The organism is Staphylococcus sp. HMSC069E10, assembly GCF_001809205.1.
Classification (GTDB): domain Bacteria; phylum Bacillota; class Bacilli; order Staphylococcales; family Staphylococcaceae; genus Staphylococcus; species Staphylococcus hominis.
In genome coordinates this window covers 57,672-160,030 of the sequence record NZ_KV796466.1, presented here as the reverse complement: position 1 = coordinate 160,030, position 102,359 = coordinate 57,672, and the positions used below count along the sequence as shown (strand labels likewise).

At 32.2% G+C, this 102,359-nt stretch carries 92 protein-coding genes, 3 pseudogenes and 2 riboswitches (1 of these 97 only partly in view); of the genes and pseudogenes, 59 read left to right on the top strand and 36 right to left on the bottom strand.

All coding sequences use genetic code 11. From position 1 onward, the window contains the following. Positions 1–53: 53 nt before the first annotated feature. Positions 54–608, bottom strand: a complete 555-nt coding sequence (locus tag HMPREF2561_RS00735) for a choline uptake/conversion transcriptional regulator CudC (protein WP_017175444.1) — start codon at positions 606–608, stop codon at positions 54–56. Positions 609–847: 239 nt separating this feature from the next. Between HMPREF2561_RS00735 and betB the strand changes: the two genes are divergently transcribed. The 9 genes from betB (at position 848) to lqo (ending at position 13,595) form a co-directional block, all read left to right on the top strand. Next, on the top strand, positions 848–2,338 hold the full coding sequence (betB, locus tag HMPREF2561_RS00730; RefSeq protein WP_070468238.1) for a betaine-aldehyde dehydrogenase: 1,491 nt from the start codon (positions 848–850) through the stop codon (positions 2,336–2,338). A gap of 136 nt (positions 2,339–2,474) precedes the next feature. Beyond that, entirely contained in the window at positions 2,475–4,181 is a 1,707-nt protein-coding gene (betA, locus tag HMPREF2561_RS00725) for a choline dehydrogenase (protein ID WP_002449442.1), read from the top strand. Positions 4,182–4,310: 129 nt separating this feature from the next. Continuing rightward, positions 4,311–5,492: an amidohydrolase gene (locus tag HMPREF2561_RS00720; protein ID WP_070468236.1), complete on the top strand. Its 1,182-nt coding sequence runs from the start codon at positions 4,311–4,313 to the stop codon at positions 5,490–5,492. Positions 5,493–5,615: 123 nt separating this feature from the next. Then, entirely contained in the window at positions 5,616–5,822 is a 207-nt protein-coding gene (locus HMPREF2561_RS00715; RefSeq protein ID WP_017175440.1) for a YozE family protein, read from the top strand. Positions 5,823–5,884: 62 nt separating this feature from the next. Continuing rightward, complete coding sequence (locus HMPREF2561_RS00710; protein WP_048680459.1) at positions 5,885–6,379, top strand: antibiotic biosynthesis monooxygenase family protein; 495 nt, start codon at positions 5,885–5,887, stop codon at positions 6,377–6,379. 131 nt (positions 6,380–6,510) lie between these two features. Beyond that, the gene (gene mbcS / locus HMPREF2561_RS00705) at positions 6,511–8,103 is read left to right on the top strand and encodes an acyl-CoA synthetase MbcS (protein ID WP_070468235.1); all 1,593 of its coding nucleotides are present in this window, start codon (positions 6,511–6,513) and stop codon (positions 8,101–8,103) included. A gap of 213 nt (positions 8,104–8,316) precedes the next feature. Beyond that, on the top strand, positions 8,317–10,941 hold the full coding sequence (gene ppdK / locus HMPREF2561_RS00700) for a pyruvate, phosphate dikinase (RefSeq protein ID WP_017175437.1): 2,625 nt from the start codon (positions 8,317–8,319) through the stop codon (positions 10,939–10,941). A gap of 6 nt (positions 10,942–10,947) precedes the next feature. Continuing rightward, positions 10,948–11,778, top strand: a complete 831-nt coding sequence (locus HMPREF2561_RS00695) for a pyruvate, water dikinase regulatory protein (RefSeq protein ID WP_017175436.1) — start codon at positions 10,948–10,950, stop codon at positions 11,776–11,778. A gap of 314 nt (positions 11,779–12,092) precedes the next feature. Beyond that, entirely contained in the window at positions 12,093–13,595 is a 1,503-nt protein-coding gene (lqo, locus tag HMPREF2561_RS00690) for an L-lactate dehydrogenase (quinone) (protein ID WP_002449218.1), read from the top strand. 141 nt (positions 13,596–13,736) lie between these two features. Here lqo and HMPREF2561_RS00685 read toward each other — a convergent pair whose 3' ends face one another. Continuing rightward, positions 13,737–14,627, bottom strand: coding sequence for a fructose bisphosphate aldolase (locus HMPREF2561_RS00685; RefSeq protein WP_002449395.1), 891 nt, complete (start codon positions 14,625–14,627; stop codon positions 13,737–13,739). A gap of 175 nt (positions 14,628–14,802) precedes the next feature. Here HMPREF2561_RS00685 and HMPREF2561_RS00680 point away from each other — a divergent pair, with 175 nt between their 5' ends. Next, positions 14,803–15,294: a P-loop NTPase family protein gene (locus tag HMPREF2561_RS00680; protein ID WP_017175435.1), complete on the top strand. Its 492-nt coding sequence runs from the start codon at positions 14,803–14,805 to the stop codon at positions 15,292–15,294. Positions 15,295–15,486: 192 nt separating this feature from the next. Further along, a complete protein-coding gene (locus tag HMPREF2561_RS00675) occupies positions 15,487–16,821 on the top strand; it encodes a putative glycoside hydrolase (protein WP_048680059.1) in 1,335 nt (444 codons plus the stop codon). 140 nt (positions 16,822–16,961) lie between these two features. On the opposite strand, the gene HMPREF2561_RS00670 is transcribed toward HMPREF2561_RS00675, so the two are convergent. Both HMPREF2561_RS00670 and HMPREF2561_RS00665 read right to left on the bottom strand, forming a co-directional pair. After that, the gene (locus HMPREF2561_RS00670) at positions 16,962–17,585 is read right to left on the bottom strand and encodes an LPXTG cell wall anchor domain-containing protein (protein WP_017175108.1); all 624 of its coding nucleotides are present in this window, start codon (positions 17,583–17,585) and stop codon (positions 16,962–16,964) included. A gap of 166 nt (positions 17,586–17,751) precedes the next feature. Further along, positions 17,752–18,177, bottom strand: a complete 426-nt coding sequence (locus tag HMPREF2561_RS00665) for a hypothetical protein (protein ID WP_048680054.1) — start codon at positions 18,175–18,177, stop codon at positions 17,752–17,754. A 147-nt stretch (positions 18,178–18,324) separates the two neighbouring features. After that, positions 18,325–18,431, top strand: a riboswitch (SAM riboswitch). 108 nt (positions 18,432–18,539) lie between these two features. Between HMPREF2561_RS00665 and HMPREF2561_RS00660 the strand changes: the two genes are divergently transcribed. Then, positions 18,540–19,355 carry a MetQ/NlpA family ABC transporter substrate-binding protein gene (locus HMPREF2561_RS00660; protein WP_048680051.1) on the top strand — a complete coding sequence of 272 codons (816 nt, stop codon included), beginning with the start codon at positions 18,540–18,542 and terminating at the stop codon, positions 19,353–19,355. A gap of 202 nt (positions 19,356–19,557) precedes the next feature. After that, a pseudogene (locus HMPREF2561_RS00655) lies at positions 19,558–20,895 on the top strand (aspartate aminotransferase family protein). A 127-nt stretch (positions 20,896–21,022) separates the two neighbouring features. Here the strand turns inward: HMPREF2561_RS00655 and HMPREF2561_RS00650 are convergent. Next, positions 21,023–22,474 carry an APC family permease gene (locus HMPREF2561_RS00650; protein ID WP_048682751.1) on the bottom strand — a complete coding sequence of 484 codons (1,452 nt, stop codon included), beginning with the start codon at positions 22,472–22,474 and terminating at the stop codon, positions 21,023–21,025. Positions 22,475–23,213: 739 nt separating this feature from the next. Between HMPREF2561_RS00650 and alsS the strand changes: the two genes are divergently transcribed. The 4 genes from alsS to HMPREF2561_RS00630 all read left to right on the top strand — a co-directional run bounded on the left by alsS (position 23,214) and on the right by HMPREF2561_RS00630 (position 27,644). Further along, the gene (gene alsS, locus HMPREF2561_RS00645) at positions 23,214–24,878 is read left to right on the top strand and encodes an acetolactate synthase AlsS (RefSeq protein WP_070468232.1); all 1,665 of its coding nucleotides are present in this window, start codon (positions 23,214–23,216) and stop codon (positions 24,876–24,878) included. Between the two features lie 28 nt (positions 24,879–24,906). Then, positions 24,907–25,611, top strand: a complete 705-nt coding sequence (gene budA, locus HMPREF2561_RS00640) for an acetolactate decarboxylase (RefSeq protein WP_002449310.1) — start codon at positions 24,907–24,909, stop codon at positions 25,609–25,611. 125 nt (positions 25,612–25,736) lie between these two features. Then, a complete protein-coding gene (locus HMPREF2561_RS00635; protein WP_017175102.1) occupies positions 25,737–26,669 on the top strand; it encodes a zinc ribbon domain-containing protein in 933 nt (310 codons plus the stop codon). Positions 26,670–26,927: 258 nt separating this feature from the next. Further along, positions 26,928–27,644: an epoxyqueuosine reductase QueH gene (locus tag HMPREF2561_RS00630; RefSeq protein ID WP_048680691.1), complete on the top strand. Its 717-nt coding sequence runs from the start codon at positions 26,928–26,930 to the stop codon at positions 27,642–27,644. Between the two features lie 52 nt (positions 27,645–27,696). Here HMPREF2561_RS00630 and HMPREF2561_RS00625 read toward each other — a convergent pair whose 3' ends face one another. Continuing rightward, a complete protein-coding gene (locus HMPREF2561_RS00625) occupies positions 27,697–27,972 on the bottom strand; it encodes a hypothetical protein (protein WP_048680693.1) in 276 nt (91 codons plus the stop codon). A 71-nt stretch (positions 27,973–28,043) separates the two neighbouring features. Beyond that, positions 28,044–29,114: a quinone-dependent dihydroorotate dehydrogenase gene (locus HMPREF2561_RS00620; protein WP_070468230.1), complete on the bottom strand. Its 1,071-nt coding sequence runs from the start codon at positions 29,112–29,114 to the stop codon at positions 28,044–28,046. A gap of 225 nt (positions 29,115–29,339) precedes the next feature. On the opposite strand from HMPREF2561_RS00620, the gene HMPREF2561_RS00615 reads away from it, so the two are divergent. Both HMPREF2561_RS00615 and HMPREF2561_RS00610 read left to right on the top strand, forming a co-directional pair. Then, a complete protein-coding gene (locus tag HMPREF2561_RS00615; RefSeq protein WP_019835160.1) occupies positions 29,340–30,194 on the top strand; it encodes a fructosamine kinase family protein in 855 nt (284 codons plus the stop codon). A 52-nt stretch (positions 30,195–30,246) separates the two neighbouring features. Then, a pseudogene (locus HMPREF2561_RS00610) lies at positions 30,247–30,420 on the top strand (VOC family protein); the annotation flags it as partial. 91 nt (positions 30,421–30,511) lie between these two features. Here the strand turns inward: HMPREF2561_RS00610 and HMPREF2561_RS00605 are convergent. From HMPREF2561_RS00605 to HMPREF2561_RS00580, 6 genes are all read right to left on the bottom strand, one after another. Continuing rightward, positions 30,512–31,255 carry a DMT family transporter gene (locus HMPREF2561_RS00605; protein WP_235428535.1) on the bottom strand — a complete coding sequence of 248 codons (744 nt, stop codon included), beginning with the start codon at positions 31,253–31,255 and terminating at the stop codon, positions 30,512–30,514. Positions 31,256–31,372: 117 nt separating this feature from the next. Beyond that, positions 31,373–31,798 carry an NUDIX hydrolase gene (locus HMPREF2561_RS00600; RefSeq protein ID WP_048679635.1) on the bottom strand — a complete coding sequence of 142 codons (426 nt, stop codon included), beginning with the start codon at positions 31,796–31,798 and terminating at the stop codon, positions 31,373–31,375. After that, positions 31,767–32,468 carry a class I SAM-dependent methyltransferase gene (locus tag HMPREF2561_RS00595; protein WP_017175096.1) on the bottom strand — a complete coding sequence of 234 codons (702 nt, stop codon included), beginning with the start codon at positions 32,466–32,468 and terminating at the stop codon, positions 31,767–31,769. The genes HMPREF2561_RS00600 and HMPREF2561_RS00595 overlap by 32 nt, the downstream gene beginning before the upstream one ends. A gap of 391 nt (positions 32,469–32,859) precedes the next feature. Continuing rightward, positions 32,860–33,096, bottom strand: a complete 237-nt coding sequence (locus HMPREF2561_RS00590) for a DUF896 domain-containing protein (protein ID WP_002488270.1) — start codon at positions 33,094–33,096, stop codon at positions 32,860–32,862. A gap of 12 nt (positions 33,097–33,108) precedes the next feature. Then, complete coding sequence (locus tag HMPREF2561_RS00585; protein ID WP_017175095.1) at positions 33,109–34,053, bottom strand: LLM class oxidoreductase; 945 nt, start codon at positions 34,051–34,053, stop codon at positions 33,109–33,111. Between the two features lie 157 nt (positions 34,054–34,210). Next, entirely contained in the window at positions 34,211–34,762 is a 552-nt protein-coding gene (locus HMPREF2561_RS00580; RefSeq protein ID WP_202596561.1) for a TetR/AcrR family transcriptional regulator, read from the bottom strand. 304 nt (positions 34,763–35,066) lie between these two features. Between HMPREF2561_RS00580 and HMPREF2561_RS00575 the strand changes: the two genes are divergently transcribed. The 6 genes and pseudogenes from HMPREF2561_RS00575 (at position 35,067) to HMPREF2561_RS00555 (ending at position 41,812) form a co-directional block, all read left to right on the top strand. Beyond that, a complete protein-coding gene (locus HMPREF2561_RS00575; protein WP_049434794.1) occupies positions 35,067–36,125 on the top strand; it encodes a PTS sugar transporter subunit IIC in 1,059 nt (352 codons plus the stop codon). 110 nt (positions 36,126–36,235) lie between these two features. After that, positions 36,236–37,660, top strand: coding sequence for a phosphate--AMP phosphotransferase (locus HMPREF2561_RS00570; RefSeq protein WP_049419634.1), 1,425 nt, complete (start codon positions 36,236–36,238; stop codon positions 37,658–37,660). Between the two features lie 425 nt (positions 37,661–38,085). Beyond that, complete coding sequence (locus tag HMPREF2561_RS00565) at positions 38,086–38,811, top strand: aggregation-promoting factor C-terminal-like domain-containing protein (RefSeq protein WP_017175091.1); 726 nt, start codon at positions 38,086–38,088, stop codon at positions 38,809–38,811. 398 nt (positions 38,812–39,209) lie between these two features. Further along, a pseudogene (locus HMPREF2561_RS11035) lies at positions 39,210–39,370 on the top strand (dehydrosqualene desaturase); the annotation flags it as partial. Positions 39,371–39,433: 63 nt separating this feature from the next. Further along, positions 39,434–39,548: riboswitch (SAM riboswitch) on the top strand. Between the two features lie 68 nt (positions 39,549–39,616). Beyond that, complete coding sequence (locus HMPREF2561_RS00560; RefSeq protein ID WP_049416431.1) at positions 39,617–40,786, top strand: aminotransferase class I/II-fold pyridoxal phosphate-dependent enzyme; 1,170 nt, start codon at positions 39,617–39,619, stop codon at positions 40,784–40,786. Positions 40,787–40,813: 27 nt separating this feature from the next. After that, positions 40,814–41,812: a D-lactate dehydrogenase gene (locus tag HMPREF2561_RS00555; protein WP_017175089.1), complete on the top strand. Its 999-nt coding sequence runs from the start codon at positions 40,814–40,816 to the stop codon at positions 41,810–41,812. A gap of 37 nt (positions 41,813–41,849) precedes the next feature. On the opposite strand, the gene copZ is transcribed toward HMPREF2561_RS00555, so the two are convergent. The 3 genes from copZ to HMPREF2561_RS00540 all read right to left on the bottom strand — a co-directional run bounded on the left by copZ (position 41,850) and on the right by HMPREF2561_RS00540 (position 44,876). Further along, entirely contained in the window at positions 41,850–42,059 is a 210-nt protein-coding gene (gene copZ / locus HMPREF2561_RS00550; RefSeq protein ID WP_049419633.1) for a copper chaperone CopZ, read from the bottom strand. Positions 42,060–42,147: 88 nt separating this feature from the next. Next, positions 42,148–44,535, bottom strand: coding sequence for a heavy metal translocating P-type ATPase (locus HMPREF2561_RS00545; RefSeq protein ID WP_049416435.1), 2,388 nt, complete (start codon positions 44,533–44,535; stop codon positions 42,148–42,150). 134 nt (positions 44,536–44,669) lie between these two features. Next, on the bottom strand, positions 44,670–44,876 hold the full coding sequence (locus HMPREF2561_RS00540; RefSeq protein ID WP_017175086.1) for a hypothetical protein: 207 nt from the start codon (positions 44,874–44,876) through the stop codon (positions 44,670–44,672). A gap of 190 nt (positions 44,877–45,066) precedes the next feature. On the opposite strand from HMPREF2561_RS00540, the gene HMPREF2561_RS00535 reads away from it, so the two are divergent. The 3 genes from HMPREF2561_RS00535 to HMPREF2561_RS00525 all read left to right on the top strand — a co-directional run bounded on the left by HMPREF2561_RS00535 (position 45,067) and on the right by HMPREF2561_RS00525 (position 49,358). Next, positions 45,067–45,936, top strand: coding sequence for an SDR family oxidoreductase (locus HMPREF2561_RS00535; protein WP_019835151.1), 870 nt, complete (start codon positions 45,067–45,069; stop codon positions 45,934–45,936). A 94-nt stretch (positions 45,937–46,030) separates the two neighbouring features. Next, the gene (locus HMPREF2561_RS00530; protein ID WP_049419632.1) at positions 46,031–46,624 is read left to right on the top strand and encodes a sugar O-acetyltransferase; all 594 of its coding nucleotides are present in this window, start codon (positions 46,031–46,033) and stop codon (positions 46,622–46,624) included. Positions 46,625–46,850: 226 nt separating this feature from the next. Then, positions 46,851–49,358, top strand: a complete 2,508-nt coding sequence (locus HMPREF2561_RS00525; protein WP_069723740.1) for a glycosyltransferase — start codon at positions 46,851–46,853, stop codon at positions 49,356–49,358. Between the two features lie 43 nt (positions 49,359–49,401). Here the strand turns inward: HMPREF2561_RS00525 and HMPREF2561_RS00520 are convergent, their stop codons facing one another. Continuing rightward, positions 49,402–50,352: an NAD-dependent epimerase/dehydratase family protein gene (locus HMPREF2561_RS00520; RefSeq protein WP_048681963.1), complete on the bottom strand. Its 951-nt coding sequence runs from the start codon at positions 50,350–50,352 to the stop codon at positions 49,402–49,404. Positions 50,353–50,622: 270 nt separating this feature from the next. Between HMPREF2561_RS00520 and pruA the strand changes: the two genes are divergently transcribed. From pruA to HMPREF2561_RS00500, 4 genes are all read left to right on the top strand, one after another. Then, a complete protein-coding gene (gene pruA, locus HMPREF2561_RS00515) occupies positions 50,623–52,167 on the top strand; it encodes an L-glutamate gamma-semialdehyde dehydrogenase (RefSeq protein ID WP_017175081.1) in 1,545 nt (514 codons plus the stop codon). 218 nt (positions 52,168–52,385) lie between these two features. After that, positions 52,386–52,613, top strand: a complete 228-nt coding sequence (locus HMPREF2561_RS00510; protein ID WP_002449375.1) for a FeoA family protein — start codon at positions 52,386–52,388, stop codon at positions 52,611–52,613. A gap of 4 nt (positions 52,614–52,617) precedes the next feature. After that, positions 52,618–54,612 carry a ferrous iron transport protein B gene (gene feoB / locus HMPREF2561_RS00505; RefSeq protein WP_049419630.1) on the top strand — a complete coding sequence of 665 codons (1,995 nt, stop codon included), beginning with the start codon at positions 52,618–52,620 and terminating at the stop codon, positions 54,610–54,612. A gap of 11 nt (positions 54,613–54,623) precedes the next feature. Beyond that, complete coding sequence (locus HMPREF2561_RS00500) at positions 54,624–54,812, top strand: FeoB-associated Cys-rich membrane protein (protein ID WP_017175079.1); 189 nt, start codon at positions 54,624–54,626, stop codon at positions 54,810–54,812. A 71-nt stretch (positions 54,813–54,883) separates the two neighbouring features. Here the strand turns inward: HMPREF2561_RS00500 and HMPREF2561_RS00495 are convergent, their stop codons facing one another. Then, positions 54,884–55,432, bottom strand: coding sequence for a TetR/AcrR family transcriptional regulator (locus HMPREF2561_RS00495; RefSeq protein WP_017175078.1), 549 nt, complete (start codon positions 55,430–55,432; stop codon positions 54,884–54,886). Positions 55,433–55,758: 326 nt separating this feature from the next. Here HMPREF2561_RS00495 and HMPREF2561_RS00490 point away from each other — a divergent pair, with 326 nt between their 5' ends. Both HMPREF2561_RS00490 and HMPREF2561_RS00485 read left to right on the top strand, forming a co-directional pair. Continuing rightward, positions 55,759–56,223: a hypothetical protein gene (locus HMPREF2561_RS00490; protein WP_017175077.1), complete on the top strand. Its 465-nt coding sequence runs from the start codon at positions 55,759–55,761 to the stop codon at positions 56,221–56,223. A gap of 151 nt (positions 56,224–56,374) precedes the next feature. Beyond that, positions 56,375–56,896 (top strand): methylated-DNA--[protein]-cysteine S-methyltransferase, encoded by a 522-nt coding sequence (locus tag HMPREF2561_RS00485; protein ID WP_017175076.1) that lies wholly within the window; start codon positions 56,375–56,377, stop codon positions 56,894–56,896. Between the two features lie 120 nt (positions 56,897–57,016). Here the strand turns inward: HMPREF2561_RS00485 and HMPREF2561_RS00480 are convergent, their stop codons facing one another. Next, on the bottom strand, positions 57,017–58,183 hold the full coding sequence (locus tag HMPREF2561_RS00480) for a hydroxymethylglutaryl-CoA synthase (RefSeq protein WP_049382425.1): 1,167 nt from the start codon (positions 58,181–58,183) through the stop codon (positions 57,017–57,019). Positions 58,184–58,295: 112 nt separating this feature from the next. On the opposite strand from HMPREF2561_RS00480, the gene HMPREF2561_RS00475 reads away from it, so the two are divergent. Both HMPREF2561_RS00475 and HMPREF2561_RS00470 read left to right on the top strand, forming a co-directional pair. Continuing rightward, the gene (locus HMPREF2561_RS00475; protein ID WP_049419629.1) at positions 58,296–59,450 is read left to right on the top strand and encodes a thiolase family protein; all 1,155 of its coding nucleotides are present in this window, start codon (positions 58,296–58,298) and stop codon (positions 59,448–59,450) included. Between the two features lies 1 nt (position 59,451). Next, positions 59,452–60,729 (top strand): hydroxymethylglutaryl-CoA reductase, degradative, encoded by a 1,278-nt coding sequence (locus HMPREF2561_RS00470; protein WP_019835141.1) that lies wholly within the window; start codon positions 59,452–59,454, stop codon positions 60,727–60,729. Between the two features lie 73 nt (positions 60,730–60,802). On the opposite strand, the gene HMPREF2561_RS00465 is transcribed toward HMPREF2561_RS00470, so the two are convergent. After that, on the bottom strand, positions 60,803–61,237 hold the full coding sequence (locus HMPREF2561_RS00465; RefSeq protein ID WP_048762252.1) for a CHAP domain-containing protein: 435 nt from the start codon (positions 61,235–61,237) through the stop codon (positions 60,803–60,805). Between the two features lie 216 nt (positions 61,238–61,453). Then, positions 61,454–61,669 (bottom strand): sterile alpha motif-like domain-containing protein, encoded by a 216-nt coding sequence (locus HMPREF2561_RS00460; RefSeq protein ID WP_002454831.1) that lies wholly within the window; start codon positions 61,667–61,669, stop codon positions 61,454–61,456. A 224-nt stretch (positions 61,670–61,893) separates the two neighbouring features. Between HMPREF2561_RS00460 and HMPREF2561_RS00455 the strand changes: the two genes are divergently transcribed. The 5 genes from HMPREF2561_RS00455 (at position 61,894) to ptsG (ending at position 68,148) form a co-directional block, all read left to right on the top strand. After that, the gene (locus HMPREF2561_RS00455) at positions 61,894–62,778 is read left to right on the top strand and encodes a cidABC operon transcriptional activator CidR (protein ID WP_069723741.1); all 885 of its coding nucleotides are present in this window, start codon (positions 61,894–61,896) and stop codon (positions 62,776–62,778) included. Between the two features lie 203 nt (positions 62,779–62,981). Continuing rightward, positions 62,982–63,371 (top strand): CidA/LrgA family protein, encoded by a 390-nt coding sequence (locus HMPREF2561_RS00450; protein WP_002449529.1) that lies wholly within the window; start codon positions 62,982–62,984, stop codon positions 63,369–63,371. A gap of 2 nt (positions 63,372–63,373) precedes the next feature. Beyond that, positions 63,374–64,060: an LrgB family protein gene (locus HMPREF2561_RS00445; RefSeq protein WP_002449420.1), complete on the top strand. Its 687-nt coding sequence runs from the start codon at positions 63,374–63,376 to the stop codon at positions 64,058–64,060. 49 nt (positions 64,061–64,109) lie between these two features. Then, on the top strand, positions 64,110–65,849 hold the full coding sequence (locus tag HMPREF2561_RS00440; protein ID WP_017175069.1) for a pyruvate oxidase: 1,740 nt from the start codon (positions 64,110–64,112) through the stop codon (positions 65,847–65,849). Positions 65,850–66,120: 271 nt separating this feature from the next. Beyond that, on the top strand, positions 66,121–68,148 hold the full coding sequence (gene ptsG / locus HMPREF2561_RS00435) for a glucose-specific PTS transporter subunit IIBC (RefSeq protein ID WP_017175068.1): 2,028 nt from the start codon (positions 66,121–66,123) through the stop codon (positions 68,146–68,148). A 174-nt stretch (positions 68,149–68,322) separates the two neighbouring features. Here ptsG and HMPREF2561_RS00430 read toward each other — a convergent pair whose 3' ends face one another. Next, on the bottom strand, positions 68,323–69,375 hold the full coding sequence (locus tag HMPREF2561_RS00430; protein ID WP_049419628.1) for a zinc-dependent alcohol dehydrogenase family protein: 1,053 nt from the start codon (positions 69,373–69,375) through the stop codon (positions 68,323–68,325). Positions 69,376–69,581: 206 nt separating this feature from the next. Between HMPREF2561_RS00430 and HMPREF2561_RS00425 the strand changes: the two genes are divergently transcribed. Beyond that, a complete protein-coding gene (locus tag HMPREF2561_RS00425; protein ID WP_017175066.1) occupies positions 69,582–69,908 on the top strand; it encodes a thioredoxin family protein in 327 nt (108 codons plus the stop codon). A 54-nt stretch (positions 69,909–69,962) separates the two neighbouring features. Here HMPREF2561_RS00425 and HMPREF2561_RS00420 read toward each other — a convergent pair whose 3' ends face one another. After that, the gene (locus tag HMPREF2561_RS00420; RefSeq protein ID WP_017175065.1) at positions 69,963–70,925 is read right to left on the bottom strand and encodes an L-lactate dehydrogenase; all 963 of its coding nucleotides are present in this window, start codon (positions 70,923–70,925) and stop codon (positions 69,963–69,965) included. A 161-nt stretch (positions 70,926–71,086) separates the two neighbouring features. On the opposite strand from HMPREF2561_RS00420, the gene HMPREF2561_RS00415 reads away from it, so the two are divergent. Beyond that, positions 71,087–72,064: an alpha/beta hydrolase fold domain-containing protein gene (locus HMPREF2561_RS00415; RefSeq protein WP_048682925.1), complete on the top strand. Its 978-nt coding sequence runs from the start codon at positions 71,087–71,089 to the stop codon at positions 72,062–72,064. Positions 72,065–72,345: 281 nt separating this feature from the next. On the opposite strand, the gene HMPREF2561_RS00410 is transcribed toward HMPREF2561_RS00415, so the two are convergent. Continuing rightward, the gene (locus HMPREF2561_RS00410; RefSeq protein ID WP_048762467.1) at positions 72,346–72,651 is read right to left on the bottom strand and encodes a hypothetical protein; all 306 of its coding nucleotides are present in this window, start codon (positions 72,649–72,651) and stop codon (positions 72,346–72,348) included. Between the two features lie 350 nt (positions 72,652–73,001). On the opposite strand from HMPREF2561_RS00410, the gene pgsB reads away from it, so the two are divergent. The 9 genes from pgsB (at position 73,002) to sdaAA (ending at position 82,703) form a co-directional block, all read left to right on the top strand. Continuing rightward, positions 73,002–74,159, top strand: coding sequence for a poly-gamma-glutamate synthase PgsB (gene pgsB, locus HMPREF2561_RS00405; RefSeq protein WP_017175062.1), 1,158 nt, complete (start codon positions 73,002–73,004; stop codon positions 74,157–74,159). Between the two features lies 1 nt (position 74,160). Then, on the top strand, positions 74,161–74,613 hold the full coding sequence (gene pgsC, locus HMPREF2561_RS00400; RefSeq protein ID WP_017175061.1) for a poly-gamma-glutamate biosynthesis protein PgsC: 453 nt from the start codon (positions 74,161–74,163) through the stop codon (positions 74,611–74,613). Positions 74,614–74,636: 23 nt separating this feature from the next. Continuing rightward, positions 74,637–75,707: a CapA family protein gene (locus HMPREF2561_RS00395; RefSeq protein ID WP_017175060.1), complete on the top strand. Its 1,071-nt coding sequence runs from the start codon at positions 74,637–74,639 to the stop codon at positions 75,705–75,707. Beyond that, on the top strand, positions 75,697–75,858 hold the full coding sequence (locus tag HMPREF2561_RS10830) for a hypothetical protein (protein ID WP_002488200.1): 162 nt from the start codon (positions 75,697–75,699) through the stop codon (positions 75,856–75,858). Before HMPREF2561_RS00395 ends, HMPREF2561_RS10830 begins: the two co-directional genes overlap by 11 nt. A gap of 1 nt (position 75,859) precedes the next feature. Then, positions 75,860–77,458, top strand: coding sequence for a gamma-glutamyltransferase (locus HMPREF2561_RS00390; protein WP_070468228.1), 1,599 nt, complete (start codon positions 75,860–75,862; stop codon positions 77,456–77,458). A 190-nt stretch (positions 77,459–77,648) separates the two neighbouring features. Then, the gene (xylB, locus tag HMPREF2561_RS00385) at positions 77,649–79,130 is read left to right on the top strand and encodes a xylulokinase (protein WP_049419626.1); all 1,482 of its coding nucleotides are present in this window, start codon (positions 77,649–77,651) and stop codon (positions 79,128–79,130) included. A 924-nt stretch (positions 79,131–80,054) separates the two neighbouring features. After that, positions 80,055–81,098, top strand: a complete 1,044-nt coding sequence (locus HMPREF2561_RS00375; protein WP_017175056.1) for a PTS sugar transporter subunit IIC — start codon at positions 80,055–80,057, stop codon at positions 81,096–81,098. A 2-nt stretch (positions 81,099–81,100) separates the two neighbouring features. Continuing rightward, positions 81,101–81,787: a serine dehydratase beta chain gene (locus HMPREF2561_RS00370; protein ID WP_017175055.1), complete on the top strand. Its 687-nt coding sequence runs from the start codon at positions 81,101–81,103 to the stop codon at positions 81,785–81,787. 13 nt (positions 81,788–81,800) lie between these two features. Continuing rightward, positions 81,801–82,703 (top strand): L-serine ammonia-lyase, iron-sulfur-dependent, subunit alpha, encoded by a 903-nt coding sequence (sdaAA, locus tag HMPREF2561_RS00365; protein WP_019835129.1) that lies wholly within the window; start codon positions 81,801–81,803, stop codon positions 82,701–82,703. A 397-nt stretch (positions 82,704–83,100) separates the two neighbouring features. Here sdaAA and HMPREF2561_RS00355 read toward each other — a convergent pair whose 3' ends face one another. Beyond that, a complete protein-coding gene (locus tag HMPREF2561_RS00355) occupies positions 83,101–83,598 on the bottom strand; it encodes a GNAT family N-acetyltransferase (RefSeq protein ID WP_017175052.1) in 498 nt (165 codons plus the stop codon). Positions 83,599–83,746: 148 nt separating this feature from the next. Between HMPREF2561_RS00355 and srtA the strand changes: the two genes are divergently transcribed. Continuing rightward, the gene (gene srtA, locus HMPREF2561_RS00350; protein WP_017175051.1) at positions 83,747–84,352 is read left to right on the top strand and encodes a class A sortase SrtA; all 606 of its coding nucleotides are present in this window, start codon (positions 83,747–83,749) and stop codon (positions 84,350–84,352) included. A 177-nt stretch (positions 84,353–84,529) separates the two neighbouring features. After that, positions 84,530–85,339 (top strand): Cof-type HAD-IIB family hydrolase, encoded by an 810-nt coding sequence (locus HMPREF2561_RS00345; protein WP_049419625.1) that lies wholly within the window; start codon positions 84,530–84,532, stop codon positions 85,337–85,339. 89 nt (positions 85,340–85,428) lie between these two features. Here the strand turns inward: HMPREF2561_RS00345 and HMPREF2561_RS00340 are convergent, their stop codons facing one another. Then, positions 85,429–86,421: a D-lactate dehydrogenase gene (locus HMPREF2561_RS00340; protein WP_017175049.1), complete on the bottom strand. Its 993-nt coding sequence runs from the start codon at positions 86,419–86,421 to the stop codon at positions 85,429–85,431. Between the two features lie 317 nt (positions 86,422–86,738). Here HMPREF2561_RS00340 and HMPREF2561_RS00335 point away from each other — a divergent pair, with 317 nt between their 5' ends. The 3 genes from HMPREF2561_RS00335 to HMPREF2561_RS00325 all read left to right on the top strand — a co-directional run bounded on the left by HMPREF2561_RS00335 (position 86,739) and on the right by HMPREF2561_RS00325 (position 90,271). Continuing rightward, on the top strand, positions 86,739–87,407 hold the full coding sequence (locus HMPREF2561_RS00335; RefSeq protein ID WP_079335305.1) for an NAD(P)H-dependent oxidoreductase: 669 nt from the start codon (positions 86,739–86,741) through the stop codon (positions 87,405–87,407). Between the two features lie 130 nt (positions 87,408–87,537). Next, positions 87,538–89,031 (top strand): aldehyde dehydrogenase family protein, encoded by a 1,494-nt coding sequence (locus HMPREF2561_RS00330; RefSeq protein ID WP_017175047.1) that lies wholly within the window; start codon positions 87,538–87,540, stop codon positions 89,029–89,031. 331 nt (positions 89,032–89,362) lie between these two features. After that, complete coding sequence (locus tag HMPREF2561_RS00325; RefSeq protein WP_070468225.1) at positions 89,363–90,271, top strand: phosphate/phosphite/phosphonate ABC transporter substrate-binding protein; 909 nt, start codon at positions 89,363–89,365, stop codon at positions 90,269–90,271. 31 nt (positions 90,272–90,302) lie between these two features. On the opposite strand, the gene HMPREF2561_RS00320 is transcribed toward HMPREF2561_RS00325, so the two are convergent. After that, complete coding sequence (locus HMPREF2561_RS00320) at positions 90,303–91,109, bottom strand: VOC family protein (protein ID WP_019834962.1); 807 nt, start codon at positions 91,107–91,109, stop codon at positions 90,303–90,305. 128 nt (positions 91,110–91,237) lie between these two features. Then, a complete protein-coding gene (locus HMPREF2561_RS00315) occupies positions 91,238–91,519 on the bottom strand; it encodes a GNAT family N-acetyltransferase (RefSeq protein WP_002448625.1) in 282 nt (93 codons plus the stop codon). Between the two features lie 181 nt (positions 91,520–91,700). Between HMPREF2561_RS00315 and HMPREF2561_RS00310 the strand changes: the two genes are divergently transcribed. Further along, complete coding sequence (locus HMPREF2561_RS00310; protein WP_048679925.1) at positions 91,701–92,657, top strand: metal ABC transporter solute-binding protein, Zn/Mn family; 957 nt, start codon at positions 91,701–91,703, stop codon at positions 92,655–92,657. A gap of 59 nt (positions 92,658–92,716) precedes the next feature. On the opposite strand, the gene aldA is transcribed toward HMPREF2561_RS00310, so the two are convergent. Next, entirely contained in the window at positions 92,717–94,141 is a 1,425-nt protein-coding gene (gene aldA / locus HMPREF2561_RS00305; protein ID WP_019834966.1) for an aldehyde dehydrogenase, read from the bottom strand. Positions 94,142–94,216: 75 nt separating this feature from the next. After that, positions 94,217–95,302, bottom strand: coding sequence for a YkvI family membrane protein (locus HMPREF2561_RS00300; RefSeq protein ID WP_070468223.1), 1,086 nt, complete (start codon positions 95,300–95,302; stop codon positions 94,217–94,219). A gap of 281 nt (positions 95,303–95,583) precedes the next feature. Between HMPREF2561_RS00300 and HMPREF2561_RS00295 the strand changes: the two genes are divergently transcribed. Continuing rightward, positions 95,584–97,368 carry a cation:proton antiporter gene (locus tag HMPREF2561_RS00295; RefSeq protein ID WP_017175040.1) on the top strand — a complete coding sequence of 595 codons (1,785 nt, stop codon included), beginning with the start codon at positions 95,584–95,586 and terminating at the stop codon, positions 97,366–97,368. Positions 97,369–97,421: 53 nt separating this feature from the next. Here the strand turns inward: HMPREF2561_RS00295 and HMPREF2561_RS00290 are convergent, their stop codons facing one another. The 6 genes from HMPREF2561_RS00290 to thiO all read right to left on the bottom strand — a co-directional run. Next, positions 97,422–99,386 carry a fructose-bisphosphatase class III gene (locus HMPREF2561_RS00290; RefSeq protein ID WP_017175039.1) on the bottom strand — a complete coding sequence of 655 codons (1,965 nt, stop codon included), beginning with the start codon at positions 99,384–99,386 and terminating at the stop codon, positions 97,422–97,424. A 145-nt stretch (positions 99,387–99,531) separates the two neighbouring features. Continuing rightward, on the bottom strand, positions 99,532–100,143 hold the full coding sequence (locus HMPREF2561_RS00285; RefSeq protein ID WP_002448460.1) for an undecaprenyl phosphate transporter UptA: 612 nt from the start codon (positions 100,141–100,143) through the stop codon (positions 99,532–99,534). Between the two features lie 117 nt (positions 100,144–100,260). Further along, a complete protein-coding gene (locus HMPREF2561_RS00280) occupies positions 100,261–101,259 on the bottom strand; it encodes a ThiF family adenylyltransferase (protein WP_048681941.1) in 999 nt (332 codons plus the stop codon). Next, on the bottom strand, positions 101,259–102,026 hold the full coding sequence (locus tag HMPREF2561_RS00275; RefSeq protein WP_019834971.1) for a thiazole synthase: 768 nt from the start codon (positions 102,024–102,026) through the stop codon (positions 101,259–101,261). Before HMPREF2561_RS00275 ends, HMPREF2561_RS00280 begins: the two co-directional genes overlap by 1 nt. A gap of 1 nt (position 102,027) precedes the next feature. After that, positions 102,028–102,228, bottom strand: a complete 201-nt coding sequence (gene thiS / locus HMPREF2561_RS00270) for a sulfur carrier protein ThiS (RefSeq protein WP_017175036.1) — start codon at positions 102,226–102,228, stop codon at positions 102,028–102,030. Then, positions 102,212–102,359: the 3' portion of a glycine oxidase ThiO gene (thiO, locus tag HMPREF2561_RS00265; protein ID WP_048762224.1), read on the bottom strand. It continues 968 nt past the right edge of the window; the window shows 148 of its 1,116 coding nt (coding positions 969–1,116); the start codon falls outside the window, past its right edge; the stop codon is at positions 102,212–102,214. Before thiO ends, thiS begins: the two co-directional genes overlap by 17 nt.

Sequence of the window (102,359 nt, the reverse complement as noted above, 5' to 3'; positions counted from 1 at the left end):
TTGTTAGGAATTATGTCCCAGCCTCTTTTGAATAATATTGATAATGAATTAAGTTATAACTCTTCTTCTTTTGGTATAGGATAATGTTCGAAAATGTCTCCAGATTCAATCGCAGAGCTTAAATTTTCTAACCATTTACAATATAATTTTGTGTGGTTCAGTTGGGATTGTATACGATCTATTTTTTCTTTTTCTTCTCCACTTAAATTATTAGTTTGTATTATGTTTTGAAGAATGTTTTCTGCTTTTTTCGTTGCTTCTAAATTTGTATCGACTTCACGTTCCCATTTTTGTGTGAAAAAGTTTCGAAAAAAATTAAAGAAATCTTTCTCGGCTATAAAATGTTGTTTGCGACTGCCACGGGTAAATTGTTGCTTAACGATATCGTATTCTTGCAATTTTTTTACACCAGCACTCATACTAGGTTTGCTCATTTGTAAATGTTCACGCATTTCATCAAGCGTCATACTGCCTTCAAAAACCATCGTACCGTAAAGATTACCAACACTACGGTTTGTACCATATAAATCCATTGTTTCACCAATTGAGTTGATAACTAAATCTTTCGCTTCCTCTATTTTTTGATTGATATTATTAGAATTGCTCATATTGCACCTCACTTATTTTGATCTTCATAAGATGTGAAATATTAACACAAATTTTACATTCTCACTCATTATATGATTTTTTCTTATGAGTTTCAAAAGTCAATTTTAATTTCCATAATATTTAAAATAATATAAAAAAATATATAAAGATGCTTTTTGCAATGACGTAAAAAATATGATAAGCTACTTTTGTAAAATTCGTTAAATAAAAATTTAACAAACTTAACGGAGGTAGTATGATGGAACTTGTAAAAGCATTGTCTAATCGCCAATATATCGATGGTGAATGGGTAGAGAGCGCTAACAAAAATACTAGAGATATTATTAATCCATATAATCAAGAAGTGATTTTCACTGTTACTGAAGGTACTAAGGAAGATGCTGAGCAAGCTATTTTAGCAGCACGTCGTTCATTTGAAAATGGTGAGTGGTCACAAGAAACAAGTGAAGTCAGAGGTAAAAAAGTAAGAGCAATTGCTGATAAAATTACAGAAAATCGTGATGAATTAGCCAAATTAGAAACACTAGATACTGGTAAGACATTAGAGGAATCTTATGCAGATATGGATGATATTGCAAATGTGTTTAATTATTTTGCAGGTTTGGCGGATAAAGACGGAGGAGAAATTATTGATTCTCCAATACCTAACACTGAAAGTAAACTTGTTAAAGAACCTGTAGGTGTAGTTACACAAATTACGCCTTGGAATTATCCATTATTACAAGCTTCATGGAAAATTGCACCTGCATTAGCAACTGGTTGCTCATTAGTAATGAAACCAAGTGAAATTACACCATTAACAACAATTCGTGTATTTGAATTAATGGAAGAGGTTGGATTCCCTAAAGGGGTTATCAACCTAATATTAAGTAGTGGTGAAGAAGTAGGAGATACATTATCAGGTCATAAAGAAGTTGATTTAGTATCATTTACAGGTGGAATTGAAACTGGTAAACACATTATGAAGAATGCTGCAAATCATGTAACTAATATTGCATTAGAGCTTGGCGGAAAGAATCCAAATATTATTTTTGATGATGCTGATTTTGAATTAGCTGTAGATCAAGCATTAAATGGCGGATATTTCCATGCAGGTCAAGTTTGTTCAGCAGGTTCAAGAATTTTAGTTCATAACAATATAAAAGAAAAATTTGAAAAAGCTTTAATTGAACGTGTTGGAAAAATTAAATTAGGTAATGGATTTGATACTGACACAGAAATGGGTCCAGTGATTTCTCCAGAACATAGAGATAAAATTGAAAAATATATGAAAGTTGCTAAAGATGATGGTGCAACAATTGCTATCGGTGGGAAACGTCCAGACGATGAAGATTTAAAAGATGGTTTATTCTTTGAACCAACTGTAATCACTAATTGCGATACTCATATGAGAATTGTTCAAGAAGAAGTATTTGGCCCTGTTGTTACAGTAGAAGGGTTCGATAATGAAGAAGAAGCGATTGCACTCGCAAATGATTCAATTTATGGTTTAGCAGGTGCAGTATTTTCTAAAGATATAGGAAAAGCACAACGTGTAGCTAATAAATTAAAACTAGGCACAGTTTGGATTAATGACTTCCATCCTTACTTCGCTCAAGCGCCATGGGGTGGTTATAAACAATCTGGTATTGGACGTGAGTTAGGTAAAGAAGGATTAGAAGAATACTTAATCTCTAAACATATTCTTACAAATAGAAATCCAGAACCTGTAAATTTCTTTAGTAAATAACTTTTACAATTTAACTATAAAGGACCGTAGACGTATTATTTTACGGTCCATTTATTTTGAAGAATAAAGACGTATCAAATCAAACTAAATTGTATTTAAATAGAAGATTTATATTTTTATAGGAGGACGACAATATATGAGTAAAAATCAATCATATGATTACGTAATTATTGGCGGAGGAAGCGCTGGATCAGTATTGGGAAATCGTTTGTCGGAAGATAAAAATAAAGAAGTACTTGTACTAGAAGCAGGACGTAGTGATTATCCATGGGATTTATTTATACAAATGCCTGCAGCATTGATGTTTCCTTCAGGAAATCCATTTTACGATTGGAGATACCAAACTGAAGAAGAACCGCATATGGGACGTAAGGTAGACCATGCTCGAGGTAAAGTATTAGGTGGTTCAAGTTCAATTAATGGTATGATTTATCAACGTGGTAATCCAATGGATTATGAAGGCTGGGCTGAACCAGAAGGAATGGAAACTTGGGACTTTGCACATTGTTTACCTTATTTTAAAAAACTAGAAAAAACATTTGGAGCTGCACCATATGATAAATATAGAGGACATGACGGTCCGATTAAATTAAAACGTGGGCCAGCCACAAACCCATTATTTAAATCATTCTTCGATGCAGGTGTTGAAGCAGGTTATCATAAAACAAACGACGTCAATGGATATAGACAAGAAGGCTTTGGTCCATTTGATAGCCAAGTACATAATGGTCGTCGTGTTTCAGCTTCACGTGCCTATTTACGTCCTGCAATGAAGCGTAAAAATTTAACAGTTAAAACACGTGCATTTGTTACTAAAATACATTTTGAAGGTAAGAAAGCTACTGGTGTAACGTTTAAACGTAATGGTAAACTTCATACTGTAAATGCCGGTGAAGTGATTCTTTCAGGTGGCGCATTTAATACACCTCAGTTATTGCAATTGTCTGGTATCGGTGATTCTGAATTCTTAAAATCTAAAGGTATAGAACCACGCATGCACTTACCTGGTGTTGGAGAAAACTTCGAAGACCATTTAGAAGTATATATTCAACATAAATGTAAGCAGCCTGTTTCACTACAACCAAGCTTAGATGTAAAACGTATGCCTTGGATTGGATTGCAATGGATATTTGCACGTAAAGGTGCAGCAGCTTCAAACCACTTTGAAGGTGGCGCTTTTGTTAGATCTAACAATCAAGTTGCATATCCAAATTTAATGTTCCATTTCTTACCGATTGCTGTAAGATATGATGGTCAAAAAGCACCAGTGGCGCATGGGTATCAAGTACATGTTGGTCCTATGTATTCAAATTCACGTGGTAGTTTAAAAATTAAATCAAAAGATCCATTTGAAAAACCAAGTATTGTATTCAATTATTTATCAACAAAAGAAGATAAACAAGAATGGGTTGAAGCAATTCGAGTAGCACGTAATATTTTATCTCAACCTGCAATGGATCCATATAATGGTGGTGAAATCTCACCAGGACCATCTGTACAAACAGATGAAGAAATTCTTGATTGGGTACGTAAAGATGGCGAAACTGCTTTACATCCTTCTTGTAGTGCTAAAATGGGGCCAGCGTCAGATCCAATGGCAGTTGTAGATCCATTAACTATGAAAGTACATGGCATGGAAAATTTACGTGTCGTTGATGCATCTGCTATGCCTCGCACTACTAATGGTAATATTCATGCACCAGTTTTAATGCTCGCTGAAAAAGCAGCTGATATCATTCGTGGTAAAAAACCATTAGAACCACAATATGTTGATTACTATAAACATGGTGTTAGTGACGAGAATGCTGGAGCAATGGAATTCGATCCATACTATAAACATTAATAAGATAGTTATATGAAATAAGGGTTGGAATCAAAGATGATTCTAACCTTTTTATTTTAAATATCCCCTTCTACAACATTTTTAATACGTAAAGGCATATAATGAATGACAGAGAAGGAGTGATATGAAATGATTAAAGATTTAGTGCAACGTTTACAAGATAAGGAAAAGCGTATGATCGAGATTCGAAGACATTTACATGAATATCCTGAGTTATCATTTCATGAAACTGAGACACCCAAATATATTGCTAATTTTTATAAAGATAAAGAGTGTAATGTAGAAACAAATATAGGACAAAATGGTGTAAAAGTAACGATAGATAGTGGTAAACCTGGGAAAACGATTGCTATTCGAGCAGATTTTGATGCGCTTCCCATTCAAGAAGATACTGGTTTATCATTTGCTTCTAAAAACGAGGGAGTCATGCATGCGTGTGGACATGATGCACATACAGCATATATGCTTATTTTGGCAGAAACATTGATAGAAATGAAATCTCAGTTCAGTGGCAAAGTAATTGTTATTCATCAACCCGCTGAAGAAATGCCACCTGGTGGAGCTAAAGGTATGATTGAAGATGGCGTATTGGATGGCGTTGATCATGTTTTAGGCACCCATGTGATGACTAATATGGCTCCTGGTAAAGTCTATTATCATAAGGGTAACGTTCAAACAGGACGTTCTTACTTTAAATTAATTGTAAAAGGTGAAGGAGGACATGGTTCTTCTCCGCATACTTCAAATGATGCGATTGTAGCGGGAGCTAATTTCGTTACTACCGCTCAAACAGTGGTCTCACGTCGCCTTAATCCCTTTGAAACGGGTGTCGTCACAATTGGATCATTTGATGGTAAAGGTCAATTTAATGTGATTAAAGATAAAATAACCATTGAAGGTGACGTTCGCGCTTTGACAGATGCTACACGCGATCGTATTGAAACGGCTTTAAAACAAATGGTTCATGGTTTGGAAGAAACATTTGGTGTAAATTGTGAATTTACATTTAGTAAAGATTATCCTGCATTGTATAATGATCCTGACTTTACTGAATATGTTGCAGAAACCATTAACCAAGCAAAATTAGCTGATGTTAAAGGCATAGAAGTATGCGAACCTCAACCGCCATCTGAAGACTTCGCTTTTTATGCTAAAACATTGCCAAGTACTTTTATATATTCTGGAGCAAAACCGAGAGAGGGTAAAGCATATCCACATCATCATCCTAAATTTACGATTGATGAGTCAAGTATGTTAGTTGCAGCAGAAGCAGTAGGTGCAGTAGTATTAAACTATTTAACTATTGAATAAGCAGTCAAAATATATATTTAAGCAATAATTCTACATTTTTAAAGTAGAAGTCAAGTGTATACTCTAGTATTAAAGAATTTGTCATGATAGTATTATCCTATATTTAGATATTGGGGTGAGTTGATGAGTTTTTATGATTTTATGCAAGGATTTATTGATGATAAGACCCCATTAGGTGAACTTGCATCATGGATAAATCAAGACCAAAATTTTCCAAAACATGAATATCTTGCTGAAAATATACTTGATTACTTTTCTAAGACGTCGATGTTGGATCATGAATTCTTAGAAATTGTTAAACGTTCCCTTTCATTATATGAAGGAAGATAGAGATGAATAGCAGAATTAAAAATGATAGCTTAAAGCTAGTTAAGAAATGAAGGAACTAAGAAATGACTTTAACTGATAGTTATAAAACATATGTAATAGAAGAAAAAGAAGAACAGACTATGTCTATCGAAAAAAATAATGATATTCAATTATATACAGTACTTGAGTCAATAAACGAGTTAACAAACGATTCAATATGTGTTTTGAATCACTTGTTTGTTAATGAAGGTAATGAACCTCAATTTGAATCTAAATTTTTAGAGCGCACTAAATATTTACAAGATGTGCCAGGATTCAAAGCTTTACGTTTTTTACGTCCTCAAACTAAGCATCGTCATTATATTATTTTGACGTTATGGAAAGATCGACAATCGTTCTATGATTGGCAAAGTTCAGCCGCTTATGATAAAACGCATAAAAAAAGAGGCACTAAACAAGGTGTCGATAATAAAATAGTTAATCGCGATTTATCTTATAATGTAAGAATAGAACTTGCTAATTTAGAAACGAATGTTGATATAGATAATATATTTAATATTCAAAGATTAAGTTTCTAAAAAAGTAATATACTGGTATAGAAACTTAATCTTTTTTATATTTAAAACAAATACCGCATAGGATTGCGTGAAATTAAGATGTGTGATTTTATGAACGATGAAAACTTAAAAATTGGAAGGAAAATAAAGTAATGAATCATTTAAATTTATTAGCACCAGAGACATATAATATTGTATCTGAAATAGAAAAACATGCTTCAAATCAAAGTAAACAAGCAATTATTTATGAAAACGGTGTAGAAGAACCCATTAGTGTTACATACTCTGAATTAATTAAAAACGCTAATAAAGTAGGACATGTATTATTAAACCATGGACTAAAAAAAGGCGATAAAGTGTTAATCATGATGCCACGTGCTATCATCACGTATGAACTTTATATTGCAGCATTAAAATTAGGTATTGCAATTATCCCAAGTTCTGAAATGTTAAGAACAAAGGATTTACAATATCGTATTACGCATGGAGAAATTAATGCAGTTATTGCATTAGCTGATTTTATAGAAGAATTTAGAGATATTGAAGAATATAACGAATTAACAAAATTTGTGATTAACGGAAATCAAGAGAATTGGATTAGTATTGAAGATGAAAAAGCAAAGCAAAGTGATAAATTAGACATAGCCAATACAACAAGAGATGATGTTGCTATTTTATCTTACACTTCTGGAACTACAGGTAATCCAAAAGCTGTTACACATTCTCATGGTTGGGGATATGCTCATATGAAAATGGCACCTGAACATTGGTTAGCTATAAAAGAAGATGACTTAGTGTGGGCAACAGCTGCACCTGGTTGGCAAAAATGGGTATGGAGTCCATTCCTATCTATTATGGGATCAGGAGCGACAGCATTTGTGTATAATGGTAAATTTAATCCTTCCCGTTATTTATCACTATTACAAAACTTTAAAATTAATGTGCTTTGCTGTACACCAACAGAATACCGTATGATGGCAAAATTAGATAACTTAGATCAATACAATTTAGATCATTTACACAGTGCAGTATCTGCAGGGGAACCATTAAATAGAGAAGTAGTTGAACAATTCCGTAAACATTTTAATTTAACAGTGCGTGACGGATATGGACAAACAGAAAGTACGTTACTAATTGGTTTCTTAAAAGATACAGAACCACGTCCTGGTTCTATGGGTAAAGCTATTCCGGGTAGTCGTGTAGCAGTTGTTGATGATGATGGAAACAAAGTGGATACAAATGTAAAAGGTAATATAGCATTACCACTTGATTTCCCTGGATTATTTAAAGGTTACTTTAAAGATGAGAAACGTACAAAAGAGGCACATGCAGGAGATTATTACATTACTGGAGATTTAGCACATATCGACGAAGATGGCTATTTCTGGTTTGAAGGTCGCCGTGACGATATTATTATTAGTTCTGGTTATACTATTGGACCTTTCGAAGTTGAAGATGCACTCACAAATCATGAAGCGGTAAAAGAATGTGCAGTTGTAGCAAGTCCACATCCAATTCGTGGCAATATTGTTAAAGCATTTATTATTTTAAAAGAGGGCTATAAACCAAGTGATGATTTAGTGAAAGAGTTACAAACTTTCTCTAAAAAAGTAGTCGCACCATATAAATATCCACGTGCGATTGAATTTGTAGAAGATTTACCAAAAACAAACTCTGGCAAAATTCGTCGTGTTGAATTACGCGATGCTGAACGCACAAAATATAACAACGCTCAAAATAAATAATCATATTCACCACACTGATAAATTAGTATGTCACTAATTTATCAGTGTTTTTTTATGATGAGAATACTGATGTATCAGATAACATGAATATTGAAAATTTGTCTATATTTAGAAAAATTAAAAATAAAGATAATTTTAATTGTATTTCACGTGTTATTATGACATACTTTTAAATAATTAGTATGACATAATAAAAATTTGAGGTGATTTATAATGACTAAATATATTTATGCGTTTGATGAAGGACAAAAATCAATGAGAGATGTATTGGGAGGTAAAGGAGCTAATCTATCTGAAATGAAACGCTTAGGTTTACCTGTACCAGATGGTTTCACCATTACCACAACAGCATGTATTGAGTATTTAAAACAAGGTAAGTCATTATCTACTGACATCAAAACAGAATTAATTGATCACTTGGCTTCATTTTCAGAGAGAACCGGAAAAATATTCTCTTCTGATACTAATTTATTACTTGTTTCTGTAAGAAGTGGTGCAAAAATTTCTATGCCAGGAATGATGGATACAATATTAAACTTGGGCTTAAATGATGAGAATGTAGAAAAATTAGCTAAAAAAACTGGGGATAAACGTTTTGCTTATGACTGTTATCGTCGTTTATTACAAATGTTTGGTGAAGTCGTATATAGTGTACCTATGCAAGCATTTGATACATATTTCGAACAGTATAAAAAACAACATCATTTTGAGAATGACGCTGCCATTAGTGCAGAGGGTTTAAAAGAAATTTGTAAGCGCTTTAAGGAAATATATGTAGAAGAAGTACATAAACCTTTCCCACAAGAGCCTTTGAAACAACTGGAAGAAGCTATAGAAGCTGTATTTAAATCTTGGGATAATGATCGTGCTCGTATTTACCGAGATTTAAATGATATTCCACATGACATCGGCACAGCAGTAAATATCCAAGAAATGGTTTTCGGTAATAGTGGAGATAATAGTGGAACAGGTGTTGCTTTTACGCGTAATCCAGTGACTGGCGAAAATAAATTATTTGGTGAATATTTACTTAATGCACAAGGAGAAGATGTTGTTGCTGGTATTCGTACACCTAAAGATATCTCAACATTACATGATCAAATGCCAGAGGTTCATCAAGCATTTGTAGATGTGACAAAACAATTAGAAAAACACTATAAAGATATGCAAGATATTGAATTTACAATTGAAAATGGACAATTATATTTACTCCAAACTCGTAATGGTAAACGTACAGCACGTGCAGCTATTCAAATTGCTGTAGATTTAGTGAATGAAGGTATTATTACTAAAAAAGAAGCAATGAAAAAAGTTGAAGTAAAATCAATTGATCAACTGTTGCATCCTAATTTCGATGAGTCTTCATTAAAAGAAGCAACAGTTGTATCTAAAATGGGATTACCTGCGAGTCCAGGTGCTGCAACAGGTCAAATTGTATTTACTGCTGAAGAGGCGAAAGCACAATCAGATCAAGGTAAAAAAGTGATCTTGATGAGACCAGAAACGTCTCCTGAAGATATTGAAGGTATGATTGCAAGTGAAGCGATTGTAACCACACATGGTGGCATGACGTCTCATGCAGCAGTTGTAGCTCGTGGAATGGGTAAATGTTGTGTGACAGGATGTTCTGATTTAGAAATTAATACGAGTGCTAAGACGGTATACTATGGCAATCAAACACTACATGAAGGAGATATGGTTTCAGTTGATGGTTCAGAAGGTGACATTTATTTAGGTGAGATTAAAACAGTCAATGCTGAGCATAGCGAGTCATTCAATCAATTTATGGAGTGGTCAGAAAAGACAGCTCGTTTAAAAGTACGTATGAATGCAGAAACACCTCAAGATATTAAAGTGGGTTACCAATTTGGTGCTAAAGGCATCGGATTAGTACGTACAGAGCATATGTTCTTTGGGGCTGAGCGACTAGTAGAGATGAGACGTTTCATCTTATCATCCTCTCGTGAAGACCGTCTCGAAGCACTTAATCATATTAAACAATATCAAGTAGAAGACTTTAAAGAAATTTTTAAATTATCAGGTGAACATCCTACAATAGTACGTTTACTTGATCCGCCATTGCATGAGTTCTTACCACATTCTGAAGAGGATATTGCGAATGTTGCGAAGCAATTAAATATTTCAAAGGAAACATTAGATAAACGCATTGTGGATTTAAACGAAGTGAATCCAATGCTTGGACATCGTGGTTGTCGTTTAGCCATCACATACCCTGAGTTATATGAAATGCAAGTAGAAGCGATTATTGAAAGTGTATTTAAATTAAAAGAAGAAGGCATTCAGTGTAAACCAGAAATTATGATTCCGTTAGTGTCTACAGTCGAAGAATTTACTACTTTAAAAGAAAACCTTGTTAAGACTATTGATCAATTAGAAAAACAACATCAAGAAAGCGTAGATTACTCAATGGGAACAATGATCGAAACGCCTCGTGCATGTCTTATTTCAGACGAATTAGCAAAATATTGTGATTTCTTCAGCTTTGGTACGAACGATTTAACACAATTGTCATTTGGTTTTTCTAGAGATGATGCAGGGAAGTTTATAAATGTGTATACTGAAAGAAATATATTGAAACTTGACCCGTTCCAAACATTAGATGAAGATGGCGTTGGAAAACTAATTGAAATGGCAGTTAAACAGGCAAAGAAAGTGAACGAAAATATTAAGATTGGTGTATGTGGTGAATTAGGTGGAGATGCAAAATCTATTCATTATTTCAATCACTTACCAATTGATTATGTATCATGTTCACCATTCCGAATTCCAGGAGCAATTTTAGCGACTGCTCAGAGTCAAGTGGAGGAAAGTGAGTAATCAAAAATGAATGAAGTCGAGTCACAAGCACATAATTTAAAATTATTTATTGTTTCAGATTCAATTGGAGAAACTGCTCAACGTATGATTCATGCAACTTTAACCCAGTTTCCAGATTTAAATAATGTAGAAATAAAAAAATTTCCTTATATTAAAGATGAGGAAGAATTTTTAAATATATTAAATTTAGCGAAAGAACACCACGCAATAGTAGCTACGACATTAGTAAGTGAATCATTTAATGCACTTGGTCACGAATTTGCTAGAGAACATCATATCCCATATGTAGATTATATGTCTGATTTAATTAGCATTATTGAACACGTGACAGGTGAAAAACCATTGATGGAAAGTGGTGCGTTAAGAAAGTTAAATGAAGCTTATTTTAAGCGTATTGAAGCGATTGAATATTCAGTTAAATATGATGATGGTAAGCATTTTTCTGATATAGGCGAAGCGGATGCGTTGATTGTAGGGGTATCACGTACTTCAAAGACACCATTAAGTATGTATTTAGCGAATAAAGGCTACAAAATAGCAAACATTCCTTTAGTACCTGAAGTTAGTATTCCAGACAGTGTTTTTAAGCAAAAAGGGTTACAAGTATTTGGATTAACTGCAAGTCCACAGTATATTGCAAATATACGAAAAAGTCGTGCTGAAACATTAGGTTTGTCGAAAGAGTCTCAATATAATAATTTAAATCGTATAAAAGAAGAACTCAGTTATGCAGAAGAAGTATTTAAAAAATTAAATGCTACAGTGATTAATACTGAGTATAAATCAATTGAAGAATCAGCTTTTTATATTGAAAAGTTTTTACAAAATAATAAATAATCATTATATAAGGTTGTAAGTAAATCATTAAGTGATTGTAATGACATCATGTTATAATAAAACTTTGATCATTCAACTATTCTTACTATTTAACTTATATTGATAAATTTTTTGCTTAATTTAATGATAATGAATTCATTAATTCGAATATTTAAGTTTTTCTGATTTACAATTGACTATATTTGTTTTAACATAGTAATGAAAGACTTAACACATTACTAAAACAATATATTGATTACTAGATATTAGGGAAACAAGAGCAACAGGTAATTATAATATATTGTGAAACATAATTTTTGGAGAGGTGTACAAACATGACAGAATCAAAAGATATGATTATTGTCGGTGCTGGTGTAATTAGTACAACAGTTGCATCTATGTTCAATGAACTTGTACCTAACTGGAACATCGATCTTTATGAACGTTTAGATCGTCCAGGTATCGAAAGTTCAAATGAACGTAACAATGCTGGTACTGGTCACGCTGCATTATGTGAATTAAACTATACTGTAAGACAACCAGATGGTACGATTGACATTGAAAAAGCAAAAGAAATTAACGAACAATTTGAAATTTCTAAACAATTTTGGGGTCATTTAGTAGAATCAGGACAAATTAAAGATCCTAGAGATTTCATTCATCCTTTACCACATATCAGTTTCGTACGTGGTAAAAACAACGTTCAATTCTTAAAAGAACGTTACGAAAAAATGAAAGATTTCCCTATGTTCGATGATATCGAATACACTGAAGACATCGAAGTAATGAGAAAATGGATTCCATTAATGATGCAAGGTCGTTTCGATGATGGCTTAATGGCTGCTAGTAAAATCGACGAAGGTACTGACGTTAACTACGGTGAATTAACTCGTAAAATGGCACATAACTTACAAAACGACGATTCAAACGTAAACGTCAACTATAATCATGAAGTACAAGACTTCAAACGTTTATCTAACGGTAAATGGCAAGTTAAAATTAAAGATTTAGCTAACAATAAAGTCTTTACTAAAGAAGCTGACCATGTATTCATCGGTGCTGGTGGTGGATCTATTCCATTATTACAAAAAACTGGTATCGAAGAAGGTAAACATATCGGTGGTTTCCCAATCATTGGTCAATTTATCGCTTGTACAAATCCAGAAGTTATCGAACAACATGATGCGAAAGTTTATGGTAAAGAGCCACCTGGCACACCACCAATGACTGTTCCTCACTTAGATACTCGTTATATCGATGGTGAAAGAACATTATTATTCGGACCATTCGCAAATGTTGGCCCTAAATTCTTAATTCACGGTTCTAACTTAGATTTATTCAAATCAGTTAAACCACACAATATCACTACGTTATTAGCTGCAGCAGTTAAGAATATGTCATTACTTAAATATTCATTTGACCAAATCATCATGACTAAAGAAGGTTGTATGAACCACTTACGTACGTTCTACCCTGAAGCTCGTGATGAAGATTGGCAAGTATATACTGCTGGTACACGTGTACAAGTTATTAAAGATGATGAAAAAGAAGGTAAAGGATTCATCCAATTCGGTACAGAAGTGGTTGACTCTAAAGACCACTCTATCATTGCTTTACTTGGTGAATCACCAGGGGCTTCTACATCAGTTTCAGTAGCGTTAGAAGTTATCGAAAGAAACTTCGAACAATATTTAGATGAATGGAAACCAAAAATCAAAAAAATGATTCCTTCATATGGTGAATCATTAATTCATGATGTTGACTTAATGAGAAAAACTCGTCGTTTAACATCTAAACAATTAGAATTAGGTTTCTATGAAAATACTAATGCTAAATAAGAAAAATTAGAAAACTGTTAACAGGACATCACGTTCTGTTAACAGTTTTTTTATTAAATAAATTTAATGGTTATAACTGCTTAAAAACATGAAAAAAGTGATGAGCACGTGACTCATCACTTTTAAATAAAAATCTGACTATTAATTTTTATTTACTGAAGCATCGTAGATTGAATCTACTGCATCGCCTAAAGCTTTATCAAATTCTTCTTTTGATTGGCCTGCACGTAAATCACTTGCTAATGCACGTGAGAAGCTTGCAATTAATTCATCATTGTCTTTTAATAATTTGTTTGCTTCGTCTCTGCTGTAGCCACCAGATAATACAACAACACGAACAACATTTGGATGATCAGCTAATTCTTTGTATAAGTTAGCTTTAGTAGGGATAGTTAATTTTAGCATTACTAATTGATCATCATTTAAAGAATCTAAGCCTTTTTTAAGTTCAGCTTTTAATACTTCTTCGATTTCAGCTTTGTCTTTAGCGTTAATGTTTACTTCAGGTTCAATGATAGGTACTAAACCTTTAGCAATGATTTTTTTAGCAATTTCAAATTGTTGTTCAACAACGTCTTTGATACCTTGTTCATTTAATTCTAAGATGTTAGAACGCATTTTAGTACCGAAGATATGACGTTCAACTGCACGGTCTAAAGTTTCATCTAAGTTGTCGATAGGTTTCATTAATTGGACACCATTTTGCTCTTCAGCTAAACCTTTGTCGACTTTTAAGAAAGGAACGACACCTTTATCAGCTAAGTAGTCACCAGTATATTTACCTTCAACTTCACGATCCATAGTTTGTTCAAATAGAATCGCACCTAAAATTTTATCTGAAGTAAATGAAGGTGAAGTGACAACACGTGTACGCATATCATGTACAAGTTGGAACATTTCGTCATCATTGCTGTATTGATCTTCGTTTACACCATATTCTTTTAATGCTTTTGGAGTACTACCACCACTTTGGTCTAATGCAGCGATGAATCCTTTCCCATGACTTACTTTTTCTAATTGTTCTTTATTCATTATGCCTTTCACTCCTTTAATAAACTTTCAATATCATTATCGTAAAAAATAATAATATTCTCAAGTATAAAGTAATTAATTATTGAAATTTCTTAATTAACAATTTACAATTTTATGAAATTACCGTATTTATACATTTAATGTAAACATTCAAACATATTCAAAGGGGATTGTTATGAAACAACGTATATTAATTATTGGTAGCCCTGGTTCTGGAAAATCAACATTGGCATATCAACTACATTTAAAATATCAACTGCCACTTTACCATATTGATCAAATTCAATGGCTTAATAATAAAAACGTCATTACTTTTGAAGAATTAAAACAAAAACTTGAATCTATTGTAGTAAAAGAGGAATGGATTATTGATGGAAATTATTCTAGTACACTTAGTATGAGATTAAAATATGCAACTAAAGTCATATGGATTAAAGAACCAAGAGTAAAATGTATACTTAGAGTAATCAAGCGTTACATATATTCACTATTTAACAGAGAACATATCGGAGGAAATCCTAAAACATTAAGTTTTGAATTTATTAAGTATATTTGGGATTTTCCTAAAAATAATGAGCAATTTATCATGCAACAAATGAAAAGATCAATACCAAATGTTCAGTGGATCATCGATGATTCTAAAGCATTATCTTTACGTTTTCTTTAAAATTTTAATATATGTAAATATTAAATAGAATATTTTATAAAACTTTAGTGTATCGTATATTTTTTGTTAAAATATGCTATTCTAAAGTAAGTTAAGTTCTTATTAATTGAAGTTAGTCTTTATTTTTAAATCGTTTATATATGATAACTAAGTTCTTAATTAATACTTATATACTTTCTTGGAGGAACAGTAATGAAGAAAAATAAAATTTTTGCTGTATTAACAACAAGTGCTCTATTATTGGCGGCTTGTAGTAACGGAGATAATGCATCTGATAGTGGACAAAAAGATGGAAATCAGAAAAATGAGCAATCTAGTAATCAAAGTGGTAATAGTCAAAGTGATGCATTGAAAAAAAATAATGATAAAAATACAAATGAAAATAAAGTAGAGTATCCTAAAGATGGTGTTAAAGGGATTTATGTAACAAGTAATTCTACACAGGGTGCTAAAATGGATGAGTTAGTTAAATTCATCAAAGATTCTAATTTAAATACCATGGTTATCGATGTGAAAGATGATACAGGTAACATTACTATGAAATTAAATACAGGCAATAAACAAGTGGATAAAAATACGCTTGATATTGTAGATGGTAAAAAATTATTAAAAAAACTACATGATAATAATATTTATCCAATTGCACGTATTGTGACATTTAAAGATACAAAATTAGCAAATGAACACCCTGAATGGACATTCAGAAATAGTGATGGTTCTGTTTGGACAAATGGTAAAGGGGATAGCTTTGTTAATCCATTTATGAAAGAAGTATGGAAGTATGATATTGATGTTGCAAAAGCAGCTGCAAAAGCCGGCTTCCAAGATATTCAATTTGACTATGTACGCTTCCCAGAAGGATTTGAAAATCAAGCAGATAGCTTAACTTATAATAAAGGTGAATATAAAAATAGTCAGATGAGTTCAGGCGATCAACGTGTGGATACAATTACTAAATTCTTAGAATACGCAAATAAAGAATTAAAACCAATGGGAGTTAATGTGTCAGCTGATGTATTTGGTTATTCTGCATTAGTTGAAAATGCACCTGGTATTGGTCAAAGCTTCCCTAAAATTTCTAAAAATGTAGATGCCATTTCATCAATGATTTATCCATCTCATTGGAGTAATGGAGATTTCGGTTTACAAGCACCAGATACTGAGCCATATAAAACAGTTAATCGCTATATTCAAAAAGAAAATAGTTTATTAGATACATTAGGTAAAGATAAGCCTATTTCAAGACCATGGATTCAAGACTTTACCGCTTCATATTTAGGTGCTGGTAATTATATTGATTATGATGCAAAAGCGATATCTGAAGAAGTTCAAGCTTTAAAAGATAACGGTGTGAATGAGTTCTTATTATGGAATGCAGGTAATGATTATACAGAAGGTGTTAATTATAATCCTAAAAAAGGCAATGCTAAAGAACAAGACCCTGAAGGTGTAGAACAAACTAAAAACAAAGATGATCAACATTCTGATAGTCAAGATAATGAACAAACGGATAATAAAAATAAATAATATGGAGACCGTTTCTCGTGTATTAATTTAGTATGGAAACGATTTATCTTGTAAAACTATTTAAATGAAAGGAGTGAGTCAGCATTCATTTTGAATTTGTTGACTCACTCCTTTTTTATTTATTAAAAATGTTTAGTAGATCAATAAGAATGACTATGATGTTTTCGTTTAAGTAATAATGAAGTTCCCATAACTAATAGAAGTGAGGCTAAAAGTTGAGTTGAGTGTTGTTGTGTATCGTCTCCAGTACTTGGGAGTGTTTTAACAGAAGATTGTGATGTTTGAGTATTTTTAAGTGACTTAGAGGATGGCACCTCAGAAGAAGCAACTGTTCCTACATAATAACGATTGAGTTCACGTGCACAATCAACAGAATTAACTTGTTTATCATTAGAAGAGGAAGGTGTTTTAGCAGCTTTAGCGATACCTGATTCTGCATGAATACGTGTATCTTGAAGTTGATTAAAGTCACTATATGTACCATTTTTGTACTCAACTTCGCCATTTTTATAAACTTTATACATTCCACTGCCTTCATTTAATCTATTATGACTTATAATTTCAAAGTATGCGCCTTTGTCAACAGTACGACCAAGTCGTTGTAGATTTGGATTACCTCCACTATTAGATAATGCATCTGTAGCAATTTGTTTAGCGTTTTCTTTAGTCACTAAGTCAGCAGTATGTGCTTCTACAGATTGAGTCGTTGTAAGTAGCATTGTACTTGTTAAAAGTGTAGATGCGATGAAAGATACTTTCTTCATAATGAAAACCCCATTTCATTCATGATCAATTACAACTAGAGTGTAGCATTTGAATAGATCAGAAACAGGGTTTTAAAAAAAATCATAATAAATCTTTAACTTAACTTAAAGAATAAATGTTTTGTAAACATTAAATCAATATTTATCACATGATTTATATAAGGTATTAATATTTCTTTTTAGAAAAATATGAAATGGAACAAGCCATTAAAATCATAAAAATAATATGAGCAATCATCCATAAACCGTATTCTGTCCAGTTAAAGTGAAAGAATGAACGCTTTGCCATAGCGATGAGTGACGGATAAAGAGAGGCAAAAACAATCATTAATAAGACATAACTTAGTTTATATAATGGTTTAAAGACATGATAAATAAGTAAGAAAATAAAATATATTAACCATCCTATAAAAATATGAATGGCTAGTTCTAATAATAATGGCGTTTTGCTTGGGTCAATTAAGAAATCAATATTAATTAACAATAAAGTAAGATGAGTCGATTGAACTATGCCATCCATGATAGTCATTGTAATTAATAAGATAATACTTATAACTAAAGCACTAAGACAATGATAAAAATAACGGATCATAATTTTCCTTCCTTCTTATATACATACTATAAGAATATTCCCTGAAATATTTGGTTTAACACTTTTTAAATTTTTAGAATATTGAAAAAACATGTTGACCAAAGTTTAAATCAATGATAAGTTATTAATAATTCAATAATCTATTAACTCTTATCAAGAGTGGTGGAGGGATGTGCCCTACGAAACCCAGCAACCGTCATTGTATGACATGGTGCTAATTCACATAAAGTTAATCATACTTTAGAAGATGAGAGAAAGTGTGTCGATGCTTTCTCTTAATAGTAGAAAGTATTTTTTTATGTCTTTACATATCTAGTAAGAGGAAATGAGAATTGAAAATTTATAAAAAGGTGTCAATACATATGAAAAAATTAATAGGTATGATCAGTATTTTGTTAGTAACGATAACGCTAGCAGCTTGTGGAAATCAGAAAGAAGATAATAAAAAAATTACCGTAGCAGCGTCGCCAGCACCTCATGGTGATGTGTTAAAAAAAGCTAAGGAAGAAATGAAGAAAAAAGGATATGATTTAGAAGTCAAAGAAGTTAATGATTATAAGGTGCCTAATAAATTATTAGATAAAGGTGATGTTGATGCGAACTTCTTCCAACATGTCCCATATTTGAATGCTGAAAAGAAAAGTCATGGTTATAAAATTGAAGAATTAGGTAAAGTGTTTACGACGCCTATGGGTGTATATAGTAAAAAATATAAAAATTTAAAAGACATTCCAGATGGATCGACGATTTACGTTTCTAATAATCCTGCAGAAGAAGGACGTTTTTTATCTTTCTTTGTTAATGAAGGATTAATTAAATTAAAAAAAGGCATTAAAATTGAAAATGCAAAATTTGAGGATATTGCTGAAAATAAAAAACACTTGAAATTTAACCATCAACAAGGTGCAGAGTTTTTACCAAAAACATATAAGAATGGTGAAGGAGCTGCAGTCATTATAAATTCAAACTATGCGCTTGATAATGGTTTAAAACCGTCTAAAGATGCTATTGTTATGGAAGGTAAATCATCACCATTTGCGAATACGATTGCCGTGCAAGAAGGTCATAAAAATGATGAAAAATTCCAAACATTATTAAAAGTTATGCAATCTAAAGAAATCAAAGCGTATATTAAAAAAGAATATGGCGATGATGTTATTCCATACGAAAACAAATAAGTCATAAAAGGTCTCTATTAGAGGCCTTTTATGATTTATATTTATCATTGTTTAAAAGATAGAAACAATATATTTTAATTTTTCTGAAAATATTTACAAATCTGACAATTATTAGTAAGATATTGATTATTATCACAAGAATTGAAGTCAATAAAGAAAGTTAGATATAAGTTGTTGATACTTTGGGAGAGGATGAGTCAATTTGAGTAAAGCAGAGGATATGATAAAAGAAGAGAGCAAGTATTTTGCTACTTCAGGACGTATAAAATATTATCCATTAGTGATTGATCATGGATATGGAGCAACTTTAGTAGATATAGATGGAAAAGAATACATCGATTTGTTAGCTAGTGCAAGCTCATAAAATGTGGGTCATGCACCACAACAGGTAGCAGAGGCGATTAAAAAGCAAGTAGATAAATTTATTCATTATACCCCCGCATATATGTATCACGAGCCTTTAGTGAAACTGTCTAAAAAGTTATGCGATATTGCGCCAGGTGATTATGAAAAACGTGTCACATTTGGTTTGAGTGGTTCGGATGCGAATGATGGTATTATCAAATTTGCACGTGCTTATACGGGACGACCCTATATTATCAGCTTTACAAATGCTTATCATGGCTCTACATTTGGAGCGTTATCAATGTCGGCTATCAGTTTAAATATGCGTAAACATTATGGCCCTTTATTAAATGGTTTTTATCATATTCCATTTCCAGATAAATACAGAGGGATCTTTGAACAATCTAAATCAAACACTGTTGAAGAATATTTAGCGCCATTGAAAGAGATGTTTGCTAAATATGTTCCAGCTGAGGAAGTAGCTTGTATTGTGTTAGAAACGATTCAAGGAGATGGTGGACTATTAGAACCAGTAGAAGGCTATTTTGAAGCACTTGAAGCGTTATGTCGAGAATACGGTATTTTAATTGCTGTTGATGATATCCAACAAGGATTAGGTCGTACAGGTTCTTGGAGCTCTGTGGACCACTTTAACTTTACACCAGATCTCATTACATTTGGTAAATCATTAGCAGGTGGATTACCAATGTCAGCGATTGTGGGTCGAAAAGAAATTATTGAAAGTCTTGAAGCACCAGCACATCTATTTACGACAGGGGCAAATCCAGTAAGTTGTGAAGCGGCTCTTGCTACGATTGAAATGATAGAAAACGACGACTTACTAACAGCTAGTTCTGAAAAAGGAAACTACGTGCGTCAACGTATGAATCAATGGGTAGATCAATACGATTACGTAGGAGATGTGCGTGGTATTGGGTTATCTATTGGAATTGATATTGTTAAAGACAAACAGTCAAAAGAAAGAGCTGCTGAAGAAGCATTGAAAATTTGTAATTACTGTTTTGAACATGGTGTAGTGATTATTGCAGTTGCTGGGAACGTCTTACGTTTTCAACCGCCACTCGTTATTACTTATGAACAGTTAGATAAAGCGTTAGATGTTATTGAAGAAGCGCTTCAAGCACTACAAGATGGTAATTTAAATCAATATAGTATAGAAGGACAAGGTTGGTAAAATATATTAAAAGAGCAAGAAAAGACATTAAGTGAATGTCTTTTCTTGCTCTTTTCAGTATACTTCCCTTAAAAAACAATTGAATGTTTCTAAAGGGGATATGAGAAATATAAGTGAGTTCATTATCTTAATCTTTTGGTATGACATAATCATCTTCATCATTCTTTTTAGAATGTTTAATACCATAGAATACATAAATAACAATACCAACTAAGAACCAGATTAATGTATAAAGTTTAGCTTCAAAACTTAAACCCCAGAATACAAGCAAGACTAATAAAAAGGTAATGACAGGTAATACAGGGAAGAACGGTACTTTAAATGCTGGAACTGGTAAATCTTTGCCTTCACGTTTTCTTAAACTATACATTGCAATAGATACAAACATAAATGCAATTAATGTACCTGCTGAAATTAATTGAGCTAAGAAAGCAAATGGGAACATTGAACCAATTAAAACACCGATAACAGTGAGAATAACAAGCGCTCTATTAGGTAAATGTTTATCATTTAATTTGGCTAACCAAGAAGGTAATAATCCGTCACGACCAAATGAATAAAGTAAACGTGAACCAGCTAACATCATACCGATTAATGCTGTAAACATACCGATGACTGAAATAGCTTGAACTACTGCTGCTACTACACCATGTCCACTTTGACGAAGTGCCCAACCTACAGGTTCAGCATTCCCAGCATATTTTGAATAATGGAACATACCAACTAATACTAAAGCTACAGCTACGAATAAAACAATCGCAATGATTAATGATCCCAAAATACCACGTGGCATCGTTTTTTGCGGATTAATAGCTTCAGCTGAGTTGGCAGCAATTGAATCAAACCCTATGTATGCCAAGAAAATCATTGATACCCCTGCATAAATACCCTGCCATCCACCAAAATCACCAGTTTCAGTGACTTTATGCTCAGGAATAAATGGAACATAGTTACTTGCTTGAATTGCTGTTAATCCAACAATAACGAATAAAACAATCGCTAGAACTTTTAAAATAACAAGAATATTTTCGATACGAGCAGCTTCACTCATACCACGAGATAATAATAATGCAGTTAAAATAATAACAATTGCTGCAACTAAGTCTATAATTCCTCCATTTGCACCAAAAGGGTTAGATAAAGACTTAGGTAACGCAATACCTAAAGGAGACACAAGTCCTCTTAAATTGGCTGAAAAACCAGAAGCTACAAAGGCAACGGCAATAAAGTATTCGGCAAGTAATGCCCAACCAGCTACCCATCCAAAGAATTCACCAAATAAAACGTTAATCCAAGAATATGCAGAACCAGCAAAAGGCATGGCTGCAGCCATTTCAGCATATGAAAATGCAACTAAACCAGCAACAATTGCAGCTAATAAGAAAGATAAAGCTACGGCTGGACCAGCATGCTCTGCTGCTACTACACCAGGTAGTGTGAAAATCGATGTTGATACAATAGTACCTACACCTAATGCAAGAAAATCTTTAACACGTAACGTACGTTTTAAATGTCCATCTTTACTTTGATAGATAGTGGGATCTTCTTTTCTAGTAAAATTTTTGAAAAAACTGGCCATAATTATGAACCTCCACTAATAAGTTTAAAATTTAATGAATTAGCTTGTTAGCTATATAACATTTATTATCATAGCATAAAAGAACGGTATTTTGTCTAAAATTTCTGAAAATTTCAAGTTTTCTTACTTTTAATCAAACAAGAATACATAACTAGAAAATTTAAATGATAGATTTGATTATATCAGATAAATCTAAAATAAAAACAACAAAAAAGAGTATATTTACTCCAAAAATATAAAAAGTAGTAATTATATCAATATTGGCACTATAATTATAGAAGACAAGTCAAGTCATTAGACCTTTTTAATTGTGTCATTTTACAATGGTTAAAGTATATTGACCTATTCCGATATGGAATGGTTCCTATCGAAAATATGTATTTTATTAATGTTTCGATGCGTACTATAATAAGAAACGTAATAAAGTTACAACGTATTCAAATGTTCTAATAAGTATGTCTTACTATCATTCCCTTAAACATGACATATATAATAGAAAACTCCCATCTCATATTTGAATATGTCTAATTAACTGAGGTTACACTTCAACTTTAAAAATTGAAGTTATTTAAATATAAAGAAGCCGCAATTAACATGTGACTAAGTCTTTCCCTCTTTTTCCCTAAAAAAATAGACATGTGTGTGGCTTCTTTTTAATTGGGTATAAAAAAATAGAAAAGTAATTTTGAAATAAAAAATTTAAATTACAAATGTAAACTTGAAAGGATATGAATATAAAATGGCTAAAGAAAACTATTCTGCTGCAGATATGGTCATTGATACTTTAAAAAATAATAATGTGGATTATGTATTTGGTATTCCAGGTGCAAAAATCGACTATTTATTCGATGCATTAGAAGATGATGGTCCAGAACTTATCGTTACACGTCATGAACAAAATGCTGCAATGATGGCACAAGGCATTGGACGTTTAACAGGTAAACCTGGTGTTGCATTAGTAACAAGTGGTCCAGGGGTAAGTAACTTAACAACTGGATTATTAACAGCTACTTCAGAAGGTGACCCTGTATTAGCAATCGGTGGTCAAGTTAAACGAAATGATTTATTACGTCTTACTCACCAAGCTGTAGATAATGCTGCGTTACTAAAATCATCAACTAAATATAGTGCAGAGGTTCAAGATCCTGAATCATTATCTGAAGTTATGACAAATGCAATCCGCACTGCAACTTCTGGTAAAAATGGTGCAAGTTTCATTAGTATTCCACAAGACGTTATTTCATCTCAAGTGCAAAGTAAAGCAATCGACTTACCAGAAAAACCTCATTTAGGCGTACCAACAGATGAAGAAGTGAATGAAGTGCTTCAAGCAATTAAAGATGCTAAATTCCCTGTATTACTTGTAGGTATGAGAAGTTCTAGTGAAAAAGAAACAGAAGCAATTCGTAAATTTGTTGAAAAAACAAGCTTACCTGTTGTAGAAACTTTCCAAGGTGCTGGTGTAATTAGTCGTGAATTAGAAGACCATTTCTTTGGTCGTGTTGGTTTATTCCGTAACCAAGTGGGTGACGAATTACTAAGAAAAGCTGATTTAGTAGTTGCAATCGGTTATGATCCAATTGAATACGAAGCAAGTAACTGGAATAAAGAATTAGATACTGAAATTATCTCAATTGACGAAGTACATGCTGAAATTACAAATTACTTACGTCCTAAAAAAGAATTAGTAGGTAATATTGCAGGTACAATTCAAATGATGTCAGAAAAAGTGTCTGAACCAATTATTGATCAAAAACATTTAGATGACTTAGAAGAATTAAGAGCAAATATTATCGAAGCTACTGGTATTAAATATGAACATGAAGATGGTATTTTACATCCAGTAGAAATTATTAATACAATGCAAAAAACGTTAACTGATGATACAACTGTTACAGTAGACGTAGGTAGTCATTATATTTGGATGGCTCGTAAATTTAGAAGTTACAATCCAAGACACTTATTATTCAGTAACGGTATGCAAACTTTAGGTGTTGCGTTACCATGGGCTATAGCAGCTGCATTAGTACGTCCAAACACACAAGTTGTGTCAGTTGCTGGTGATGGTGGTTTCTTATTCTCAGGTCAAGATTTAGAAACTGCTGTACGTAAAAAATTAAATATCATTCAATTAATTTGGAATGATGGTAAATACAACATGGTTGAATTCCAAGAAGAAATGAAATATAAACGTGCAGCTGGCGTAGCATTTGGTCCAGTAGATTATGTTAAATATGCAGAGTCATTTGGTGCGAAAGGTATCCGAGTAACAAGCCCAGAAGAACTTGAAGCTGCAATTAAAGAAGGTTACGAAACAGAAGGACCTGTTTTAATTGATATTCCAGTAAATTATAAAGATAATATTAAATTATCAACAAATATGTTACCAGATTCTTTAAATTAATTTTCTAAAAATAGGAGTGAATATTAATATGGGTCATGTATTATATCAACATGGTACATTAGGTACATTGATGGCAGGTTTATTAGAAGGAACTGCCACAATCGATGAATTATTAAAACATGGTGATTCAGGACTAGCAACACTTACAGGTTCAGACGGTGAAGTTATCTTCATTAATGGAGAAGCTTACCATGCAAATGAAAAAAAAGAATTCGTTAAACTTAAAGGTGATGAATTAACACCTTTTGCAACAATTACTAAATTTGAAGCAGATGAATCTTATGAAACTTCTAATAAAGATTCTGAAACAGTATTAAATGAAGTAAAAGAACATATGTTAAGTGATAATTTATTCTCAGCAGTAAAAATCACTGGTAAATTTAAAAAAATGCATGTTCGTATGATGCCAAAACAAGAACCACCATATACAAGATTAATTGATTCAGCACGTAGACAACCTGAAGAAACTCAGGAAGATGTTAACGGTACAGTGATTGGCTTCTTTACACCTGAATTATTCCATGGTATTGGTTCTGGTGGTTTCCATATTCATTTCGCCAACGATGATCGTAATTTCGGCGGACACATTTTAGATTTTGAAGTAGATGATGTAAAAGTTGAAATTCAAAACTTTGAAACATTTGAACAACACTTCCCAATCGATAATAAAACATTCACTAATACTGAAATTGATTATGCAGATATCGATGCAGAAATTAGAGAAGCTGAATAATATATCATCATTAGAGTTCGAATCTTTTAAGATTCGAACTTTTTTATTTCATTAAAATAATATTTTAAGCAATTCAATTTAATGGTATAATGATTTCGAATTTTATGTTTATGGAGGTATATAGGATGCAATGTCCAAATTGTGGTCAGTCATATCAACAAGGAGATTTATTTTGTGGAGAATGTGGAACGAAATTAGATCAGATTACACCATCTACAACAACACCAGAATCATTAAACTTGGATAGTCATATAAACAAAAGTGTAAATCACTCTACTTCAAGTTCTGTTACTTCGCCAAATGCTATATCAAAAGAACAGCCTACAGTGAATCAATACAACAATATTGAGTCATCTCAAACGCAAGATGCACCTGATTATACATCTTATCAACAACGTTATGGTAATCCCAGTGCTTCAAGTCAAAAAGTTAAATCTGTTGTCGAAGAAAGTAAAAAATTCTTTAAACAAGTGTTTAAACGGCATGATACAATCATTGAGAGTCATCATTCATTTAGTTACTCATTATTAGCTTCATTAGTGATAGTGGGCTTATTAATTTTAGGATTTTTTATTCATTTTATGATTGAAGATAGTTTTGGTTATATCGTTTCAGGAGTATTTACTATTGTTCTAAGAGTAATACTAGGCATCGCTATTGCTATAGCTATTCTTTTCTTTATTACTTATGGAGTGATACGTTTAACTGTACTTCAACCTTTTCAAATTAAAAAAGTTTTGTCAGACTTTATTTTAACGAATACATTATCAGTGCTTATACTTTTGTTAGGATTTATTTCACTATTTTTAAAACTTTATATTTTAAGTGGGGTATTAGGAGTATTTTCGATTATCTTATTATTCACATCATGTATATATTTAATTGCTAAATATAGTGTAAATAGAAAATTACGTATCCCTAGTTTTTACGGTGTTATCATATTTTTCGTTATTATTGGATTTGCATTACATTTATTTGGATCATCGTTAATTAGTCAATTCGATGATTTCGGAGTACTACGTAGATTATTTGGAAGAGGTTTTAGTGGCTTATTGTAAGCATTATGGAAGTAAATTTGTTCCAATTTAAAATGTATGTACTCAATGTGATACGCGTGTCATTAATGAATTTAAGTAATCACCATCTTTAAGAAATAATATAAAAAATACATAGGGCAATAAAAATTTTCAAAGAAATAGAAGATGAGGCTATTAAAAAAGTTCAAGATATAGTAAGTCGATAATATCTGATATATTTTTATTGTATAAGTCTCAAACTAAAAATAATATATAATATTTTATAAGGAGAATTGAGAAATGTTAAATGCTGAACCTATGATTAAGAAGATGAAAAATCAAAAAATCAATTATGATAGGGTGTTGAAAAAACTGATTAATCAATGGGAGCGTGAAGGCGTTCGCCCTAAAATTTTATTACATAGTTGTTGTGCACCTTGTAGCACATATACATTAGAATATCTATCTCAGTATGCAGATATTGCTATTTATTTCGCTAATCCTAATATTCATCCTAAAAATGAATACTTAAGACGTGCCAAAGTTCAAGCACAATTTGTAAAAGAGTTTAATGAAAAGACTGGACATTCGGTAAAATATATTGAAGCTGATTATCAGCCATATGAATTTATGAAGATGGCAAAATCGCGTGGTCTTACTGAAGAACCTGAAGGTGGAAAACGTTGTACAGCGTGTTTTGAGATGCGTTTAGAGCTTGTCGCAGAAGCAGCAGTGAAGTATGGATATGATTATTTCGGTAGTGCATTAACATTATCTCCTAAAAAGAATGCTCAATTAATTAACGAACTCGGTATGGAAGTTCAACGATTATACAATACATATTATTTACCTAGTGATTTTAAGAAAAATAAAGGTTATGAACGGTCTATAGAAATGTGTAATGATTATAATATATTTAGACAATGTTATTGCGGATGTGTATTTGCAGCGATGGAACAAGGTATTGATTTTAAAAAAATTAATCGAGAAGCTAAAGCATTTTTAGAACAATTTTAAAAGGAGTAAGAGAGAATGAGTTAAACATTCTTTCTTACTCCTTCGCTTTTAGTTATAACGTACGATGGATAAAACGCACAATAGCTAAAATAGCAATAACAAGAGCAGATAGTAGTCCAGCAATTTTTATACCTTTCTTCTCTTTTTCAGGTTCAGGATCTTTATTTTCCATCATTTCTAATAGTTCACGTTCAATTTCAAGATCCAAAGCTGTTTTCTTTTCACCATTGTAACCGATACTATTATCGTATTCTTGAGAAGATTTGGTATCTTCAATGTTATTCTTATCTTTAGTTTGTAACTCTTTTTGTTTATCTTCTATAGTCATCAATATGCCCTCCGATAGTACGTGCTACGTGTAATATTAGTATAGTGCACTTTATCGTTTAGTGAAATAATTTAACGTCTAGCATCTAGTCCAATAATCTCACTAATATGACTATAATAGTTTGCTTTTAAATATTTAGCAATATCTCGATTAATCTTTTTAGTTAAACCAGGGCCTTCTATCACGAGGGATGAGTAGATTTGTACAAGTGATGCACCATTTCGCATCATTTGAATAGTATCTTGTGCACTAAAAATACCACCTGTACCAATGATTAAAAATTCGCCATTCGTTTGTTGATAAGCCCATTTTACAAGTTCTAAATTACGTTTAAATAAAGGTCGACCACTTAATCCTCCGTCTTCTACTTTATTTGGAGAAGATAAACCATCACGTTGACGTGTGGTATTGGCTAAAATCATACCATCAAAGGTTTCTGTAATTTGAGGTAAAATAGTTTTAAAACCTTCAAGTTCTAAGTCTGAAGTTAACTTTAAAAAGATTGGGACATTCACTTCGTGTTGTGCTTTATAATCTGTTAAAGCATGACATAACATTGAAAATTCATCTTTATCATGGAAACTTTGTAAGTTTTCAGTATTAGGTGAGCTAATATTCACAGTGAAAAATGATACATCTGCTTTAAATGCATCGATGACTTTAATATAATCTTGATAACGTTCTTCGTAAGGTGTCGTTTTATTAACGCCCACATTTAAACCTACAGGAATAGTGTAAGCATGACGTCTTAAATTCCATAAAGCTTTATTCATCCCCATATTATTAAAGCCCATACGATTGATTAAGGCATCATCTTCAAGTAAGCGATACATACGCGGTTTAGGATTGCCATCTTGTGGTTTAGGTGTAATGCCACCAAGTTCAAGAGCACCGAAACCAGCATTTTCAAGTGCTTTAGGCACTTCACATGATTTATCAAAACCAGCAGCTAAACCAACTGGATTTTTAAATGTTATCCCTTTAATGTTTTGTGAAAGAGAGGGGTGTTCATATGTAAATAATTTATTTACAAAAGGTAGTAAAAAAGCGTTTTTCTGAGTGAATTTTAAGGCATCTACTGTTAATCCATGTGCCTTTTCAGGTTCGATTTTGAATAAAAGAGGTTTAATTAATTTGTACATAATAATGCTCCATTTCATTGTATTTGAGGCTTACGATCCTCATTTAATATCATTGAAAAAACATTCCTTTAATAGACTAGCACGTTCGCTTAAAAATGAATAGTCAAATTTGAAAGTGTTTGAAAAATTGCCTAACTTTAAATCATTTTGGAATGACAAAGGTTAAAGCACATCCATTTAGGTAATAGAATAGTAGATAAAGAATTGGACTAAGGAGGATAATTAATGAAATCATATTGGAAAAATCAATTACCTTTAGAGGGTATTCAAGATATTTCACCAGTAAGCGGTGGAGATGTAAATGAAGCATTTAAAATTACAACAAACGATGATATATATTTTTTATTAGTTCAAAGAAATCGTAAACCCTCTTTCTACGCTGCCGAAATGGCTGGACTAGAAGCATTTGAAAAAGCAGATATTACAGCACCAAGAGTGATTGAAAATGGCGAAATTAATGGCGATGCGTATCTATTACTCAGTTATTTAGAAGAAGGCGGTAAAGGAAGTCAAAAAGAATTAGGACAACTTGTAGCCAAAATGCATAGTCATCAACAGTCAGAAGGTAAGTTTGGATTCGAGTTACCTTATGAAGGTGCTGATGTCTCATTTGATAATACATGGTCAGAGTCTTGGAGTGAAATTTTTGTAGAACGTCGTATGGATCATTTAAGAGATGAACTATTACGTAAAAATTTATGGAATGAAGAAGATAATAAAGTATACGAACAAGTACGTTCTGTTATGATTAATGAATTAGAAAATCATAATAGCAAACCGTCTCTTTTACACGGTGATTTATGGGGCGGTAATTATATGTTTTTAAAAGATGGGCGTCCCGCTTTATTTGATCCAGCCCCGTTATATGGAGATAGAGAATTTGACCTAGGTATCACTACTGTCTTCGGTGGATTTACACAAGAGTTTTATAATGAATATGAAAAGCATTATCCTTTAGGAAAAGGAGCAGAAAAACGCTTAGAGTTCTATAGATTATATTTATTCATGGTGCATTTAGTTAAATTTGGTGGTATGTATGCAAGTAGTGTGAATCGTTCAATGGATCACATATTGGCCTAATAAAATACTTCGGGTTAAGTCGTCTTAATCCGAAGTTGTTTCTTTCGTCTTTAATGAAGTGATTATATCATTAGGTGTTAAAACTAATAATGAAGTGGATGAATTAATGCATAAAGTGGAAGCATTAGGTGGTAAGGTGATTGATGAACCTAAGACTTCTCAAGGTTATTACGGTGCAACATTTGCTGATCCAGATGGACATAAATATAATTTCTTAGTTTGTTAGTTCAATTAATTTTATAAAATACGCCAATTAATATACGCCCCAAAGTTAGAATGAGATCTAATGGTGGGGCGCATTTTTAATGAAAAAGTTATCATGAAGACGTTTTTTTATCTTTATATAGATTTATATAAATAATAGAAATAATGATTAAAATCGCGCCGGTTATGAATTTAGGCGTTAATGGTAAAGGGAAAAACGGGAAAGAAAATATAAACACAAATATAGGATTGAGGGTTCTTATAATATTCGCTTCACGAAACGAAATGTATTTCAAACCTTCATAAAATAATAAAAGTCCTATTACGCCACTACACAAAGCAGAAAGTAAAATAGAGAACAAGCCTATGCTTATATGTATGGTATGTAAATGATTAGTCACAATTAATATGATACCTAGCAACAAAGTAGAAGTCGCCTGATTGTATAGTAAGATGGTTTTAGAATCAATGTCTTTGACGGTCTTTTTAGCTAACATATTCGTTAGCGCAAAAAAGAATGTATAAGATAGGGTGACAATCACACCTAATATACTGTTAAAATCACCTGAAAAATGAGTAATCAAGAATGAACCTATAACAGCAAAAATTATAGGAAAGGTATCGTTTTTGCACAACGTTTCATTTAGAAAGAGCACTGAAAGAAACAACGCAAATATAATATAAAATCTTCCTAATAATCCAACACTAACTGGATCTAACAAACTTAAACTTACATATTGGAGTAAAATACCTATTGTATTAGTAATACCTAAGAGCCATATAAATTTGTTATGATAGATTTTTATTTTACTTTTATCGAGTAATACAGTTATTAATAATATTAAAGTTGAAAACAAAGCATTAAAAAACTTGCTTGAATAGGTGATAAATCAGTGAGTGAAAGTTTGTTTAATATTGGGGTTAAAGACATGATTGCTACGGAAATAATATTAAATAAATACCCTTTTTTAACCTTATTCATGGTATGCCCCTAAATATTTAAAAATTTCTTCATATAACCCATCTTGAAATGATAATAAATTTTTGTCTAATGGTTCTTTCGTAAGTATTCTTTCAGTAGTTTCTGAATATTTCGGTATATCTTTAAAATAGCTTACTTCAGCTTTTGTAATTGTAGTGGTATGGCCATTTGGTAGTATATAGTAACCTAAATAGTCTATATCACTTTCATTGATGACAGCGCCAGACTCTTCATAAGCCTCTCTGATAGCTGTCTCATTCATCGTTTCATTATGGTTTACCTTACCTCCTGTTAATTCCCATGCTCTTTTTTTATTTTTAACAAAAACAAGATTTCCTTGATAGGTTAAAACAATTAAAACAGAATCATATTTTGTAACTGTCTCATTAAATTGAAGTTTGATATGATTTATAATCATTTTTATCTACCTCCTTTATGAGGTAGATATAACTGTAGAATCCAAAATTTTTATTAAAAACATTTAATATTTGATCAATTGATGAAATCAGTTTAAAACTGATTGAGTCGTTCTTAAAAGTCTTTCGTGAGACTACTTTAAAACCATATTTATTAGCTATCTTTTCTAAATCATTTACGCTATATTCCGTTTGATAACCAAATTTCCAAACTTTTAATAAAATTTTTATTTTCTTATCTAAAATACCAAACGAATATTTATTTGGTGTCATTAATATAAGGTGTCCATTAGTTTTCAATACTCTATACATTTCCTTCATGACTTTATCAGGGTTTAGAAAATGTTCTATAACACCTAATGAACTAACTGTATCAAATGTATTTTGAGGGTAAGGTAAATTTTGAACATCTCCAATAACATACTTAAATTTGATTCCAGTTTTAATCATATACTCAGTTGCAATACTTTTTGCATTTTCAGAAATATCAATACCATGTCTTTCAATTTTATATTTCTCAATAAGTTTGAATAGGATGGCCCCATCCCCGCATCCAGCTTCTAATACTTTATCGCCAGGACTAAAATAATATTCATTATAAATAAATGTTTTTAATTTATCTTTTGCTCTTTCAATTCTTGATGGTGGGAAATTATATGATACTTTATTCATAGATGCACCTTCTTAGTTGTTTTATATATTATTATATATTTATTTTATATAATATCATAATTATTATCGTGATAAGTTATGATGTTTGATTCTATACCTGAATATATCTTATAAATAAATATTTGTGGCTTGAACTATTCTACGATAGACTATGAAATATATTTGTTGAGTGGCATATAGAATCAGTCGCATAAACGAACATAAGTGAGCAATCACTTCATTAAGTAGTTTTAATTATTAAAATCAAAGAACTACTTTATATTTTCTCTAGGAAAGGGTTTCAACAAAATGAGCTGTGATTCAATTAAGAACTTTACTCAAAATATGGACATAAAAAATCTGCCCTCAAAGTCAGAACTTTGAAGGCAGTCTAAGTCTTGATAATAAAATTTTAATTTTTTTGAATGTTGCCGTATTCTTCTCTTAAGTCATACACTTTATCAGGTGTAACGTCTTGACCAAGTGGATCGACAACTTTCATAGTTGAGAATGTATGAAGGACTTGGCCTCTAATCATTCCTAAATATTCTTGTCTTAATTGATGTTGTTCTTGTTTTTCTTCAACACTCAAACTTTCAACTTTTTCTTTATTTGCTAATTGATTAATTCTATCTAGTAATTCTCTCATTATTTATTCCTCCTAATTTGTATGAGCTGGGAAGTGGGGTACAATATACGTTCCAACTTCTTCTATGAGTTCTTCGATATCACGATCATCATTTGTAAATCTTAAGATAATATGATTTGTATTAATGGATTCATAAGCTTTTAATATTTGTAATAAATTTTTACGTCCAGTACGGAAACCACCTTTAATCGGTTTTACGGTTTCGTTTGGATTTCGGGATAAATCAATCATTAAAATATTCATAAATGGCTTGAAGCGGTCAGTATCACTGTGCCAAGCTTCAACTAATTTCTTTTGATCTTGAAAAGGTTGGGCGTAAAATAACCAACCATCCATATGCTGTTGTAACCAGGACATGGATTGTCTTGAGTAGCCTGTACCAAACATCGGAATCGTATGATGTTTAGGCAATACTTGTAACCCAGAATCCTCATATAATTCAAAAATTGAATTTGAAATGTTGGGAGAATGTGATTGCCAAAGCGCTCTTAATGATTGAATGGTTGTTTGATAACGTTCTGTTAATGCACTTTCATCTACTTTAAATGCAGGGAATTCGAAAGCGCGATCACCGGTAGCCATACCGAGTAATAAACGTTGATTGGAAATAAGGTCAAGTGAGACTGCTGATTTAGCTAAATGGATAGGATGACGTAGTGTTGCCACAATACTGCTGGTCCCAAGTGCAATTTTTGAGGTAAACGCACTTAAATACGTTAGGAAAACAAATGGGTCGTAATTTTCAGTTACGGGCCCTAAATGAGGACTATAAAGTGGATTATCTCTCACGAATAAACTTGTAAATCCTAATCGTTCAGCTTGTTGTGCAAACTTCACTTGTTCATTAAAATCAATATACTCTTTATTTTTACTATCAAATGGTATGGATAGACCTAATGTTAATTTATGATTTTTAAAGGTACGTTTAAAACCCTCATGATTTTCTATCTTGGACATATCATCCCTCCTAACTAAACTTTATTTAAACAACACTTATTATCTAAACAACAAGTGTTGTTTATAATATAACGTAAATAATCATTTTATGCAAGTCGCATGCTTTTCTATAAAACAACACTTACAATCATTAAGACTGTAAGTGTTGTTTATAGAATTATAGATTTGTAATATGGTGAAGTAAAAATGGTAAGTTTTGATTAATAAATTGCTCAGCACTTAGTTCGCTTGTATTTAACCAATGTCTTGCCAGTCCACATAAACCAGCGGCTAAAAAGCTTGCGCTATTTTCAATAATACTAGAATCGTGCTCGGGATATTTATGTTGTAACATAAGGGTAAACATAGCTTCCAACTCGTTGTTAATGCATTTATGAGCATGGTTACAAAATGTCTCACGATTGAGTTTGCAAGCATTTTGTACATTTTCCAAATAATATGCTATCGAGACAAATAATTTAGAGATAATCTGACCATTGAGCGTTTCTGAAATAGACAACGTTTCTTTAATATCTTTAAGAACAGTCATTGATAATGAATAATCTAATATTTCATATTTATCATTAAAGTGTGCGTAAAATGTAGCCCGATTAACAGTAGCACGGTCAGTAATATTTTTTACTGTAATTTGGGTCATTTCTTTTTCTTGTGACACATTTAGAAATGCTTCTACGAGTAATTGTTTTGTACGTATGACTCTTGGATCCATTTTATTGCTTGGCACAAAGACACCCCTTTCATTTTAAAATGTGATTACTTTAAATTATTAAACGAACAAAGAAGGTTGTCAAAGAGTATGATTACTCTTTCTATTTTAAACTATTATAATAGAAGAAATTTGTTTTTTCTTTTTAAATTACATATATATTGTTGGTCAAAATTCTTAAAATATCCATAAAACTAGAAAAATTTAAGAAAATGATAAAATAAATATTCTGAAAATTTAGAAAATGTGTTATAGTATTTTTTATCATTACTTAATACAACAACAAAATATTATAGGAGGTATAAGAATGACAACAGAACTTAGAAAAATAAGCGTTGGAGATTTTATTTTTAGAGTACTTTCCGGAGTGGCTATTGGGATTGTGGTAGGTTTAGTACCGAATGCCATTTTAGGTGAAATCTTTAAAGCTCTTATGCATCACCATCCTATTTTTGCAACATTACTACATGTTGTTCAAGCATTACAATTTACTGTACCAGCATTAGTAGGTGCGTTAATTGCGATTAAATTTAATATGACTCCTCTTGCGATTGCAGTCGTATCAAGTGCAGCTTATGTAGGAAGTGGTGCTGCTCAATTTAAGAATGGGGCTTGGATTATTGCAGGTATTGGTGATCTAATCAATACGATGATTACTGCTGCAATTGCAGTTTTATTTATTCTACTTATTGAAAAACGTGTAGGAAGTATGGCATTAATTGTTTATCCAACAATTGTTGGAGGTATCTCAGCTACAATTGGTGTGCTCATCCTACCATATGTACATACTATAAATATTGCGATTGGTAATATGATTAATAGTTTCACTGAATTACAACCCGTATTGATGTGTATGTTAATCTCAATGGTATTTAGTTTTATTATTATTTCCCCATTATCAACAGTAGCTATTGCTATTGCCATTGGTATTACAGGTTTGGCAGCTGGTTCAGCTTCAATTGGTATTTCAGCTACTGAAGCGGTTTTACTTATTGGCACAAGTCAAGTAAATCGTGTTGCAGTACCAATTTCTATTTTCTTTGGTGGCGTGAAAATGATGATGCCAAATATGGTGAAATATCCAATTATTATGCTACCTATTTTGATTACCGCAGCGGTTTCTGGTGTAGTTGGTAGTCTTATCGGTATTGCTGGAACAAAAGAGTCTGCTGGGTTTGGATTTATTGGTATGATTGGGCCGATTAGTGCATTTAAATTTTTACACGTCGATTCAGCTGTTATGAGTATCATACTAATTATTATTGGATTTTTTGTTGTACCTTTAGTAACAGCATTTATACTAGATGTTATTTTACGCAGAGTCTTAAAATTATTTACAAATGATATTTACAAATTTATGGGATAAACGCATTAGCCTGGGACATGATGAATTGTCTCAGGCATTTTTAAATTTAAACGATAAACGCCAATAATGTTACAATAAAATAGAAAAAAGATTAAAAGGATGAAGGGTTAATGGCGAAAAAAATTGAAGCTTTAGCATTAAAAACAGCAGAATTAACACGACGTACACATGAACTAGGCATTCCAGTGATGTTATTATTTGAAGGTGTACCTGCATCTGGGAAGACGCGCTTATCTAATGAGTTATTATTAAATTTAGATGCGAAGTATACACAATTTATTGCGACACAGTCACCTAAACAGGATGATTTAAGATATCAATTTTTACAAAAATATTGGAATACCTTACCTAAAAAAGGTGATATAAATATTTATTTTAGAAGTTGGTATTCTCATTATCTAGATTATAGAGAAAATCAAATTAAACACGCCAAATATAAAAACTATGATGTACTCAAACAACAAATTTCTTCTTTTGAAAATATGCTTAAACGAGATCACTATGAAATCATTAAGTTTTTCATAGAAATTAATGAAGAAAAACGTCAAGAACATATTCAACAAACCAAAGATAATCCATTGACGCGTTGGAAAGTTCAAGAATATAGTAATGTACTTTCAACAGATATTTATCTTAAAGACATGCGTCAATTTATAAAAAATGATAAAGCATGGGAAATCATTGATTATACCGAAAGAGAAAAAGCGATTGAAACAATGTATGAACATATTATCAAACGTCTTGAAACAGCGATTGAGAAGCATGAGCAAAAAGAAGAACAGCGAGACGGTAAATTTCATTCTAATTTTAAAACACACCTTTTTGATAGAAAGGTGGATAAAGTAAAAAAAGATGAATATAAACAGCTCATTGAGGAATTGCAAAATCGTATGAGAGAAATTCAATTCGCTTTATATGATAGAAAGATTCCACTTATTTTAGTATTTGAAGGTATGGATGCAGCTGGTAAAGGTGGAAATATTAAACGAATTAGAGAAAAATTAGATCCAACGGGTTATCGAGTGAATGGCATTAGTGCCCCTACAGATGTTGAATTAAAACATCATTATTTATGGAGATTTGCGAAAGAAATGCCAAGAACAGGGCACATCGAATTATTCGATAGAAGTTGGTATGGTCGTGTATTGGTAGAGCGTGTCGAAGGTTTTGCTACTATCGATGAATGGCAACGTGCATATGATGAAATAAACGCATTTGAGAAAATGTGGACAGATGAAGGAGCGATTATTTTAAAGTTCTTCCTTACATTAGATAAAGAAGAACAATTAAAACGTTTTAAAGATCGTCAAGAAAATGTTAATAAACAATGGAAAATTACAGATGAAGACTGGCGAAATAGAGAAAAATGGGATTTATACGTGGAATCAAGTCACGATATGATTGAGAAAACAAATACATCCTATGCACCATGGCTTGTGGTCCCTGCTGATCATAAAAAAACCTCTCGTATTGAGATACTAAAATATATTATTCGTAATTGTGAAAAGGTACTTTGGGGAGTAAAAGATTATTAAAAATAATAAGGAAACTGAATACGTGCAAGCTCTTGTTTTTTTATCAAAAGTAAAGAATTTAAATAGCCAATTACATTTTAAAAATATTACAGTAATGTAACAAAACATTAATTTGTAATATTACTAATGATGTTAAAGTATTGTAATTTTTGTAAGAAAGTATTGTAAAACGTTAATTTATAATAAAAATAAACTCCATATTGATAGATTTTATATATTACAAGAAGTATTTAATATATTTCAATATTACAAAATGATGGATTAATTGTAATTTTTTGTAAAAAAAGCGTAATACTATTCTATGAATTTTGTGTTATAGTAGCTATTGTCAAAAGTTAAACAACAAATCAAAACAGAAATTAATCTTAAACAAAGAACGAAACATAACGAAAATATATATTTCAATTTTGGAGGAATTATTTATTATGAAAAAGACAGTAATCGCTTCGTCATTAGCAGTAACTTTAGGTTTAACAGGATATGCTTTAACAAACGATCACAGTGCACATGCATCAGAACAAACAACTAACTATTCTCATTTAGCTGACTTAGCTCAAAATAACCCATCTGAATTAAATGCTCACCCAGTACAAGCTGGTGCATATGACATTTCATTCGTAAAAGACGGTTTCAAATATAACTTTACTTCAAATGGTAACACTTGGTCTTGGAACTATACTTACACTGGTGGTGCTGACACAGCTCAATCAACTACTGACTACACTGAGTCTTATAATCAAGCTTCAACTCAATCAGTAAGTTCAAATAATCAAGCTAGCACTTCAAATGTAAAAGCTGTTTCAGCTCCAGTACAAAGAACGTCTAGCTACAATAACTACAGTGCTCGTACAACTTCATACTCAGCACCAAAAACAACTTCATACTCAACTGCTTCAACTGGTGGATCAGTTAAAGCTCAATTCTTAGCTAACGGTGGTACTGAAGCTGCTTGGAACGCTATCGTAATGCCAGAATCAAGCGGTAACCCAAATGCTTCTAATGGTCAATACCATGGTTTAGGCCAAACTAATCAATCATGGGGTACTGGTTCAGTAGCATCACAAACTCAAGGTATGGCTAACTATGCTAAATCACGTTACGGTTCATGGGATGCAGCAATTGCTTTCCGTAATGCTAACGGTTGGTGGTAAGATTTAAGTAGATAACTGGATAGGATATCGAGTTATTGAAATAAAGCCTGGGACATTATTAAATGTCTCAGGTATTTTTAATATATTGACAATTGATGACTGAATTGAAAATGTGCTTGTTTAAGCTTTTTCAACTTTAGTCTTTTTTGCTGAAGTGGGACGACGAATTCAAAGTGAATTCTATCCCACTTCTTTTTTATTAAATAATGTCATGTATATTCTAAACGATGAATGGATAAAAAAATTTAACTAAAGAAGATGTTTATTTATAAGATGACTATCGTAATGTGATGTATTGAACTAGTTCATTGGTTTTCTATACTGTCAGTTATTATTTTTGTGAGAACGTCTGCCTATATTAAAATAAATGATATATTAAATACTTTATTAGTGAATTTACTGAGACACAAAATAATTATTATCTGTCCTGTAATTATATAGATTTATATTTTTCAGGCGTAAAGCAAGCATATATCCAGACGGAGACGTACCCATTGTATTAACAAGTGCTAAAATAACAGCAGAGGCTATGTTAGAAGATATAAAAAATATGAAATAGAATAAATAAATCTGAAAATTGACAATTATCAGTGTAATGTTAAAATAAGACTTAATACGTAAGAACTTATCGAGAGAAGTGAAGGGATTTGGCCCAATGAAACTTCAGCAACAGGCTTCATAAATATAAAGTACTGTGCTAACTCCAAGAGGATAATAAATAACCTCAAAGATAAGTGACATATATCTCATGAAGCTATATGCCACACAAAAGTGGTATATAGCTTTTTATTTAAGGAGGAATAACATGGTTATTTCAAAAAGATTAGCAGCCATTCCTGATAGCTATTTTGGAAAAACGATGGGACGTAAAGTAGAACATGGCCCTTTACCACTTATTAATATGGCAGTAGGCATTCCCGATGGTGAAACACCAGAAGGTATTATTGAGCATTTTTCTGAAGCAATTCGGATTCCTGAAAATCAAAAATATGGTGCTTTTCATGGTAAAGAATCATTTAAAGAAGCCATTGTTAATTTTTATCAACGTCAGTACAATGTGACATTAGATAAAGAGAATGAAGTATGTATTTTATATGGTACAAAAAATGGACTAGTAGCTTTACCTACATGTGTTGTTAATCCTGGAGAAAATGTGCTACTTCCGGATCCTGGATATACAGATTATTTAGCAGGAGTGATGCTCGCAGATGCCAATCCGGTTCCATTAAATTTAGATCCTCCAGATTATTTGCCAAATTGGGATAATGTAGATAAGAGAGTACTAGACAACACGACGCTTGTTTATTTAACGTATCCCAATAATCCAACAGGATCAACGGCTACAAAAGAAGTATTTGATGAAGCAATTGAACGATTCAAAGGTACAAAGACAAAAATTGTGCACGACTTTGCTTATAGTGCTTTTGGCTTTGATGCTAAAAATCCAAGCATACTTGCTTCAGAACACGGTAAAGATGTCGCTATTGAAATTTTCTCACTTTCAAAAGGATATAATATGTCAGGTTTCCGAGTGGGTTTTGCAGTAGGAAATAAAGACATGATTCAAGCATTAAAGAAATATCAAACGCATACAAATGCTGGAATGTTTGGTGCGTTACAAGATGCAGCGACGTATGCACTTAATCATTATGATGAATTTTTAGAAGAACAGAATGAAACATTTAAACGGCGTCGAGATAAGTTTGAAGCAAAATTAAGTGAAGCCCATCTACCATTTGTGCATTCTAAAGGCGGTATCTATTCATGGTTACGTACACCTCCAGGTTATGATAGTGAAACCTTTGAACAATATTTATTAAAAGAGAAATCTATTTTAGTTGCTCCAGGTATACCATTTGGTGAAAATGGAAAACATTACGTGCGTATCTCACTTGCATTAGATGATAAATGGTTAGAAGAAGCAGCTAGTAGGTTAATTGACCTAGCTGATATGTATAAAGCAAAGCATAGTTAAAAAATTATGAAGGAAGAGGATCAATATATGACCAAAATTAAAATTATGAGTGTAAGAGATGAAGATATACCATATATTAACGAGTGGGCGAAACAAAACAATGTTGATGTTGATTTAACCAAAGAAATGTTAACAGAGACAACAGTTGATACTGTAAAAGGATTTGATGGTCTATCGTTATCTCAACAACATCCAATTTCAGAAGAGATTTTTGCGAAATTGAAACAATATGGAATTAAGCAAATTGCACAACGTAGTGCAGGATTTGATACGTATGACTTAGATTTAGCTACTAAGTACGACATCATTATCTCAAATGTACCCTCGTATTCTCCAAGTTCAATTGCTGAATTTGCTGTTACACAAGCCATCAATATTGTAAGGTATCAAAAACGTATTCAACATAAAGTGCATAATTATGACTTTCGTTGGGAACCTTCTATATTATCACAATCTATCCGAGATTTAACTGTGGCAGTAATTGGTACTGGACGCATAGGTTCGATTGTGGCAGAAATTTTTGGAAAAGGTTATAACAGCAAGGTTGTTGCTTATGATCCATTTCCAAATAACGCTTTAGCAAAATTCGTTGATTATAAAGATACATTAGAAGAAGCAATTAAAGAAGCTGATATTGTTACCGTGCATATTCCAGCTACGAAATATAATCATCATTTGTTTAATGACGTTGTTTTTTCAAATTTTAAAAAAGGTGCCGTATTTGTGAATGCGGCAAGGGGATCAATTGTAGATACACAAGCTTTACTTTCTGTTATAGATAGTGGTCGAATTAAAGGGGCTGCATTAGATACATATGAATATGAAAGAGGATTATTCCCAGGTGATTATCGTGGAAAAGAGATAGATGATGTACTGTTAAAGCAACTTATCAAAAGAGAAGATATTATTTTAACACCACATATTGCTTTCTATACAGAAGCAGCTGTCAAAAATCTCATAGTAGATGCACTTGATGCAACTATGGATGTTTTAACTAGTGGTACGACTAAACTAAGGGTAAATTAAAATAAAAAAAGTTGGAGTATTACCTCCAACTTTTTTATTATTCTTTAACATCATAGCCTTGATCTTCAATAGCGTCATGTAAGTCTTTTGTTGAAACAAGTTCATCATTATAATCTACACGAACTTCGTTTTTATCAAGGTCTACTTCAGCAGTTCTGACACCATTAATTTTAGCTAATGCTGATTCGATTGTATTTTTACAATGTTCACAACTCATACCATCTACTTTAATGACTTTATTAATCATTGATTGTCACCTCCGAATATTTCATAATTACTATACCCATATTTTACGCTTTTTAAATTTTTATGAAAGTATAAAGTTTAAAATTCATTTATAATTTCATTCGTTTTAGACGTAATGCATTAGTTACAACGCTTACAGAACTTAATGCCATCGCTGCACCAGCAATCCATGGAGCGAGTAAGCCCATAGCAGCAATAGGAATACCAGCAGCATTATAACCGAACGCCCAAAAAAGATTCTGTTTAATATTTCGAATCGTTTTATGACTTGCGTGAATAGCTTTAGGTACTAAGGCAATGTCTCCACCTAAGATAGTAATATCAGCTGCTTCAATTGCGACTTCAGTACCTGTTCCCATGGCAATACCAATATCTGCTTGAACTAAAGCAGGTGCATCATTAATACCATCGCCAACCATCGCAACGTTTTCACCTTTATCTTGAAAATGAGCAACATGTTTAGCTTTATCTTCCGGAAGAACGTTGGCGATAACATGATCAATACCAACTTCATTTGCAATAGCTTGAGCTGTAGAGTGGTTATCACCTGTAATCATTACCGTACGTAAATCCATGTCTTTTAGTTCTTGAACTGCAACTTTGGCTTCAGATTTAACAGTGTCTGCTACAGCGATATAACCACGTAATATCTGATCATATGCAATCAACATGACAGTTTGTCCTTTTTGTTCAATTTGGGTAATTTCATCTAATAAAGATGCTGTATCAATATGATGATTTGACATTAATGATCGGTTGCCTATGAATAATGTCTTATTATTGATTGTAGCTTTAATACCATGACCTGGTAATGTTTCATAGTGCTCTATATTTGTTAAAGTAAGCTGTTTTGTTTTAGCGTACTTAACAATCGCGGTTGCCAAGGGATGTTCAGAATTATTTTCAGCAGAAGCTACATATTGTAATAAAGTATCATCACCTTTAAAGTAAGTCACTTCTGGTGTACCATGTGTCAATGTACCCGTTTTATCAAATACAACTGTATCAATTTGATGAGTACGTTCTACATATTCGCCACCTTTAAACAAGATACCTTCTTCTGCTGCACGTCCTGTACCAACCATTATAGAAGTTGGCGTTGCAAGTCCTAATGCGCATGGACAAGCAATGACTAATACAGAGATCATGGCAACGAGTGCATCTTCAAATTGACCAGGATGAACGAAGATAATCCATATGATAAAAGTGAGTACGGCAATACCAATAACAATAGGTACGAAATAGCCAGAAATTATATCTGCTAAACGTTGAATAGGTGCCTTTGAACTTTGCGCTTCTTCAACTACTTTAATAATATTAGATAAAGCAGTATCTTGACCTACTTTTGTTGCTTGAACGGTAATGACACCATTTTTATTTAGTGTTGCACCAATCACTTCATTATCAACGGTTTTATCTATAGGCATGGATTCTCCAGTTAGCATAGATTCATCTACTGTTGTTGTCCCTTTAATGACTTTCGCATCTACTGGGATTTTTTCTCCTGGTTTAACAAGTAATGTGTCTCCAACTTGAACAGTTTGAAGCGGAACCATTGTTTCTGTTCCATCATCTTTAATAAGACGTGCTTCTTTGGCTTGTAAATTTAATAATTGATTTAAAGCATGTGTTGTTTGTGATTTTGCACGTGCTTCTAAATACTTGCCAAATAAAATTAAAGTGATTAAAACAGCACTGGTTTCAAAATAAAGGTGGGGCTGTGTGTTTGAATCTAATAACCATTTACTCATTTCGTAAATACTATAGAAATAAGCTGCACTAGTACCAAGTGCTACAAGAACATCCATATTGGCACCACCATTACGTAAATTCTTGTATGCGCCAACATAAAATTGCCATCCTATAATAAATTGAATGGGAGTGGCTAAGATAAATTGAAACCAAGGGTTCATAAATATTTCAGGTAACGGTATATTAAATAAATGAACAAGCATAGTTAAAAGTAATGGAAAAGCTAATATTGCTGAAATAATGAGTTTATTACGTTTTCTTTTTAATTCTTGAACTTTACGAGAAGCTTGTTCTTTTTTTGATTGTTTAGGTTTAGCATCATAGCCGAGATGTTGTATTCGTCCAATGAGCGTATCAACATCAGTTTGACCTGGATAATAATCGATCGTTGCTTGTTCTGTGGTTAGATTGACTGTTGCTTGCTTAACGCCTGTTGTTTTATTTAATACTTTTTCAATACGATTAGAACAAGCGGCACACGTCATACCTATAACGTCTAGTTCACTTTTATCTGTTTCAACGTCATATCCTAATTTTTGGATCGTTTCAATAAAATCGCTTACTTCATATTGATCATTAGGATAATCAATGGTTGCTTTTTCAGTTGCCAGATTCACTTGAGCATGAACGCCATCTATTTTATTCAATCGTTTTTCAATACGATTAGAACAAGCGGCACATGTCATACCAATGATATTCAAGGTAATTTGATGATTTTGAGTCATATTTTTGTCCTCCTACCATCTTCAATATACCCCCTTAGGGTATATTAGTCAATGACCTTGCTTAATAAAAAAAGAACAACGTTACTCTAAATAAAATGAGTACATTGTTCTTTTATTCATGATAGCTATGAATATTAAAAGAAATCAGATGGTTTAAAATGACTTAAATCTAAATCTTTAAAATTATTGAAATTTGGGTGAGTGATAGATTGTATAAGTTCACCACTTTTAGCTTCATTATAGTATTGGTTAGCTTCATTCATTAAATCATGATCTTGAACTGTTTTTACAAGCCCTAAAATGATAAGAATAGTAATGATACCCTTTAGAATGCCTTTCATATTGTAACACTCCTTTTTTATCTCTATATGAGTCATTTTTAGATTAATTATATTATAAAGATTCTATGTTAAAATTTCATGCATCTGTAGTATGGACTTTATATCATTCAAAAGTAGTAAGTGTAATCATTTTGTTTTAAAAATTAAAGAAATGGGAACGGTTAAGTAAATAAAGAAGGAGTGAAGATGTATGGACTTATTAGATTTTCATAAAAAAATTAAAGGTTATACACAAGAAAAACAACCAGGTTCTGAAAAAGACATGGATCCTAGACCTATTGCTGAAATGGAAGAATACAAAGCAGGCGGTAAACTAAAAGGAAAAGTCGCATTAATTACTGGTGGTGACTCCGGTATTGGTCGTTCAGTAGCGATTTTATATGCCAAAGAAGGCGCTGATGTAGCTATTGGTTATTATAATGAACATGAAGATGCTGAAGATACTGTCAATCGTTTAAAAGAAATCGGCGTTAAAGCAAAAGCATATTCTCATGATTTAAAAGATGCTGATCAATCAAAAGAACTTATTGAAAATGTTGTTAACGATTTTGGTGGTCTCAATATATTAGTAAATAATGGCGGCGTGCAATTTCCTAATGAAGACTTTTTAGATATTAAACCAGAACATTTCAATGAAACATTTAAAACAAATATTTTTGGGATGTTTTTCTTAACACAAGCTGCAGTACCTCATTTAAGTAAAGGTGATGCAATTGTTAATACAACAAGTGTAACGGCTTATCGTGGTTCTGGTCATCTTATTGATTACTCAGCAACGAAAGGTGCTATTGTGTCGTTCACACGTTCTATTGCAACATCATTGATGGAAAAAGGAATTCGTGTTAATGGTGTAGCGCCAGGTCCAATTTATACTCCATTAATTCCATCAACATTTGATGAAGATAAGGTAGAAAATCAAGGTGGAGATACACCAATGGGTCGACGTGGTCAACCTGCTGAACTTGCGCCAGCTTATGTATTCTTAGCAAGTTATGCAGATAGTTCTTATATTACAGGTCAAATTATCCATGTTAATGGTGGCGACTATATTACGTCTTAGTATGTAGTACTTATGAAGATAATAAAGTATTCTGTCTACGTATAGCGTAGGGAGAATACTTTTTATATTTATAAAAAGAAAAGAGGAAAAGATAATGACTGAAAAAGAAAAAATGTTAGCACACGAATGGTATGATGCAAATTTTGATGAGGAATTAAGAATGGACAGACAGCGTGCTAAAGACTTATGCTTTGAATATAATCATACGCGACCTAGTGATAGAGAAAAACGACAAGCGATTTTAAAAGAATTACTTGGCTATGAAGCGAAACAACTTTCAATCAGCAGTCCATTTGACACAGATTATGGTTGGAATATAAAAGTTGGAGAAAACGTGTTTATCAATAGCAATAGTTATTTAATGGATGGTGGTGGCATTACGATTGGCGATAACGTCTTTATAGGACCATCATGTGGACTATATACAGCACATCATCCACTCAATTATCAAGATCGTAATAAAGGATGGGAATTGGCAAAACCTATTCATATAGGAAGTAATATTTGGTTTGGTGCGAGTGTGACAGTTACGCCAGGCGTTTCAATTGGTGATGGCTCAGTTATTGCAGCAGGTAGTGTTGTAACAAACAATATTCCACCGAATAGTTTAGCTGCTGGAGTGCCAGCAAAAGTGATAAGAAAGATTGACCAAAATGAAACAATAAATATGCCTAATCATTTTGAATAATATAGTAACCAACCTTTAAGTAGGAACACGTATACTTAAAGGTTGATTTTTTATATAAAATAACAATGTGTATTGAAATTAAATATTTATTATATAATATAATTAAATGATATAATTGTAGAGTGCTGAATGTGTGTATTACTATATGTGCATCATTGAAATCGTTCAATTCATTTTAATGAAACAACTTAAGAGAAATAAAAGCAACTTAGAAAGGATAATGAATATGACACTTAAGACATGTCTTACAAATCAATTAAGACGTAAATTGAATTTTTTATTTACGCCAATACAAAGAAAAAATAAATCTGCTTATACAAGTAAAGTAATGACTTACGCTAAATATTATAAAAAGAATAATGTTAAGGAATATCAGATATTATATCAAGTGAGAGATGGAAAAAGTATCACAGATAGTCCATATGCAATATTTAAAAGTTTAATTCAGCAACCTCGTTATCGTAAATATAAACACATATGGGTAGTAGATCATAACGAAACATTGCTATTTTATAAAGCAAGATTTAAGCACTATAAAAATGTAGAGTTTGTTATTAAAGAATCAAGAGAATATTTGAAAGCATTAACGGAGAGTAAGTATTTAATTAATAATTCTACTTTTCCATCCTATTTCATTAAAAAGCCAAAGCAAATCTATATCAATACATGGCATGGGACACCTTTAAAATATATGGGATTAGACATTGAAAATAGTCTATATGGTTCTCAAAATATTATTAAAAACTTTTTAAGCAGCGATTACTTAATTAGTCCTAATCACCATACGACGACGATTTTTAAACGAGCCTTTAGACTTGAAAATATTTATGGTGGAGAATTTTTGGAAATTGGATATCCTAGAATCGATTTAACTTTAAATTCAAATCGACAAGACATGATTAGCGAGTTGAATCATTATCTTCATATTAGTAAAGAACAAAGTATTTTATTGTATTGTCCAACTTGGAGAGGCGAGGATGTCAATGCACCAGAGGCAAGTTTAAATCATATCGTTGAAGAAGTTGAAAAACTTAAACATCATCTAGATTATCAAGTATTAGTCAAAGTACATCCTTATTTATATAAAGACGCGCTTAAAATAAAACGTTTAAAACCTTATTTAATTCCTGATTATTTTGATACCAATGAAATATTAGCGATCGTTGATTTAATGATTACAGATTATTCAAGTATCTTCTTTGACTATTTAGTAACCAATAAACCGATTGTCTTCTATACTCCAGATTTGGATGAATATCAATCATCACGAGGTATGTATATTGCTAATCGTGACCTACCTGGTCCTGTCGCTCATCATATTGAAGATGTGATTACAGCGATTAAGCAAAAAGTATATGATGAAGATTCAGTGAAGAAAAAATATCAATATTTTAAACGTCAATATACCTATCTAGATGATGGAACTGTTACTGAAACACTTATTAACATACTATTTGAGGGTAAACGTAAGCGTCCTAAACGTAAGATCTGTGCTAAGAAAAGAGTGTTAATTTATCCTGGTGGTATGAAAAATAATGGTATTACAACGTCTATCATTAATTTATTAGAAAATGTCGATTATGAAACATATGACATTACATTGTTTACTAATAAAAGTAAAAATCTTGAAGTTTTAAATAACTTAAATAGTATTAATAAGAACGTTAGAATTATTTTGAGAGTACCTCCATTAGCAGCATCATTGAAAGAAACGTATAGGATCGATTTCGTAAGACAGAGAGGATTAAAAAGTACGTTAGAGCATTTGATATATCCGAAGAAAGTATACGAAAGAGAAATGCGAAAAGTATTAGGTCATAGCCAATTCGACTATGCGATTGATTTTAGTGGGTATTCTATGTTTTGGGCTAATTTAATTTTAGCAACAAAAGTAAAACGTAAATTGATTTATTTACATAGTGATATTAAAGCAGATATGAAAAGAAAAGTTAACGGTGTTAAAATACATTATCAAAATTTAAAAGGTGTACTCTCGCTGTATAGTCAATTTGATCAATTAGTATGTGTATCCGATGCTTCTAAAGATCAAAATAAACAGAAGATGAATGATAAATCATTGAATAAGAAATTTGTCACTTCCAGAAATACGATTAATTTGAATAAAATCAATCAATTAAAATTAGATGACTCTGAAAAATTTGAAAAACAACACCAATCCGTACTCGTACGCATCAATAATGGAGATATAAGTTCAGTACCATTTAAGGAAGACGATTTCAAAATTGTAACTGCAGGACGATTATCACCTGAAAAAGGCTTCGACTTACTTATTGATGCATTTAGTAAAGTACATGTCAGTCATCCGCATACAAAGTTATATATTATGGGGGAAGGTCCTATCCGTGTTCAATTAGAACAACAAATAAAAAGGTTGAAATTAGAAAAACATGTCTTTTTATTAGGTCAAAGGAAGAATCCATACTATATCATGAAACAAGCAGACGTCTTCTGCTTAACGTCTCATTATGAAGGACAATCAATGGTATTACTTGAAGCATTAACTTTAAAAGTTAATATTATCGCGTCAGATATTATAGCAAACCGCTATGTACTCGGTAATGGTAAATATGGTACTCTTGTGAGTCATGATGTTGATGATATCACCGTCGCATTAGAACAGTGTATTCAAAAACAACCATCTCAATATGAAGTGTTTAACGCACAAGAATATAATCAATTAGCACTTAAAGAATTTTATAAACTACTCAAATAGTAAAAAACGGTTAGCATATTAATAAAAGCTAACCGTTTTTCTATTAAATAGTGATGTTGTTATGTTTATTATAAGTCAAATAAGCTGTAATACCTTCTTCAATACTATATTTAGGTTTGTAACCTAATGATTTAAGTGGGGTAATGTCAGCACAAGAATGTTTAATATCTCCAAGACGTGGAGCTTCAAATTGATAAGGTATATGATAATCAAAGCCATTTTCAAACGATTTAAAAACAGCTTTCAAATTTGTTTGTGTTCCTGTGCCTACATTATAGATAAAACCATCCGTTAGAGTAGTATTAAGAACAATTGATATAGCATTGATTAAATCATCGATATAAACAAAATCACGTGTTTGTTCACCATCTCCATAAAATGTAAAGGTTGAATGATTTAAAAACTTAGTATTCATAATAGAAATGACTCCTGAATAATCAGATGTTGGATTTTGTCTAGGACCGTAAATATTAAAGAACCTTAGACAAGTACAAGGAATTTGATATAAATGATTATAAATCTTAGCATATTGTTCTCCAGCGTACTTTTGAATAGCATATGGAGATAATGGAAATGGTTTAGATTGTTCTACGGATTTAGGTAAATCGGGTAGATGACCATAAATAGCTGCAGAAGAAGCAAATATGACTTTTTTAATATTTGGATTATATGTTCGAATTGCTTCTAATATATTGACAGTAGCATCTATATTAATACGATTGGATAATTCTGGCTTTTCGATAGTTTCTACTACACTCACCATAGCAGCTAAATGAATGACAAAATCAAATTGTTCTTTTTGTATTAACTGTGTTACAAATTCAAAATCGGTGATGTCTTTAATATAAATATGTTCATTGTTCACAAAAGGTATATTCTTTAAAAAACCGGAACTTAAATTGTCAATAACATGTACTTCTGTGTCATGTTTCATAAAATATTCTGCTACATGGGAGCCAATAAAGCCTGCTCCACCAGTGATAAGTGCTTTCATATATATACTTCCTTTTCTAGATGTCGGTTAATTGTGTTGTGATTATTATACTTTATTTTATTTAAATTATAAATTATTTATATAATAGAGTGTATTGATAGGGCTACATTAGTATTTGAATAAAAGGTCAAACAAACAATTTTGTAAGCGGTTGCAAATGAAGGAGTAAGCATAGTAAAATGAAGTTAATGATAGAAAATATCATGATTAAGAAACAAAGGGTTAGAGAATGAATTTAAATACTTAAAAACATATAGGGGGTAATGAAGTATGGTAGTACCTTTCAAAAATGAACCTGGTATTGATTTTTCTGTACAAGAAAATGTTGAAAGATTTCAAAAAACGTTAGAAAAAGTAAAACATAGTTTAGGTAAAACGCTTCCTATTGTCATTGATGGTGAACATATCATTAAAGATGATACATTCGATTCAATTAATCCAGCGAATACATCTGAATTAGTAGCTAAAGTGTCAAAAGCGACAAAAGACGATGTCGATAACGCATTTGAATCTTCAAACAAAGCTTATGACGCATGGCGTAAATGGTCACACAAAGATCGTGCTGAATTAATGCTTCGTGTCGCAGCAATAATTCGTCGTCGTAAAGAAGAAATTGCAGCAGTCATGGTGTATGAAGCGGGTAAACCTTGGGATGAAGCAGTTGGAGATGCGGCTGAAGGTATTGACTTTATAGAATATTATGCTCGTTCAATGATGGAACTTGCAGATGGTAAACCGGTCTTAGATCGTGAAGGTGAACACAATCAATATTTCTATAAACCGATTGGTACAGGTGTAACCATTCCACCCTGGAACTTCCCATTTGCAATTATGGCAGGTACAACATTAGCACCAGTGGTTGCAGGTAATACAGTGTTATTGAAACCTGCTGAAGACACAGTGCTTACTGCATATAAACTGATTGAAATTTTAGAAGAAGCAGGCTTACCTAAAGGTGTGGTAAACTTTGTGCCTGGTGATCCTAAAGACATTGGTGACTACTTAGTTGATTCTGTGCATACACATTTTGTGACATTCACAGGGTCTCGTGCAACAGGAACACGCATTTACGAGCGTAGTGCAGTTGTGCAAGAAGGTCAAACTTTCTTAAAACGTGTGATTGCTGAAATGGGTGGTAAAGACGCGATTGTAGTAGATGAAGGTGTAGATACAGACTTAGCTGCACACTCTATTGTAACGTCAGCGTTCGGATTCTCCGGTCAAAAGTGTTCAGCATGTTCACGTGCCATTGTGCATAGTGCTGTTTATGATGAAGTCTTAGAAAAAGCAATTGAGTTAACAAAAGATTTAACAATAGGTAATACTGTCAATAATACATTTATGGGTCCTGTTATTAATAAAAAACAATTCGATAAAATTAAAAAATATATTGAAATTGGTAGTAAAGAAGGAAAAATTGAAATTGGTGGAGAAGTGGATGATTCAACAGGTTACTTTATCCATCCAACAATCATTTCAGGATTAACATCTTCTGATCAAGTGATGCAAGAAGAAATCTTTGGCCCTGTAGTTGGCTTCACCAAATTCGATAACTTTAATGAAGCCATTGATATTGCAAATGATACAGATTATGGCTTAACAGGAGCGGTCATCACAAACAATCGTGAACATTGGATTCAAGCTGTAAATGAATTTGATGTAGGTAACTTATATCTAAATCGTGGATGTACTGCAGCTGTTGTAGGTTACCACCCATTTGGTGGTTTCAAAATGTCAGGTACAGACGCTAAAACAGGCAGTCCTGACTATTTATTAAACTTCTTAGAACAAAAAGTCGTATCAGAGATGTTCTAACATAACTAAGTGGTAGGTGCTGTGGAAAGTCGAATTCGTTCGATTTTCCATAGCTTTTTTTATAGTCTAAATAAGAAAATAAATACTCTAAACAATGTATGAATCGTATATAAAATTTATGAAAAATGAATAAATAAATGATTGTAAAAGTAAGTGAAAAAGGTTATAATTTAAGTGTTGAGAATGATTATTAATTACAAATAGAAAGTGTGACTGGAATGATAAATGTAAGCACTGCATCAAAAGATAAAAAGTATGTAGTTAAACAAATTGATATTCAAAATAAAAATATGCTATATCGTTTAGGTGCCTTTGGCTTAAATGTAGGTAGTAAAATCAGTATTAAACAAAAGTGCTTGTTAAATGGACCAAGTGTTGTTGAAATTAATGGCCAATGTGTAAGCATTCGTCAACGTGATGCACGTTTAATTATGTTAGAGGAGTAAGCCTATGCACGAAAGCTTCTGTATATTAGGTAATCCAAATGTAGGAAAGACATCATTGTTTAATGCACTAACCGGTTCGTATGAATACATTGGAAACTGGAGTGGCGTTACAGTTGAAAAGAAAGTTGGACAATTAAAGAAAGATATTGGCAATTTAATCGATTTACCGGGTATTTATGATTTATCACCTATTTCTAAAGATGAAACAGTCGTCACAGACTATCTGATGAAAAATACATTTACAGGTATGATTAACATTATTGATGCCAGTCAATTAAAGAGAAACCTTCAACTTACAATACAATTAATGGAATTAAATGAACCTATTATCATTGGATTAAATATGGTAGATGTGGCAACGCAAAGAGGTATTAAAATTAAATATGAAGGTCTAATGAGAAAACTGAAAGTACCTGTATTTCCCATTGTTGCTCGTAAAGGAAAAGGTACGGAGGAATTGCTAAATGAATTGTCTTTTTTAAATCCAAAAGAAAAACGTAACTTCAAAATCAGTTATGGTAAAGAAACTGAAGATGCGATTAAGCAAATGACTTCTATCATTCAAGCACATACAGAATATCCTTCAAAACGTTTACGCTTTATAGCAATTCAGTATTTATTAGACAATCCGGAAATTGAACGAGAACTACCTTCAGTCATTTCCGAACAAATTGAACCTATTAAAGAGAAGTTAAGTCAACACTTAGATATATCAATACGACAACATATTGAAATAATTCGAAATCAATACATTGATCGTCTATTAGATGGTGTCGTTGAATATCCGAATGAAGAACAGCAATTTTTAACTGAAAAACTCGATAAAATAATAATGAATAGATACTTAGGTATTCCAATATTTCTAGTCATTATGTGGCTGATTTTTCAAACGACCTTTACTTGGATAGGAACACCATTATCAGATCAGCTCGATGCTTTCTTTAGCGGACCGCTCACAGACTGGTTAAAGGCAGGCATGCATTATATACATGTTGCGCCATTTCTACAGAATTTGATTACAGATGGTATTGTAGCTGGAGTAGGTTCAGTCTTAGTATTTGTGCCACAAATTATTGTATTATTCTTCTTTATTTCACTTTTAGAAGATTCAGGATATATGGCACGAATTGCAGTTTTAATGGATAGAACAATGGAATCAATAGGATTAAGTGGTAAATCATTTATTCCAATGATTATTGGATTTGGTTGTAATGTACCTAGTATTATGGCAACACGGAGTATTGAAAATGAAAAAGAAAGACTCATCACTATTTTAATTGCACCTTTCATGTCATGTTCGGCGCGATTGCCAGTATATGCTATTTTTGTAGGAGTATTTTTTGAAAAGTATCAATCTCTTGTAGTGCTAAGTTTATATGTATTAGGAATTGTAGTGGCATTAATTGTAAGTACATTACTTAACAAGTTTATTCTTAAAAGTGAGAATTCCGTATTTATTGTAGAACTACCTACATATAGAGTGCCATCAGTTAAAACGTTATGGAGAAGTACTTGGGAAAAAGCAAAAGGATTTGTTAAAAAAGCAGGTACATTTATTTTTGGTGGTTCTGTAGTCATCTGGGCATTGAGTTACATCGGTCCTCATGGGGTGAATGTACAGATTGATGAAAGCTTCATGCATAGTATTGGAGAATTCTTTGGACATCTCATTGCTCCATTAGGATTTGGTAGTTGGCAAGCAGGCGCTACGTTAATTCCAGGATTCTTAGCCAAAGAAGTCATTGTAAGTTCTATGGCTATCCTGTATTCTTCTAGTGAAGGTGGTTTAGTGAATGTCATTCAACAACAGTTCACACCTTTATCTGCCTATGCCTTTATGATTTTTATATTATTATATGTGCCATGTATTTCAACTGTTGCAACAATTCGTAAAGAAACAACATCATGGAAATGGACACTTACAGCATTAATTTATCCAATTTTTACAGCGTATATATTAACATTTGCATTTTATCAAATAACAAAACTATTTATATAAGGATGATGACAATGACTTTATTAATAAACGTAATCATTTTTGTTGCTATTTTTGGTTACGCTGCGTATACATTATATAAATTCTTTAATCGCTCTACTCAAGGAAAATGTGGTGGTTGTGATACAGATTGTAGTTGTGATATTAATGCATCTAGCGAGTTAAATGAATTAAAATTAAATCATATAAAAAACAATAATTAATAATAAATAAAACCCGTTGAATTAATTCGACGGGTTTTATTTACTAAAACGATATAACGATTGTTTGATCATTAATTAATCGTTTTAATATTAACTAATTTATGAAAAATTTCATCCATTTCTTTAGGTGTAAGTGTTGTCTCCTCATTTTTTTGCCACTCTAAAAAACCATCTATAATTGAACCAAAAACATAGAAAACTAAGCTTTTAGGAATGGTTTCTTCAAGTGCTATCCGATCCATATTTTCATAAAAATCATTTTTGATAATATCTATAAGAAACTGATTTCTAACTTTGTTGTATTCATTATCTTCTTCTTGCATGTATTCGATTCTAGACAATGTTTCACGATTTAATGAATTAGACAAAACTTGAAACGGACGATTAATACGTTCCTTAATATCAATTGCAAAGTAATTTTTTCCAATGACTTCAAGTAAATAGACGAGTAGTTCATATTTATCATAAAAGTGTTTATAAAATGTAGTACGATGAATACCAGCATTTTCACAAATTTTATGAACTGTAATAGAAGAGAAGGGTTCTATTTCTAGTAAAGCATATAAACTACTCGTTAACGCTTTCTTAGTCTTTATCACTCTTAAATCTTTATCATTCATGTCTTTCTCCCCTAACATGTAAACTATAAAATATTTATATAGAGATACATAATATATGATTATAGAATAGAAATATCTATAAATAAATAGAGAATAACTAATAAATTATAATTTAATAAAAGAAATGATTTTTTATGTTTAGCATTAAATAATTTACAATATAGAAAAGTTTTAACTAGGATGAATAGGGTATACAAAATTTAAAGAAATTAATTAGAATTATAAATAAAAATTAAAAAATTATAGAAAAATAGTATTCTTTATAGAATGATTCAATGTTAATTCGATAAAAGATAAAAATACTCTATACTGGAGGATGGTATAATATGAAAGGTAGTAAAAGATTAGATCAAATTAAAGAAGATAATAAAAAGCAACTTAAAAAATTATTTAAGTATGACAAAAATAATGCTTTATCATTTAGTAAACAAGATCGTGAAAAAGTTCAAGATAAATTTGGTGTATATGTTATTTTTGATAAAAAAACACCAATATTTGTAGGTCAAACTGGAGGATATTCAACAGGTTATCAACCTATTACGAAAGACTTATTTAATAAAATGGGACAATATAACTTAAAATCTGGTGTAGGCACAACAAAATTTAAAAAAGGCTTAGCTCAACAAAAAGGTGTAAGCGAAGACGATATTAAATCAATCACAGCTGAAGATTATGGATTAAAATTCCAATATGTAAATGTGAAAGATGAGCCAGCGTTTATCAATATATTAGAAATTTTAGCATTAGAATATGCTAAAGATAAAGGTTATGAATTATATAACTTCAATTAAGAATTATTGTGTTATTAAAATAAACTTAGTATTAAAAAGTTATTAATAAATGTGTCAGAATGGATTAATGGGAGCGAGAAGAGGAATTCAAATGAATTCAGTCTCGCTTCTTATTTTTTATTACAATACAATAGAGTAAGGAGGAAGCTATATGTCTTATTCAATGCTTTATCAATCTCCAGTAGGTAATTTAGAAATCATTACAGACGGAGAAGTAGTGACGCAATTAGAATATTTATATCAATACACACATTTACGTTTTCCTACAAATCATGAATTATATATTTTTAAAAAAGTAAAACGATGGCTTGATGACTATTTCTTAGGAAATAATCCAGAGATTGATTTTCCTTTACAACCTCATGGTACACCTTTTCAACAAGAAGTATGGGCTTATCTTAATACGATTCCATATGGAGAGCTTACTACTTACGGAACGATTGCCAAACATATCGGTCAATTATTAAACAAACCAAAAATGTCTGCACAAGCTGTAGGTGGAGCGGTAGGAAAAAATCCAATTTCTATTATTATTCCTTGTCATCGCGTTGTAGGAAAAGATGGTAGTTTAACAGGATATGGTGGAACAATTGATAATAAAATTAAATTGTTAGAAATTGAAAATGTGAATATGAGTCAATTATATCGACCATTATACACAACTAAACCATAAATAAAAGGCGCCTAAGACATAATTCGTTATCTTAGGCGTTTATAATGTGTTGGGGAGATTGGATGACGAATTCATTTTGAGTTCGTCGTCCCACCTTTTTTAATATCTGAGTGATATACATTATTCAGGAGAATGATAATATCTAATATCATCTTCAATCTTTTCTAAATAAAAGATATTTTTATCGTTTTCTACGTTTTCAATCTCATGATCGAAAGATAAATCATCAAAACGTCTGAAGAACGACTCGTATTCTTTTACAGATACTTCTTGACGCTCATTTAATAAAGTTTGATGTGCTTTTTTATCTAAGTGTTGTTCAAAACCTTCCACTACTGTGGCGCTAAAGAATTCTCCCACAGACCCAGAACCATAACTAAATAATCCAATTGTTTGACCGGGAGTTAAAGTTCTGTTTTCAAGTAATGAAATTAAGCTTAAATAAAGTGATCCAGTATATATATTACCTACATAGCGATTATAGTATACAGCATCTTCATAACCAGACGTTAATCGAGATTGAGTCGTTTCATCAGTATCATTAATGATAGAATCTAATGCTTTTTTGCCCATTTTAGTAAAAGGCACATGGAAACATAATGATTCAAAATCGGATAATGATTTATCTTCACGACGTGCATACTCTTTCCAACTTTCTTGGAATGATTCAATATATGCATCTTTTGATAATGCGCCTGCAACAAGTGGATATTTATGGCCAGTCGGTCTCCAGAAATCATACACATCTGCTGTATAAGCAACAGCATCATCGTTTAATTGTAAAATACGAGGCTGATGTGAAATTAACATTGCCACTGCACCAGCACCTTGTGTAGGTTCACCGCCTGACTCGATACCATAACGTGCTGTATCACTTGCAATGACCAATACTTTTTCGTTAGGACGGTTTGCAAGATAATCTTTAGCAAGTTGAATTGCAGGTGTAGCTGCATAGCAAGCTTCTTTCATTTCAAAACAACGTGCAAAAGGTTGGATATTTAATAAATGATGAATTTGAACTGCTGCAGCTTTAGCGTTGTCGATAGCAGATTCAGTAGCAACGATAACCATTCCAATATGTTTTTTATCATCTTCTGTTATAATATCTTTAGCAGCATTGGCTCCCATTGATACAATATCTTGAGATACTGGACTTACTGCCATTTGTGTTTGTCCAATCCCAATTAAAAATTTGTTTGGATCAACTTGACGAGCTTCTGCAAGCTTCGCCATGTCTACATAGTATTTAGGGACATAAAAATTGATTTTATCGATACCTATATTCACAGGCATGTCATCCTTTCGAATAGTCTAATTTTAACAATACAATACTCTGTATTTTACCAAAATAAATTACTAAAATACAATTATATATATACTACAGGCAAGGAGATAAAGAATGAAACAAATCGCTATTGTAAGTGCTAAAAGAACGCCAATTGGCAGATATAAAGGGAAATTGAGAAATTATTCAGCTGTTGAACTAGGTACAACAGCTTTAAAAGGAGCTATTGAATCAATTGATATCGATCCAGCTCTTATTGAACAAGTTATTTTCGGAAATGTCTTACAAAGTGGTATAGGACAAAATTCTGCACGACAAATTGCTATTAAATCAGGTATTCCTGATACAACTCCAGCGATGACGATTAATGAAGTATGTGGTTCAGGACTGAAAGCAATTATTTTAGGGAAGCAACTTATTCAGTTAGGGGAAGCTAAAGTCGTTGCTGTTGGTGGTGTTGAAAGTATGACTAATGCACCTAAACTTATTTTAAAAGACGGAGAAGATCCTGTAGAAAGTTTTATGCATGATGGATTAACGGATGCTTTCCATTATGTTCCAATGGGTGTCACAGCAGAAAATATAGCCGAAAAATATCATGTAACACGTGAAATGCAAGACGAGTTTGCTAACCATTCTCATGCTAAAGCTGCAAAGGCAGTTGAAGAAGGTAAATTTGATAATGAAATTATAAAAATGACAGACGCTGAAGGTAATGAGATGACTTCTGATGAAGGTATAAGACCAAATAGTAGTGTCGAAAAATTATCTACTTTGAAAACAATATTTAAAGAGAATGGAACAGTCACTGGTGGTAATGCTTCAAGTATTAATGATGGATCATCTGCCCTTATTTTAATGGAAGCAACATTTGCAAAAGAACATGGATTTGAAATTCTTGGCATAGTAGGCGATTACGCTGAAGTAGGTTGCGATCCACAATACATGGGGTATGCACCTTTTTATGCAGTAGAAAAATTATTAGAAAAAACACATCAACACATTAATGATATTGATATTATAGAAATGACTGAAGCATTTGCAGCTCAAAGTATACCTGTTAAGGATCATTTAAAAATACCTGATAACATTTTAAATATTTATGGTGGTGCCATTGCGCTAGGACATCCTATTGGTGCAAGTGGTGCACGTCTTGTTATAACACTTGTGAATGCTTTAGAACAAGAACATCAACATACAGGTATCGCAACAGCTTGTATTGGCGGAGGACTAGGTATTGCTTTAATGATTGAAAAGGGAGTACATTAATATGAAAAGTTTAGATAAAAACTTTCGTCATTTATCAAGAGAAGATAAATTAAAACAATTAGTAGACTACGGGTGGTTAGATAAAACGAATTATCAAACATTATTAAGCAATCCAGTTATTGATGAGGAAGTGGCAAACAGTCTCATCGAAAATGTCATTGGCCAAGGCACATTACCAGTTGGATTATTACCTAAAATTATTGTAGATGAGAAAGAATATGTGGTACCTATGATGGTTGAAGAGCCATCAGTTGTTGCTGCTGCGAGTTATGGATCGAAACTTGTTAACCAAACTGGAGGATTTAAAACGATAAAAAGTGAACGCTTGATGATCGGACAAATCGTATTTGATGATGTTAAAGATACAGAAGACTTAACACAACGTATTCAAAAACAAGAAAACCAAATTAAACGTATTGCAGATGAAGCCTATCCTTCTATCATCCATCGTGGAGGTGGTTATCGTGGTATTGACATAGATGCATTTCCTAATGAACAGTTATTGTCTCTTAAAGTATTTGTTGATACTAAAGATGCGATGGGTGCAAATATGCTTAATACCATTTTAGAAGCAGTGACAGCCTATCTAAAAAATGAGTTAACAGATCAAGAGATATTAATGAGTATCTTATCTAATCATGCAACGTCTTCTGTTGTAAGGGTAGAAGGTGAGATTGATATCAATGATTTAAATCGCGGCGATTATTCTGGTGAAGAAGTAGCTAAGAGAATGGAACGTGCGTCAGTGCTTGCACAAGTCGATATTCATCGGGCAGCAACACATAACAAAGGAGTCATGAATGGAATTCATGCCGTTGTTCTAGCTACAGGTAATGATACACGAGGTGCTGAAGCAAGTGCGCATGCTTATGCAGCACGCGATGGTCAGTATAGAGGTATTGCTACGTGGAAATATGATGAAGCCCGAGGACGTCTTGTGGGCACAATTGAAGTACCGATGACTTTAGCCATTGTTGGCGGAGGAACGAAAGTATTACCAGTTGCGAAAGCGTCTTTAGACTTACTCAACGTTGAGTCTGCTAGAGAATTAGGACATGTAGTAGCTGCAGTAGGTTTAGCACAGAACTTTTCAGCTTGTAGAGCCCTTGTTTCAGAAGGTATTCAAAAAGGACATATGAGTTTGCAATATAAATCATTAGCGATTGTTGTAGGCGCTAAAGGTGAAGAAATTTCAAAAGTTGCTGAGCAACTCAAACAAGAACCTAAAGCGAATACTGAAGCGGCTGAACGCATTTTAAAATCAATACGCCAATCTTAAAAATAAGCCATGAGAATTTAGAAATGGAAGAGATTCCATCACTAAACTTTCATGGCTTATTATGTTGTGTCAATTAATAAATGTAATTGTAATTACGCGCAGCAGATGCACTAATATAACGCGTACTGTATGCTAGTGGACGGTTATAATTATATTCTGAAACAAGAATCTTTCCATTACTGTAAACACGTTCAACGATGGCCACATGACCGTAATATCCTGCAGTTGATTGCATAATAGCATAGCGTTTAGGCTTATGTCCTGTTCTATAACCAGCACGTTGAGCTCTATAGTACCAGTTTTTTGCATTGCCCCATTGATTTGAAACAGGTTTACCTAATTGAACACGGCGTTTATATGCCCACCAAGTACATTGATATTTATTATAATAATTATAACCAGCTGCTTTAGAAGTATGTGTATGTTCAACATTTTGATATGTATAAGTGCCAGTAAAAATAATTGTCGTAGCTAATATTAGACGTAAAATGAATGTTTTAATTTTCATTAAGTTCTCCTCAAAAATTAAATAATTTAAAATCTAAAATAATAATATTATTTAAAAAGTTGTAATACAATATAAGAAATGAATTATACAAATAACTGTAATACTTCTGAAATATACGTAATATATTGTAGCTAAATTTGTGCATAAAAAAGACGCCACAAGGGCGCCTTAGTGAGATGATACTTCCATGTAATGTATAACTACATTTTGTTGAAATCATACATCTGTGAATTGGTTAAAAACAGCTAATGCTCTTTTAACACTAGTCACTGGTATGTTTTCAAGACACGGATTTGTTCGAAAATATAGCAATATTTCGTTTTGGCTCTTCACGTCTTTAGGAAAAGTGTTATCTTGATTAATCCAATTTACCAATTCACCTAATGGTGTGTCATCGCCTATAAAATTTTGCATAAATTCGTAAAAGCTCAATTCATCACCTCATATTTGTTTGAGCCGATTTTGATTATAACATTTTTTGTAATTTGAAAATATAGTTTTGTTTATATGAAAAATAATTTATTTATAAATATTATTTTTCCATAAAGTATACATATTTGAGTAAGTTATCGAATGAATTCAAAATCTAATGAATTTACATTTTTCTTACAAAAATAATGTATAATAAAAAAAGAATTTTTTAAGAAGGTGAGCAATTGGATATCAAGCATATGAAATATTTTATGGAAGTTGTGAATCAAGGTGGTATGACGAATGCTTCTAAATCTTTATATATTGCTCAACCAACTATAAGTAAAGCAATAAAAGATATTGAAAATGAATTAGACATGCCTTTATTCGATCGACAAAAGCGTTATTTAGTTCTTACAGATGCAGGAAAAGTGTTTTATAAAAAATGTGAAGAGATTTTAGCATTATATGATAATATTCCAAATGAAATTAATGGCTTGCTTGGTTTAGAAACAGGTCATATTAATATTGGAATGTCAGCGGTGATGGATATGCAACAGTTTATTAATATTTTGGCGGAGTTTCATAAATTATATCCAAACGTTACCTATAGTCTTAATGAAAGTGGGGGTAAATCGATTGAAAATCGTTTGGTTAACGATCAAATAGACATTGGCATTACGACCATTCCTATAGATGAGAACACATTTGATTATGTGTCTTTATACAGTGAAGATTTAAGACTTATAGTGAGTGAAGAACATCAGTTAGCTAAGCGTTCATCTGTGACTATGGCTGACTTGAAAAATGAAGATTTTATATTATTCAATGAGGACTTTTATCTTAATGATAAAATTATAGCTGCTGCAAAAAATGCTGGTTTTATCCCAAATACAGTGTCCAATGTATCACAATGGAATTTCATTGAATATTTAGTAATAGCACGATTAGGCGTCAGTATTTTACCAGAACATATTGCCAAGATGTTAAAAGATGAGATTAAAAGTATAAAAATTGAAGACTCAGGTATGAGCTGGGAACTTGGAGCAATTTGGAAAAAAAATAAACTTTTAAGTTATGCAACGTCTAAATGGATACAATTTATGACTGAAAGATTAGAAAACAAATAAACAGTTCATTTTTTACAAATAGTGAAAAACCTTAACCTAGGTTTTTTCACTATTTTTTTATTTTTAAAACGGTTCCATAGAAAATAACTATAAGTTATATATAAAATCAATATTTTTATAATCTATCAATATAGATTACAATCTTGAATATAGACTAAAAAATCGCTGTAACAAATTCGACAAATTTATGGAGGTCAGTCGTTTTGAAAAAAGCATTAAATATTATAGAGATTATTCTTCAAATCGTATTGGTGGTAGCGATTAGTATTATAGGTTCACTGCTACAAAAATGGCTACATATACCATTAGCAGGAAGTATTATCGGTATGATATTATTTTATATTTTATTACATTTTAAAATTATTCGTGTTGAATGGGTTTCTAAAGGAGCCGACTTCTTATTAACTACAATGGTCTTCTTCTTTATTCCTTCAGTTGTAGGAATTATGGATATTGTTTCTAATATCACTACAAGTTATATTATTTTCTTCCTCTTGATTATTATTGGTACAAGCTGTGTGGCACTTGTTTCTGGATTTATTGCTGAAACAATGTCTAAGAAAAAACCTCATACTAAGAAAGGAAATCATTAAAAATGGATATATTAAAAGGCGTTTTAATGATATTATTAACTGTTGTAATGTATAAACTTGCTCAAATATTACAACGTAAATATAATAACCCATTATTGAATCCAGCATTAATCGGTTCACTTGGAATAATTATTGTTTTACTTTTAACACGTCAAAACTATCACGATTACATGATTGGCGGTCAATGGATTAACCATCTATTAAATGCCACTGTTGTATGTCTTGCTTATCCACTTTATAAAAATAAAGATAAGATTGTAGAAAATATTGGGGTCATTTTTTCAAGCGTCATGGCTGGCGTGATATTGAATTTTGTGTTAGTGTTTAGTTCGTTAAAGTTATTAGGTTACTCAGAAGAAACAATCGTAACTATACTACCTAGATCAATTACAGCTGCTGTAGGAATTGAAGTCTCTCAAGAACTTGGAGGTACAGATACGATTACAGTACTGTTTATCATTACTACTGGATTGATAGGTAGTATGATGGGTTCAATGCTACTTAAGGTTGGTCAATTTAAAACATCAATCGCGAGAGGTTTAACATATGGAAATGCATCACATGCTTTTGGAACTGCAAAAGCGTTAGAACACGACATCGAATCTGGCGCATTTAGCTCAATTGGAATGATTTTAACAGCAGTTATTAGTTCAATTCTTATTCCAATTATGATTAAGTTGTTTTACTAAAGGGAATACAGAAACAAATTGTATATTTAGGAAAGGGGCTATTTAATCAATGGCGAAGATTAAAGCAAATGAAGCATTAGTTAAAGCATTACAAGCTTGGGATATTGATCACTTATGGGGTATTCCAGGTGACTCAGTTGATGCAGTAGTAGATAATTTAAGAACAGTTAGAGATACTTTCAAATTTTATCATGTACGTCATGAAGAAGTTGCAAGCTTATCAGCTGCAGCATATACAAAGTTAACAGGTAAAATCGGTGTAGCTTTAAGTATTGGTGGACCTGGGGTTGTTCACTTATTAAATGGTATGTATGACGCTAAAATGGACCGTGTACCTCAACTTATTATTACAGGTCAAACGAATAGTACATTATTAGGTACAAAATTCTTCCAAGAAACTAACATTTCTAAAATGGTTGACGACGTAGCAGTATTCCATCATCAAGTTCAAAAAGGTGATGACTTATTTGAAATTACAAACGAAGCGATTCGTACTGCATATGAAAAAAATGGTGTAGCAGTTATTATTTGTCCAAATGACCTATTAACTCAAAAAATTAAAGACACTACACATCGTCCAGTAGATACGTCTAGACCAGTGTTACCAACACCATCTTATCGTAGCATTAAAAAAGCTGCCAAATTAATTAACAAAAGTAAAAAACCAGTTATGCTTGTTGGTGTAGGTGCAAAAAATGCTTCAACTGAATTACAAGACTTCATTGAAGCAGCTAAAATCCCTGTAATTCATACATTACCAGCTAAAACTGTTTTACCTGATTCACATCCATACAGTGTGGGTAACTTAGGTAAAATTGGTACAAAAACGTCTTACCAAACTATTCAAGATGCTGATTTATTAATTATGGCTGGTACTAACTTCCCTTATGCAAATTACTTACCTAAGAAAAATATTAAAGCGATTCAAATCGACACAAATCCAAACGTAATCGGTGAACGTTTCGATATTAATGTTGGTATTGTTGGCGACGTTAAATTAGCATTCCATCAATTAACTGAAGCAATCAAACCAGTACCTCGTCGTTCATTCTTAGACAAGACGTTAAAACGTAAAGCTGTATGGGATAAATGGATGGAAAAAGACATGAATAATACAAGTGCTCCAATTCGTCCAGAACGCTTAATGAAAGCTATCAATGATTACAGTAAAGATGACGCTGTATACTCAATCGATGTTGGTACTTCAACTGTTTGGGGTACACGTTACTTAGACTTAAATGTTAATAATAAATTTATTATCTCAGCATGGTTAGGTACAATGGGTTGCGGTCTTCCAGGTGCCCTTGCTTCTAATATTGCTTACCCAGGTCGTCAAGCAATTGCAATTACTGGTGACGGTGCATTCCAAATGGTAATGCAAGACTTCGCAACTGCTGTTCAATACGATTTACCAATGACAATTTTCGTATTAAATAACAAGCAATTATCATTCATCAAATATGAACAACAAGCTGCTGGTGAATTAGAATATGCCATCGACTTCTCTGATATGGATCATGCTAAATTCGCTGAAGCTGCTGGTGGTAAAGGTTATGTATTAAAAGACCCTAACCGTATTGATGAAATTGTTGAAGCAGCATTAAATGAAAATGTACCAACTGTTGTTGATGTACATGTTGATCCAAACGCTGCGCCATTACCAGGTCAAATCGTTAACGAAGAAGCATATGGTTATGGTAAATGGGCTTACAGATCTATCACAGAAGACAAAGAATTTGACTTCGATAAAGTACCACCAATCTCTGTAGCTGCTAAACGTTTCTTATAAGACATAGATTCGACACACTGACGAAAGTAATGCTTTTGTCAGTGTTTTTTTTATAAATAATTAAATTATAAAAAATGTAAAATATTAGTAAAAAAGATATTGAAAACGTTTTATATTATAGGTATAATTAAATTGTTAAAAAAGAACTGCGTGTTACTATTCGATTAGGCATGAGCAGATAAGCTATCATTATTTTTGTCATAAATGATGGGCTTATTTGGTCATGCTTTTTTAATGCGTAAAAAAGATATATTGAAAGGATTGAATCAAAATGTTTAAAAAGCTATTTGGACAATTGCAACGTATTGGTAAAGCATTGATGTTACCTGTGGCAATCTTGCCTGCAGCTGGATTATTACTAGCAATTGGAACAGCTTTTCAAGGTGAAGCATTACAGCATTATCTTCCATTTATTAAAAATGGAGTAATTCAAAATATTGCTAACATGATGACAGGTGCTGGTGGTATTATTTTTGATAACTTACCTATCATTTTTGCACTCGGTGTAGCAATAGGACTAGCAGGTGGAGATGGTGTAGCAGCCATTGCAGCTTTTGTCGGATTTATTATTATGAATAAAACAATGGGAGCATTCTTAAATGTTACGCCAGCACAATTGGAAGACCCATCTAAAGGATTCGCAAATGTTTTAGGCATACCTACACTTCAAACTGGAGTGTTTGGTGGGATTATTATAGGGGCTCTAGCAGCTTGGTGTTATAACAAATTTTATAATATTTCCTTACCATCGTATTTAGGGTTCTTTGCGGGTAAACGTTTTGTGCCGATTATGATGGCAACGACATCGTTTATTTTAGCTTTCCCAATGGCTTGGATTTGGCCATTCATTCAAAATGGATTAAATGCATTTAGTACAGGTTTGTTAGAATCTAATACTGGATTGGCAGTATTCTTATTTGGATTTATTAAACGATTACTTATTCCATTTGGTTTACATCATATTTTCCATGCGCCATTCTGGTTTGAATTTGGTTCTTGGAAAAATGCAGCTGGAGAAATTATTCGAGGAGATCAACGTATTTTTATTGAGCAAATACGTGAAGGTGTTCATTTAACTTCAGGTAAATTCATGCAAGGTGAATTTCCTGTTATGATGTTTGGATTACCAGCAGCAGCATTAGCAATTTATCAAACAGCTAAACCTGAGAATAAAAAGGTAGTTGGAGGTTTGATGTTATCAGCAGCTTTAACATCATTCTTAACTGGTATTACTGAACCGTTAGAATTTTCATTCTTATTCGTAGCACCATTATTATTCTTTATTCATGCAGTACTTGATGGATTATCATTTTTAACACTTTATCTACTACATTTACATCTAGGATATACATTCTCTGGAGGATTCATAGATTTTGTTTTATTAGGTATTCTTCCAAATAAAACACCATGGTGGTTAGTGATTCCAGTAGGATTAGTTTACGCTGTTATTTATTATGTTGTATTTAGATTCTTAATTGTTAAATTCAACTTTAAAACGCCAGGTCGTGAAGATAAACAAGCCTCTGTAGCTAATACATCTGCAAGTAAATTACCTTTTGATGTGTTAGATGCAATGGGCGGTAAAGAAAATATCAAGCATTTAGATGCTTGTATTACACGTTTACGTGTTGAAGTCAATGATAAGTCTAAAGTAGACGTTGAAGGACTAAAAGCTCTTGGTGCTTCAGGGGTGCTTGAAGTAGGAAATAATATGCAAGCGATTTTTGGTCCTAAATCAGATCAAATTAAACATGATATGGCACGCATTATGAATGGAGACATCACAAAACCTAGTGAAACCACTGTGACTGAAGATACATCAGATGAGCCAGTACAGTTGGAAGAGGTAAAAGAAACGGATATCTATGCACCAGGTACGGGTCATATCATTCCATTATCTGAAGTTCCAGATAAAGTATTCTCGGAAAAAATGATGGGTGACGGTATTGGATTTGTTCCTGAAAAAGGCGAAATTGTAGCACCATTTGATGGTACAGTTAAAACAATTTTCCCAACGAAACATGCCATCGGTTTAGAATCTGATACAGGAATTGAAGTATTAATTCATATTGGTATCGATACAGTGAAATTGAATGGTGAAGGCTTCGAAAGTTTAGTTGATGTCAATGAACCTGTTACACAAGGTCAACCATTAATGAAGATTAATTTAGCATACTTAAAAGAACATGCGCCAAGTGTTGTCACACCAGTGATTATTACAAATCAAGATGATAAAACATTAACATTCGATGATGTTGATTCAGTAGATCCTGGTAAGCGTATTATGACAATTAAATAATAAAACAAGCCTGGGACATCATATGTGTCTCAGGCATTTTTAATGTATTGGCGGTCGATGACTGAATTGAAAAGGTGTTGTCTCAAGGTTTTCAATGCTAGTTCTCTTTGCTATAGTAGGGCGACGAATTCAAAAAGAAATCTTTCTCTTTTATTTTTTATTTAATACACAACATTATTTAGTTATATCATTCTCAATTAATAATTTGATTGCTTTATGATCTGTAGCATTTCTAAATAAGTCATAAGCATTTTCAATGTCGCTTAATTTACTATAATGTGTCACGAGTTGTTCAGGTTGAATGATTTTAGATTTGAGTGCTTCCAACAATTCTTCAGTGGTATTAGCAGAAACTAAACCAGTTGTAACGTTGATATTTTTAATCCATAATTTTTCGATATCAAATTGAACGGGTAAGCCGTGAACACCAACATTAGCAATTGTTCCATCGACGCCAATCAACTTTTGACATAAATCAAATGTTGCTGGAATACCAACTGCTTCAATAGCAACATCGACGCCACGATGATTGATATCTTTGATTTGTTTAATTGCTTCATTCACATTACTAGAATTAATTGTATGAGTCGCTCCAAATTTTTTGGCTGTAGCTAAACGATGATCATCTAAATCAATCATAATTATTTTTGAAGGTGAGTAGAATTGAGCAGTTAATAAAGAAGCTAATCCAACTGGTCCAGCACCTACAATAGCAACAGTGCTACCAGGTTTTACTTTTCCTTTTAATACACCAATTTCATAACCAGTCGGTAAAATATCTGAAAGCATCACGAGTGCTTCATCAGGTAAAGAAGTAGGAGCATGATATAAAGAATTATCTGCAAAAGGGACTTTCACATATTCTGCTTGCGTACCATCAACAAGATGACCTAATATCCATCCACCGCCATTTTCACAATGAGCATAGATACCTTTTTTACAGTAATAACATTTGCCACAAGATGAGATACAAGACACAATGACTTTATCGCCGACTTTGAAGTTATTGACATTCGAACCAACAGATTCAACAATACCAATACCTTCGTGACCTAATGTAGTATATTGAGGAACTTCAGGTGTGTCTCCTTTAATAATATGTAAGTCAGTACCACAAATTGTTGTTTTGACCATTCTAATAATAGCGTCAGTACTTTCCGTAACAACTGGTTTTTCTTTATCGACGAGCTTAGCTACGCCAGGTTTTTCATAGATGTAAGCTTTCATGTTGATTCCTCCAATATAAATTGTGAATTATTTCACAAACATTATAACATTAATTTAATAAGATGTATTCTATTTTGAAGAGAAAATCATTGAACTATTGTTGAACGTATTTAACAAGAGGATTTAGATGAAAAAATAAGTGTAACATCGTAAAATAAGTATGTATAAGAGAACGAGACCGTTAAATTAAATAAGTAGGTGAAAATATGACTAAAAATATTGAAAGTATTGAACAATTTCATCAATTTATTCAAACGCATCGATTAGTAGTGATTCATGTTATGCGGAATCATTGTTCAGTATGTCATGCGGTATTGCCACAAATTGAAGATATCGTCAATGATTATTCTAAAGTCCATTTTGCTGTTATCAATCAATCTAATGTAGAAGCTATTGCGGGAGAACTATCTATATTTACTGTTCCAGTGGATTTAATATTTTTGGACGGAAAAGAAATGCATCGACAAGCGCGTTTTATTGATATGCAAGATTTTGAGCACCAATTAAGTTTAATGCATGAGAGTTTAAAATAAGTTAAGAAAGCCTAAACACGATAAATGAATTGTTGTGTTTAGGCTCTTTTATTACTATTTATTTAAAATTGATTCAATGAGAGCATCAGCACGTTGTTGATGCTCTAAAATAATATGACTTGATTGTTTGAAACGAGTAAGTTCATCTTCTTCCAATTTCAGTTCAATGACACGATCAGCACCATTACCGTTAATCACTGTTGGCGTTCCAATATAAAGGTCATTTAGTCCATATTCACCTTCAAGATAACTTGAAACATTCATAATCACATTTTTATTAAATAAAATAGCTTCTACAATACGTACTAAACTTAATGATATACCAAAGTTTGTAGTACCTTTTCGAACGTAAATATCATATCCCACTTGAGTGGTTTGCGAAGCGATAGATTGTTTGAACGTGGTTTGGTCTACTCCTTTATTCAGTAAATCAAGGACAGGTTCACCGGCAATTTGAGCATGAGACCAAACAGCTACTTGAGAATCGCCGTGTTCGCCAATAACAGGCGCATAGACATTTTGTGGTGCCACATCAAACGTGCGACTTAAGAAAAATTCGAAGCGAGCTGTATCTAATGAAGTTCCTGATCCAATAATTTTATTCTTAGGAAATTGAGACACACGTTTTATAACATAACTCATAATATCGACTGGATTAGATGGAAGTACAAAATAACCATCGAAACCATGAGCAATGACTTTTTGAATCATAGGCACAAAGATATTCACATTATCTTCTAATAATTTTAAACGTGTGTCACCTTTATCTAATTTTGCACTTGCACAGATCACGACGATATCAGCATCACTACAATCACTATACGAACCAAGATGTACATCTACAAACTTATCACCAAAAGGTGTAGCATGATTTAAATCCCATACATCTGCTTTTGCTTTATCTTCATCAATATCAATAATAGCTAGTTCATCGACTAGTCCTTTAGCTACAACTGCATGTGCAAACGCAGAACCTACGAATCCACTACCAATCAGCACAATTTTATTTCTTTTCATTCAGCATAACCTACTTTCTAAAATAGAATAAAAATTCTGATAATTATATTTAGAATAGCACTTATCACTACTTTTTTAAATATTTAAAAGTTGAATAAGCGATTTACTAAAATATAACGACTCTGAGGTATATAATAATATAGAGTATAGGAGGTCAAAAGATGAAAAAACGATTATTAACCGTAGCGACATCTGCAATTCTTGGAACTTTAGCTTACATTAAAGTAAAAGAAAAACGCAGTTATCAAAGCTTTATTACTGAAAAATATATTCGTATGTCTGGAATGAAAAAAACATTTGAAAATACGAATGATGCTAAAAAAGCATTAGAGGAAGTTAAACCTTTAACAGCTGGTAAATATGATGGGACGGATTATGAATTTAAACATCGTGCGCATACTAGAAGTATTAATGGATCTGTCACATATATTGTTAATGATAAAAGAGAACCTCATCAAGATGTTGTGCTTTACATTCATGGTGGTGCTTGGTTCCAAGATCCATTAGATAATCATTTTGATTTTATTGATCAACTTGCAGGAGAATTGGATGCACGAGTGATTATGCCTGTTTATCCTAAAGTACCTCACAGAGACTATCGAACAACATTTGAATTACTAAAAAATATTTATCAAAAAGAAATATTGGAAGTTGAAAATCCGCAACATATGACGATAATGGGAGATTCAGCAGGCGGTCAAATCGCTTTATCATTTGCACAATATCTTAAAAAAGAAACACAATTACCACAACCAGGACATATTGTGATGCTGTCTCCAGTTCTTGATGCAACATTTAGTAATCCTGAAGCTAAAAAATATGAAAAAGTAGATCCTATGCTAGGAATTGAAGGAAGTAAATATTTCATTCAATTATGGTCTGGTGATACGCCAATAGAAGACTATAAAATATCGCCAATTAACGGAGATTTAGAGGGTCTTGGTCGTATATCTATTTTTATAGGCACAAAAGAAACGTTATATCCAGATGCATTAAAGCTCTCTAAAATGTTAAATGATAAAGGAATTGAACATGATTTTACACCTGGTTATAACTTATTCCATATTTATCCTATTTTCCCATTACCAGAACGTCAAAAGTTCTTTACACAACTGAAAAATATAATGGGAAAAGATTAAATACTAGTTTGAACATTGGTGTTATTTTTAAAAGCACTCGAATAAAGAATAAAACATCTATGATAGCACATATGACTAGGCTGTTTTTTTAAAAAGATAATAATAAAATAATGAGTAAAATGAATATCATTCTAAGAATTTGAAATGCATTGAAAATCGAATGTTTAGGTTGTAAAATTTCAGCAAAATTCAATAAAAACATGTCACTTATTAATAGTCTAGCAGTAAGTAACATATTAATTCGCATTTTATATAAACATAAAAACAGATACTAACTTGTATTATTCTCTAGAGTTAGTATCTGTTTCTTTATATTCAGTATTAATAGTATCGTTATGTGAAGATAGGGCATCTTCTTTTTCTATTTCAGTAAAATTTGAAGTCGAATGTGGTGATTTGTTTTTATTGATTGTCTCGTGAGAAGATTGAGAACTGTTGTTGATATAACGATGATCAGTATCTAATACAGAATTACTCATGTCATTTCCTTGTAGACTGCCAATCAAAATAAAGATGAGATAACTAGAACAAGCCAGTAAAACTAAAGAAAGATAAATGCCAACTGCAATTTTAACAGGTTTAGCCATAGATTTATCCATTTATGTCCTCCTAGAGTCATAGCAATGTTTACTTATAAACTAACATGAGAGTTTTAAGTAAATGTAAATAATAAGTAAATATTTATCGATTTACTATTAATAAATGTAAGGTAATTAAATTTGTCGATATTAATTTGAAATAATCAATAATTTATTCGAGAAAATATTGATATTCTATTAACTTTTTTATAATTTTATACTATTTTTAACTGAATATTTACATTTTTAAAACTGACTAAATATTAAGATGATAGCATACTCTTATTAAAGTGTTTAACGCATTCATTAAGATAATATTAAATGAAAGAAAAAATATGTTTAAAGAGAGGGACTTCAGTTTGATTCTCATTATCATTTGTATCGCTTTGATATTATTTCTAGGAATTAGAGAGAAAAAGCGACATACACACCGTTTAAATAAGATTCCTCTACGAATAAATATTAATGGTATTCGTGGTAAATCAACTATTACAAGAATGATTTATAGTATTTTGCGAGAAGATCAATATCATGTCATTGGTAAAACAACAGGCACTGATGCCAGAATGTTGTATTGGTTTACAGAGAAAGAATATCCTGTCCTTAGAAAACCGCAAGGCGCCAACATAGGAGAACAAAGAGACATTGTGCAAAAAGTAGTTAAGCAAAAAGGCAATGCGCTTGTTAATGAATGTATGGCAGTGAATCCAGATTATCAAATTGTCTTTCAAGAAGATTTAGTAAAAGCGAATATTGGTGTCATTGTCAATGTTATGGAAGACCATATGGACGTATTAGGGCCGACACTTCAAGATATTGCTCAAGCATTTACTGCAACGATTCCCCGAAATGGAAAATTAGTAGTCATGAAGGATGAGTTTACAGACTTTTTTGCTAAGGAAGCTAAAAAACGTAAAACTGAACTTATTGTTGTAGATAAAAATGATATACCTGAATCATACTTAAGGAAATTTAATTATTTAGTATTTCCTGATAATGTCGCTATCGCTTTAGGTGTAGCGCAAGCTGTAGGAGTTGAAAAAGACGTTGCACTGCGCGGCATGTTAAATGCACCTCCTGATCCAGGAGCGGTTGAAATTAAATATTTTAATGCAAATAACACAAAAAATGTATTTGTTAATGCGTTTGCTGCTAATGAGCCTCAGTCTACGAAAGCGATATTAAATAAAGTAGAATCATACGATTATCCTTATACAAAAAAAGTAGTGATTCTTAACTGTCGTTCTGACAGGGTGGATCGAACGCGACAGTTCGTTGAGAATTTTATTGAGGACGTCGAATTCGATACCTTAATTTGTACAGGAAAAAGCACGCAAATGGTTACAGATTTAATGCAACATCTACCTGAAAAAACATACATAAACCTTGAAAATCATGATTTTTCAGATATAGAAAAAGCGATTCTTAGTGAATCACATCAGGCACTCATATTTTGTGTTGGAAATATTCATGGTCCAGGTGGAAAAATAGCAGAATTTATAGAAGGGATAGAATAAAATGATAGGTTCGGAATTATACTTTTCCCTATTTGTTGGTATTGTATTAAGTTTAATTTTTGCAGAAAAATTTGGGATTAATCCCGCAGGTCTTGTTGTACCTGGTTATTTAGCACTTATTTTTGATCAACCCATTATGTTACTATCTGTGTTGGTCATTAGTTGTCTCACTTATTTTATTGTTACGTTTGGTATTAGTAGATGGGTCATTCTTTATGGTAGACGTAAATTTGCAGCGATGATTTTAACTGGTATGGTTCTAAAATTTGTTTTTGATTTAATTTATCCACTCACTCCATTTGAAGTTGTAGAGGTTTCAGGTATCGGAGTTGTTATTCCTGGTATTATTGCCAATACCATTCAAAAACAAGGTGTTGTAATTACATTAGCTACGACAATGTTATTAACATGTATTACTTATGTCATCTTGTTCTTATATAGCTTTATTAATTAATCGCGAGCGAGGAGCGCATAATAATGAAAAAGAAAAAACGATTATCAGCGAGCGAATGGTTACTTAAGCAATCGAAACGACATAAACGAAGAAACTTTTTGTATACGTTTATTGTCTTAGTTATCACAGTAGTACTTCTAATTTTTGCTATTCGAGCTGTTAAAGTTGAACCTGTAGAGGCGATGCCACATTCGGGTAATAGTATTAGAAATACATATTTAGGAAATATCACTTTGAATAATGACATCAGAAAAGTCAATTTAAATGATGTTTTTAAAAGTTTAAGACAGCCATTACAACAAAGTGATTTTTCCACAGCTTCTTTATATGTGAACCAATTTTCTAAAAATCCTAAAGAAAATATAAACAAAAACATAGAAAACATTATGTTTTTAAAAAAACAAAATATTAAAAGTATCAATTTAATTAATAGCACTATAGATAATGTACAAGCGCAAGATTTATCCAAAAAAGTTGAAGCACAAACAGATTATAATTTTTTAACTGGAAATGGTTCGAATCCAATTAATAGTAAAACAGTGCAACAAAAAGTTAAAAATAAAAAAGTCGCTAATGTTTCGTTCACAGATATTGAATCGTATTATGAAGATCCTTTAAAAAATACGACATCTATTAGCTTAGATCCCAAAATTTTTGTACCATTAATTAAAAACTTAAAGGAAAACAATGATCTTGTAGTTGTGAACGTAGATTGGGGGATTCCTAACGAACGTAATGTAACAGATCGCCAAAAAGCTTATGCCCATGCATTAGTTGATGCAGGTGCAGATGTAATCATTGGCCATAATACAGTTATACAAAGTATTGAGAAATATAAACATGCTAGTATTTTTTATAGTTTAGGAAATTTAACCTCTGCTGATTTTCTATCAAAAAATCAAAAAAGTATAGTTGTTCAACATGATTGGGATGGTCAGCATCATCAATTTCAAATTACACCTGTTCGCTCTGCAGATGGAAAATTAACAAAAGATCATATGAATAGTATGGAGTCACAACGTTATTACAATAATATTAAAGATAAAACAATTCATCTGAAAGAAAAGAATGGGGGGTATTCTTTTGAATATTAAACAACATTGGTTACCTATTGTTACAACACTCATTATTATTGCTATTTTATTAATGGTTACATTTGCTAGAGCAAATGAAGGTCTCGATAATTACGAAAAAAATGAATTAAATAAAGCCACGGAGCAATATTTATCTAAAGGGGCCAAGTAGTATGAATATCTATAATAAAGTGACACTATCAGTCATTTTAGTGATTACAATTTTAATCTCATTTATATTTTATTTTTTTAATAAAGAAGATAAACTTGATAAAGATGATCTATATGAAAATAAGATTGCTAACCGTAAATCAGCAACCTCTGATGAGCAAAAAACGTATGGTGTCGCTTCAAACAATGCGATCGCAACACGTGTAGGTAATAAAATTATTGAAGATGGTGGTAATGCAGTTGACGCAGCGGAAGGTGTCGCATACGCGCTTGCAGTAACAGAACCTCATTCATCTGGATTAGGTGGTGGCGGCGCTACACTTACATACGATGGTAAAAATGGTGAAGAACCTCGCATGTATGAATATAAAACAACATCTTCATTTAATTACAAAAAGGGAGATAAAATAGGGACACCTGGTTTTGTACGCGGTTTACATGATATGCATGAAAAAGAAGGTAAAATGGATGAGAAAAAAATCTTAAACTATGTCATTCCATTAGCTGAAGATGGCTTTGAAGTAGATTCAGAGTTAGAACGTAGCTTGAAATTATTTGGTTCTGACATTGATCGAAACTCTCCCTTCTTTAAAGGCAAGCGTACAGTTCGTGAAGGTGCAATTGTAAAACAACCTACTTTAGCAAATACTTTAAAGAAAATTCGAGATAAAGGACCGGATTATTTTTATAATCATATTGGAAAAAGTTTATCTAAACAATTAAAAAATCAACTCACTGAAGAGGATTTTAAACAAGTAAAAACAGAAGAAAAGAAACCTATTAGTACAAAATATTTAAACAATACTGTTTATGCTGCATCTAACCCATTAGGTGGAATCTTAATGGAACAAGGTCTGAAGATTGATGAAAGCGTAAATTCTGCAAATGATCGTACAGATTATATTACAGGGATTGTCAAATCTCGTGATATTATGTATCGAAATAGAGATATTGTTAACGGTAAAGAATCTAGTAGCAATACCTACTTATCTCAAGATTATTTACTAGATAAGATTAACGGTATCAATTTTGATGAACAAGGTAGTGACTTCAATACACAACGTATTGATAATACAAGTACAACACACTTTGTAGTGATTGATAAGAACGGTAAGTTAGCAAGTACTACAAATACATTATCAAGCTTCTTTGGAACAGGTAAATATGTTAAAGAAGGTTTTTATATGAACAACTCGCTAACAAACTTTTCAACAGATCCAAACAGTCCAAACTATGGTGAGAAACATAAAGCACCACGTTCTTATACGTCACCTACTATTATTGTTGGACCCGACTTCTATATGGGTATTGGTTCGCCTGGAGGAAATAAAATTCCAACGATTCTTAATGAAGTCATTGTAGATTATTTAAGAGGAAATGGGACGTTACAAGAATCTATTAATAAGCCACGTTTTTATAATGATGGTGGAACAATCTTCTATGAAAATGCTATGGATGATAATGATGTCAATATTTTCAAAAGTCTAGGTTTCGGTGTAGAAGAAAAACGTAACGATCCTAACTTTGGTAGTGTTCAAGGTGCGGTTTATAACAAGCAAGATAGAACAGTGGAAGTTGGACAAGATGTAGGAAATAGATAATAAAAAGGGACAAAAATCAATCGGTTTTTGTCCTTTTTTTATTTACTTAAAATAAGTATTGAAATAATTATTTAAAACGCTATCATAAATACATAGATAGCTAAATTTAATTTATATAAAATAGAAAATATAAAAATAATAAATTGTCATTAATATAATTATATGAATAGTGATATAAAGGGTGAGTCGTATGAAAGAAGCAGTATTAGGTATTGATCTTGGAACTAGCGCAGTTAAAATTATTGCGGTAAATCAATCAGGCCATGTGATTACTTCAACAAGTGTGCCTTTAAATTTAATACAATCCCAACCTGGATATAGTGAACAAGATCCAGAGGAATGGTTTAATGCAGTTAAAACAGGCATATATCGGTTAAATCATTCTGATGAAATGAAATCGTATAAAGTGAAGGGACTCTCATTCTCAGGGCAAATGCATGGGCTAGTAGCCTTAGATAAAGAAGGTCACCCTGTACGACATGCTATCCTTTGGAATGATACACGTAATTCAGAACAATGTAAGCAAATTAGATCGGTTTATGGAGAGCGATTAAATGGAAATCCGATTCTTGAGGGTTTTACACTTCCTAAGATGATGTGGGTAAGTACACATGAACCTGAACTATGGAAGAAAGTAGATGTGTTCGTTCTTCCTAAAGATTATGTACGTTATCGTTTAACAGGTAAGATTCACATGGAATATTCTGACGCTGCAAGTACGCTCCTTCTTAGCCCAGAAACGCATGATTGGTCAAAAGAAGTTGGAGATACATTTGATATAGGAGATGTTTATCCCTCACTTGTGAAATCCACAGACGAAGTTGGAACTATTCAAGAACCCTTAGCGAGTGAACTGGGTTTTACATCTTCGGTAAAAGTATTTGCTGGAGGTGGAGATAATGCCTGTGGTGCCATTGGTGCAGGTATAATCAATGATAATGATACATTATGTAGTATTGGTACTTCTGGTGTAATCGTAAACGTAGAAAAAAGTAATCAAACGTATTATAAAAATAATATACATTTTTTTGATCATAGTGTTCCAAATACATATTATGCAATGGGAGTAACGCTGGCTGCAGGATATAGTCTTAATTGGTTAAAGAGAACATTTTTTGAGAACGATACGTTTGATGAAATTGTTAAACAAGCGAGTACCTCTTCAATAGGTGCAAATCGTTTATTATTTGCGCCTTACCTAGCTGGTGAGCGTACACCACATGGCGATGCATTTATTCGAGGGAGTTTCATTGGTATTAGCGGTAACCATTCTAAATCAGACTTTGCACGAGCGGTACTAGAAGGTATTACCTTTTCTTTATATGATTCAATTCAATTGATGCGAGAAGCGGGAAAAGAAATTACACATATTACTTCAATTGGTGGAGGAGCAAAAAGTGAATTTTGGCTTCAAATGCAAGCTGATATTTTTAATGCATCTATACGTAAATTGAAGCATGAAGAAGGACCAAGTATGGGGGCAGCAATGATTGCGGCGTATGGGTTACAATGGTTTGATTCTTTTGATGACTGTGTAGCGCAATTTATAGACGTTGAACATATATATGAACCAAATTTGCAACGACGTCAACAATATGAATCTTATTACAATATTTATAAACAAATCTATCAACATACACATCAACTTACAGAAGCATTATTAAAGGTTTAAAGTGTTTAGCACATGATTATTTAGAAAGAAACTCGAAGAATCAGATGATAAAGTAGGGACAGATATCGTTTTTATGTCCCTACTTTTTAATAGTAAATTCCCATTAACATTCCTTATTATAATTAAAATAATATATTTTTTAATAAATATATTGACAAAAACCTAATATAGATATTAAATAATATATATAAATTCCTCATTCCAAATAACATTATCTGTTAAGTATGGAAAGGAGTGATAGTTATGAACAATACTCATTTCATTGATCAACTATCACACGTAAATATGATTGAGACGCTTTATTTAAATTCCAATGATTTAAAACCCTCTATGAATCTTTTCCTAAATTTATTATTTAAACGATTATTACTAGAATACTATGTATACATTCGTACAATTTATAATAAGTATGCATGTTTAGAAACGCCATTTCTATCCTTTCAACTTTTTTTCAATAATTTTCATGAGTTATTTTATATCATGTATACACTCATCGATACGCAAAATATAACAACTTATTCTAACGTTTTAGAATAGTAAAACGATATAGTTAAGTATGTTTGTGTGTATAAGAGATCCACCCCATTAAGAAATAGAGTGAGTAAGAAAACAATAAATAATTGATAAAATTCAATCAAGTGGTGAACATTCATATTACTAAAAGATGTATTATAACTGAGTGTATTTATAAACATCTTTTTCAGTAGAAGTGAGTATATTTCTCATTTCTACTGTTTTTTTATGAACAAAATTAATATTTTGTGTCTAATTTTTTTACATGAAAATTAAATTCGTTAAAATACTTAAAATGTGAATTATTTCACAAATAAATTTTCAATTTATTATATTAGGTGTTGAAAACGTTTTCCAAGGGGTGTACTATGACATTGGCTAGGAAATTAGAGAGAAAGAGGTTATCGGGAAATGAATATTATTTTAGGCGTTGGGACTCTTGTATTAGTATTAATTGTAATGACACTTTTCTTAAACTTTGCACCATATGGGAAACAAGGATTACAAGCACTGTCGGGAGCAGCGTGTGCAACTTTCTTGCCACAGGCATTCTTAAGTTATGCGATAGGTGGCGTTTTCCATATTCACTTCTTCCAAGTGATTGGAGATTTAGCAGGGAGTTTAGCTGGCGTTGCAGTAGGAATTTTGACATGTGTTAATTTAGGTATTTCACCAGTATTTGCAGTTATCGTTGGTTTAGTATTACATGATTTTAAATTATTACCAGCATTTATTGCAGCGTATATTATTTCATTTGGTATTAAATTTATTGAGAAAAAAGTACCAGAAGGTTTAGACTTAATTGCAGTTATTTTAATTGCTCCAGCTGTTGCATTTGGCTTAGCAACAGTCATTAGCCCAGGAGTAATGGCTGTATTGCAACAAATTGGTGGTGCAATTACTGCTGTAGGAGATAGTCATCCATACGCTTTAGCAGTGATACTTGGATTAGTCATTCCAGTTACAGGTATGACACCATTAAGTTCAATGGTACTGACAAGCTTATTAGGTTTAACAGGTGTACCAATGGCAATCGGTGCATTAACTTGTACAGGCGCTTCATTTGTTAACTACGTGATGTTTAGTAGATTAAACATTGGTGGTCCATCTAAAGCATTTGCAGTTTTTGTTGAACCGCTCACTCAAATTGATTTAATTGCTAAATATCCATTACAATTATATGGAACAAATGCCTTGATTGGTGTAGTAAATGCATGTATTGTAACATTTAGTGGACTAGTAATAAATGTAAAAGGTATGGCTACACCAATTGCTGGTGCAATTGTATTGTTTGGCTTTAATACACCTATGAAAGCAGTAATTACAATCATTGCTGTAGCAATTTCAAGTATCATTTTGGCGTTCGTGATCAGTACATTGATTAAAAAATTCAATCTCATGGATTTATCTATCAAATTACCATCTAAACAAAAACAACCTAAGGAGAGTGTTTAAGAATGGCTACTAAAAAAAGTTATGACTATCAAAGTGCGTTTGATATTATTGGACCAGTCATGATGGGACCTTCAAGTTCTCATACAGCTGGAGCAGTAAAAATAGGGAATGCTGCTTTTAATGTACTCGGAGGCATTAAACCAGAAACATTAGCAATTCATTATTATGAATCATTCGCAAAAACACACCAAGGGCATGGTACAGATTTAGCAATTGTAGGTGGTGCAATGGGTTATAGTACGTTCGATAATCGAATTAAAGATTCATTAACTATTGCTAACGATTTAGGTATTCATGTTGACATTATTGAAGAAGATGGAGAAAGTATTGGAGAACATCCAAATTGTGCTTATTTAATTGCTGAAGCAAATGGACGTCATATTGAAGTGATTGGTAATTCTATAGGTGGCGGTACCATTAAATTGAGAAGAATTAGTGTTGAAGGTATAGATGTTAACTTTAATCATGGCTTACCCATTTTAGTCATGGATGGATCTAAAAATAAGTCGGAAGTGAATCATTTCTTAAATGAAGTAAACGAACTTGGCGTAAGTATAGACGAAGAATTGGTTGAAACAGATGATGATAATAGTTTAGTTGTTTTACCGTTAACAAAAGCAATCAAAGAATCAACATTAAATCAAATCAAAGAAAAATATAATCACTTAAATATATCCTATATAAAATAAAGGAGGATTAAAAATGTTCGATTCAATTAGAGAAACTATAGATTATGCTGTTGAAAACAATATGTCATTCGCGGATATTATGATTCAAGAAGAAATGGAATTATCAGGTCAATCACGTGATGAAGTTAGAGATTTAATGAAAGAAAATTTACAAGTCATGCGTGATGCTGTAGTTAAAGGGACTACAGGAGATGGGGTAGAAAGTGTCACAGGTTATACGGGACATGATGCAGCTAAAATCCGTGATTACAACGAGAATTATCATGCTTTATCAGGCCATGAAATGATGGAAGCAGTTAAAGGCGCTGTAGCAACAAATGAAGTCAATGCAGCAATGGGGATTATTTGTGCAACACCGACAGCTGGTTCCTCCGGTACGATTCCGGGCGTATTATTTAAATTAGAAAAAACACATGGTTTAACAGAAGATCAAATGATTGATTTTCTATTTGTTGCATCATTATTTGGACGTGTGGTTGCAAATAATGCGAGTGTTGCTGGAGCAACGGGAGGTTGTCAAGCAGAGGTAGGTTCAGCATCAGCTATGGCAGCAGCAGCTGCAGTATCTGTCTTTGGTGGTGAACCAGAAGCTTCAGGTCATGCGATGGCATTAGCTATTAGTAACTTATTAGGCCTTGTGTGTGACCCAGTGGCTGGACTTGTTGAAATTCCATGCGTCATGCGTAATGCCATTGGTTCAGGAAATGCATTAATTTCAGCTGATTTAGCTTTAGCTGGTGTGAAAAGTAGAATTCCAGTCGATGAAGTCATCGAAGCGATGGACAAAGTAGGGCGAAACTTACCTGCACAACTTAGAGAAACTGGACTAGGTGGTTTAGCAGGTACACCAACAGGAGAAGCCATTAAACAAAAAATCTTTGGTAATGCAGAAGACCCAGTCAATAGTTTTTCATAACATTTAAAATCCTAAACCATTCTTGAATGACAACATATTCAAGAGTGGTTTTTTTACGCCTTAAATTATCAGAAAATTTCAAAAAAGTAATTGCAATATTTCACTTTTGGATATAAAATAACTCAAAAGGGGATGATGATATGCTTAGATTATATCTCTTATTTTTAGCCTTCATCATTAATACAACGTTAACGCGTGTATGGACGATCGAAGGAACTTGGGAGAATCTTTTACTTCAATCAATGTCCATGAGTATAATGTTTGTATTTCTTTTTTACTATGTGTGTTTTATGCTTGAAAATAGAAAACATGAAAAAATAGATAGCCTTAGAGATGAAGAATAAACAAAAAAGTCGAGACAGTTATGTGAATAACAAGATCTCGATTTTTTTATGAGTTATTTATCCGTATTTAAATCATATTGATAGAAAGCTAAATCAAGCCAACGTTCAAATTTATAGCCTACGTTTTCAATCGTACCAGCATGTTTAAAATTGAATTTTTCATGAAGTTTAATACTTGCTTCATTTGATGCATCTATGCCTGCAACTATAGTGCGATACTGGCGGTGTTTAGCATCATCAATTAAATGCTCGAGTAAATGTGATGCCACGCCTCTTCCACGATAGTCTTTATTTACATATATAGAATGCTCAATAGAATATAAATAGGCAGGCCAATTTCTAAATTGACCATACGTGGCAAACCCAGCAACTTTATTATCTATTTCAAATATAAATATAGGTTCGTTTGCAAGCACTTTTGTTTCGAACCATGCTTCTCGTTCAGCAAGACTTTGTGGATTATAAGTATATACAGCAGTTGTATTCAGTATGGCATCATTATAAATATTTAATATATCAGGTAAATCTTTACGTTCTGCTTTTCTAATCATGATAAGCACCTACTTATAGTATTTATTGTTAATTTAAGCACTTGCATGAAGTTAAATCAAATATATGTCATATAATCTAACATTTTATTTAGAAAAATAAATGATATACTATGAATTAAGAATTTTAAAATTAAAGGAGTACTACTTAGTGAAAAATTGGACAAATCGACTCATGACCATTATTGGTGTGATTTTGATATTAGTAGCAGTATATTTATTTGCGAAACCATATATTGATAATTACTTACATGAAAAAGATAATGACGATAAAATAGAACAATATGATAAAAATGATAAAAGCAATACATCAAAAGAAAAACCTACGATTCCAAAAGATAAATCGAAAATGGCAGGGTATATCAGTGTACCCGATGCGGAAATCAAAGAACCTGTTTATCCTGGTCCTGCGACACCTGAACAACTTAATAGAGGTGTAAGTTTTGCAGAAGATGACGAATCACTTGATGATCAAAATATTTCTATTGCAGGACATACATTTACTGATCGTCCACATTACCAATTTACAAATTTAAAAGCAGCAAAAAAAGGCAGCAAAGTTTATTTTAAAGTTGGAGATGAAACTCGAGAATATAAAATGACAAGCATTCGAGATGTAGATCCTGAAGATGTTCAAGTATTGGACGAACATAAAGGGGAAACTAATCAACTGACATTAATAACGTGTGATAATTATAATCAACAAACAGGCGTTTGGGAAAAAAGAAAAATTTTCGTAGCTAAACAAATTAAATAAATATTTTAGTTGACCGTTCATCTTCTCATTGATGAGCGGTTTTTATGCATAAAATTTTATTCTTTGTATGTAATTTCTAAATGTGAATATAGTTTCACTCTTCAAGTACTGACTTCAATCCCAATCATAAGGTGGATATAATGGACGATGAAAAGTATTGTAAGGGGGAAACCACTCATGATTAGAGCCATTGCAGTAGATATGGATGGGACATTTTTAGATACAAATAAAGAATATGACAAAGCGCGCTTTGAGATAATTTATCACGAATTAAAACGAAGACATATTGAATTTATTGCAGCCAGTGGTAATCAATATGCTAAGTTAAAGTCTATTTTTGGAGAGCGAGACATGTACTTCATTTCTGAGAATGGTGCAGTGATTTATCATGGTAATCAATTGTATAATTACCGTAGTTTTGATCAAACCATATATGAAAAAGTAGTGAATTATATTCATCTTGATCAACATATCGACGAATTCATTGTATGTGGACTTAAAAGTGCATATATTTTAAAAGATACGTCAGAAGCCTTTAAAAAAGATGCCCATTTTTATTATCGTCAATTAGAAGAAATAGATACATTTCAACCTTTACCTAATGATGAATATGTGAAGATTGCATTAAATATTAATCGTGAGACACATCCCACTTTGGATACAGATTTAGAAACAAAGTTTAAAGAAGAAATTAAACTGGTTTCAAGTGGCCATGATAGTATTGATATTATTATGCCTAATATGACAAAAGGCCAAGCGTTAAAACGTTTGTTAAAAAAATGGGAAATGTCACCATCTGAATTAATGGCATTCGGTGATGCTAACAATGATAAAGATATGCTAGAATTTGCAGAGCATAGTTATGTTATGGCAAATAGCCATGATCAATCATTATTTGATATTGCAAAATTTATAGCGCCAAGTAATGATGAACAAGGGGTACTTCAAATTATAGAAGAAAAAGTATTAAAGAGTGAGACAGAATAATTCGTCGTCTCATTCAGTAGTCGACTACTAACACATAAAAAAGGCCTAGGACATCATAAGTTGTCCCAGGCCTTTTTATATATTAAATCTTAGTTTAATTGAGTGTCACATTTACCTGTGTTAATGACAGATAATGCAGCATTTAATCCACCTTCAACTAAGTTTCTAACTGCTTCATCTGAGAAGAAAGCAATATGAGGTGTCACTAAGATGTTTTCATTTTCAATTAATTCAAGTAAAGTTTTATCTTCAATTTCTTTACCTGTCCAGTCATATGTGAAGTAATCAGCTTCATTTTCATATGTGTCAATGGCAGCACCGTATAAAGTACCATCATTTACAGCATTAATTAAAGCTGGTGTATCAATAACAGCACCACGAGCGGCATTTACTAATACAGCGCCTTTTTTCACTTTGCTAAACATGTCAGCATTGAATAAGTGGAAGCTTTCTTTGTTAGCAGGTACATGTAAAGAAATGATATCAGCATCGGCAATGGCTTCTTCAACTGAATCTTTATATTCTAAGAAATCTAATGAGTTGTTTGGATATGCATCATAGCCTACTACTTTTGCGCCAAAACCAGCATAAATTTTACCAGTTGCAGCACCAATACGGCCTGTACCGATAATTGCAACAGTCATGTTTTTAACAGGTGTAGACATGATAGGTGCAGCCCATTTGAAATTATGTTCTTGAACGCGTTTTTCAATTGCAGGGAATTTACGTACTAATTGTAAAGCGATTGATACTGAGTATTCAGCAATTGTTTCAGGTGAATAACTTGGTACGTTAGAAATTACAATATTGTGTTTTTTTGCAAGATCTAAATCATACATATCAAAACCAGCAGTACGTTGAGCGATTTGTTTAATACCGTATTTTTCAAGTTTAGGATAAACAGAATCTGATAATTTACCGAATTGCATTGTAGTTACGCCATCGAAACCTTCTAATTGATCTACTGTGTCTTCGCTTAAAATTTCTTCAGAAGTAACAACTTCTACATTGTGTTCTTTACCCCAATTTAAAGCGTCTTTTTTTTCGTAATCACGAGTTCCGAAAAACATAATTTTTGTCATTAAAATAACCCCATTTCATTTTGTATAAAAAAGTTAAAATTTAATAAATACGTAAGACTAAAGTTAAAGTAAGAGATTTGGTACAAAATCATTAAATATTATCTCTAACAAAACTTACAACCCTATTATATTGTGAATTAGTTCACAAATCAATTAAAAAGGATTTTTTATTTTGTATAATGTGAAATTATATACATAAAATATCATTTAAAATGAAATATTACAACTTAGAATTAGACAAATCATTTTGAGCTAATTATTTTGGCTAAAATAGTTTGTATTTTATAATTTGAGTAAGATTTTTAATAGAGGAGTGGATGACTATCAATCAGATTCAAAATACCATTATAGATGCGTTTAAATTTAGATTTGCTACTAAGGAATTCGATACAACAAAAAAGATAAGTGATTCTGAATTTAATACAATTCTTGAAGCAGGACGATTATCTCCTAGTTCGTTAGGCCTTGAGCCTTGGAGATTTCTTGTGATTCAAAACGAAACGCTGCGTGAGAAATTAATACCTTATAGTTCTGGTGCACAAAAGCAACTTAAATCTGCCAGTCATTTTGTACTAATTTTAGCTCGTAAGAATGTAACACAGACGTCTGATTATGTACAGTCATTTATTAGAGGGATTAAGCAGTATGAAGAGAGCACCATTCCAATGTTTGAAGATAAAGTACAGGGATTCCAAACACGTTTTCATATTAATGACAACGCTAGAACCATTTTGGATTGGGCGTCTAAACAAACCTACATTGCATTAGGTAATATGATGACAGCAGCTGCATTAATGAATATTGATTCCTGTCCAATGGAAGGTTTCGATTTAGATGGCGTAACTGAGTTATTAGAACATGAAGGAATCATTGATAGTAATCAGTTTGCACCTTCAGTTATGGTAGCTTTTGGTTACAGAAAAGAGAACCCTACAAAACCTAAAACACGTCAACCACAAGAAGATGTAATTGAATGGTTAAATTAAGCATAGTTTTGTAAAAAAAGGGTAAATAATAAATATACAAAACGTATCAATGATGAAGTGAATTTAACATTACTTTATAGAGAGTTACGTTATGATTTATTTATAAACAAAGAAAGAGGGATGAAAACGTATGGCAAAAGTAAATGTTAGAGATTTTTTAGATGAACAATATGATTTATTTATAAATGGCGAATTCCAACCAAGTGAAAGCGGAGAAACACTTACGGTAACTAACCCAGCAAATGGTGAAGAATTAGCTAAAGTTGCTAAAGCAAATGAAAAAGATGTTGATAAAGCAGTGCAATCAGCACATGATGCATTTGATAGCTGGAGTAAAATTTCTAAAGCAGAACGTGCAGATTATTTATTAGAAATTAGTCGTCGTATTGAAGAAAATAAGGAACATCTAGCAACAGTTGAATCACTTCAAAATGGTAAACCTTATCGTGAAACTTCAACGATCGATATTCCTCAAGTAGCTGAACAATTTAAATATTTTGCAGGAGTATTAACGACTGATGAAGGTTCGGTTAATCAAATAGATCATAACACTATGAGTTTAGTTGTAAATGAACCTGTGGGAGTAGTAGGTGCAGTAGTAGCATGGAACTTCCCAATCTTACTTGCATCTTGGAAATTAGGTCCAGCATTAGCAGCAGGTAATACAGTGGTGATTCAACCATCATCTTCTACACCATTAAGCTTAATTGAATTAGCTAAAATTCTTCAAGATGTGTTACCTAAAGGTGTAGTCAACGTCATTACTGGTAAAGGTTCAGAATCAGGTGATGCGATTTTCAAACATGAAGGTGTAAATAAATTATCATTCACTGGTTCAACTGATGTAGGCTATGGTGTTGCTAAAGCAGGTGCTGAACGTATTGTGCCGACTACATTAGAACTTGGCGGTAAAAGTGCTAATATTATCTTTGATGATGCAAATTTAGATCAAGTCATTGAAGGCGTTCAATTAGGTATTCTATTCAACCAAGGTGAGGTATGTAGTGCCGGTTCACGCTTATTAGTACAATCATCTTTATATGATAAATTATTACCAAAATTAAAAGAAGCGTTCGAAAATATTAAAGTAGGTGACCCATTCGCTGAAGATACAAAAATGGGTGCACAGACTGGCCCAGAACAAATTGAAAAAATTGAAAGTTATATTAAATTAGCAGAAGAAGATGACAAAGCAAATATTTTAACGGGTGGACATCGTATTACTGATAATGGTTTAGATAAAGGCTACTTCTTCGAACCAACAATCATTGAACTTTCAGATAATAGTCATAAATTAGCACAAGAAGAGATTTTTGGACCTGTTGTTGTAGTCGAAAAATTCGAAGATGAAGAAGAAGCAATTAACATTGCTAATGATTCAGAATATGGTTTAGCTGGTGGTGTCTTCACTACAAACTTACTTCGTGCATTAAATGTTGCAAAAGCAATTCGTACTGGACGTATTTGGGTTAATACGTATAATCAAATTCCAGCTGGTGCGCCATTTGGTGGTTATAAAAAATCTGGTATCGGCCGTGAAGTTTATAAAGATGCAATTAAAAACTATCAACAAGTTAAAAACATCTTTATTGATACAAGTAATGAAACAAAAGGCTTATACTAATTAAAATATAATTAAATAGTTTAATAAATGTTTTGAAATGTCGACAAAGGTGTATACTTTGTCGGCATTTTTTTGTGAAGTATGATTAAGAAATAGAAAAGTATGACGGATTTTATTTTGAAGTTGTATAGTCTTTTAAATAATCTCAATCCCACTTATATGAAGATGTTCTGATGAAAATCTAAAGATTAAGATCTTCAAACTGAAATCAAAATTTAATATAAATTGTATTTTCAATTTAAGTATTGGTGGTTAATATATTATAAATACGTCTTTATATTTTAAGTTTGATGAAGTTTAAATACATTATATATTTTGAAAAGAGAAAATGATGAAACGTTTAAAATTTTTAGTTATTTATTTAATTATTACAATTATAGTAAGCGGTTGTTCAAACATTGACAATGTAAAGCCTCCTAAAGAAACATATACACCTAAGTCATTAACTGTTGAGTTTGTCCCATCTCAAAATGCTCAAATTCTTAACGCTAAAGTAAAACCTTTGCAACAATTATTATCTGATGAGCTAGAGGTTCCTGTAAAAGTACATATAGCCACAAATTATAATACAATGGTAGAAGGGTTGAAATCGAAAAAAATCGATATTGCTTTTATTTCTCCTGTTTCTTACACATTAGCTCATGATGCTCATGCAGCAGATGTATTGTTAAAGTCAAAAGGTTACCTAGTAGATAATAAAGGGAATCAAACACATCACCTTGTAGATTACTATCGATCTCAAATTGTGGTTCGTAAAGATAGTAATATTAATCATTTAAAAGATTTGAAAGATAAGAAGATAGCATTGCAAGATGTGGAATCAACGTCAGGATATATTTATCCTTTAGCAACATTAATGGAAAAAGGAATAAAAAAGTCTGATATTCAAATTCAACAAGTGAAAGGTCATGATCAGGGATTAATTGCATTATTAAATCATGATGTAGAAGCTGTTGCTACATATCAAGATGCTCGGGCAGATTTAAAAAAAGATGATCACGATATTTATCAAGAAACTAAAGTGATTTATCGTACAAAGAAAATTCCTAATGATACCATTTCAGTACGTAATGACATGAGTAACAAATGGAAAAATAAAATTAGTCAAGCATTCATTAATATAAGTCATACAAAAAAAGGTAAACAGATTATTAGTGATATTTATGGTCATCAAGGTTATGAAAAAGCAAAAGATAGTGACTTTGATACTGTAAGAAAATATCGAGATATTGTAGATTAAAAAAGGTTGGATGATTGTCATCCAACCTTTTTTAATCAGGAACCACACTCACATCTCCATGAATAGTCATACTAAAACCTTCAGGTGATGTTAAATTTGTTTCTTTAGCGTGAGGTTGATAGATATCAATATGTGTTAATCCATAAGTGTTTTTATTGTCTGGATTCACTTGATTAGATTGCCATGTATTCACAGCAATGTGATGATGATAGTGTTGTGTAGAAATAAATAAACTTTGAGGGAGATTTGAAATATGTTCAAAACCAAGTTGATCAATATAGAATTGACGAGCCTCTACCAAATTATGTGTTTTTAAATGGAGATGTCCTAGTTTTCCATCTGATGGAAAACCTTGCCAACCATTTTCAGTACGATGTGAAATTAAATCTTGTGCATCAACTTCAAGAGTATCCATTTTAATAAAGCCATTCTCCCATTCCCAACCACTAGAAGGGCGATCTTGATAGACTTCAATACCATTACCTTCTGGATCATTGAAATATAGTGCTTCACTTACTAAATGGTCACCGCCACCAACAGGCTGATTTAAACTACTCATATGATATAGGAAGTTAGCTAAATCTTGTCGTGAAGGTAATAAATAAGCGATATGAAAAAGGCCAGCTTCTCTAAATTCAGGATGACGTCCATGATCTAAAAGATGAAGCGTTAACGTGTGACCATGTTCTCCAACATTAAAAATAGTTTGTGTGCCAGTTTTCTTTTTAATAGAAAAACCGAGTACTTCAGAATAAAAGTGATTCATTTTGTTTAAATCTTTAACATTTAAAGTGACGTTCGTCACTTGCATTGCTTCTTTTGAATGAAATGTAGTCATGTATCATAGCCTCTCTTTTTTTATACTAAGTATATTAAATATACTAGAATAGTTACTAAGAGACAAGATAAATAACTTGATTAAAAAATCCTCTAGAGAATCATTCTCTAGAGGATGATATTTTACTTTTATCCTAAATAAACATCTTGGTAACTATCATTTTTTTCTAATACATCTTTTGCAAATGGACAAGAAGCGATAATTTTTAAATTATTTTGACGAGCATGTTCTACAACTGCGTCAACTAATTTAGTTCCTAAACCTTGACCACCTAATTCATCAGATACACCAGTGTGATCAATTTCAATTTCATTGTTATCGACTTGTTTGTAAGTGATTTCTGCTTTAGGATTATTTTCGTCTTCACCTACATAAAATTTATTGTTACCTTGTTTAATTTCTTCAGCCATATTACTTCACTCCTTATATAATGTCTTAGTATTATTTATCACATTTCCGCTAAATTAAAACATTACATAAATAAAATTTAGAATATAAAAATTATAAAAAATTTAAATACAAAGTTATTGCTTTTTTATAAAAGAACAGATATAGTTGAGAACGAAATTATTACGTTTTGGAGGGGTTTGTGTGAAGAAGATGATCGCAATCATCAGTTTAATGTGTTTGTGCCTCATATTATCTGCTTGTAGTACAAATCGCGATATCACTCACAAACATAAAAAAGTAACAACTGAGAATAAATTGAAAATTTATACTACGGTTTTTGCGTTTGAAAGCTTTACAAAACAAATTGGTGGTAAATATGTGGATGTAGATACGATTTATCCCCCGGGTGCTGATATGCATACATATGAACCTAGTCAACGCGATATGATTAATATTGCAAAGAGTGATTTATTTGTTTATTCAAGTGATCATCTTGATCCAGTAGCGGCTAAAATTACAAAATCAATGAATAATAATGATATGAAATTGGCGGTTGCAAATAGTTTAAATAAACAAATCCTTGTGAATGAAGACGATGATCAAGATGAACATGGACATCATCATGAAGCAACATCATATGATCCTCATGTTTGGCTTGATCCAGTACTAGATCAACAATTCGCAAAGAAAATTAAAGATGATTTAGTTCACAAAGATCCTACACATCGTATATATTATGAGCATAACTATAAACAATTAGTTGAAGATTTAAAACAAATTGACCATACATTATCTAATATAACGACGCGTCCTAAACGAGATAAAGTAATTATTTCTCATGATTCATTAGGATATTTAGCGCGACGTTATCACTTCGAACAAGAAGGGGTTAGTGGTATGAATAATAAAGAGCCAAGTCAGAAAGACATCTTAGCGCTCATTAATCAAATAAAAGACACACATGAACCGTATATTTTATATGAACAAAATATTTCTTCAAAAATAACCGATGTGATTCGTCAAGAGACACAAACACAACCTGTAAATTTTAATAATTTAGCAGTATTGTCTCAATCTCAATCAGAAGACCAAACACTCACGTTTCAATCTATTATGAAAAAAAATATTCAAGCCCTTGATAAAGCATTAAATAAATAAAAAGAGAGCAAAAAAGAATGTAACGCCATTCTTTCTTGCTCTCTTTTTTTATTTTTAATTTACCATCTAATATAACTTACAGTTGTATTGTAATATTCTTCAAAACCATGAATACCATCTGCACCACCAAGGCCAGATTCTCTCCAACCTGCGTGATAACCATTGACTGCTTCTTCTGCCTCACAATTCGCATACACTTCTCCAAATTTTAAACGTTCAGTAGCTGTCATAATTTCTTTTAAGTTTTCAGAGAAAATATAAGATGATAGACCAGCGTTAGTATCATTTGCCATATCAATAACGTCATCAAAGTTTGTATACGTAGTTATAGCAAGAACAGGACCAAAAATTTCTTCTTTAAAAGCACTATCAGTCGTTTTTACATGATCTAAAATAGTAGGAGCGTAGAAGAATCCTTCACGGTCTAATTTATGACCACCTAACACTAAATCTGCTCCATTTTTTACTGCTTCTTGAACTTTATCATCAATACTATCTAATTGTTTTTGATTAATGATTGCACCATAGTCAGTGTTTTCATCATATGGATCTCCAACTTGAAGCGCATCCATTTTATCTTTCACTTTGTTAATAAAGTCATCATGTACATCTTCATGAACAAAGATACGTTCTGGACATGTACATACTTGACCAGCGTTATTAATACGTGCAGTAACGATATAATCAACAGCTTTATCTAAGTCAGCGTGTTGTGTGACAAGAACAGGCGCATTTCCACCTAGTTCTAAGTTAAGTTTTTTAATGCTGTCAGCTGCGTTTTTGAATACAGCTTTACCTGCTCCCATACTACCTGTTAATGAAACAAGTTGAATATCTTTATGAGTTGCCAATTGTGTTCCAACTGTTTCGCCAGTACCTGGAACGATTTGAATAAGACCAGCTGGAATAGTTGAATCACGGAAAAGTTCAGCGATTTTTAATGTTAATAATGTTGTTTCTTCACTTGGTTTGATAACGACAGAACAACCCGTTACAATAGCTGGAATCACTTTACGCATAAGCACTAAAATTGGAGCATTCCAAGGTACAATACCAGCCGTCACACCGATAGGTTTTTTTGTCAGTTGAATGGTTTCGTTTACTATACTATTTTGTAATACTTCACCTTTGTTACTCATACTTAAACTTGCCATATAATCAATGAATTCTATTGATTTATCAATTTCACCTTTAGCTTGTACTATTGTTTTACCTTGTTCTTTAACGTATAAATGAGCAATGTCATCTTTATGTTGTTCAAGTAAAGGAATTAATAATTTTACATGCTCAGCACGTGTAGGAGCTGGTACTTTTTCCCATTCAAGTTGAGCGTGTTTAGATTTTTCAATTGCGTCGTTTACCTCTTCTTCAGTAGCGAATGTAATCGTATCGATTGTTTCTCCCGTAGCAGGGTTAATCACGTCCATTGTTTCGTTTGACTTACTTTCTACAAATTCATTATTAATAAATAGTTGATTCGTCATTAACGACACCTCCATACCTATTATTCCCGTAAAGTATTAAATTTAATCTATAAAAAAAGAAGATTCAAAAGGAGATTAATGTTCTCCCTTTGAACCTTCTTTTTTTGAATATTTAAAATGTCTAACCCCTTTATATAAAATAGGAATGAGTAGAATAAAGCCAAATAACCCCATAATTGGAAATACTTTGCCAATGAGTGAAATAAAGCCGATAAATGTACAAATGAACGTCACGATTGTCATGACGATAATAAGTACAAAATATTGTTTTGAAAACGGTGTTGTGAAACGAGAGGCGAATGCGTACATTAAGCCTACAATAGTATTATAAATCACTAGAATCATAATAATAGACATGATAGTTCCCAAAATAGGTGAGATATGTCGTGCCAGTAATAAGGTTGGAAGCGCTACGGATTTAATATCATTAAATTTTGTCATTAAGCCTAAATTAATCATTAAAAGTAAAAATGTAATAATGACGCCACCAATTAATCCGCCCCAAATAGAAGCACGTTGGTCATGTAAACGTCCCCCCATGACACTTAGAAAACTGAAGGCAGCAGCAATTTGTAAACTGGCATAATTGATGCCATCAAACCACCATCCAAGTGAAATAGATGATTTATGCTGTGCATATTGATTTGCACTTTCAAAGTCAAGATGGCCAGTTGCAAGATAATATATCGCAATAATTGTGACGACGATAACTAAGAAAGGTGTAACGATACCTAATACTGCAATTAAACGATCAAATTTTAAAAATAATGTAACTAAAATCAGACCGACGAGAATAAGTGAACTAAGCCAATAAGGTAAATGAAAACTTTCTTGAATTGTAGATGCCCCGCCCGCGCTCATAATAATAGCGAGTGAAAACAAAAATAATGTTAGGACAATATCAAATACTCGAGCAATCATAGGGTGCAAATAATAATGAATGGATTCTGAATGATTATGTGATTTTATGTTGTAACCAGTATTTAAGACGAACATACCGCCAAGTGTGATGATTAATCCTGTAATAATAATCCCTAATACACTGAATTGACCGTTACTTGTGAAAAATTGGAATATTTCTTGACCCGTAGCAAAACCAGCACCAACGACAACACCTACAAAGGCAAATGCTACGATCATCGATTCTTTTAAAACTTTCATTTTTAAAAATCCTTTCTAAATCAAACACATGAGAATATATTAATCTATTTTAAAGGACATTTTGTTAAAAATAAATATTAAAGTTTACTTGTAATGAACATTGTATTTCTCAAAAATACATTCGAAAGAATTTGTATAAATTTTAAGTTATATGGGGTATATAATAGTTTATAGTTCTCATATAAATGTTATTAAAAAATGTAATAAATATACTATACAGTATTCAGTAAAGTTTGATAGGATATTGCAATATATTCAATTTAAATAAGGAAGGTGTAGATATGTTATTTGATTTACCTGTAATGCTAGTTATTGTATTATTTCTTGCATTAGGTATCTTCAGTCAATGGTTAGCAAATCGAATTAAATGGCCTTCGATTGTAGTAATGTCGATTGTTGGTTTATTAGTGGGACCCATATTAGGACTAGCAAATCCTGAGCATACGCTAGGTTCAGAGGTATTTAGTCCAATTGTATCTCTTGCGGTAGCAATCATATTATTTGAAGGAAGTAGTAATTTAGATTTTAGAGAATTAAAAGGCATTTCTAAGGCGGTTATACGTATTATTACGCTAGGCGCCACAATTGCATGGGTGCTTGGCGCCATTGCCTTACATAAAATTTTAGGTTTTCCTATTTCTATCGCTATTGTTATGGGAGGATTACTTCTTATTACTGGACCAACAGTGATTCAGCCACTGTTAAAACAAGCCAAAGTTAGAAACAGTGTAGATACTGTCTTACGTTGGGAAAGTATTATACTTGATCCACTTGGTCCAATACTAGCATTAGCTGCATTTTATGTGTATCAAATAATTGGACAAGGTTTTGGTTTCCAATTACTCTTTATATTTATTTTTAAAATGTTGGTTGTAGCATTAATTGGTTTTGGTGCTTCATTCTTCTTCAATTGGCTCATCCAACGCGATGTCATACCACAAAATTTAATGCCTTCTATTCAGTTGGTGTTTATATTGCTCGTGTTTAGTATCTGTGACCAAATTCTCGATGAATCTGGTTTACTGGCAGTAACTATTTTTGGATTAATGATGGCACGTTATAAACGACATGATTTAATTTATAAAGAGTCAGATCATTTTATTGAAAATATGTCTTCCATTCTAGTTTCAACGGTGTTTATTTTAATCACATCATCATTAACACCATCTGTATTGATGAATGTATTATCATGGAAGCTTGTGATTTTCTCACTTGTCATGATTGTGTTAGTACGTCCAATTGCTGTTTTATTATCTACAATCGGTACTGAAATCACTAAAAAAGAGCGTGCGCTTGTAGGCATGATGGCACCAAGAGGGATTGTTGTACTAACTGTAGCACAATTTTTCGGTGGATTATTCTTAAATGATAATATGAAAATGGCATCTTATATTACACCGGTAACATTTGGTTTAGTATTTATTACCGTAGTTATATATGGTTTTAGCTTTACACCAATAAGTAAAATGCTTGGTTTAGCAAGTACTGAACCTCCAGGTGTCATTTTAGTAGGTGAGAGCGAATTCTCTTATCACTTAGGTACACAGTTACAATCGCATGGTATTCCAGTTATGGTGTTTAACTTGTTTAGTAACACTTCTGATAAAGCTGAAGAACTCGGTTTTGAAATTTTTAAAGGAAATTTATTATCAAGTAGTGATCGTATGTATGCAGACTTAATTCGCTATAACAAATGCTTATTAATGACTAAATCATTTATTTTTAATAGTCTTGCATTTAATGAGTTAGTTCCAGAATTTGGATTAAATAATGTAAATATGATGCCAGTATCATTTACAGATGATCAAGCACGTAATAATTTAAATGGACCGCTTCGTAATCATATTTTATTTGATGAAAAGCACAGTCCAAGATGGTTTGACAATGTGATTACTAATCAAAATATTGTCGAAGTTCCAGCTTCTTCATATCATGATATTACAGATAAAGATATGATTATTTATCACATTAGTGACGATAAAGAAGCAACATTCCATAGGAGTACAAAATCAATGGATGAATATGATAATGGAACATATGGTATTTTAAGAAACGTATATCAATAATAAAAGCGCCCGGCGACCGTTCATTTGAAATGTCGCCGGGCATTATTATAGGTTTATTTTAAATATCTGTCGTGCATTAATAATTTTAACATGCGAATTTGTTCCATAATGTCTTTACCGACATTCGTATCTCTAATTTTTTTACGTTGTAATTCTTCATCAACGACACGTCGTACTGATAGTTCATCAGCACCATCAGATAAGACATTCTCTTTAGAATCAAAGAATTGGTGTGCTACAAGTTGCATACCAAATGAATTGTAAAGTAATGTGTAACCTGCGATACCTGTAGTAGATTGATATGCTTTTGAGAATCCACCATCAATGACTAACATCTTACCATTGGCTTTAATAGGATCTTCGCCATCGATTTCTTTTACTGGTGTATGTCCATTGATAATACGACCTTCATCAGGATTAAGTCCGAAATCTTTTAGCATTTTGCGAATCATATCTACATCTTCACGTAAGTAATAATACGGGTTTTTCGGTTCTTTATGAGACGCTTTATCTTCAATGAAGTAGCGCTCAAATGTAGTCATGGCACGTTTACCAAATAAAGAACTATATTTACCTGTCCATAAATACCATACAAGATCCGTAGATAAATCATCTGTTTTCTCTTTGTCGCTAAATGCTAAGCGTACGTGACGTTCAAAGACATCTAATAAATCACGGCCTTTATGTTTTACACCTTCAATTTCAAAAGCTTCCATTTCACCATGATCATCTACAGGAATGCAACCATGAATAAGAAGATTACCATTATAAGGGAGGTATAATTTACCTTTTTGCATTAGAAAGGCCATATGACGTTTTAATTTTTCAGATTGTTGGAAAGACAGTAATAATTTATTAACAACATCTTCTTCTTCTGGTAATAATGTTGCAGGATCTTTAGGATCCACAGTACTAAAGCAAGTATCTTTTAAAGGATACGTTTTACCATAAATTGTAATTTCGTTTGTATCATAATTTATTTTTTCTAAAACTAAACGGTCTTCCATTTCAAAACTTGGTCGACGTTTAATAATTGGCATTTCAAGCTTAAATTGAATCATTGCAATGGCTTGGTGAATCTTAGTGATTTGTGCTTCTTCGTGTTTAGATAAGCCCACTTTTTTATCCGGACGTTTTTTCGGTTTGAACGCTGGGTTATCACCATCGTAATGTTTTTCAGCTAAAGTGAGGAGGGGCCTTAAATTAATACCATATGCATCTTCAATAATATCTAAGTTATCGTAGCGTGCACATATACGTAGTAAATTGGCTAAACACACTTTAGAACCTGCATAAGCTCCAATCCAAAGTACATCATGATTACCCCATTGAATATCAACAGAATGGTAGTCAATTAATGTATCCATAATTTTGTCAGGTTCTGGACCACGATCGTAGATATCACCCACAACATGAAGATGATCGACGACAAGACGTTGGATGGTATACGATAATCCAATAATTAAATCATCTGATTGCTCAAGCTCGATAACTTGATTTAAGAGTGTTTCATAATACGATTTTTTATTATTAAATTCGTTATTTTTATAAAGCAACTCTTCAACGATATATGTATACTCTGAAGGTAAGGCTTTACGTAGTTTTGAACGCGTATATTTTGAAGAACAATACGTGATTAAATCAATCAAACGTTCGATTGTTAAGATATACCATTCATTTAACTCACGTTTTGAATTAAAGTCATTCTTAATGAGCTTTAATTTTTCTTCTGGATAATACACTAGCGCAGCTAAATCATCTATTTCTTTTTGGGATATATTACCTGCAAAGATATCGTTAATTTTAGCACGGACATTACCAGAGCCATTTCTTAATACGTGTTGGAACGATTTATATTCACCATGAAGATCGCTGACGAAGTGTTCAGTACCTTTTGGTAATTCTAAAACGGATTCTAGATTAATAATTTCTGTTGCAAGTTTTTCAGGACTATCAAATTGCTGAGATAGTAAATCTAAATACTTTTTCTTTAATTCACTTTCCGTAGATTGAGACATTTGATTTCACTCCTGTATGGGAAATTTATTAAATAGTAAGCTGAGTAATAAAACCGCTTACATAAATTATCGTTAAAAAGCATCACTTTTTCAACAGTGATGCTTAAATTGTTGTAAATTTAATTTGAAAGTAAAAGTAATGTACTTATTTAGCGTTATTTTTTTTGAAGAATAGACGATAGAGTACATATAGAATAATAATGATAAGAATCACATACATAAAGTAAGAATAGGTATGAATACCAGACATTAATACGTCGAAACTATCGCTAAGAAGACGACCAAGTAAAATTAAGGCAAAGTTCCAAATCGTTGTACCTAGTAATGATAACATCGTAAATGTTGCAACGTTCATTTTATTGATACCTGCTGGAATAGTGATTAATACACGTAAAACAGGAATGAAACGACATAATAGCACTGCCCACGCACCATAACGTTTAAACCAGTCGTTAGCACGTTTCACATCATTTCCTTTAAGTTTGAACCATTTACCATATTTATCAACAAATCGATAAATACTTTCTTCTTTAATTAAACGACATAAATAATACAAAATAAGTAAACCAATAAATGAAGCGATTGTTGAAATAATAAATAAAACTAAAATTGAAAGACCTGATTTAACTGACATTAAACCTGCAAATGTTAATATAATTTCAGAAGGAACAACAGGTAAGACATTTTCTAATAAAATAAGAATAAAAATGGCTGCATAGCCCCATTGGCCTATAAAATTGGTAATAATTTGTTCCATTATAAAATTAAAAATCCTCCGTTATTAAACATTACTCGAATAAAAAATTCATAGTAAATTCATTATATAGGAATTTACTATGAATTGCTTGTTATAACATTATATGGATTGTACAACTTATTTTAAGGCCTTTAAATATTGATGATACAATTGTTCTGCTTCATTATCATCTTCAACGCCATAAACATTCATTCTACCATCTTTGAATAAGGTGATTTCATAATTACCGTCTTTAATTAGTTTTGCAAATGAGGTTGATTTTACAATATCACCTGGGAAATGTTCAGCATAGTCAAAAGCAGTAGGTTGATATCTAAATAAATAGGTTTTTCCACATAAGCTTTCAATCTTCTGTTGTTGTTTCGTTTCTAATAATTCGTAATGAGCTTTACCACATACGTCACATTCAGCATCTTTTAAAACATCGATATTCATTGCTTTATAATCAATGTTAAATGCATCAAGAGTAATTAACTTATGAGAAAATCCATGACCAGATAAATAACGAATCGCTTCTGTGACCTCATAGCTTGCTACTTGTGTAATCACAGGTGGTAATACGCCGTTAATAGCACAACTCTCTGCACTGGTTGGAATTTGTTTTAATAAACATTTCAAACAAGGTCCTTTGAAATCAATGCCGTAAACGGTACCTTTACTGCCTACAGCAGCACCATACACCCACGGAATATGATGTTTGTGACAGGCTTCATTAATAAGATAACGAATTTTGAAATGATCCATACCATCAATGACAATATCAGGATTGACGGCTTTTAAAATATCCTCAATAGTTGTAGAGTCAATTTCTTGATAATAAGTTTGAACATTTACATTTGAATTAATGTGTTCAATCTTTTGTTTAACTGCGTGAACTTTAGGGACCATATGATGAGCATCATCTTCAGTATAGAGTGCTTGGCGATGTAAATTAGATAATTCAACGATATCCATATCGACAATGGCTAAATGATGTGCACCCATACGTGCTAAAAGCTCCGCAACGTGACTTCCTAACGCGCCTGCACCAAGTATTAAAATGGTTGCATTGGAGAGGGCAGTTTGGCCATCCTCTCCAAATGCATGGTAACGCAATTGACGGTTATAGCGTTGCATTATAAGAATCCTAAACCTTCAGTAGGGCTTGATGCTTGGGCTGTATATTTTACTGGAATACGTCCTGATTCATATGAGAGACGACCTGCATGAATACCAAGTTTCATTGCTTCAGCCATTTTAACAGGGTCTTTTGCACCTGAAACTGCAGTGTTTAAAAGAATAGCATCAGCGCCTAATTCCATCGCATGACACGCATCTTTTGGTGAACCAATACCAGCATCCACAATAACGGGAACATTTGAATTTTTAATAATGTAACTTAAATTAAGTTGGTTATTAATACCACGTCCAGTACCAATTGGAGAAGCAAGTGGCATGACAGCATGAACACCTAATTCTTCTAAACGTTTCGCTAATACGACATCATTAGAAATGTAAGGACATACGATATAACCTTTTTCTAATAACACTTTACATGCTTCATATGTTTCAAATGGATCAGGTAACAATGTTTCATCGTCACCAATCACTTCGACTTTAATCATGTCACATACGCCAGCATGTTTTGCAATTTCAGCGATACGAATCGCTTCTTCAGCAGTTTTAGCGCCGGCTGTATTTGGAAAAGTAATAAAGTCTTTAAGATTAATATTTGCTAATGGATTAGGTAAGTTTTTATCATATAAATTCATACGTCTTACAGCAAAAGTCAGCACATTCGCTTCTGCTGCTTCAATCGCTTTTGTTTGCGTAGCTTCATCTTCAAATTTTCCTGTACCTAATAATAAACGAGATTTAATTTCTAATGGTCCAATGTTAAACATTTTATCCGCCTCCAACAAATTCTAATAATTCTAATCGATCATCTTCACGTACTGTATGTTGATCGTAGTCTTCTTGTTTAATTAAAGTTTTATTATGTTCGACAATGACACGTTTAGGATCTAATTCAAGAGATTCAAGTACAGATGTAATAGATTGTTCTGAATCAAAATTGAATGTGTCCCCATTAATGATACACTTCATGATTTAACCTCCTTGAAGCACTAAATGATTCATATCGACGCGGTTTAACACCGGTGAGTATCCAATTGGCGATATCACGACCAATAATAGGCGAAAGTAAAATACCGTTACGATAATGACCAGAAATCACA

Coding starts and splice junctions, on each gene's coding strand:
- HMPREF2561_RS00735 (WP_017175444.1), bottom strand. CDS start 608: ATGAGCAATTCTAATAATATCAATCAAAAAATAGAGGAAGCGAAAGAT.
- betB (WP_070468238.1), top strand. CDS start 848: ATGGAACTTGTAAAAGCATTGTCTAATCGCCAATATATCGATGGTGAA.
- betA (WP_002449442.1), top strand. CDS start 2,475: ATGAGTAAAAATCAATCATATGATTACGTAATTATTGGCGGAGGAAGC.
- HMPREF2561_RS00720 (WP_070468236.1), top strand. CDS start 4,311: ATGATTAAAGATTTAGTGCAACGTTTACAAGATAAGGAAAAGCGTATG.
- HMPREF2561_RS00715 (WP_017175440.1), top strand. CDS start 5,616: ATGAGTTTTTATGATTTTATGCAAGGATTTATTGATGATAAGACCCCA.
- HMPREF2561_RS00710 (WP_048680459.1), top strand. CDS start 5,885: ATGACTTTAACTGATAGTTATAAAACATATGTAATAGAAGAAAAAGAA.
- mbcS (WP_070468235.1), top strand. CDS start 6,511: ATGAATCATTTAAATTTATTAGCACCAGAGACATATAATATTGTATCT.
- ppdK (WP_017175437.1), top strand. CDS start 8,317: ATGACTAAATATATTTATGCGTTTGATGAAGGACAAAAATCAATGAGA.
- HMPREF2561_RS00695 (WP_017175436.1), top strand. CDS start 10,948: ATGAATGAAGTCGAGTCACAAGCACATAATTTAAAATTATTTATTGTT.
- lqo (WP_002449218.1), top strand. CDS start 12,093: ATGACAGAATCAAAAGATATGATTATTGTCGGTGCTGGTGTAATTAGT.
- HMPREF2561_RS00685 (WP_002449395.1), bottom strand. CDS start 14,627: ATGAATAAAGAACAATTAGAAAAAGTAAGTCATGGGAAAGGATTCATC.
- HMPREF2561_RS00680 (WP_017175435.1), top strand. CDS start 14,803: ATGAAACAACGTATATTAATTATTGGTAGCCCTGGTTCTGGAAAATCA.
- HMPREF2561_RS00675 (WP_048680059.1), top strand. CDS start 15,487: ATGAAGAAAAATAAAATTTTTGCTGTATTAACAACAAGTGCTCTATTA.
- HMPREF2561_RS00670 (WP_017175108.1), bottom strand. CDS start 17,585: ATGAAGAAAGTATCTTTCATCGCATCTACACTTTTAACAAGTACAATG.
- HMPREF2561_RS00665 (WP_048680054.1), bottom strand. CDS start 18,177: ATGATCCGTTATTTTTATCATTGTCTTAGTGCTTTAGTTATAAGTATT.
- HMPREF2561_RS00660 (WP_048680051.1), top strand. CDS start 18,540: ATGAAAAAATTAATAGGTATGATCAGTATTTTGTTAGTAACGATAACG.
- HMPREF2561_RS00650 (WP_048682751.1), bottom strand. CDS start 22,474: ATGGCCAGTTTTTTCAAAAATTTTACTAGAAAAGAAGATCCCACTATC.
- alsS (WP_070468232.1), top strand. CDS start 23,214: ATGGCTAAAGAAAACTATTCTGCTGCAGATATGGTCATTGATACTTTA.
- budA (WP_002449310.1), top strand. CDS start 24,907: ATGGGTCATGTATTATATCAACATGGTACATTAGGTACATTGATGGCA.
- HMPREF2561_RS00635 (WP_017175102.1), top strand. CDS start 25,737: ATGCAATGTCCAAATTGTGGTCAGTCATATCAACAAGGAGATTTATTT.
- HMPREF2561_RS00630 (WP_048680691.1), top strand. CDS start 26,928: ATGTTAAATGCTGAACCTATGATTAAGAAGATGAAAAATCAAAAAATC.
- HMPREF2561_RS00625 (WP_048680693.1), bottom strand. CDS start 27,972: ATGACTATAGAAGATAAACAAAAAGAGTTACAAACTAAAGATAAGAAT.
- HMPREF2561_RS00620 (WP_070468230.1), bottom strand. CDS start 29,114: ATGTACAAATTAATTAAACCTCTTTTATTCAAAATCGAACCTGAAAAG.
- HMPREF2561_RS00615 (WP_019835160.1), top strand. CDS start 29,340: ATGAAATCATATTGGAAAAATCAATTACCTTTAGAGGGTATTCAAGAT.
- HMPREF2561_RS00600 (WP_048679635.1), bottom strand. CDS start 31,798: ATGATTATAAATCATATCAAACTTCAATTTAATGAGACAGTTACAAAA.
- HMPREF2561_RS00595 (WP_017175096.1), bottom strand. CDS start 32,468: ATGAATAAAGTATCATATAATTTCCCACCATCAAGAATTGAAAGAGCA.
- HMPREF2561_RS00590 (WP_002488270.1), bottom strand. CDS start 33,096: ATGAGAGAATTACTAGATAGAATTAATCAATTAGCAAATAAAGAAAAA.
- HMPREF2561_RS00585 (WP_017175095.1), bottom strand. CDS start 34,053: ATGTCCAAGATAGAAAATCATGAGGGTTTTAAACGTACCTTTAAAAAT.
- HMPREF2561_RS00580 (WP_202596561.1), bottom strand. CDS start 34,762: ATGGATCCAAGAGTCATACGTACAAAACAATTACTCGTAGAAGCATTT.
- HMPREF2561_RS00575 (WP_049434794.1), top strand. CDS start 35,067: ATGACAACAGAACTTAGAAAAATAAGCGTTGGAGATTTTATTTTTAGA.
- HMPREF2561_RS00570 (WP_049419634.1), top strand. CDS start 36,236: ATGGCGAAAAAAATTGAAGCTTTAGCATTAAAAACAGCAGAATTAACA.
- HMPREF2561_RS00565 (WP_017175091.1), top strand. CDS start 38,086: ATGAAAAAGACAGTAATCGCTTCGTCATTAGCAGTAACTTTAGGTTTA.
- HMPREF2561_RS00560 (WP_049416431.1), top strand. CDS start 39,617: ATGGTTATTTCAAAAAGATTAGCAGCCATTCCTGATAGCTATTTTGGA.
- HMPREF2561_RS00555 (WP_017175089.1), top strand. CDS start 40,814: ATGACCAAAATTAAAATTATGAGTGTAAGAGATGAAGATATACCATAT.
- copZ (WP_049419633.1), bottom strand. CDS start 42,059: ATGATTAATAAAGTCATTAAAGTAGATGGTATGAGTTGTGAACATTGT.
- HMPREF2561_RS00545 (WP_049416435.1), bottom strand. CDS start 44,535: ATGACTCAAAATCATCAAATTACCTTGAATATCATTGGTATGACATGT.
- HMPREF2561_RS00540 (WP_017175086.1), bottom strand. CDS start 44,876: ATGAAAGGCATTCTAAAGGGTATCATTACTATTCTTATCATTTTAGGG.
- HMPREF2561_RS00535 (WP_019835151.1), top strand. CDS start 45,067: ATGGACTTATTAGATTTTCATAAAAAAATTAAAGGTTATACACAAGAA.
- HMPREF2561_RS00530 (WP_049419632.1), top strand. CDS start 46,031: ATGACTGAAAAAGAAAAAATGTTAGCACACGAATGGTATGATGCAAAT.
- HMPREF2561_RS00525 (WP_069723740.1), top strand. CDS start 46,851: ATGACACTTAAGACATGTCTTACAAATCAATTAAGACGTAAATTGAAT.
- HMPREF2561_RS00520 (WP_048681963.1), bottom strand. CDS start 50,352: ATGAAAGCACTTATCACTGGTGGAGCAGGCTTTATTGGCTCCCATGTA.
- pruA (WP_017175081.1), top strand. CDS start 50,623: ATGGTAGTACCTTTCAAAAATGAACCTGGTATTGATTTTTCTGTACAA.
- HMPREF2561_RS00510 (WP_002449375.1), top strand. CDS start 52,386: ATGATAAATGTAAGCACTGCATCAAAAGATAAAAAGTATGTAGTTAAA.
- feoB (WP_049419630.1), top strand. CDS start 52,618: ATGCACGAAAGCTTCTGTATATTAGGTAATCCAAATGTAGGAAAGACA.
- HMPREF2561_RS00500 (WP_017175079.1), top strand. CDS start 54,624: ATGACTTTATTAATAAACGTAATCATTTTTGTTGCTATTTTTGGTTAC.
- HMPREF2561_RS00495 (WP_017175078.1), bottom strand. CDS start 55,432: ATGAATGATAAAGATTTAAGAGTGATAAAGACTAAGAAAGCGTTAACG.
- HMPREF2561_RS00490 (WP_017175077.1), top strand. CDS start 55,759: ATGAAAGGTAGTAAAAGATTAGATCAAATTAAAGAAGATAATAAAAAG.
- HMPREF2561_RS00485 (WP_017175076.1), top strand. CDS start 56,375: ATGTCTTATTCAATGCTTTATCAATCTCCAGTAGGTAATTTAGAAATC.
- HMPREF2561_RS00475 (WP_049419629.1), top strand. CDS start 58,296: ATGAAACAAATCGCTATTGTAAGTGCTAAAAGAACGCCAATTGGCAGA.
- HMPREF2561_RS00470 (WP_019835141.1), top strand. CDS start 59,452: ATGAAAAGTTTAGATAAAAACTTTCGTCATTTATCAAGAGAAGATAAA.
- HMPREF2561_RS00465 (WP_048762252.1), bottom strand. CDS start 61,237: ATGAAAATTAAAACATTCATTTTACGTCTAATATTAGCTACGACAATT.
- HMPREF2561_RS00445 (WP_002449420.1), top strand. CDS start 63,374: ATGGATATATTAAAAGGCGTTTTAATGATATTATTAACTGTTGTAATG.
- HMPREF2561_RS00440 (WP_017175069.1), top strand. CDS start 64,110: ATGGCGAAGATTAAAGCAAATGAAGCATTAGTTAAAGCATTACAAGCT.
- ptsG (WP_017175068.1), top strand. CDS start 66,121: ATGTTTAAAAAGCTATTTGGACAATTGCAACGTATTGGTAAAGCATTG.
- HMPREF2561_RS00430 (WP_049419628.1), bottom strand. CDS start 69,375: ATGAAAGCTTACATCTATGAAAAACCTGGCGTAGCTAAGCTCGTCGAT.
- HMPREF2561_RS00425 (WP_017175066.1), top strand. CDS start 69,582: ATGACTAAAAATATTGAAAGTATTGAACAATTTCATCAATTTATTCAA.
- HMPREF2561_RS00420 (WP_017175065.1), bottom strand. CDS start 70,925: ATGAAAAGAAATAAAATTGTGCTGATTGGTAGTGGATTCGTAGGTTCT.
- HMPREF2561_RS00415 (WP_048682925.1), top strand. CDS start 71,087: ATGAAAAAACGATTATTAACCGTAGCGACATCTGCAATTCTTGGAACT.
- HMPREF2561_RS00410 (WP_048762467.1), bottom strand. CDS start 72,651: ATGGCTAAACCTGTTAAAATTGCAGTTGGCATTTATCTTTCTTTAGTT.
- pgsC (WP_017175061.1), top strand. CDS start 74,161: ATGATAGGTTCGGAATTATACTTTTCCCTATTTGTTGGTATTGTATTA.
- HMPREF2561_RS00395 (WP_017175060.1), top strand. CDS start 74,637: ATGAAAAAGAAAAAACGATTATCAGCGAGCGAATGGTTACTTAAGCAA.
- HMPREF2561_RS00390 (WP_070468228.1), top strand. CDS start 75,860: ATGAATATCTATAATAAAGTGACACTATCAGTCATTTTAGTGATTACA.
- xylB (WP_049419626.1), top strand. CDS start 77,649: ATGAAAGAAGCAGTATTAGGTATTGATCTTGGAACTAGCGCAGTTAAA.
- HMPREF2561_RS00375 (WP_017175056.1), top strand. CDS start 80,055: ATGAATATTATTTTAGGCGTTGGGACTCTTGTATTAGTATTAATTGTA.
- HMPREF2561_RS00370 (WP_017175055.1), top strand. CDS start 81,101: ATGGCTACTAAAAAAAGTTATGACTATCAAAGTGCGTTTGATATTATT.
- sdaAA (WP_019835129.1), top strand. CDS start 81,801: ATGTTCGATTCAATTAGAGAAACTATAGATTATGCTGTTGAAAACAAT.
- HMPREF2561_RS00355 (WP_017175052.1), bottom strand. CDS start 83,598: ATGATTAGAAAAGCAGAACGTAAAGATTTACCTGATATATTAAATATT.
- HMPREF2561_RS00345 (WP_049419625.1), top strand. CDS start 84,530: ATGATTAGAGCCATTGCAGTAGATATGGATGGGACATTTTTAGATACA.
- HMPREF2561_RS00340 (WP_017175049.1), bottom strand. CDS start 86,421: ATGACAAAAATTATGTTTTTCGGAACTCGTGATTACGAAAAAAAAGAC.
- HMPREF2561_RS00335 (WP_079335305.1), top strand. CDS start 86,739: ATGACTATCAATCAGATTCAAAATACCATTATAGATGCGTTTAAATTT.
- HMPREF2561_RS00330 (WP_017175047.1), top strand. CDS start 87,538: ATGGCAAAAGTAAATGTTAGAGATTTTTTAGATGAACAATATGATTTA.
- HMPREF2561_RS00325 (WP_070468225.1), top strand. CDS start 89,363: ATGAAACGTTTAAAATTTTTAGTTATTTATTTAATTATTACAATTATA.
- HMPREF2561_RS00320 (WP_019834962.1), bottom strand. CDS start 91,109: ATGACTACATTTCATTCAAAAGAAGCAATGCAAGTGACGAACGTCACT.
- HMPREF2561_RS00315 (WP_002448625.1), bottom strand. CDS start 91,519: ATGGCTGAAGAAATTAAACAAGGTAACAATAAATTTTATGTAGGTGAA.
- aldA (WP_019834966.1), bottom strand. CDS start 94,141: ATGACGAATCAACTATTTATTAATAATGAATTTGTAGAAAGTAAGTCA.
- HMPREF2561_RS00300 (WP_070468223.1), bottom strand. CDS start 95,302: ATGAAAGTTTTAAAAGAATCGATGATCGTAGCATTTGCCTTTGTAGGT.
- HMPREF2561_RS00295 (WP_017175040.1), top strand. CDS start 95,584: ATGTTATTTGATTTACCTGTAATGCTAGTTATTGTATTATTTCTTGCA.
- HMPREF2561_RS00290 (WP_017175039.1), bottom strand. CDS start 99,386: ATGTCTCAATCTACGGAAAGTGAATTAAAGAAAAAGTATTTAGATTTA.
- HMPREF2561_RS00285 (WP_002448460.1), bottom strand. CDS start 100,143: ATGGAACAAATTATTACCAATTTTATAGGCCAATGGGGCTATGCAGCC.
- HMPREF2561_RS00280 (WP_048681941.1), bottom strand. CDS start 101,259: ATGCAACGCTATAACCGTCAATTGCGTTACCATGCATTTGGAGAGGAT.
- HMPREF2561_RS00275 (WP_019834971.1), bottom strand. CDS start 102,026: ATGTTTAACATTGGACCATTAGAAATTAAATCTCGTTTATTATTAGGT.
- thiS (WP_017175036.1), bottom strand. CDS start 102,228: ATGAAGTGTATCATTAATGGGGACACATTCAATTTTGATTCAGAACAA.